Source organism: Streptomyces sp. HUAS 31, from assembly GCF_028198125.1.
GTDB classification, from domain to species: Bacteria; Actinomycetota; Actinomycetes; order Streptomycetales; family Streptomycetaceae; genus Streptomyces; species Streptomyces chartreusis.
Genome location: NZ_CP116353.1, coordinates 5,292,150 through 5,405,328 on the forward strand (window position 1 = coordinate 5,292,150; position 113,179 = coordinate 5,405,328).

Sequence of the window (113,179 nt, forward strand, 5' to 3'; positions counted from 1 at the left end):
GTGACACGAGCGGGCAGTCGGCGCCCGGGCCGCAGAAGGCGAAGCCCGCGGCGCCCGCGCCCCGGAGCGCGGTCCGTCTGATCGGTGACGGGTCCACCGCGTACACCGGCGCACAGCCGCATCTGCCCCGGCCCGAACGCCTCAAGCCCGGTCAGAAACCCCCGCAGTTCGTGGTGTTCTCCTGGGACGGCGCCGGCGAGGACGGACAGAGGCTGTTCTCCCACTTCCGCAAGGTGGCCAGGGCGAACAGCGCGACCATGACCTACTTCCTCAGCGGCGTGTACATGCTGCCGGACCACAAGCGCGACCTGTACCGGCCCCCGCAGCACTCACCGGGCCGCTCCGACATCGGCTTCAACGACGCGGAGGGAATCAGCGACACCGTGAAGCAGCTGCGCCTCGCGTGGCTGGAGGGCAACGAGATCGGCACCCACTTCAACGGCCACTTCTGCGGCAGCGGCGGCGGTGTCGGCGAGTGGTCCGTGGAGGAGTGGAAGGACGAGATCACTCAGGCGAAACGATTCGTCAAGTCCTGGAAGACCAACACCGGCATGAGCAAGGCGTCCCCCCTCCCCTTCGACTACGACAAGGAGCTCATCGGCGCCCGCACACCCTGCCTGGAGGGCCGCAAGAACTTCGTCACGGCGGCCCGCGAGATGGGCTTCCGCTACGACTCCAGCGGCGTCAACAACCAGCTCTGGCCCGTGAAGAGGGAGGGCCTGTGGGATCTGTCGATGCAGCTCGTGCCCTTCCCCGGGCACTCCTACGAGCAGCTCACCATGGACTACAACTTCATGGTCAACCAGTCGGGCACCAAGAGCCAGGGTGACCCCGACAAGCACGAGTTCTGGGGCGACCAGATGCGGGACGGCCTGCTCATGGGCTTCCGCCGCGCCTATGAGGGCAACCGCGCGCCCCTGATCATCGGCAACCACTTCGAGTCCTGGAACGGCGGCACCTACATGCGCGCCGTCGAGGAGGTCGTCGAAGCCGTCTGCAACAAGCCCGACGTGCGCTGCGTTTCCTTCCGGCAGCTCGCCGACTGGCTCGACGCCCAGGACCCGGCGGTCCTGCGGAAGTTGCGCACCCTGGAGGTCGGCGAGGCCCCGAAGGAGGGCTGGGCGTCCTTCCTGTCCGGACACCCCGCGCCCGCCCCGAAGGGGGTCCCCGGGGCTCCGCCGCTCAAGCAGTAGGCGTCAGCGAGGCGTTGGCCTCGGGTGGGGCGCACAGGCCCTCCCCGAGCACGAACCCGGGGTCGATCTGCGCGGCCAGGTCGACGCCGGTGCGCCCATTCCCCCAGGACCGGGCGTTCTTCAGGTGGAAGTGCACCATCTGGCGGGTGTAGCGCTCCCAGTCCCGCAGCTCGTACGTCGCGTCCACGGCCGTGCGCAGCCGACGCAGGGAGAGGTGGTTCTCGTCCTCCAGGAGGTCGAACCGGGGCGGACGGCCCTTCTCCATGGAGCGCACCCAGTCCGAGTGCCCGACAGTCACCAGCAGGTCGTCCCCGACCTCGGCGCGGAGGAAGTCGAGGTCGTCCTGACCTTGCACCTTGTTGCCGACGACCTTCAGGACGACTCCGAAGTCCTGGGCGTACTCCCGATACTGGCGATAGACGGAGACCCCCTTCCGGGTCGGCTCGGCGACGAGGAACGTGATGTCGAAGCGGGTGAACATGCCGGAGGCGAAGGAGTCCGAGCCAGCCGTCATGTCGACCACGACATACTCACCGGGGCCGTCCACCAGGTGGTTCAGGAACAGCTCCACCGCTCCCGTCTTGGAGTGGTAGCAGGCGACTCCGAGGTCTGACTCGGTGAAGGGGCCGGTGACCATCAAACGGACGGCGCCGCCGGCGAGTTCCACCGGCCGGGCGCAGGCGTCGTAGACCGGGTTCGGCTCGCTCACCCGTAGCAGCCGTGAACCCTCGCCGGGCGGCGTCGTCTTGATCATCGTTCGGGCGGAGGCGATCCGCGGGTTCGTGCCGCGCAGATGGTCCTTGATCAGCGGCAGCCGCTCGCCCATTGCCGGCACCGCGGCTGCCTGCGCCTCGTCCAGGCCGAGCGCGGCCCCCAGGTGCTGGTTGATGTCGGCGTCGACGGCCACCACGGGAGCGCCGGCGGCCGCGAGGTGGCGGATGAACAGAGAGGACAGGGTCGTCTTGCCGCTGCCGCCCTTCCCGACGAAAGCAATTTTCATGTTCACGAACGGTAGTCGGGTGATAGCTGTAAGTGGCAGTCGTATGGGGAAGGCCACTCGATCGTGGGGTACGGGCGATCGAAGGGGCGCGATGCTCGTTGGGGGGTCGCCGGCGGCCGAGAGGCGGGCGCGTAGTGTCGTACTCATGAGTACGACAGGTGCGTCCGCCGATCCGCTGGCGGCCCTCGGTTCGCTGCCCGGGGTCCCCGAGTCCGTGGAGTCCGTGCGCAAGGCTGTGGACCGGGTCTACGGGCACCGGATCATGCGTCGGCGCAGCAACGAGATCACCTCCGAGGCGGCGCTGCGCGGGGCCCGTGGCTCGGCGGCGCTGTCGGGTGCCGACTGGGCGCTCGAAGAGGTGCGTCGGCGTACCGACTTCAGTGGTGACGACGAGGCGCGCGTCGTGGGCGCGTCCCTGCGGCTGACGGCCGAGGCGGGTCAACTGCTGTCCATCTGGCGGCAGTCGCCGCTGCGGGTGCTGGCCCGCCTGCACCTGGTGGCGGCGGCGAGCCACGAGGGCGAGGTCGGGCGCCCGCGCCAGGCCGGCGAGCCCGTCGACGAGCCCCTGATCGAGCTTCCGCTGCCGAGCGCCGACGAGGTGCACGGCCGGCTGGAAGGGCTGGCCGAGCTGATCATCGCGGGCGGTTCGGCGCCCGCCCTGGTGACGGCGGCCGTCGTGCACGGCGAGCTCCTCGCGCTGCGCCCGTTCACCTCCAACAACGGCCTGGTCGCCCGTACCGCCGAACGCATCGTCCTGGTCGGCAGCGGCCTCGACCCCAAGTCCGTCTGCCCGGCCGAGGTCGGTCACGCGGAACTCGGGCGCGCGGCTTATCTGGCGGCGCTCGAAGGCTATGTGTCCGGCACTCCCGAGGGCATGGCCGCGTGGATCGCCCACTGCGGCAAGGCGATCGAGCTCGGGGCACGCGAGTCGACGGCGGTGTGCGAGGCGCTTCAGCGCGGGGCGGCGTAGGGCCGGGTGCCGTCAGGCGGGGTGTCGTAAGTCGGGGTGTCGTAAGGCGGGGTTTCGCCGTCGTAGAGCGCGGCGGCGCGGAATGGCTTGGCGCACGCGAGTGTGAGGCTTCGTCGAGTTCCGGGAATCCCGCGCGGGGGCCCACAAGAGTTGCGGCGGTACGAGGATTCGTACCGCCGCTGGCATGTTCACCGGGTTACCAAGCGTCCTCGATATGTTGCCCATCAGGTCGGGAACTTTGCCCGTGGCCTGGTGCGGCTGGCCCGTAATCGACGGGTCGACGTCGCGTGGGTGCCCAATGTTCATGCTCGGTCCGTGGGGCCAAATGCGTATTTAAGGTGATCCTCTCGGATGTCCTTGGTCTCGCGGGCCGTTGACTCCTTTGTACTCCAGGTCACAACCAAGCGGAAGGCCTGGTCGCAGTTCTTTACTTTTACTCTCAAATCACTTCAAACGGGCGCTTGTTTGTCGAGTGGGGTGTGCGTAAAGGGGAAGGTGCAGGTCAGACGGGCGCCGTACGGCGTCGGTTCGCGTACCAGACCAGGCCCGCGGTGGCCGCCGCTGCTCCTATGGCGGCTGCCGCGACAAGGGCCGGACGTGGCGGTACGGAGAAGGAGGGGAGCCGCTGCTTGAGCCGGACCGGGCGATGGAAATCGAGAATCGGCCACCCGCGCGCGAGTGCCTCGCGGCGCAGCGCACGGTCCGGGTTCACGGCGCGCGGATGCCCGACCGCCTCCAGCATCGGCAGGTCCGTCGCCGAGTCGCTGTAGGCGTAGCAGCGGTCGAGGTCATAGCCCTCGGACTCGGCGAGTTCCCTGATGGCCTCGGCCTTCGTCGGGCCGTACGCGTAGTACTCCACCTCTCCGGTGAAGCAGCCGTCGGCGCCCACGACCATGCGCGTGGCCACCACGCGGTCGGCGCCGAGCAGCTCGCCGATCGGCTCGACGACCTCGGCGCCGGAGGTGGACACGATCACCACGTCGCGGCCGGCGATGTGGTGCTCCTCGATGAGGGAGGCGGCCTCGTCGTAGATGATCGGGTCGATCAGGTCGTGCAGCGTCTCGGCGACGATCTCCTTGACCTGCTGGACGTTCCAGCCGCGGACGAGCGCGGAGAGGTACTTCCGCGTGCGCTCCATCTGGTCATGGTCCATACCGCCCACTCGGAAGACGAACTGGGCATATGCGGTCCGCAAGGCGGCCCTGCGGTTGATCAGGCCGCCTTGGTAGAACGACTTGCTGAAGGTGAGCGTGCTCGACTTCGCAATGACCGTCTTGTCCAGGTCAAAGAAGGCCGCTGTGCGGGGCAAGGAGTGGTTTTCCACGACCCTGAGCATAGGCGCAGCCCATTCGGCGTAAGGTGGGCGCGTGGGTTTGCCTGAGAGGGCTCTCGGGTACACCATGGAAGTCACGGATCGTTCGCGACCGTGCTAACCCGGTCCGACTCCTCCCCCCCCGAGTCGGCCGTGGAGACGACCCCCGCTCTCCCCCCCGGCGGGGGTCGTCGCATGTCCGGGTGGGTTTTCTTCTTTCGAGCACTGCCGCAAGGGCTGCGGCGAGGCGGCTGCGGCCGCCTGTTCGCCATGCTCATGATTCGTGACTGTGTGTAGCCGTCGCGCTGCTCTGCGGAAGTCGTACACGGGTCGGTGTGGGGGTCACCGGTTTGGGTGACGGCGATATTCACAACTGCTGAGTTGTCCACAGTTATCGACCAAGATCCACACGATTTCCGGGTTCGCTGCACCGTGATTCCAACGCGTCCGGCTCGGGCCGACTTGTTGGCCGGTTCCGGTTTGTCGGGTGCGTTTGGCCGGTTCGTATCGGCCGTTCATATGGAGGCCGGTTGCCGGTTCTTCACACGTTTGGGAATCGCGGGGCCGCAGGGCTGCGCGAGCGATGCAGCGAAGGGGGACGGAAACCGTGACCGCAGTCGTCACACACGATCCGCCGTCCGCCGCCTCCGGGCGGCCGGGCAGGCCGTTGATCGTCACGGAAGACGCCGAACTGCTGGACGACCTGCTGCGCCTGTGCGCGGCGGCCGGCGCCACACCCGAAGTCCACCACGGAGTGCCCGAGCCCAGAGGCAGTTGGGAGGCCGCGCCGCTCGTCCTGGTCGGCGACGACGCCGCACGGCGCGTACGCGGCGCGGGACGCAGGGGCGGGGTGGTGCTGGTGGGCCGGGACCAGGACGACGCCGGGGTGTGGCGCCGGGCCGTCGAGATCGGGGCGGACCACGTCCTGATGCTGCCGGACGGCGAAGAGTGGCTGGTCGACCGCATCGCCGACGTCACCGAGGGCGTCGGCCGCCCCGCCCTCACCGTCGGCGTCATCGGCGGCCGGGGCGGCGCAGGAGCCTCCACGCTCGCGTGTGCCCTCGCCGTCACCGCCGCGCGTGAGGGACTGCGCACACTCCTCGTGGACGCCGATCCGCTGGGCGGCGGACTCGATGTACTCCTCGGCGGCGAGTCGGCCGAGGGGCTGCGCTGGCCCTCGTTCGCCGGCTCGCGCGGGCGGCTCGGCAGTGGCGCGCTGGAGGAGTCGCTGCCGAAGCTGCACTCCCTTCGGGTCCTGAGCTGGGACCGCGGCGAATGCGTCGCGGTTCCGCCGCAGGCGATGCGAGCGGTGCTCGCTGCGGCCCGACGCCGGGGCGGCACGGTCGTCGTCGACCTGCCGCGTCGCATCGACGACGGGGTCGCCGAGGCCCTGGCCCAACTCGACGTCGGGATCCTCGTGGTCCCCGCCGAACTCCGCGCCGTCGCCGCCGCCCGCCAAGTGGCCTCCGCGGCTCGGCTCGTCCTACGGGACCTGCGGGTGGCGGTACGCGGTCCCTACGCACCCGGCCTCGACGACCACGAGGTGGCTCGACTGCTGGACCTGCCACTGGTGGGCGAGGTGCCGGTCGAGCCGGGGCTGCTGCGGCCGCACGAGAGCGACGAACCGCCGGGGGCAACCGGGCGAGGACCACTGGCCCGGTTCTGCCGGGAGTTCTGGGAGCGCTCTTTGCTTGAGGCGAGGACGGCATGAGTACGGCGGCGGGGCTTGACCGGGGGAGCAGGCGCGGGGGCGGCGTGGGTACGGCGGCGGGGCTTGACCGGGGGAGCGGGCGCGAGGCCGGCATGCGTACGGCGTCGGGGCATGGAGTGAGCGGGCGCGAGGGCGGCGTGGGGGAGGCGGTGGGGCTCGATCGGGTGAGCGGGCGTGAGAGCGCTGCTGTTGGTGGACGGCGGGACTCGGCCGCGCGGGCTGGTTCGTCGGCCGGGAGCTTGGTGCCGGAGCGATTGGCGGCCACGGCCGTCGGCGTGCCGTCGGAGTTGCTGGACGGGGTGCGGCAGTGGCTGGCCGAGAGCGGGGCCGAGCCGACGCCCGCGCGAGTGGCGCAGGCTCTGCGCGAGCAGGGCAGGGTGCTGGGGGACGCCGAAGTCCTCGGGGCAGCCGCGCAGTTGCGGTCCGAGCTGGTCGGCAGCGGCCCGCTGGAACCACTGCTCGCCGACCCCTCCGTGACGGACGTACTGGTGTCGGCGCCGGACCGTGTGTGGGTGGACCGCGGCGGCGGCCTGGAGCTGACGTCCGTGTCCTTCCCGGACGCGGCTGCCGTACGACGCCTCGCGCAGCGCTTGGCCGCGGTGGCCGGGCGGCGACTGGACGACGCGCGGCCCTGGGTGGACGCCCGGCTTCCCGACGGGACCCGGCTGCACGCGGTGCTTCCACCCGTTGCCGTCGGCTGCGCGTGCTTGTCGCTGCGAGTGGTACGGCCGCGGGCGTTCACGCTCGACGAACTGGTCGCCGCCGGCACGGTGCCGCCCGGCGGGGACCGGGTGCTGCGCGCACTGGTCGACGCACGGCTGGCGTTCCTCATCAGCGGCGGCACGGGCACAGGCAAGACCAGCTTGCTGAGTGCCCTGCTCGGACTGGTGGGGGACGGCGAGCGGATCGTGCTCGCCGAGGACTCCGCCGAGCTGAGGCCGGACCATCCGCATGTCGTGCGGCTGGAGAGCAGGCCGGCCAACCAGGAGGGCGCCGGGCTCGTCGCTCTCGACGACCTGGTGCGGCAGGCACTGCGGATGCGGCCGGACCGGCTGGTCGTGGGCGAGGTACGCGGCCCTGAAGTCGTCCATCTGCTGGCCGCGCTGAACACGGGCCATGAAGGCGGGTGCGGCACGGTCCACGCCAACGCGGCGGCCGATGTACCGGCCCGGCTGGAGGCCCTCGGTACGGCGGCCGGGCTCGACCGGGCCGCGCTGCACAGCCAGTTGGCGGCTGCCTTGTCGGTCGTACTCCATCTCGTACGCGACCGGACCGGGAGTCGGCGGATCGCCGAGGTGCATGTGCTGGAGCGGGACCAGTCGGGGTTGGTGCGGACGGTGCCGGCGCTGCGGTGGGGCACGGAGGCCTTCGCGTACGAGCGGGGGTGGGGGCGGCTGCGGGGGTTGCTTCGGGGTGAGGGCGCTGTCGGGCCAGCGCCCGGTGGGTTTGAGGGATGGGGTGATTGGGGTGGGTGAGATGTCGGAGGGCGTGGCTGTGCTGTGCCTCGGTGTGGCGGCCTGGTTGCTGGGCGGGCCGAACTCCGGGGCGCGACGGGCCCAGTTGTTGCTGGCCGGTGGTGGGGCCGTGGGTGCCGGGCCACCTGACTGGCGGCGGCTGGCAGGTGAGCTGCGAGGGCGGATTCGCGCCGAATGGTGGGCGGCTGCCGTCGGGCTGGTGCTGGCGCTGCTCGGGTCGTCGGTGCTGCCGGTCGTCGTGGGGGCGGCCGGGGTGCCATTGCTGAGGCGGGTGCGGCTGGCCCGGGAGGCGCGCGGAACGAGGGAGCGTCGCGTGGCGGCGGTGATCACGCTGTGCGCGACGCTCGCCGGGGAGGTACGGGCCGGCCGGCAGCCGGGCGAGGCGCTGCTGCGGGCGGCGTGGGAGTCCGGCGGGCTCGGTGAGGCACAGTCCGCGGTGTTGGCGGCTGCGAAGTTCGGTGGGGATGTGCCGGTCGCGCTCTCCTCCGCGGCACGGCAGCCGGGCGCCGAGGGCCTGTCGGGGCTGGCGGCGTGTTGGCGGGTCGCAGTGGACCAGGGCGCGGGGCTCGCGGCAGGGCTCGACCGGCTGGAGGCGGCACTGCGGGCGGAGCGCGACCAACGTGCCGACCTGCGGGCCCAGTTGGCCGGCGCCAGATCGACGGTGCTGATGCTGGCCGCCTTGCCGGTCCTGGGGCTGTTGCTCGGCGCCGCCATGGGAGCCGACCCACTGCATGTGCTGCTGCACACCGGGGCGGGGTTCGGATGCCTGGTCGTCGGCGGAGTGCTGGAGGGGCTCGGGATGTGGTGGGCGACGCGGATCGTGCGAGGAGCAGAGGCGGGGTGAGGTGCCGAGTGGGAGGGCGAGTCGGTCAGGGATCGCTTGCGCGGCGCGTACGGAGTCGGTTGGGAGGCAGCGTGCGGAGTCGCGTGAGAGGCCGAGTTGATGATCGCCGCGAACGGGAGGCGGCGAGGTGAACGCGGAGGTTGTCCACAGGCTGGGGATGGCGATGGGGGCGGTGCTGGTGGCCGGTTGGCTGCTGCGGTGGTCGGCCGATGTCCGGCGCGAGCGAAGGGCTCGGCGACGGCTGGGGTCGTTGATGACGCCGGCCGAGGTGATGCCGACTCGCAGACGGTACGACGTCCGGCAGGGCGTGCGGCAATGGCTGCCCCTGGCAGCGGTCGGGGGTGCCGGTTGGGCGCTGGTGGGCGGGGTCGCCGGTCTGGCGGTGGGACTGGGTGCCGCGGGCGGGATGTGGCTGTGGCGGCGTCGGCAGAGAGCCGCTGCCGGTGCCGTGCAGGAGATCGACGCCACTGAGGTGGCACGTCGGCTTCCACTCGCCGCCGATCTCCTCGCGGCCTGCATCTCGGCGGGTGCCGGTCCCGTGATCGCCGCTCAGGCGGTGGGCGAGGCACTCGGCGGTCCCGTCGGGGACGGGCTGTCACGAGGTGCGGCGGAGGTACGGCTCGGCGGTGAACCGGGCGAGGCGTGGCAGCGGTTGGCCGCCCTGCCTGGAGCGGGGGCGCTGGCGCGCCTGCTGGAACGGGCCGATGTGACGGGGCTTCCGGCGGCCGGACCGGTCGCGCGGCTTGCTGCGGAGGCCCGCGCCGAGTGGACGCGCAACGCGACGGAACGGGCCAGACGGGCGGCCGTGATGGTCAGCGCGCCGGTGGGCCTGTGCTTCCTGCCCGCGTTCATCGCGGTCGGTGTCGCGCCAGTGGTGATCGGACTGGCCGGCGGGGTGTTGGGAGGGGGTGCCGGCTGACGGGGTGAGTGCGGCTGCGGCCACAGGCCGACGGCCGGGGGTTCTGCGACAGGCAGGGCCGGCTGCGGGCGCTTGAGGGCGCCGGGCAGCGGAATTTCAACAGTTTGTTTCAACGGGACTGAACCTTACGGGGGTTGAGATGTGCAAGGCGGTACGGGCACGGATGCGCGCGCTGGTGTGCAGGGTGCGGGCGGCAAGGGGCGATGCCGGGATGGTCACGTCCGAGTACGCGATGGGGATCGTGGCGGCGGTGGCGTTCGCGGTGGTGCTCTACAAGGTCGTGACGAGCGGGGAGGTCAGCGAGGAGTTGCAGGCCATCGTGAAGCGGGCGCTCGATGCGCGGATGTGAGGAGGAGAGGGGGCGGCGGGCCAGGAGGCCGCTCGGGGGCTCGGACCGGGGCTTCGTCACCGCCGAGTCGGCTGTCGTCCTGCCGGTTCTGGTCATGTTCGCGATGGCGCTGGTGTGGGGCCTGCTCGTGATGGCGGCGCAGATCCAATGCGTGGACGCTGCCCGGACCGGCGCCCGCGCGGCGGCCCGGCAGGACCCCACCGGCGCGGTGATCGAGGTGACCCGCGAGGCGGCACCCCGCGGCGCGACAGTCACGGTCGACCGGGAGGGCGACGAGGTCCGCGTGGTCGTCGTGGCCAAGCCGCCCGTGCTGACGGGGCTCCCCTTCGAGGTACGGGAGGAAGCCGTGGCTGTGGCCGAGGAGACGGTGGGGGCGGGGACATGAGAGGGGGTTCGGAGACAGGCCGTCGCAGGTCTGTGGCAGGCCGCACCACGCGCGCCGCAGCCGGCCTTCGGAGCGCTGCCCGGAAAGCTGCCCCCTACCCGCCCTCCGACCGAGGCTCCGCCACTGTCTGGAGCCTCGGTGCCATCACCGTGCTCTGCGTCGTCTTCGGCGTCGTACTCGCCCTGGGCCACGCCGTCGTGACCCGGCACCGTGCGGCAGGCGGCGCCGACCTCGCGGCGCTGGCAGCGGCCGACCACTGGGCGGCGGGCGGCCCGGCGGCCTGTGCACGGGCTGAACGGGTCGCCGACTCGCAAGGCGTGCGGCTCGTGCGGTGCGTACTGGTCGGCGAGGTCTCGGACGTGACCGCGGCTTCGGGCCGAGGCCCCTTCGCGGCCGAGGTCAGGGCGCGGGCGGGGCCTGCTGAGCAGACGGAGCTTCCACTGCCGACGGCGCGTCTGCCACCGGACCCTGCGGTGACGCACCGGCCGAGACCGGTTCCGTGACCGATTGCGAGGCCACGGCTGCCCCATCCGACGCCGACGCGGACCCCGCGTCCCGAACCGCACCGGAGTCCTCGGCCGGGCCCCCACCCTCGTCCGACTCCTCCGGCGCCCCCCGCAACAAAACCGTCAGCAACCGCACGGCCCCCCGCTTGTGCAGCGGATCGTTGCCGTTGCCGCACTTGGGGGACTGGATGCAGGACGGGCAGCCGGCGTCGCACTCGCAGGAGGCGATGGCCTGGCGGGTGGCGGTGAGCCAGGAGCGGGCCGTGTGGAAGGCGCGCTCGGCGAAGCCCGCGCCGCCGGGGTGGCCGTCGTAGACGAAGACCGTGGGGAGCAGCGTGTCGGGGTGGAGCGGGATCGAGACGCCGCCGATGTCCCAGCGGTCGCAGGTCGCGAAGAGGGGCAGCAGGCCGATCGAGGCGTGCTCGGCGGCGTGCAGGGCGCCACCGAGGATCTCCGGGTTGATCCGGGCCTCGTCCAGCTGGTCCTCGGTGACCGTCCACCACACCGCGCGGGTGCGCAGCGTACGAGGAGGGAGGTCGAGCTTCGTCTCGCCCAGTACTTCGCCGGTGATCAGCCGGCGGCGCAGGAAGGAGACCACCTGGTTGGTGACCTCGACGGAGCCGTAGCAGAGGCGGCCGTCGCCCCAGGGGATCTCGACGTCAGTTTCCAGGACGGAGATCGCCGTCGTGTCGCGGGCGACGGTCGAGTAGGGCGGGGCGGCCTCCTCGACCAGGGCGACGGAGTCCTCCAGGTCGAGGGAGCGCACCAGGTACGTACGGCCCTGGTGCAGGTGGACCGCGCCCTCGTGGACGGAGCCGTGCGCGGCGCCCGCGTCGACCGTGCCGAGCAGCCGGCCCGTCCCGGCCTCGACGACCTGGACCGGACGGCCGCCTTCGCCACGGATGTCGGTGAGGTCGGCGGCCCGTTCCCGGCGCGTCCAGTGCCAGGCCTTGGTGCGTCGGCGCAGCAGCTTCGCGGCCTCCAGCTGCGGCAGCAGCCCTTCGGTCTCGGGGCCGAACAGCTCAAGGTCCTCATCGGTCAGCGGGATCTCCGCGGCCGCCGCGCACAGATGCGGTGCGAGGACGTACGGGTTGTCGGGGTCGAGGACCGTCGATTCCACCGGACGGTCGAACAGGGCCTCGGGATGGTGGACGAGGTAGGTGTCCAGCGGATCGTCGCGGGCGACGAGGACCGCGAGGGCGCCCTGTCCGGAGCGGCCGGCCCGACCCGCCTGCTGCCACAGGGAGGCGCGTGTGCCCGGGTAGCCGGCGATCAGTACGGCGTCGAGGCCGGAGACGTCGATGCCGAGTTCCAGGGCGGTGGTGGCCGACAGGCCGAGGAGCTCGCCGGAGTGTAGGGCCTGTTCCAGGGCGCGGCGTTCCTCGGGGAGGTAGCCGCCGCGGTACGCCGCGACACGCCGGGCGAGGGAGCGGTCGACCTCGGCGAGGCGTTCCTGGGCGATGACCGAGATCAGCTCGGCGCCGCGCCGGGAGCGTACGAAGGCGACCGAGCGGATGCCCTGCACCGCGAGATCGGTCAGGAGGTCCGCCGTCTCGGCGGTGGCCGTACGCCGGACGGGTGCGCCCTTCTCGCCCTGCATCTCGGTGAGCGGGGGCTCCCAGAGGGCGAAGACCAGTTCGCCGCGCGGGGAGGCGTCGTCGGCGACCTCCACGACCGGCAGGCCGGTGAGGCGGCGGGCGGCGACGGCGGGCTCGGCAGCCGTCGCGGAGGCCAGCAGGAAGACCGGGGAGGCGCCGTAGCGGGCGCACAGGCGGCGCAGTCGGCGCAGCACCTGGGCGACGTGGGAGCCGAAGACGCCGCGGTAGGTGTGGCACTCGTCGATGACGACGTACTTGAGCGCCTTCAGGAAGGAGGACCAGCGGGGGTGGGACGGGAGTATGCCGCGGTGCAGCATGTCGGGGTTGGTCAGGACGTAGTTGCCGTACTGGCGGACCCACTCGCGTTCCTCGAACGGAGTATCGCCGTCGTACACGGCGGGTCGGACGGAATTGCCCAGCGGATGTGAAAGTTCCTTCACCGAACGGCACTGGTCCGCCGCAAGAGCCTTGGTCGGGGCCAGGTAGAGGGCGGTCGCGCCGCGGCCGTTCGGGGCTTCTGAACCGTCCAGGAGTGTCGACAGGACGGGCACGAGGTAGGCCAGGGACTTGCCGGAGGCCGTGCCCGTGGCGACGACCACCGAGTCGCCGTCCAGGGCGTGCTCGGCGGCGCGTGCCTGGTGGGCCCATGGATGCTGGATTCCGGCCGTCTGCACCGCGGCGATGACCTCCGCGCGGATCCGGTCGGGCCAGACGGCATGGCGGCCCTCCCGCGGGGGCACATGCTCCGTATGAGTGATGCGCGAAGCCCGACTCGGCCCCGAGGCGAGTCGGCCCAGCACCGCGCCCGGGTCCACCCGGGAAACGGGGCCCGTCGGGGATCGATCGGATCGGTGATTCTTGGCCATCGGGACCGAGTGTGTCACTGGCGTGACGGACAATGGGACCAAGGCGTCGTGCACGCCTGCCGGTAAGTGATTGAATGCCATCGCGGCTGGCGAACCGTCCTGGGACTGCAAGCCGAGGTGTCCCGAGGGACGACCGCTCGATAGCAAGGTGCTGGAGGATCCGTGGACCTGTCCCTGTCGACCCGTACCGTCGGCGATCGTACGGTCGTCGAGGTCGGTGGCGAAATCGACGTATATACCGCGCCCAAGTTGCGCGAACAGTTGGTCGAGCTGGTGAACGACGGGAGTTTCCACCTCGTCGTTGACATGGAGGGCGTGGACTTCCTCGACTCCACCGGGCTCGGCGTTCTGGTCGGCGGCTTGAAGCGGGTTCGTGCCCATGAGGGCTCTCTGCGACTGGTGTGCAACCAGGAGCGCATTCTGAAGATCTTCCGCATCACCGGCCTCACCAAGGTGTTCCCGATCCACACCTCGGTCGAGGAAGCGGTAGCGGCAACCGACTGACAACCGGACCCGGGGGCGCACCTGAGCGTGCCCCGGGGCGGCAGAAGTTGAAAGGGACGGGGGACTGGGCTTTCGGCGGCCCGGTCCCCCCGACAGCACGCCCGAAGTTGCGAGGGGGATGCATGGCCACCGTTGAACTCCGCTTCAGCGCGCTGCCCGAGCACGTCAGGACCGCCCGACTGGTGGCGGCAGCGGTGGCGCGCAGGGCCGGAGTGGACGAGGCCGTCCTCGACGAGGTCAGACTCGCCGTGGGCGAGGCCTGCACCCGGGCCGTCGGACTGCACCAGATGGTCGGCATCACGGCGCCGGTGAAGGTGTCGCTGATCGAGGAGGAGAAGCAGTTCTCCATCGAGGTCGGCGACGAGGCGCCGCGTTCCGTTCCCGGCGAGCGGGCATCCGGCGCCGGAAGCGGCGACGGTGAGGTGGAGGCCGAGGAGGACGAGATGGGCCTCGCGGTCATCAGTGGTCTCGTCGACGACGTCGAAGTCTCCGCCGGGGAGCATGGTGGCCTGATCCGTATGACCTGGCCGACCACACCGCCGGCCGCGGTGCTCCCCTGAGGGAACAGCCTCACCCGTCCGTCTCAACACGAAGGGCCCTGCTGAGCAGGGCCCTTCGTGTTTTTGTCTCCGGCGCCGGGGAATTCGTGAATGAATTCACGATCGATCTTCCGATAATTGATCAAGCTCTCGATAATTTGATCAAGCGTCAATGTCGGCGTCAATGGTTTTAGGGCATTAGCACTTTCGGGTTCAGTGGCTTGATGTCGATCATTTGCTGAACGGCATGTGAAGGCCAATTCCGTTTACCGCCATCTGTTTTGATCAGGTTCCGGTACCTAGAATCCGTCCACATCTTGAGCTCAGCCCAAGCGTCAAGGAGGACGAATGGCGGGGCTTTCTACCCCTCATCAGCTGGACCACCCCACAACCCTCGCAGCCGCAGTGCTGACCGACGACAACCGGATCATCATCACGATCATCGGTGTCGTCGCACTGGCAGCGCTCGTGGTCGCCGGAGTCCTGGTGCGCCAGGTGCTCGCGGCGGGCGAGGGCACCGACAGCATGAAGAAGATCGCGACGGCGATCCAGGAAGGTGCCAACGCCTATCTGGCCCGGCAGCTGCGCACGCTCGGCGTATTCGCCGTCGTCGTGTTCTTCCTGCTCATGTTGCTGCCCGCGGACGACTGGAATCAGCGCATCGGCCGATCGGTGTTCTTCTTGATCGGCGCCGCGTTCTCGGCAGCCACCGGCTATATCGGCATGTGGCTCGCCGTGCGCAGCAATGTGCGCGTCGCCGCGGCGGCACGGGAAGCGACCCCTGCGGAAGGTGAACCGGAAAAGGATCTCACCGCCGTCTCGCACAAAGCCATGAAGATCGCTTTCCGCACGGGCGGCGTCGTCGGCATGTTCACAGTGGGGCTCGGTCTGCTCGGCGCCTCCTGTGTGGTGCTGGTGTACGCGGCCGACGCGCCGAAGGTGCTCGAAGGATTCGGTCTCGGTGCCGCGCTGATCGCGATGTTCATGCGTGTCGGCGGCGGCATCTTCACCAAGGCCGCCGACGTCGGCGCCGACCTGGTCGGAAAGGTCGAACAGGGCATTCCGGAGGACGACCCGCGCAATGCCGCGACCATCGCCGACAACGTGGGCGACAACGTCGGCGACTGCGCGGGCATGGCGGCCGACCTGTTCGAGTCGTACGCCGTGACCCTGGTCGCCGCACTGATCCTCGGATCGGCGGCGTTCGGTGACTCCGGGCTCGCCTTCCCGCTGATCGTGCCCGCGATCGGCGTGATCACCGCGATGATCGGCATCTTCGCGGTGGCACCGCGGCGCAGCGACCGCAGCGGCATGACCGCGATCAACCGCGGATTCTTCATCTCCGCGGTGATCTCGATCGTGCTGGTCGCGATCGCCGTGTTCGCCTACCTGCCGTCGTCGTACGCCGACCTCGACGGCATCGGTGACGCCGCCATCGCGGCCAAGGACGGCGATCCGCGGATCCTCGCGCTCGTCGCCGTGGCGATCGGCATCGTGCTGGCCGCTGTCATCCAGCAGCTGACCGGCTACTTCACCGAGACCAACCGCCGCCCGGTGCAGGACATCGGCAAGACCTCGCTCACGGGGCCTGCCACCGTCGTCCTCGCCGGTATCTCGATCGGTCTCGAGTCGGCCGTCTACACCGCCCTGCTGATCGGCCTCGGCGTCTACGGGGCGTTCCTGCTCGGCGGCACCTCGATCATGCTCGCGCTGTTCGCGGTGGCGCTGGCCGGCACCGGTCTGCTCACCACGGTCGGCGTGATCGTCGCCATGGACACCTTCGGTCCGGTCTCCGACAACGCGCAGGGCATCGCCGAGATGTCCGGCGACGTCGAGGGCGCCGGCGCCCAGGTGCTCACCAACCTGGACGCGGTCGGCAACACGACCAAGGCCATCACCAAGGGCATCGCCATCGCCACCGCCGTCCTGGCGGCAGCGGCGCTCTTCGGGTCGTACCGCGACGCCATCACCACCGGCGCACGGGACGTGGGCGAGAAGCTCAGCGGCGAGGGCGCGCCCATGAACCTGATCATGGACATCTCGCAGCCCAACAACCTCGTCGGCCTCATCGCGGGCGCGGCGGTGGTGTTCCTCTTCTCGGGTCTCGCCATCAACGCAGTGTCGCGTTCGGCGGGTGCCGTGGTGTACGAGGTGCGGCGGCAGTTCCGTGAGCGGCCCGGGATCATGGACTACTCGGAGAAGCCCGAGTACGGCAAGGTCGTCGACATCTGCACCCGGGACGCCCTGCGCGAGCTCACCACGCCGGGACTGCTCGCGGTGATGGCGCCCATCTTCATCGGGTTCACGCTCGGCGTCGGTGCCCTGGGCGCCTTCCTCGCGGGCGCGATCGGCTCGGGCACCCTCATGGCGGTGTTCCTCGCCAACTCCGGAGGGGCGTGGGACAACGCCAAGAAGCTCGTCGAGGACGGTCACCACGGTGGCAAGGGCAGTGAGGCCCACGCCGCGACGGTGATCGGCGACACGGTCGGCGACCCCTTCAAGGACACCGCCGGTCCCGCGATCAACCCGCTGCTGAAGGTGATGAACCTGGTCGCACTGCTCATCGCGCCCGCGGTCATCCAGTTCAGCTACGGCGAGGACAAGAGCGTCGGCGTGCGGGTCCTGATCGCCGTCGTCTCGGCCCTCGTGATCGTAGGCGCGGTCTACGTCTCCAAGCGGCGGGGCATCGCCGTGGGTGACGAAGACAACGCCGAGAGGGTGGCCAAGCCGGCCGATCCCGCTGTGGTCTCGTAAGCGGTTTTACGACGGCCCAGCTCAAGAGGCGGGCGGGCGGCGCGCATTGGACGTGCCGCCCCCCCGCCTCTTGCTGTTCACGCCCTTGCCGTGACCCTTCTCTCACATGGTGCAAACAGTATGAAAAGCCAATGGATGGCACATGCGGCGAGGTGTCCTCCCCGATCCGACGTGTAGGGTCCCGTGGCCGATAGCCATGGAAGGGACCAAACCGGTGAACAAGAAGCTCGCGGCCGCACTGTCCGGCGGTGCGGTACTCGTACTGGCGCTGACGGGATGCACAAGCGACGAGGGCAACAAGGAACTCGACGCCTGGGCCAAGAAGGTCTGCGACGCGGTGCCGGCCCAGAACGCGAAGATCTCGGCGGCCTACGTCGCGATAACCAAGGCGGCCAAGGACACCACCAGCACGCCCAAGGAGCTCCAGGAAGCCGACTCCAAGGCCTTCCAGGACCTCGCCGAGGGCTACAAGGCGCGCGCGAGCCTCATCAGCGGCGCCGGGGCGCCTCCCGGCGTGGAGAACGGCGCGAAGGTCCAGCAGGACGTCGTCAAGAAGCTCACCTCCCTCTCCGCGGCCTACGCCGACCTCAAGGAGCGGGTCGACAAGCTGGACACGAAGGACCAGGGCAAGTTCGCCTCCGGCCTGAAGGACGTGTCCGCCGAGATGAAGCAGGTGGAGACCCAGCGCCAGAGCGCCGTCACGGCGCTGAAGAAGCTGGAGTCCGGCGACACCAAGAAGGCGCTGACCTCGCAGGAGGGCTGCAAGCAGGCCGCCGAGGCGTCCGGCGCCGCCGGGGCCACCGGCAGCTGAGCCGACCACGGCCGCCGGCGTCACCGGCGGCCGGGCCGTCCCCGGTCACCGGTGCTCGAGCCGACTCCAGGGGCGGGCGCGGGTCACAATGAGGGCGTGAGTGACTCCACGCTGCCCTCCCTGCCCGCTTCCGACCGCCCCGATGTCGCCGCCCGGCTCAGGGAGGCCCTGCTCGGGGCCTCCTTCACCGCCGACGGGCTCCTCGAACTGCTCGGTGCGCCCGCGTACGCGGCGCTCGCCCGCAGCGAGACCGTGCCCGCGCTCCGGGCGACCCGCGGAGACACGCCGCTGGAGGCGCTCGTACGGCTCTTCCTGCTGCAGCAGCCCGTCGCGCACGCGCGCGTGGCGGACGTGCTGCCCGTGGACGCGTGCCTGGAGAGCGGGTGGCTGGTCCGGGTCGGCGGCGCGTCCGACGACGACATCGCCGCGACAGTCGACGTACGGCCCTACGGCGGGCCCGGCGGCGAGGACTGGTTCATCGTGTCCGACCTCGGCTGCGCGGTCGGCGGTGCCGGAGGCATCGGCAGCAAGGACGAGGGCGTCGTCCTCGGCGTCGGCGGCGCCTCCACGACCCTCGCCGGCATCACCGTCCGTACGCCCGTCTCCGCCGCCCTCGACGTCGGCACCGGGTCCGGCATCCAGGCCCTGCACGCCGCGCAGCACGCCACGCGCGTGACGGCGACCGACCTCAACCCGCGCGCACTGCACATCACCGCGCTCACGCTGGCGCTGTCCGGCGCCCCCGCCGCGGATCTGCGGGAGGGCTCGCTGTTCGAGCCGCTGAAGGACGACGAGACCTACGACCTGATCGTGTCCAACCCGCCCTTCGTGATCTCGCCGGGCGCGCGACTGACGTACCGCGACGGCGGGATGGGCGGGGACGATCTGTGCCGGTCGATCGTTCAGGGAGCGGGGACGCGGCTGAACGAGGGCGGGTTCGCGCAGTTCCTCGCCAACTGGCAGCACGTCGCGGGGGAGGACTGGCAGGACAGGCTGCGTTCCTGGGTGCCGCGCGGGTGCGACGCGTGGATCGTGCAGCGCGAGGTCCAGGACGTCACGCAGTACGCCGAGCTGTGGCTCAGGGACGCCGGTGACCACCGGGGTGACGCGGCCGAGTACCAGGCGCGGTACGACGCGTGGCTGGACGAGTTCGAGGCGCGCAAGGTCAGGGCCGTCGGCTTCGGGTGGATCACCCTGCGCAGGACGTCGGCCGCCGTGCCCTCGATCACCGTGGAGGAGTGGCCGCACCCGGTCGAGCAGCCGCTCGGCGACACCGTCCGCCAGCACTTCGCCCGGCTGGACTACCTGCGTGCCCGGGACGACGCGGCCCTGCTGGAGGACCACTTCAGGCTCGTCGCCGAGGTCGTGCAGGAACAGGTCGGGCTGCCCGGCGCCGAGGACCCGGAGCACGTGGTGCTGCGCCAGCACCGGGGCATGCGCCGGGCCACCCAGGTGGACACGGTCGGCGCGGGCTTCGCGGGCGTGTGCGACGGCTCGCTCAGCGCGGGCCGCATCCTGGACGCGATCGCCCAGCTGATGGGCGAGGACCCGGTGATGCTGCGCGACCGTACGCCCGCCCAGATCCGGCTGCTGGTGGAGCAGGGGTTCCTCGAACCGGCACGGTGATCCGTCCCTGCGGCGCCCGCCCGTCACGTCACGCCTGAGGTGGCTTGCCACCTCTGATTCACAAGTGCCCGATCTGACGGGATTGATCCTGAAAAGGTCTCCTGTCAGTGGTGGGTGCGAAGCTACCTTCAAGAGACGGACTCGACGCGTCCTCGGGGGAGGCGCGCCGTCTCGGTCCCGGGGGGAGGCGTGATGGCGGGGGAGACGCCGGATCACGGCGGAGGCAGGCTCATCAACGGGCGGTACCGGCTGGTGCGGACGCTCGGCGCGGGCGGCATGGGGCGTGTGTGGCTCGCGTACGACGAGGAGTTGGCCTGCGAGGTCGCGATGAAGGAGATCGCGCTTCCGGACGCGCCGATGGACGCGAGTGAGACGAGCCAGCGCGTCGCCCGCGCCCGCAGCGAGGCCCGGCACGCGGCACGGCTGCGCGGGCACCCGCATGTGGCCACGGTGCACGACGTGGTGGTGCACGAGGGGCTGCCGTGGATCGTCATGGAGCACGTGCCGGACGCGGTGGATCTCCAGGCGGTCGTACGGAGTTCGGGGCCGCTGACGCCCGCTCAGGCGGCCCGCGTCGGGCTTGCCGTGCTCGACGCGCTGACCGCCGGGCACCGGATCGGCATCCTCCACAGGGATGTGAAACCGGCCAACATCCTTCTGGCCCCTGACGCTTCGGGCGACCCCCACGCACGCGTGCTGCTCACCGACTACGGCATCGCCCTCCAGCCCGAGTCCCGCGAGCCCCGGCTCACGGCCACCGCGGGCATCCTCGGCACACCCGGCTACCTCGCCCCGGAACGCGCGCGCGGCGAGCCGCCCACCCCGGCCGCCGACCTGTTCTCCCTCGGCGCCACGCTCTACGCCGCCGTCGAGGGCCGCGGCCCCTTCGACCGGCACGGCGACTACGCCACCCTCACGGCCCTGCTCGGCGAGGACCCGACCCCGCCGGTCCTCGCGGGCGAACTGACGCCGGTGCTCCAGGGGTTGCTGGTGAAGGACCCGGTGCGCAGGTCGGCACCGGAGGCGGTGGCCCGGGGGCTGGAGCGGGTGGCGCGGGCGGCGGAGCCGACCGTGGGCGCGGGGCCTCACGTGGGCGCCGGGCCGGTGGGGTTCGGCCCGCCACTCATCGGTTTCGGGCCGGCACCAGGCACTCCGCAAACGCCGGGCACCCCGCAGACACCGGCCGCGCCGCCGACCCCGAACACCCCGCAGTCACCCTTCGACCCAGGCAACCCCTACGCGCAAGGCCCTTACGCACAGGGCCCGTACGCGCAGAGCGCGGCCGCCGCCACCACGCCGTCGTACCCGACCGGTATCTCCGGCGCTCCCGGAAGCGCGGCCGGCGCCGCCGGGAAACGCACCGCGATCATTGCGCTCGTCGTGGGGCTCGTGCTCGTCGTCGCCGGTGGGACCTGGGCCGTCGTGTCGCTGACCGGCGAAGACACAGGGGCCGGGAAGAACTCGGCGACGAAGGCGTCACCCGCGGCGAGCGCGTCGCGAACATCTCCGGCACCGACCGGCCCGGTGTATCCGTACGGCGAGGGCGTGGGCCTCACCGAGCCGCTGAAGACGGGTGACTGCGTGCGGGCGGTGTGGTCCGGGACGCCGTTCGAGTCGGTGCCGAACCTCGGCGTCGTGGACTGCGCCGACGACTGGCCCGACGGCCAGGTCGTGGCCGTCGACACCGCCACCGACTTCGCCGACGCCCGCGCACAGGGCGCCCGGCGCTGCGAGCGGCAGAGCGGGACGATCGCCGCCGCGCTGCCCGACGCTGCGCCCTACGCCGTCGTACCGACGCGGCAGGGCTTCGCCGCGGCCGACAGCGGTACGGCATGTCTCGTACTCGGCCGGCATGCCGCGATAGGCGGCGAAGTGGGCGGTTTCCGTGACGACGGAGAGAACCTCTGGGTCGGTCAGATGAGTGTCGGCGACTGCTGGATCTACGAGGAAGAGGGCGACGGTTACAACGCCCCCTTGATCGACTGCGCCAAACCCCACACCGACCAGGTCATAGGCACGGTTCAGGCACCCGGCGAAATGAGTCACGAGAACGGTTCGGACAACGCCACCAAGCTGTGCCGGAACAAATTCGAGGCGATCTGGGCGCCCGGTGAGGAGCGGGCCGTCTACGGCTGGATCGCGGACGAGGAGGACTGGGAAGCGGGCTTCGACAAGGCCGTGTGCACGGTCGGCCGGGTCGACAACGCCGAGACGACCGGAAAGATACCGGCGCCCGGCGCGGTCTGAGCCGGACGGGGCCGGTGAGGGCGGAGGATGCCGGGAGGCCGCCGTGGCTGCCGGGGCCGCAGTGACTCCGGAGTCCACAGCCATGTCGGCCCCGCGTTCACCTGAGGTTCGTCTGTGCGCCGTCCGCGCGTGCCAGTCTCGCCGGGCTGGGCATCCGCTGACGGGAGAAAAGGGGCAAGCGGAACCATGGAAAGGGGACCGGCACTCTTCGCCGGGATCGTGTTCGCCCTGTTCGGAGGCGGGCTGCTGGTGTGGACCGCGGTCCGGGTACGGCAGCGTCAGCCCGTCGCTCACGGTGTGAACCCCGTCGCATCCGCGACGCTCGCCGGCGTTGTCTCGATGATCGCGCTGATCCTCGGAACCTGGTGCTTCGCCCGCCTCTGAGAACGGCCCGCGAGCTGGGCAGCCGTTAATTGGCAGGGCCTCTTCCGGAAAGGCTCGAAAAGACCTGTGCGCACTCCGGGCGGCAGGAATGGCGGAAGTCGGGTTACCGTTCGAGTGGCCGTTGCGGGCTTTTCCCGTTTGACAACGGGGCGGGATGTACCGTCACACTCCGCAGCGTCACCACCACCCGACCCCGGGACTACGGCCTGGGGAGGCCCAGCGTCGACCGGAGAGAAGAGCGAAGTTGTCCCCGACCAGCGAGACCGCACAGGGCGGCCGCCGACTCGTCATCGTCGAGTCGCCTGCCAAGGCGAAGACGATCAAGGGCTACCTGGGCCCCGGCTACGTAGTCGAAGCGAGCGTCGGGCACATCCGCGACCTTCCCAACGGCGCCGCGGAGGTGCCGGAGAAGTACACCGGCGAGGTCCGCCGCCTCGGTGTGGACGTCGAACACGACTTTGAGCCGATCTATGTGGTCAACGCCGACAAGCGGGCCCAGGTCAAGAAGCTCAAGGACCTGCTGAAGGAATCCGACGAGCTCTACCTCGCCACCGATGAGGACCGCGAGGGCGAGGCCATCGCCTGGCACCTCCAGGAGGTGCTCAAGCCCAAGGTCCCGGTCAAGCGGATGGTCTTCCACGAGATCACCAAGTCCGCGATCCAGGCCGCCGTGGCCAACCCGCGCCAGCTCAACCAGAAGCTCGTCGACGCCCAGGAGACCCGCCGTATCCTCGACCGCCTCTACGGCTACGAGGTCTCGCCGGTCCTGTGGAAGAAGGTCATGCCGCGCCTCTCGGCCGGCCGCGTCCAGTCGGTCGCCACCCGCCTCGTGGTGGAGCGGGAGCGGGAGCGCATCGCGTTCCGCTCGGCCGAGTACTGGGACCTGACGGGAACCTTCTCGACCGGTCGCGCGGGGGACTCCTCGGACCCGTCGTCGCTGGTCGCCCGCCTGCAGACCGTCGACGGCAGGCGTGTGGCGCAGGGCCGCGACTTCGACTCCCTCGGGCAGCTCAAGAGCGCGAACACGCTCCACCTCGACGAGGCGAACGCCCGCGCGCTCGCCGCCGCGCTGGAGCAGACGCAGTTCGCGGTCCGGTCCGTCGAGTCCAAGCCGTACCGTCGCTCGCCGTACGCCCCGTTCCGTACGACGACGATGCAGCAGGAGGCGAGCCGCAAGCTCGGCTTCGGCGCCAAGGCCACCATGCAGGTCGCGCAGAAGCTGTACGAGAACGGCTACATCACCTACATGCGTACGGACTCCACGACGCTGAGCGACACCGCGGTCGCCGCGGCCCGTGCGCAGGTCACGCAGCTGTACGGCGCCGACTACCTGCCCCCGCAGCCGCGCACCTACGCCGGCAAGGTCAAGAACGCGCAGGAGGCGCACGAGGCGATCCGCCCCTCCGGCGACCGCTTCCGCACGCCCGCCGAGACCGGTCTGACCGGTGACCAGTTCAAGCTCTACGAGCTGATCTGGAAGCGGACCGTCGCCTCCCAGATGAAGGACGCGACCGGTAACTCCGTCACCGTCAAGATCGGCGGCACGGCTGCCGACGGACGGGACGTCGAGTTCAGCGCCTCCGGCAAGACGATCACCTTCCACGGCTTCCTCAAGGCCTACGTCGAGGGCGCCGACGACCCGAACGCCGAGCTCGACGACCGCGAGCGCCGGCTGCCGCAGGTCAGCGAGGGCGACCGGCTCGGCGCCGAGGAGATCACGGTCGACGGGCACGCCACCAAGCCCCCGGCCCGCTACACCGAGGCCAGCCTCGTCAAGGAGCTCGAAGAGCGCGAGATCGGCCGCCCGTCGACGTACGCGTCGATCATCGGCACGATCCTCGACCGCGGCTATGTCTTCAAGAAGGGCACGGCACTCGTCCCGTCCTTCCTGTCCTTCGCCGTGGTCAACCTGCTGGAGAAGCACTTCGGGCGGCTCGTCGACTACGACTTCACCGCCAAGATGGAGGACGACCTCGACCGCATCGCCCGCGGCGAGGCCCAGTCCGTGCCGTGGCTGAAGCGTTTCTACTTCGGCGAGGGCACCGACAACGGCAACGCGGCCGAAGCGGGCAACGGCGACGGCGACCACCTCGGCGGCCTCAAGGAGCTGGTGACCGACCTGGGCGCGATCGACGCCCGCGAGGTGTCGTCGTTCCCGGTGGGCAACGACATCGTGCTGCGCGTCGGCCGCTACGGCCCCTACATCGAGCGCGGCGAGAAGGACTCCGAGAACCACCAGCGGGCGGACGTGCCCGAGGACCTGGCTCCGGACGAGCTGAGCGTCGAGCTCGCCGAGGAGCTGCTCGCCAAGCCGAGCGGCGACTTCGAGCTCGGTGCCGACCCGAAGACGGGCCACCAGATCATCGCCCGGGACGGCCGCTACGGCCCGTACGTCACCGAGGTGCTCCCCGAGGGCACCCCGAAGACCGGCAAGAACGCCGTCAAGCCGCGCACGGCCTCCCTCTTCAAGTCCATGTCGCTCGACACGGTCACGCTGGAGGACGCGCTCAAGCTGATGTCCCTGCCGCGGGTCGTGGGCACCGACGCGGACGGCGTGGAGATCACCGCGCAGAACGGCCGCTACGGCCCGTACCTGAAGAAGGGCACGGACTCGCGCTCGCTCCAGGCCGAGGAGCAGCTGTTCACGATCACGCTGGAGGAGGCGCAGGCGATCTACGCCCAGCCCAAGCAGCGTGGCCGCGCGGCCGCCAAGCCGCCGCTGAAGGAGCTGGGCACCGACCCGGTGAGCGAGAAGCCGGTCGTCGTCAAGGACGGTCGCTTCGGGCCGTACGTGACCGACGGCGAGACCAACGCGACCCTGCGCTCCGGCGACAGCGTCGAGACGATCACGCCGGAGCGCGGCTTCGAGCTGCTGGCCGAGAAGCGTGCCAAGGGACCCGCCAAGAAGACGGCGAAGAAGGCCCCGGCGAAGAAGACGGCGGCGAAGAAGGCCGCCCCGGCCAAGAAGACGGCCGCCAAGAAGACCGCGGCGAAGAAGACGACCACGGCTGCGAAGAAGACGACGGCGAAGAAGACGGCCACCGCCACGAAGAAGGCCGCGGCCTCGAACTCGTCCGGCGAGGACTGAGCCCGGCGGATCCCGGTCGCAACCGAGCCCCTTCCGGGGCCGGTTGAGGGCCGGGTCCTTCACCTCGGGTTCGCAAAACGAACGCCTCGGCATCAGTTTGGTGTCGGGGCGGGCGTACGTTCGGGCGGGAGCACCGGGCTGTCGGTGCCTCCCGATAGGCTGAAAGCATGACCCGTGCCGAGCAGCCAACGGCCGCCAATCCGGCCCCCGACGACGCCCTTGCCGCGGACTCCCGCGAGCGCGCTGTCCGTGCCCTGCTACGCCGACCGCAGCTCAAGCGGCTGTGGAGTGCGCAGTTGGTGGGGGGTGTCGGCGACATCCTCGCCCTGCTGGTCCTGGTGCTGCTGGCCCTTCAGGCGGCGATCGCCGAGGGGTCGTTCGGCGGCGGCTACCGGGGCGTGGCATTCGCAGTGGCGACCGTCTTCGGCGTGCGCATCCTGGCCACGCTCCTCTTCGGCGCCGTACTCCTCGGCCCGCTGACGTCGCTGACCTCCCAGGACGGCCCCCTCGACCGGCGCTGGACCATGGTCGTCAACGACGGACTGCGGGCCGCCCTGCTGATCGTCGCGCCCCTGTGGATCGACTGGACGCCGGACAACGCGCTGGCGTTCCTCCTGGTGACGGTCTTCGTGACCGGCGTCGCCGAGCGTTTCTGGACGGTGTGCCGGGAGAGCGCGGCGCCCGCGCTGGTGCCGCCCCCGCCGCCCGAGGGCGCGACGGTACGACCGCTGCCGGACCACATGGACGCCTTGCGCCGGCTGTCGCTGCGCACGAGCTTCATGGCGGTCCCGCTGGCCGCCGCCGCACTCGTCGCCGCCGCCCTGCTGAACAATCTGCTCGGCGCCGGGCTCGACTGGTTCGAGCAGCACCAGGCGGCCCTCGCCTCGTACGTCGCGGCCGGCCTGTTCGCCGCGTCCCTGTCCGTGGTGACCTTCCTGGAACTGCCCGACACGCGCACCCCGCGCGCGCGGTCGCCGCTGGAGGGTCTGCGCCGGCCGAAGACCGGCTCGGGCGTCGACAAGGGCCGTACCGGCGCGATCGCGCTGCTGGTGACGGCCTGTGCCGCCGTCGCCGCCGCGGTGGCCGCCGCGGTCGCCGTGTCCGTGCTGCACGCCAAGGACCTGGGCGGCGGGCCCGTGCTCTACGGCCTGATGGTGCTCGCGCTGACCGGCGGAGTGGTCGTCGGCATCCGTACGGCCCCCGCCCTGCTGCCCGCCCTGTCCCGGCGCCGTCTGCTGGCGCTGGCGATCGCCTTCACCGGCGTCGCCCTGCTGGCCGCGGGCCTCGTCCCGGACGTCACCACCGTCTTGCTGATCCTCGCCCTCGCCGGGGTCGGCGCGGGCGTGTCCGCCAACACCGGGCACACCCTGCTCGACCAGGAGGCCGAGGAGTTCCGCAAGCCGCGTACCACGGAGCACCTGCACGCGGTCGTACGGGTGTGCGTGGCGCTCGGCGCGGTGATCGCGCCGCTGGTGGCCGCGCTGATCGGGCCGCACCGGCTGGAGAGCGGCAAGTTCGTCTTCGCGCACGGCGGCGCGGCGTTCACGCTGATGCTGGTCGGCGCGCTGCTGCTGCCGGTGGCCGTGCTCGTGCTGGCCAAGGTCGACGACCGTTCCGGCGTGCCGCTGCGGCAGGACCTGCGGGACGCGGTGCTCGGCGGGGACGACCCCGAGCAGGTGCCCGCGGCGTCCGGCTTCTTCATCGCCCTTGAGGGCGGCGACGGCGCCGGGAAGTCCACCCAGGCCGAAGCGCTCGCGGAGTGGATCCGCGGCAAGGGCCACGAGGTCGTCGTCACGCGTGAGCCGGGCGCCACGCCGGTCGGCAAGCGGCTGCGGTCGATCCTGCTGGACGTGTCGAGCGCCGGTCTGTCGCACCGCGCGGAGGCGCTGCTGTACGCCGCCGACCGCGCGGAGCACGTCGACACGGTGGTCCGCCCGGCCCTGGAGCGCGGCGCGGTCGTCATCTCCGACCGCTACATCGACTCCTCGGTCGCCTACCAGGGCGCGGGCCGCGATCTGTCGCCGACGGAGATCGCCCGCATCAACCGCTGGGCCACGAACGGACTGGTACCCCACCTGACCGTGCTGCTCGACGTCTCGCCGGAGATCGCCCGCGAGCGGTTCACCGAGGCGCCGGACCGGCTGGAGTCGGAGCCGGCGGAGTTCCACGCGCGCGTGCGCTCCGGCTTCCTGACGCTGGCCGCGGCCGACCCCGGCCGCTACCTGGTGGTGGACGCGGGCCAGGAGCCCGAGGCGGTCACCACGGTCGTCCGGCACCGGCTCGACCAGATGCTGCCGCTGTCCGAGGCCGAGATCCAGGCGCAGGAGGAAGCGCGCCGCAAGGCCGAGGAGGAGGCCCGCCGCAAGGCCGAGGAAGAGGCCGCTCGCAAGGCCGAGGAGGAGCGCCTGGAGCGTGAGCGCCAGGAGCAGCTCGCCCGGCTGCGCGCCGAGGAGGAGGAGCGCAAGCGGCGCGAGCTGGAGGAGGCGCAGCGGCGCGAGGCCGAACGGCAGGCGGAGGAGGCCCGGCAGCGTGCCGAGGAAGCCGCCCGGCGTGCCGAGGAGGAGCGGCAGCGGCTCCTCGCGGAGGAGAAGGTGCGCGCGGAGGAGGAAGCGCGCCGCAAGGTCGAGGAGGACCGCCGCCGCAAGCAGGCCGAGGAGGAGGCGCGGATCCGCGCCGAGGCCGAGGAACGGCGCCTGGAGAAGCAGCGCAAGGCGGAGGAGGCCCTGCTGCGGGCCGAGGAGGCCCGACGGCTGGCCGAGCAGGCGACGGCTGCCGCGGAGGCGGGACCGAAGCAGGCGGGGCCCGCGGCCGGGGCAGGATTCAAGGACGCGGCGACGGTGCCCACGCCCGTCGTGACACCGGAACAGGCGCGGGGCGGCGCCTCCGACGAGACGACCGTGCTGCGCCCGGTACGCGACGAGGAGCCGCCGGCGACGGATGCCGCTCCCGCCAAGGAATCGGCATCCGAGGTGACGACGAAGCTGCCGCAGCCGCCGGTACCGCCGAGCGCCGCGGAGGAGACGGCCGTACTGCCTCCCGTGCCGCCGAGCGCGGCGGACGAGACCGCGGTGCTGCCGCCGGTGCCGCCGGGGGCGGCCGATGAGACGGCTGTGCTGCCGCCGGTGCCGCCGAGTGCGGCGGAGGAGACCGCCGTACTGCCTCCCGTGCCGGCGGACGAGCCCGGGGACCGGGTTCCGCCCGGCTACTTCCGGGACGAGGACGCCCGTACGCGCGAGATGCCTCAGGTCGACGAGGCGGGCGCCCCGCGACGCAGGGCACGCTCCGACTGGGCCGAGGAGACCCCGCTGGACGACCTGCCGACGCTGGCGGACGAACTGCTGGGCCCGCACGACGACGAGTACGACGAGGACGGCGGCGGCCGGGGGCGGGGTCGCCGGCGCTGAGGTCGGCCGGGTGCGGTCACGGCTGTGTTGGCGTGACCGCACCCACCCAAGGGGCGCGGGGAACTGCGCGACCGGCCCCCACCGAGCCGCAGTCGCCGGACCACCGTCACCCACCCTCGGCCGGCACCCACTGTCAGTGCCGCCCCGCACAATGGATCGCGCGACGTGAAGTGTGACGAAAGGCGGGCGTGACCCATGACCGTGTGGGACGACCTGGTCGGCCAGGAACGAGTGAGCGAGCAGCTGGACGCCGCCGCTCGGGACGCCGACGCCCTGGTCACCGCCGCCGCCACCGCCGCCCCACCGCCCGAGGCGTCCAGGATGACGCACGCCTGGTTGTTCACGGGGCCGCCCGGAGCGGGCCGGAATCAGACCGCGCGGGCGTTCGCCGCCGCGTTGCAGTGCGTCAGCCCCGACCGGGCACTCGGCGGCGCCCCCGGCTGCGGTTTCTGCGACGGCTGCCATACGGCGCTGGTCGGCACGCACGCCGACGTCACCACCGTCGCCGCCGTCGGCACCCAGATCCTTGCCGACGACATGCGGGACACCGTCCGCAAGTCGTTCACCTCGCCGGCGAACGGCCGCTGGCAGATCATCCTGGTCGAGGACGCCGAGCGGTTGAACGAGAAGTCGGCCAACGCCGTCCTGAAGGCAGTGGAGGAGCCCGCCCCGCGCACCGTCTGGATGCTCTGCGCGCCCTCCCTGGAGGACGTCCTGCCCACCATCCGCTCCCGCTGCCGCCACCTGAACCTGAGCACGCCCTCGGTCGACGCCGTCGCCGACATGCTCGTACGGCGGGAGGGCATCGAGCCCGCCGTCGCCGCCGCCGCGGCCCGCGCCACCCAGGGACACGTCGACCGGGCCCGCCGCCTGGCCACCGACCCGGCGGCCCGCGAACGCCGGGCCTCCGTACTGAAGCTGCCCCTGCGCCTCGGCGAGATCGGTGCCTGCCTCAAGGCCGCCCAGGAACTCGTCGACGCCGCCGCCGAGGACGCCAAGCAGCTCGCCGAGGAGATCGACGTCAAGGAGACCGAGGAGCTGAAGGCGGCGCTCGGCGCGGCCCAGGGCGGCAGGATGCCGCGCGGCACGGCGGGCGTGATGAAGGACCTTGAGGACAAGCAGAAGCGGCGCCGTACCCGCACCCAGCGCGACAGCCTCGACCTCGCCCTGACGGACCTCACCGCCTTCTACCGCGACGTCCTCGCCCTCCAGCTCGGCTCGCGGATCGCCCTCGCCAACATGGACGCCGAGGAGGCCCTGGAGCGCCTCGCCCGGGACAGCTCCCCGGAGTCCACACTCCGCCGCATCGAGGCGATCGCCGCGTGCCGGGACGCGCTGGAGAGCAATGTGGCGCCGCTGCTGGCGGTGGAGGCGATGACGATGGCGTTGAGAGCGGGCTGAGGGAGCGCGGCGCCGCCCGGCCCGCGCCGCTCATGACACGCGACCTGGCCCCACGCATGTGATCAACAGGCGTTGACCGCGTAATCCGTACGAGCCGCCACATGCACGGAGAGCATCTAAACCGCTGCACAGAGTTACGCTCGCCAGATGCACACCAGGCGCAGCTCCCCAGCCGGCTCGGCCCAGGACTCGAACCCGAACGCGAACGGCCAGGGTGGTCCCGGGGCGCGCGGCCGCTCCCGCAACCGTCGTCGCGCGGGCATGCTCGGCGCCCTCATCGGCGTCGCCGCGCTGCTGGCGTCCGCCTGCACCTCCGGCGGTTCGACGCACCCGGGGAGCGGGGCGGCCGAGGCCGGGGCGGCCGAGGCCGGGCTGGCAGCGCTGCCGCGGTCGACGCCGGCCGCGCTCACGCCGTACTACTCGCAGAAGCTGACCTGGCGCAGTTGCGGGGTGCCCGGCTTCCAGTGCGCGACGATGCGGGCGCCGCTCGACTACACGAAGCCGGAGGCCGGAAACACGCAGCTCGCGGTGGCCCGCAAGAAGGCGACGGGCCCCGGCAAACCACTGGGGTCGCTGCTGGTGAACCCGGGCGGTCCGGGCGGCTCGGCGATCGGCTACCTCCAGCAGTACGCGGGGATCGGCTACCCGACCGACGTACGCGCCCGCTACGACATGGTCGCGGTCGACCCGCGCGGAGTCGCCCGCAGCGAGCCCGTCGAGTGCCTGAGCGGACGCGCGATGGACGCGTACACGCAGACGGACTTCACTCCCGACGACGCGAAGGAGACCGCGGCGCTGGTCGAGGCGCAGAAGAAGTTCGCGGAGGGCTGCGGGAAGGACGCGCCGGGTCTGCTGCGTCATGTGTCCACCGCCGAGGCGGCGCGGGACATGGACATCCTGCGCTCGGTGCTGGGGGACGAGAAACTGACCTATGTCGGGGCGTCGTACGGCACGTTCCTCGGGGCGACGTATGCCGGGCTCTTCCCGGACCGGGTGGGCCGGCTGGTCCTGGACGGCGCGATGGACCCATCCCTGCCCGCCCGCCGGATGAACCTCGACCAGACGGCGGGGTTCGAGACGGCGTTCCGGGCGTTCGCGAAGGACTGCGTGCGGCAACGGGACTGCCCGCTGGGCACCAGGGCGAGCGAGGTCGGCCGCAACCTCAAGGCATTCTTCGACAAACTCGACGCCCAGCCGATCCCGACCGGCGACCCGGACGGCCGTGAACTGGGCGAATCCCTCGCCACGACCGGCGTGATCGCGGCGATGTACGACGAGGGAGCCTGGGAGGCACTGCGCGACGGGCTGACCTCGGCGATGCGGGAGAACGACGGAGCGGGCCTGCTCGCCCTGTCCGACAGCTACTACGAGCGAGACGGCGACGGCCGCTACACGAACCTGATGTTCGCCAACGCGGCCGTGAACTGCGTGGACCTCCCGCCGGCCTTCTCGACCCCCGACGAAGTCCGCAGGTCCCTCCCAGCGTTCGAGAAGGCGTCCCCCGTCTTCGGTGAGGGGCTGGCCTGGGCGACCCTGAACTGCGCGTACTGGCCGGTGGCCGCGACCGGGGAGCCGCACCGGATCGAGGCGAAGGGCGCGGCCCCGATCGTCGTGGTCGGCACGACGCGAGACCCCGCGACCCCGTACCGCTGGGCCCAGGCCCTCTCCCGCCAGCTCTCCTCGTCCCGCCTCCTCACCTACGACGGCGACGGCCACACGGCGTACGGTCGGGGCAGCGACTGCATCGACGACACGATCAACGCGTACCTCCTCCGGGGAACGCCGCCAACCGGGGGAAAGCGCTGCTCATAGCCTTGATCACGGCCGTTGAAGGGGCTGGTGGGGGGCTGGTACGGAGCATCTCGGAAACTGTGTAGACTTACCGACGTTGCCGATCGCACCATAGTGCGGACGGCGCGCCGCCTTAGCTCAGATGGCCAGAGCAACGCACTCGTAATGCGTAGGTCTCGGGTTCGAATCCCGAAGGCGGCTCCATCAAACCCCAGGTCAGAGTGAATTTGACCTGGGGTTTCTTTGTGGGCCGGCTGCGGAGCCGGTGGAACTGGCGGTTCCACCGGGGCGCCTACATGTGTTCGGGCTTCTTCGTGGTCGACCTCTTCATCCAGGACCGGCAGCCCCACTGGGCCAGCGCTCCCACGGCGAGGGAGGCGAGGATGGCTCCCCAGTCGATGACGTGGGGCAGACCGGGGAAGAAGGCGAAGAAGGCAAGAGCGGCGAAGAAGCCGCCGAGGAACGCGGCGATGGCGGCCCGACGCCGCTGCGAATCCCGCACCTGATCCGACTCCTGCCCTTGTTGCTGCGCGACCATGAGCGACTCATTTCGTGACGTGGTGGCACTGACTCACGCGCCGCACTCCGTTGACATGAAGGTGGGCACACGCCTTGCCATAACGAGGCGGCGCCTGGGGAGAGTTGCTCCGTATTTGTAGGACCGTTGACCCGTCCCAACCCGTGCCAGCAGAATGGCCCCGCGCTTCTTGAGAGCGCTCTCAAGCCGTGGCAAGGGAGACCCATGAACGGTATGACCGGTAGGCCTGACCCGGGGTTCAGTCGTCGCTCGCTGATTGGGGTCGGGGTCGGCGCCGCCTTCTTCAGTGCGGCCGGGGCGGGGGCGGCGAATGCCTCCGTCGCCGGCAACAGCTCCGCTCCCGCAGCCGGTTCGGCGCATGCCTCCCCGGGTGCCTCCGCCCAGCGTCGCGCCGTCGCCTTCCTTGCTGCCGCCACCGATGGCTACCCCGATCACGGCCCCGTCCGGCTCGCTCAGAGTTACGCCGATCAGGCCGGGCTGTTCAGCACCGCCTTCACCTACGACAACGCCCTCGCGATTCTTGCCCTGCTCGCCGTCCGTACCGCCGACGCGCAGCGCAGGGCCGTGTCGCTCGGGGACGCCCTGTTGTATGCGCAGGCGCACGATCCGGTTCATGGTGACGGTCGGCTTCGGCAGGGGTACAACGTCGGGCCGTACACCTTCTACGACGGCTCGCGGCAGCCGGACGGGTTCGTGCGGGCGGACGGGACCGTCAACGTGGGGTCGCAGTTCGGGTTCACCGGTACGGCCGTCGGGGACATGGCCTGGGCCGGGATCGCGCTCAGTGCGCTCGCGAGGCGGACCGGGGAGCGGCGGTTCCTGCGAGGTGCCGTGCGGATCGCGGAATGGGTCGAGCGCAACGGCCGTACCGATGAACCGCTCGGCGGGTACAAGTTCGGGGTCGACGGCGGTAATCAGAAGCTGCCCTTCACCTCGACCGAGCACAACACCGACCTTGTCTGTCTCTTCGGGCGGCTCGCCCGGCTCACCGGGGATCGGGTGTGGAGGGAAAGGCGCTCCCGTGCGCGGGAGTTCGTCCTGAGGATGTGGGAGGCGGACGGTGGGTTCTTCTACACCGGGACCAATGACGGGGTGAACATCAACACCTCGCCGATTCCCGAGGACACCCAGACCTGGACCCACCTCGCCCTCGACTCCCGTGCCCACGCACGGTCGTTGGACTGGGCCGCGCGAGAGCTCTCCGTCCTCGATCACGCCGAGCGGCGTAACAGCACGGTGCCGGCGGGGCAGTCGTACGACGGTGTCACCTTCAGTTCCGCCAGTCTGCTCGCCAACGAGGATGCGCCGATCGCCGACTCCCAGCCCAAGCCGGACCGGAACGGTGTCTGGTTCGAGGGGACCGCTCACCTCGCGCTCGCCCTTCGCGAGCGGCACGGGCGGGGCGACGAGGCGCGCGCCCAGCGGCTGCTCGACTCCATCGAGCGGGCCCAGGATCTGCTCGGCGGCGCCCAGACCGTCGGCGGGCGTGCGCTTCCCGAGCGGGCGGGCGTCGTGTCGGCCAGCAGTCCGATCGACACCGGGTTCGGGTTCGGGTACTACCCGTACCGGCATGTCGGGGCGACCGCCTGGTACCTCATGGCGGCCACGCGCTTCAATCCGTTGCGGGTCGGGGCAGGCGGCTGAGGCGGGTGAGCTGGGTGAGGCGGGTGAACTGGGTGAGCCGGGTTGGGGAGGCGTCGGCGGCTTAGGCGACTGGGGGAGTCGCGCCGACGTCCGAGGCCGCCTCGGCTCACCTCGCACCCGCGTCGTCTCCCTCGGCCTCCCGCCCTCGGCCTCCCGCCTCTGGCCTGCGTGTCGCTGAGGGAACAGGCGAGTCGGAAGTCCGTGAGTGAAGATGGCATGCGGACCGTGCGACCGTGCGGACCCTACGGACGGTGTGGAGCGAGGCGGAGGTTCGGCATGGGTGAAGCCGACCGGAGGTCCGGTCGATCCGGCACACCCGGTCGATCCGGCACACCCGGCCCATCCGGTGTATCCGGCACACCCCTCGCCCGAAAGATCGGCATCAAGCCGGGCCACCGGGTCCGGCTCCTGCACGCCCCGGCCCCCTGGGACATCCCCGGCCTGCCGGACGGATGCGAGGTCGCCGATGGGGGCCCGCGCGGCGCGGACGTCGCCCTCGTCTTCCATCGGTCGTACGCCGAACTCGTCGCCGAAGGACCCGCGCTGGTCCGCGACCTCGCCGACCACGCCATGCTGTGGATCGCCTGGCCCCGGCGTGCGGCCGGCCATGTCAGCGACATCACCGAGAACTCCCTGCGCGACCTCTTCCTCCCCCTCGGCGTGGTCGACGTCAAGGTGGCGGCGCTGGGGGAGGACTGGTCGGGCCTGAAGTTCGTACGGCGTCGGGAGAATCGCGGCAAGTAGACCGCGCCCGCGCTCACCGCTCGCCGCGTCGGCTGCTGCGACGGCGCCCTGATTCCCTCGCTCCCCTCACCCGGCCGTCAGGCGAGTCCTCCGTCCCACTCCCCACCCCAGCCCCGCCCCCACTCCCAACCCCACCTCCACCTCCATCTCCACCGACTGCCCCTCAATACGGCGAACTTGAAAAGTCCTTACCGTTAACCACTAGCATCGCGCCGGTAATCGATGCCGGAACGAAGCGAGGGGGTGGGGTATGTCGGAGCTGAGGATCGCCGTCGCCGTGGTGACCATGGGCAACCGGCCCGCCGAGGTCGACGCGCTGCTGGAGTCCGTGGCCAAGCAGGACGTCGCCCCCGATCGGATCGTCGTCGTGGGCAACGGCTGCCCGTTGCCCGAGTTCGCCGAACGGCTGTCCCTGCCCGGCGAGTTCACACCCATCGAGCTGGACGAGAACCTCGGCTGCCCCGGCGGCCGCAACGCCGCGCTGGAGCGGCTGTGCGCGTTCGGGGACGTCGATGTCGTGGTCGAGCTGGACGACGACGGGCTCCTCGTCGACGCCGATGTGCTGCGTCGCGTACGGGATCTGTACGCCGCCGACGACCGGCTCGGCATCGTCGGCTTCCGCATCGCCGACGAGCACGGCGAGACCCAGCAGCGGCATGTGCCGAGGATCGGCAAGTCGGATCCGCTCAGGGGCGGTTACGTCACCGGCTTCCTCGGCGGCGGGCACGCACTGCGTACGGCGATGCTGGCCCGGACCGGCAACTGGCCCGCGGAGTTCTTCTTCGCCCACGAGGAGACCGACCTGGCCTGGCGTGCCGCCGACGCCGGCTGGCGCATCCTCTACGCGCCCGAGCTCCTGCTCCAGCACCCGAAGACCTCGCCCGCCCGGCACGCCATCTACTACCGCGTGAACGCCCGCAACCGCGTTTGGCTGACCCGGCGTCGGCTGCCGTTGCCGCTCATCCCGGTCCACCTGGGCATCTGGATGCTGCTCACCCTCGCACGCACCCGTTCGCTCGGCGGGCTGCGCGCATGGTTCGGCGGTTTCCTGGAAGGTCTGCGGGAATCGGCCGGCGAGCGGCGGCCCATGCGGTGGCGCACGGTGTGGCAGCTGAGCCGACTGGGACGACCGCCCGTCATCTGAAACGGGCGGGGGGAGTGCCGAGCCGCGCAGGACGTCGTGCCGCGGACGAGCGCCAACGCCGGGGAGTGCAACGGTCGGAGAGAACCACGGCCAGGGACCGCAACGGCCGTGGAGAGCAAGGAAGAACGGGACGCGGGTCCCGGTCGTTCACCTCGGACGACCGGGACCCGAACGCGTCCCCGGATCCGGCCACGGCGGCGACGCTCCCCCGAGCTGCGCGTCATACGCGCGCACCGTCGGGCCGGATCCGTTGTAGTGATCAGATTAAGCCATGCCGACAGATCGCAGACCTGTCGCAAGTTGTGTTCCGCGACACGCGACTACACGCGACTGTCACCTCAGGCAACCACGTCAGGCGTACGTCAGGCGTATGTAGGGCAGGTCAGGGACGTACGCCGGTGGTGGGCCCGGCGGGCTGGAGCGCGCGGCCTCCGACCCCACCTGAACCGGCCACCCCGGCTGCCCCTGCGGCTACCCCTGCCTACTTCGCGTCCGCATAGCACTCCACCACCGCCGTGGTGAACGGAAACCGCACCGGTGTCTGCCCGAACGTCAGCCGCCCCGCCAGCTCCGCCGCCTCCCGGATCGCCGTCACCACCGCATCGGCCTCCTCCTGCGGACAGTGCACGATCACCTCGTCGTGCTGGAAGAAGACCAGTTCCGCCGCCATCCCCGCACAGGACTGCCGTAGCGCGGCGAGCAGCAGGAGTGTCCAGTCGGCCGCGCTGCCCTGCACGACGAAGTTGCGGGCGAAGCGGCCCCGGGCTCGGGCGTTGGTGGAGGCGTAACCGTAGCCCCGGCCCCACTCCTGCGGCCCGGAGCCCTCGGCCGGTTCATCAGCGTCCGGGATCGGGATCCCCGCCTCCTCGTCGGCGTCGGCCGTCGCGCCGGCCGCCGGCGGGCAGGTCCGTCCCAGCCAGGTCCGTACGAGCCGCCCCTCCTCGCCGGCCCGCGCCGCGTCGTCGACGTAGGCCACGGCCTTGGGGAAGCGGCGTCTGAGGGCGGCGAGGTTCTTGAGGCCGTCGCCGGAGGTCTGTCCGTACACGGCGCCCAGCACGGCGAGTTTCGCCTGGGCGCGGTCTCCGGAGAAGGCACGGTCGGACACCGACTGGTACAGGTCGCTTTCGCGGCCGGCCACCTCCATCAGCCCGGGATCACGGGAGATCGCGGCGAGCACGCGCGGTTCCATCTGGTCGGCGTCGGCCACCACGAGCCGCCAGCCCGGGTCCGCGACCACCGCACGCCGGATGACCTTGGGGATCTGCAGCCCGCCCCCGCCGTTGGTCACCCAACGCCCGGTCACCGTCCCGCCCGCGAGGAACTCCGGCCTGAACCGCCCGTCCCGCACCCAGTCCTGGAGCCAGGACCAGCCGTGTGCCACCCAGATCCGGTACAGCTTCTTGTACTCGATCAGCGGTTTCACGGCCGGGTGGTCGACGGACTCGATCTCCCAGCGCCGGGTCGATCTGACCTTGATCCCGGCCTGCGCGAACGCCTTGATCACATCGGCCGGCAGATCGGGCCGCACCCGGCGCCCGAACGCCGCCGACACCTCGTCCGCCAGCTCGGCCAGCCGGCGCGGCTCTCCGCCGCCCGCATAGCGCTCGCCCAGCATTTCGTGCAGCAGCGCGCGGTGTACGTCCGCGCTCCACGGCAGCCCGGACCGGTTCATCTCCGCGGCCACGAGCATCCCCGCCGACTCGGCCGCCGTGAGCAGCCGCATCCGGTCGGGGTGCGCGGTCCTGTCGTGCCGCCGCTGCTGCTCGGCGTAGACCTCTACGAGGTCGGTGAGAGGCAAATGGACCGCCTGTGGCTCGAACAGGGGGGACTGCGAGCCGGGTTCGGCGGCGCGCTGGGGCGGGTCGGACGGCACGGGGCCGCCGCGCAGCCGGGCCAGTGCGGCGGCGGCCGATCTCGGTTCGCCGTACCGCCCCTCGTGGCCCAGCAGGAGGGTCTCGGCGTCCTCGATGTCGTAGCACCGCTCCACTCGCACCCCCGCGGCGAGCAGCCTCGGACAGATCTCGGCGGTGGACCGCCACACCCACCGCGCGACCTCCGGCCGCCCGCGCACGGCCTCGGCCAGGTCCGGCTCCCGCCGCACGGGCCCGGCGAGCAGCCCGTCCGGACCGAGGGGGGCGACCTCCGCGCCACCGTCCTCGGCCGGAGCGAGAGCCCACCGCTCGGTCATGCTGCGAGTGTGACACCCGGGTCTGACAACGACCTCAGCCCTGCCCGCGCGCCGCTCTCGGCCCTGTCTGCGCAAGGCTCCGAGCCCCGCCCGCGCACGGCTCCCAGCCCTGCCATCGGCCCGCTCGCGGCCGGCCCTCACGCTCGCAACCGCTCGGAGGCGTGCCCTCAGCCCTGCTCTCCCCCCTCCTTACGCGCCTGCTCGGTGGCTTCCTCGCCGCTCTTCAGGAACTGGGCAAGGAGCTCGACGATGTACTGCTCGACCTCCTGCTTGGTGATGCCGAGGCCGTACAGAACCCCGGTGCCGTTCTCGAACTCAAGCAGGGCCAGCAGGATGTGCTCGGTGCCGATGTAGTTGTGGCCGAGGCGCAGGGCCTCGCGGAAGGTGAGTTCAAGGACCTTCTTGGCGTCGGAGCCGTAGGGGATGAGTTCGGGGACCTCGTCGGCGGCGGGTGGCAGCGCCGCGGCGGCGGCCTGGCGCACGGAGTCCAGGAGGACACCCCGGGCCGTGATCGCCTTCGCGGCGATGCCGTCCGGCTCGGCCAGCAGACCGAGGACCAGGTGCTCGGGGCGGCCCTCGGGGTTGCGGGCGGCGACGGCCTCGTTGTGGGCGGCCATCACCACGTTGCGGGCACGCGGTGTGTAGCGGCCGAAGCCCTGCTGGGGATCGAGGTCGGTCCCCTCCTTCGGCACGAACCGCTTCTGCGCCGCCTGCCGGGTGACGCCCATGCTCTTGCCGATGTCGGTCCAGGACGCGCCCGATCGCCGGGCCTGGTCCACGAAGTGACCGATCAGGTGGTCGGCCACCTCGCCGAGGTGGTCCGCGGCGATCACCGCGTCCTCGAGCTGGTCGAGCGGCTCGGGGTGGACCTTCTTGATGGCCGCGATGAGTTCGTCGAGACGTACGGATGACGTGATCGATGGGTTCGTCGACATGTGTCAACCGTAGGTTGACACGTCAGGGGTGTCAACCCGAGGTTGACAGTGATCTTCGGGTGCCATGCCCCGGCCGTCCGCGCGGATTTACGATCCCTGGGTGAGCAAGCCCAGCACCGTCGACCGCGCCTTCGAGGCGGCCCTCTACGACACCGAGCACACCACGCTCGACACCGGCGCCTCCCTCCTCGCGTCCGACCCGGACGCCGACGCCGAACTCGACCGGCGCGGCCAGGAGTTCGTGGCGGCGGCCTGGCGGCGCGGCTGGCAGCCGGCGGATGTCGTACGGCTGGTCCGGCGCGAGCTGGAGGACGTACACATACGGCTGCTCGCCGCGCTGATCCGCGCTCAGGTCCCGAACGACCGCCCCCGCGGCCCCCGCTGGCAGGCGCAGCTCGACGACCTGCCCACCGAGGCCCCGCCCCGCACCGACCGGTTCTCGCACGCGACCACCGTGCTGGAGCTGTACCGCCTCCTGCTGAAACTGCCCGCACTGGAGCCCCTGGACGAGGCGGCCGACCCGGTCGGCGGGCCCGCCCGGCCCGAGTCCCGCATGCTCACCCGTATCCGGGCGCTGCTGGCGAAGGCGGAGGCGACCGGGTTCCCGGAGGAGGCGGAGGCGCTGAGCGCCAAGGCGCAGGAGCTGATGGCCCGGCACAGCATCGACGAGGCCCTGCTCGCGTCCCGCACGCCCGACGCCAGGAACGCGCCCGGCGCCTGCCGGATCGGGGTGGAGCCGCCGTACGAGCAGGCCAAGGCCGTCCTGCTGGACGCGGTGGCGACCGCCAACCACTGCCGTGCCGTGTGGAACGAGCCCTTCGCCTTCTCCACGGTCGTCGGCTTCGAGGCCGATCTGGAGGTGGTCGAGCTGCTCCACACCTCGCTCCTCGTGCAGGCGCAGACCGCGATGACGAGGGCGGAGGCCGCCCAGCGCGCGGGCGGCCGTAAGCGGACCAAGACCTTCCGGCAGTCGTTCCTCGCGGCCTACGCCCACCGCATCGGCACCCGGCTGACCGCGGCGGCGCGCACGCCGGTGACCGAGGACCTGCTCCCGGTCCTCGCCTCGCGCGAGGTCGCGGTCACCGCCCGCCTGGACCGTATGTTCCCCGAGACCACCACGACCCGCCTGCGCGGCGTCACCGACGAGGCGGGCTGGGTGGAGGGCGCGGAGGCGGCCGACCGGGCGCAGATGGCCCCGCGCCGACCGCTGCGCTGATCCGCCGGAGAGATGCCCCCGCGCCGACCGCTGCGCTGATCCGCCGGAGAGATGCCCCCGCGCCGACCGCTGCGCTGATCCGCTTGAGGAACCTCCGGGACCGTCAGTCCCCGGCCCGCTGGAAGCCGCTCACCGAGGCGTCCGGCGTCTTGCCGTCGCTCTTCAGCGCGACGACGCCGTACGACCACTTGAAGCTGTGCGCCTTGCCGGCCCCGGGCAGCGTCACCTTCGCCTTCTGCGGGGCGAGGCCCTTGCCGCCCTTCTCGCCCAGCACGTAGGTGAGGGTCAAGGAGGTGGAGGCGCCCTTCGTGAGCGTCGTCTTTCCGGCCGCGGCGGCCTGGTCGGGCGCGACGGCCGTGGAGGTGCCGCCCGCTTCGAACGCGAAGGCCGGCAGCCCGTCCAGGGTGCAGTCGCCGCCGCCCCGGTTGGTGACGGTGACCGGCACATTGCCGGTGTCCCCGGCGGCGGGGGCGGCGTTGCCGGGCCCGAACTCCACGGCGAGCTTGTCGACGCAGACGGCGTCGGCCTTGCTGTCCTGGGTGTCGTCCCCGCTCCCGCCGCTGTCGCAGGCGGTCAGGACGAGGGCCGCGGCGAGGGCGGCGACGGTGAGGGAGGTGGCGCGCATGGAGTCCTTCAGGGAGTCACGGAGTCACGTCGGTGATCGCGGGCAGTCACCGGATCAGCCCTCACGATCCCAGATTCGCCGTGGGCAGGCCCGTCGGCAGCTTGCCGCCCTCCGTCCTGGTGTACGTCTCCGCGCCGATGCCGCCCTCCCAGGTCACCTTGAGCGAGGTCTTGCCGAGGGACTCGACCATCCCGGTGGCCCGGTCCTTGCTGCCGTCGGTGCACTTCAGCCGGATCATCCGCATCCCGCCCTCCTCACCGGCGGTCCCGCTGCACACGGACCCGCCGGTCGTGAAGAGGCCGGCCTCCTTGCCGGTGACGACCAGCGCGACGGCCTTGCCGTCGGTCGTGGCGAGCCAACTGCCCTCCAGCGCACCGGCCGCGGAGGCGGACCCGCCGCCGGTACCGCCGCCCGTGTCGGCGCTCGCGCTCGCCGAGCCGCTGGGGGACGCGTCGCCGTCGGAGCCGTCGTCACTGCTGCACGCGGTCAGCGCGAGCGCGCCCGCCAGCACCGCGGCCGCGGCCACGACCCGCATCCGCCGGCCCGACATCGTGCGCGTACGCGAGAAAGTCGCCGAGGTCACTGGGAACTCCAAGCTGTAGCGGTCGGCATACGCCGATCCGGCCGACGTGGCCGAAACGTCCGCAGCAAGTTACCAGGGAGTCGGGTCCGGACCCCAGCATCCGAACGGCCCTGCGAGGAGGCCGTGCGGCGGCTCCGCAAGGACATCTTGTGGTGGTCCTACCAGGACGCCTTGCGCACCCCCGGCAGATACCCGGCGTGCGCCTGCTGCCGCAGGTTCACCCGGGACAGTCCGAAGGTGCGGAGGTAGCCGCGCGGGCGCCCGTCCACCTGGTCGCGGTTGCGTACGCGCGTGGCACTGGCGTCCCTCGGCTGGCGCCCCAACTCGTGCTGCGCGGCGAGCCGTTCGGCGTCCGTGGACGAGGGCCTGCGGATGATCTCCTTCAGTTCGGCGCGCCGCTCGGCGTACCGCGCGACGACCTCCTGGCGCCGGCGGTTCTTCGCGATCTTGCTCTTCTTGGCCATCAGACCTTCACTCCCCGGGCGCGGATCCGTGCGACGGCCGCCTCGACGCCGATGACGTCGACCGTCCTGATGCCCCTGGTGCTCAGTCGCAGCCGCACGTGCCGGCCCTCGCCCGGCAGCCAGTAGCGCCTGGTCTGGATGTTGGGGTCGAAGCGGCGGGAGGTCCGCCGGTGCGAGTGGGAAATCGTGTTGCCGAAGCCGGGCCGTGCCCCGGTCAGCATGCAGTGGGCGGACATGGGTGATGAACCTCTCTCGTCGATTACTGGTAATGGGATTCGTTTTCAGTAAGATAGCAGCATGGCACGCAACGAACTCCGTCCGGTCGTCAGGCTCCGGTCCACGGCCGGCACCGGCTTCACCTATGTGACCCGCAAGAACCGCCGCAACGACCCCGACCGCATGACCCTGCGCAAGTACGACCCGGTCGCCGGTCGGCACGTCGACTTCCGAGAGGAGCGCTGAGGCACGCCATGCGCAACGCGATCCACCCGGCCTACGGTCCCGTCGTCTTCCGCGACCGTGCCGCGAACCACGCCTTCCTCACCCGCTCGACGATGAACAGCGAGAAGACGATCGAGTGGGAGGACGGCAACACCTACCCCGTGGTCGACGTCGAGATCTCGAACGTCAGCCACCCCTTCTACACGGGCACCGCCCGCGTCCTGGACACCGCCGGCCGCGTCGAGCGCTTCGAGCGCCGGTACGGGAAGCAGGGCTGACGCGGTGTCCGAGCTCTCCGTCGTGATCGTCGGCGGGCTGCACGCCGACGCCCGCAAGGCGGCCGTCGAGCGGCTGCTCGCCGACGTCCCCGACAGTGTCGTGCTCCACCACGACCTGGCCACGGCAGCCGCCGGCACCGTCGTACGGACGATCCGCGACGTCACCGGACTCCTGAGCGCCGGCGAGGCGCCCCTCGTCAACGACTGCGCCTGCTGCGCCCTGCGCGAGGACCTGGTGCCGGAGCTGCTGAGGATCCGGGACGCCGGCGGCACCCGTATGGCCGTCGTCGAGCTGTGGGACTCGGTCGAGCCGAAGGCCATGGCCGAGGTGGTCACGGCGGGCGGGCTCACGGTCACCGGGGTGATCACCGCGGTCGACCCGGCCCTTGTACTGCCGTATCTGGGCAACGGCGACGACCTGGCCGAGCGCGGCCTGGCCGCCGCCGCGACCGATCAGCGCACCGTCGCCGACACCTTCGCGCGTCAGCTGGAGTACGCCCCCGTCCTCGCCGTCGCCGACTCCGGAGAGGCCGACGACGAGGACCGGGAACTGCTCGCCCAGCTCCACCCGACGGCCCGCCGGGTCCCGATCGGCCACGGCGACCCGGCCGGCGCACCCGCCGACGACCTGACGGTGCCGGCCCCGCGCCGCCGCCCGCTCACCCCCCTCGCACAGGCGGCGCTGGCCGGCTTCGACGTCGAGTCGGCCGCGGCCGCGCAGCACCCGGCGTGCGCGCTGCTCCCCGCCGAGGCCGACGCGCACGGCGTCGCCACCCTCGTCTGGCACCGCCGCCGCCCCTTCCACCCGGAGCGGCTCTACGAGGCGCTGGAGGACATCACCTGTGCGGCGGCCCGCAGCAGGGGTCGCTTCTGGCTCGCCGACAAGCCCGACGTGCTGCTGCACTGGGACGCGGCGGGCGGCGCCCTGTGCGTGGAGAGCGCGGGCCCCTGGCTCGCCTCGCTCCCGGACGCGGCCTGGGACATGGTCCCGCCGGTGCGGCGGGCCGCCGCCTCGCTGGACTGGCACCCCGAGCACGGCGACTGCTGCCAGCACCTGGTCTTCACCTCGCCGGGCCTGGACCGCGACGGCCTCGAACGGCTGCTGGAGTCCTGCCTGCTCACCGACACCGAGTACGCCGCGGGCCGCGACGCCTGGAAGCGGCTCCCACCCGCCTTCGACACCCTCCTGGAGGTCTGACCCCCATGCCCCGCAAGCCCGAGCGCAAGCCCGGCAAGAAGCCCAACCCGCTGGACCAGGCGGGCATCACCCACATCGACTACAAGGACACCGACCTGCTGCGCCGCTTCATCTCCGACCGCGGCAAGATCCGCAGCCGGCGGGTCACCCGCGTCACGGTCCAGCAGCAGCGCCGACTGGCGAAGGCCATCAAGAACGCGCGGGAGATGGCACTGCTGCCGTACTCGTCCCGGTAGCCGTCTTCCGCGATCCCTCGGAGCTTATGGGTAGGAGATTCCCTACGTTTGACGCGTAGGGAATCTCCTACCTATTGTCGTACCCATGAACATCACTCACGCCTCCTTCGTCACGCTCCCCGTCGCCGACCAGGACCGCGCCCTGCGCTTCTACACGGAGGTCCTCGGCTTCGAGGTCACCGCCGATCTGGAGATGCCGCAGGGCAGGTGGCTCCAGGTCGCCCCCAAGGGCGCGCAGACGGTCTTCACGCTCTCCGGTCCGGGGATGGGCGGTTTCGAGCCCGGCACGACCCGGGGGATCATGTTGGTCACGACCGATGTCGACGCGGACTGCACGAGGCTCGCGCAGGCGGGTGTCTCCGTACAGGGGCCGGACGATCTGCCCTGGGGGCGGATGGCCGGATTCCAGGACCCCGACGGCAACGGCCTGATGCTGCTGACGGAGGCCGCTCAGTAACGGGAAGGGCAGGGCATGACCGCGACCGGGGCCCGGGAGGCCGCAGAGGACCGCGTCTTCGCCGCGCTCGCCAACGGCACGCGCCGCGAGGTGCTGCGACTGCTGCGCGACGGCGGGCCCCAGCCGGTTCAGGTCCTGGCCGACCACTTCGACATGCGCCGCCCCAGCCTCTCGGAGCATCTGAAGGTGCTCCGGGACGCCGGCCTCGTCTCCGAGCAGCGCTCGGGCCGGCAGCGCATCTACCGCCTGGAGGCGGCCCCGCTCGCCGAGGTGCAGGACTGGCTCCATCCGTACGAGCGGTTCTGGCGCGACCGCATGAAGGGCCTCGGCGAACTGCTCGACCGCATGCCCGACGATGAGCCGGCATGAGCGACGAACAGGACCCCCGGCTCGGCCCCGAGCCCGACGACGATCTGACCGTCGTCCGCGTGGACCAGTACTTTCCGCATCCGCCCGCAAAGGTCTGGCGTGCCCTGACCGAACCCGAGCTGCTCGTGCAGTGGCAGATGCAGGGCGTCGAGGGTTTCCGCCTGGAGGTCGGGCACCGGTACACGATGACCTCGGTCCCGCGACCCAACACGAACTTCTCCGGGACCATCGAGGTGGAGGTCCTGGCGTACCGGGTCGAGCGGATGCTGAGCCTCCGCTGGATCGACCCTTCTCCGGTCAACTCCGCCAATTGGACGATTACTTGGAGTTTGGAACAAGAAGGGCGCGGAACGCGTCTGTTCCTAGTGCACGAGGGATTCGATCCGGACGACCCGGCTCAACTCATGGCTAGGAAGATCATGGGCGGCGGCTGGCGGACGCATGTGATGCGATCCCTGGGGCATGCGCTGGAACGCATGTGAGCCCGCGTACGTCACAGGAGTAACCACAGGAACACCCCGCGTGCACGTGCATCTGCTCATGCAGTTGCACGTGAACAGAGCTATGATCCGGAAGCAGTTGACTTCCGCACCACTGCACCACCTCTTGCCTCAATGGCCTCGAGCCACCGCACCACCGGGGAGCGACCTGTGGACCACGACGTGTACAACGACGTGTACAACGGCATGGCAGCCACGGAGCTGAACGGGGTCGCCTGGCAGAAGAGCCGGCACAGCAACTCGCAGGGTTCGTGCGTGGAGTTCGCGCGGCTGCCCGGCGGTGATGTGGCGGTGCGCAACTCGCGCTTCCCCGACGGCCCGGCGCTCGTCTACACCCGCGCCGAGATCGAGGCGATGCTCCTCGGCGTCAAGGACGGCGAGTTCGACCATCTGGTCGTGGGCTGACCCAACTGGGTGCACAACCCAGGGCAATCGACGCGTTCCGCTCCGTAACGCGCGTAGAACCGCGGCGCCGGTGAGCGCCGCGGTTCATGAGTCCGCCGAGCCGGCCGTGGCGGTCTGGCCCGGTTGCAGCCGGAAGAGCGCCCAGACCACCTTGCCGCTGAGCGTCCCCGCCAGCGGCTGCCACCCCCAGCTGTCACTGAAGGAGTCGACGAGGAAGAGACCGCGTCCGGACTCCGCCGAGAAGTCGTCGGAGTCGCGTGCCACCGGGCTGTCGTGGCTGGGATCGCGCACCGCGCACACCAGCCGCTCGGTCCACCGCATCAGATGCAGCCGTACGGGCGGCGTCTGCTCGGGCAGCCGCTGCGCACCGGCCGGCAGCGCGTGCCGCAGCGCGTTGGTCACCAGTTCCGAGACCACGAGGCAGACGTCGTCGAAGCGGTGGTCCAGTTCCCACTGGTCCAGCGTGCGGCGGGTGAACTTGCGTGCCTCGCGGACCGCTTCGTAGCGGGCGGGCAGTGCGCAGGAGGCGGCGTTGGAGACGGCTGCGGGGTCCAGTGGCGGAAGGCCCTGCCGTAACGGCTCGAGCATGGTCGATCCATTCGTCCCCATGCGAGGCACTCCCGGGAGTTCGCGGTCGTTGCGATGCAGCGGTTGCGCGGGACCATGGTTTCTGATGCGCAGAGCAGATGCAAGGGCAGATGCACGTGCACGTGACCGAATTGGACGTTCCCGTACCGCTTGTTGGCCATTTTTTCCGCCAACTTCGCTCCCTCTCCTTGCGTTCCGCTGACTCCTTCCTGGGGGAAATCCTTGTCTTCTTTCCGTCTCTGTAATCGGACGAGTACTGCTCGAAGTGATTTAGTGGCAGACTGCGGGCCCTGAAGACGGTTGGGGAGGCTGGCGAACGTGAGCGCGGGAGAGCCCGGATCGGTGGTGCGGCGCATGCTGCTCGGCTCGCAACTGAGGCGACTGCGGGAGGCGCGCGGGATCACCCGCGAAGCGGCGGGGTACTCGATCCGTGCGTCCGAGTCGAAGATCAGCCGCATGGAGTTGGGCCGGGTGAGCTTCAAGACACGGGACGTCGAGGACCTGCTGACGCTGTACGGCATCACGGACGAACAGGAGCGCGCCTCGCTCCTCTCCCTCGCCCGCGAGGCCAACGTGGCCGGCTGGTGGCACAGTTACTCGGACGTCCTGCCCAGCTGGTTCCCCACATACGTCGGCCTGGAGGGCGCCGCAAGTCTCATTCGCGCCTATGAGGTGCAGTTCGTGCACGGCCTGCTCCAGACCGAGGCGTACGCCCGCGCGGTCGTCAGGCGCGGCATGAAGGGCGCGAGCGCGGCCGACGTCGAGAAGCGCGTGGCGCTGCGCCTTGAGCGGCAGAAGTACCTCGTCTCCGAGAACGCCCCCGAGTTCCACATCGTCCTGGACGAGGCGGCCCTGCGCCGTCCCTACGGGGACCGCGAGGTGATGCGCGGCCAGCTCCAGCACCTGATCGAGATCTCCCAGCGGCCCAACGTACGGCTGCAGATCATGCCGTTCAGCCTCGGCGGCCACTCCGGCGAGTCCGGCGCCTTCACGATCCTCAGCTTCCCCGAGTCCGACCTGTCGGACGTCGTCTACCTGGAGCAGCTCACCTCCGCGCTCTACCTCGACAAGCACGAGGACGTCGCCCAGTACGAGACCGCGCTCAAGGAGCTCCAGCAGGACAGTCCGGGTCCGGACGAGAGCCGGGATCTTCTCCGGGGTCTCCTTCAACTCTCTTGAATCACAAGTACGATGACGTGTGATCAGACCGTGAAGACGAGCGCGATGGCGGCCGTGCCGATCGCGGGTCTGCTAGGGATTGAGGGATCACATGTCGTCCTACTTCACCGACCTGGCTCAGCAGTACATCGACGGTGAATGGCGCCCGGGTACCGGCTCCTGGGACATCATCGACTTCAACCCCTACGACGGCGAGAAGCTCGCGTCGATCACCATAGCCACGGTCGACGAGGTCGACGACGCCTACAAGGCCGCCGCCCGCGCCCAGAAGCAGTGGGCCGAGACCAATCCCTATGCCCGCCGTTCCGTCTTCGAGAAGGCTCTGCGCCTGATAGAGGACCGCGAGCAGGACATCGCCGAGGCGATCATCGCCGAGCTCGGCGGCACCCGGCTGAAGGCGGCGTTCGAACTCCACCTCGCCAAGGAGTTCCTGCGCGAGGCGGTCCACCTGGCGCTGCGCCCCGAGGGCAGGATCCTGCCCTCCCCGGTGGACGGCAAGGAGAACCGCGTCTACCGCGTCCCGGTCGGCGTCGTGGGTGTGATCAGCCCCTTCAACTTCCCCTTCCTGCTCTCCCTGAAGTCGGTCGCCCCGGCGCTCGCGCTCGGCAACGGCGTGGTGCTGAAGCCGCACCAGAACACCCCGATCTGCGGTGGCTCCCTGGTCGCGAAGATCTTCGAGGACGCGGGGCTCCCGGCCGGTCTGCTGAACGTCGTCATCACGGACATCGCCGAGATCGGCGACGCCTTCATCGAGCACCCGGTCCCGAAGGTCATCTCCTTCACCGGCTCCGACAAGGTCGGCCGCCACGTCGCCACCGTCTGCGCCTCGCACTTCAAGCGCTCGGTCCTCGAACTCGGCGGCAACAGCGCGATCGTGGTCCTCGACGACGCCGACATCGACTACGCCGTCGACGCGGCCGTCTTCAGCCGGTACGTCCACCAGGGCCAGGTCTGCATGGCCGCGAACCGCGTCCTCGTGGACCGCTCGGTCGCGGACGAGTTCACCGAGAAGTTCGTCGCCAAGGTGAAGTCCCTCAAGGCCGGCGACCCGCGCGACCCCGAGACCGTCATCGGCCCGGTCATCAACTCCTCCCAGGCGGACGCCATCTCGGGCGCCGTCGAGCAGGCGATCGCCGAGGGCGCCACGGCCCTGGTGCACGGCACGACCACGGAGAACCTCGTCCGGCCGTCGGTCCTGAGCGGCCTCCCGGCCGACTCGCCCCTGCTGCAGCAGGAGGTCTTCGGCCCGGTCGCCTTCCTCCTCACCTTCGACGGCGAGGAGGAGGCCGTACGTCTCGTCAACGACACCCCGTACGGCCTGAGCGGCGCCGTCCACACCGGCGACATCGAGCGCGGCGTGGCCTTCGCCAAGCAGATCGACACGGGCATGTTCCACGTGAACGACGGCACCGTCCACGACGAGCCGATCGTCCCCTTCGGCGGCGAGAAGCACTCCGGCCTCGGCCGCCTCAACGGCGAGACGATGCTGGACGCCTTCACCACGACCAAGTGGATCTCCGTTCAGCACGGCCGCAGCGGCTTCCCGTTCTAGACGTCCCGAGTCAGGCCCCGAGGCGCACACGCTCCGTTTCAGGGCGGTGCGCCACCGGGGCCTGACCTCGGCGCCGGCCCGTCACGGACCTAACCTGGAGCGCATGTCAGCGATCCGTCTTCTCGTGCTCGGCGCGGTGCGCCAGCACGGGCGTGCCCACGGCTACCAGGTGCGCAACGACCTGGAGTACTGGGGCGCGCACGAGTGGTCCAACGCCAAGCCCGGCTCGATCTACCACGCCCTGAAGCAGATGGCGAAGCAGGGACTGCTGCACGCCCACGAGGTCGCGCCGTCCACGGCCGGCGGGCCGCCGCGCACGGAGTACGAGATCACCGACCGTGGCGTCGAGGAGTACCTCGGCCTGGTCCGCGAGGCCCTGACCTCCTACGACCAGAAGATGGACGTCAAGTCGGCGGCCATCGGCTTCATGGTCGACCTGCCGCGCGGCGAGACCGTCGCCCTGCTCAAGGAGCGCATCCGGCGCATCGAGGAGTGGCGCTCCGCCGTCACCGAGCACTATGTGCCCGAGGCCGGGCCCGCCCAGCTCGGTCACATCGGCGAGATCATGAACCTCTGGATCCACACCGCCGACGCCGAGGCCGAGTGGACCCAGGGGCTCATCGGGCGGATCGAGGGCGGCGCCTACACCTTCGCCGGTGAGGGCGATCCCTTCGTCGGGATCCTCGCCGATGACGAGGACAACCCGTACGCGACGGGGGAGCGGCACCCCGGCGACAACAGCTAATCAAGTTTGACTAACCGATTGGGTATTAGCTTCGGGCTGGTAGTCAAGTTTGACTAGCGAAGGGGTTCTCAGTGGCCGACACGGCGATCATCGTCGAAGGGGCACGCAAGAGGTACGGCGGAAAAGCCGGCAAGAACGCACTGGACGGGCTCGACCTCACGGTCGCCGCCGGCACCGTGCACGGAGTGCTCGGCCCGAACGGCGCGGGCAAGACCACCCTGGTCCGCATCCTGTCCACCCTGCTGCGGCCGGACAGCGGCCGCGTCGAGGTGGCCGGGCACGACGTGGTCCGCCAGGCGTACGAGGTGCGCCTGCGCATCGGTCTCCTCGGCCAGCACGCGGCCCTGGACGAGGAACTGGACGGCAGGCAGAACCTGGAGATGTTCGGCCGCCTGCACCACCTCGGCGGCCGGCGCGCAGGCGTGCGCGCAGGCCAGCTCCTGGAGCGCTTCGGCCTGGCCGACACCGGCCGCAAGCCGGTCAAGCAGTACAGCGGCGGCATGCGGCGCCGGCTGGATCTGGCCGCCTCGCTCATCGGCAACCGGCACGGCACCGACCCGCGGGTGCTGTTCCTGGACGAACCCACCACCGGACTCGACCCGCGCGGCCGCGCCGAGGTCTGGTCCGCCGTCCGCTCCCTGGTCGGCGGGGGCACCACGGTCCTGCTCACCACCCAGTACCTTCAGGAGGCCGACCAGCTCGCCGACCGCATCTCGGTCGTCGACGCAGGCCGGGTCACCGCCGACGGCACGGCCGACGAGCTCAAGGCGCTCACCGGCGGCGACCGCATCGACGTCGTCCTGCGCGACGCCGGGCAACTGGGCGCCGCCGTGGCCCTGTTGCCCGTACCGAAGGACACCGTCTCCGTCGACGCCGACCGCCGGCTGCTCAGCGCCCGGGTCACCGACCGGATGGCGGCGCTCTCCGGCGTCGTACGGGCCCTGGAGGCGGCCGGGATCGAGGCCGAGGACGTGGCACTGCGGCGCCCGACGCTGGACGAGGTGTTCCTGCACCTCACCGGGGACGACAACCGAGTGAAGGAGCCCGCATGAGCACGAACGCCTATGCCCTGGCCGACTCCTGGACCATGACCCGCCGCGAACTCGCCCACTGGGCTCGCCAGCCCGTCCAGGTCGTCGTCGCCCTGGTCTTCCCCGTGATGCTGCTGCTGATGTTCGGCTACCTCATCGGCGGCGGACGCGGTGTCGAGGGCTCCTACATCGACTACCTCCTGCCCGGCATGCTCGCGCTCACCATGGCCTTCGGCCTTGAGGGCACGATGATCGCGGTCACCCAGGACCTCAACAAGGGCGTGATCGACCGCTTCCGGTCCATGCCGATGACCAACGGGGCCGTCCTGGTGGGCCGTTCGGCCGCCGACATGCTCCAGTCGGCGCTGGCCCTGCTGGCCCTCATGGGTGTCGGGTTCGCGCTCGGCTGGCGCGCGGACGGCGGTCCGGTGGCCTTCCTGGGCGCCGTGGGACTGCTCCTGCTGTTCCGTTTCGCCATGCTGTGGATCGGCATTTACCTGGCCCTGGTGGCCGGCAAGCCGGAACTGGTGCAGGCCGTGCAGATCCTGGTCTGGCCGATCGGCTTCCTGTCCAACGCCCTCGCCCTGCCCGGGTCCATGCCCGGCTGGCTGGGCACGGTCGTCGAGTGGAACCCGATGTCCCACACGGCGACCGCCGCACGCGACCTGTTCCGCGGCACCGGCACCGAACACCTCTGGCCGGCCGTCGTCTGGCCGCTGCTGCTCCTCGCGGTGTTCTTCCCGCTGGCGGTACGGCGGTTCGCGCGCCTGAGCCGCTGACGGTCCGCCCGTGACCCGCTAGTGGTGGAACCCGGTGGCCGCGCCCTTGTCCTGGGTGGCGGGGTGCGGCTGCCGGCGCAGCTCCGGCAGGGACCGGGTCAGGTCCTCAACGAACAGCTCGGCGAGATCGGTGGAGAAGCCGTTGCGGCAGACCACCCGCAGCACCGACAGGTCCTCGCGGTGCGGCGGGAACGTGTACGCCGGAACCAGCCAGCCCGCCTCACGCATCCGCCGCGACACGTCGAAGACGTCGTACGCCTTCACGTCCGGGGCCGTCGTGAACGCGAACACGGGCAACTGGTCGCCCCTGGTCAGCAGCCGGAAGTCGCCGAGCTTCTCCACGGCCTCGGCGACCTGCCCGGCCACCTCCCGCGCGGCCTGCTGCACGGCCCGGTACCCCTCCCGCCCCAACCGCAGGAACGAGTAGTACTGAGCCACGACCTGTGCGCCCGGCCGGGAGAAGTTCAGCGCGAACGTCGGCATGTCGCCGCCCAGATAGTTGACCCGGAACACCAGTTCCTCGGGCAGCGCCTCCTTGTCCCGCCACAGGGCCCAGCCGACGCCCGGGTAGACCAGGCCGTACTTGTGCCCCGAGCTGTTGATCGAGGCGACCCTCGGCAGGCGGAAGTCCCACACCAGATCCTCGTCCAGGAACGGCGCCACCATCCCCCCGGACGCCCCGTCGACATGCACCGGGACATCGAGGCCGGTGCGCTCCTGAAGGGCGTCGAGTGCGGCGCACAGGTCCGCGATCGGCTCGTAGGAACCGTCGAAGGTCGAGCCCAGGATCCCCACGACGCCGATGGTGTTCTCGTCGCACAGCTCGGCCGCCGCCTGCGGATCGAGATGGAACCGCTCGCCCTCCATCGGGACCAGCCGGGGCTCCACCTCCCAGAAGTTGCAGAACTTGTCCCAGCAGACCTGGACGTTGATGCCCATGACCAGGTTGGGGCGCGCCCCCGGGTAGCGGTCGGCGTTGCGCCGCATCCAGCGCCGCTTCAGCGCCATCCCGGCGAGCATGCACGCCTCGCTGGAGCCGGTGGTGGAGCAGCCCACGGCCGACGACGGGTCGGGCGCGTTCCACAGATCGGCGAGCATCGCCACACAGCGCCGCTCCAGCTCGGCGGTGCGTGGATACTCGTCCTTGTCGATCATGTTCTTGTCGCGGCACTCGGCCATCAGCGCGTTCGCCTGCGGCTCCATCCACGTCGTGACGAACGTGGCGAGATTGAGCCGTGAGTTGCCGTCGAGCATCAGCTCGTCGTGCACCACCTGATAGGCGGACGAAGGCGCCATGGGGGCGTCGGGCAGCCGATGCCTGGGCGGAGCCTCGGTCATCCCGCCGACCGGGTTCGCCTCGCCGAAGAAGGGGTTGACGGACAGCCTGCGCGGGCCGTCCCCGTCCGGGGCCTCGGTGTTCCCACGATGCAGTGGCATGTAATCGACGGTAGTTCCGCGTTGCCCGGCTTGCACCTCACGCCGCGTGAGGCCTCAGTGTGGAACGCGAACCGAGAAGGGAGCGGAAGTGAGCTACTCCGTGGGACAGGTCGCGGGCTTCGCCGGCGTCACGGTGCGCACCCTGCACCACTACGACGACATCGGCCTGCTCGTACCGGGCGAGCGCAGCCACGCGGGCCACCGGCGTTACAACGACGCCGACCTCGACCGGCTGCAGCAGATCCTGTTCTACCGAGAGCTGGGCTTCCCGCTCGAAGAGGTCGCCGCCCTGCTCGACGACCCGGCCGCGGACCCGCGCGAACACCTGCGCCGGCAGCACGAGCTGCTGACCGCCCGGATCGAGCAGCTGCGCAAGATGGCGGAGGCCGTGGAGCACGCCATGGAGGCACGCACGATGGGAATCAATCTGACGCCGGAGGAGCGCTTCGAGGTCTTCGGCGACAAGGACCCGGAGCAGTACGCCGAGGAGGCGGAACGGCGCTGGGGCGGCACGGAGTCGTACGCCGAGTCACAGCGCCGCGCCGCGAGCTACACCAAGGAGGACTGGAAGAGGCTGCAGGCGGAGGCGAACGAGTGGAGCGAGCGCTACGTCGCCCTGATGGCCGCCGGTGAACCGCCCACCGGTGACGGCGCCATGGACCTGGCCGAGGAACACCGCCGGCACATCAGCGGCTGGTACTACGAGTGCGGCTACGAGATGCACCAGTGCCTCGCCGAGATGTACGTCGCCGACGAACGCTTCAAGGCGTTCTACGACACCATGCGTCCCGGCCTCGCCGAGCACCTGCGGGCCGCGATCCTCGCGAACGCGGCCCGGCACTCCTCCTGACGTCCTGGCCCGGGCCCTACTCCCGGGCCAGGACCACCGCGGTCCCGTAGGCGCACACCTCGGTGCCCACGTCGGCCGCCTCGGTCACGTCGAAGCGGAACGCCAGCACAGCGTTCGCGCCACGCGCGCGTGCCTGCTCGACGAGCCGCTCCATGGCCTGGTTACGGGTCTCCACGAGCGTCTTGGTGAGCCCCTTGAGCTCACCGCCGACCAGCGACTTCAGCCCGGCACCGATCTGGCTGCCGACGTGCCGGGAGCGCACGGTCAGCCCGAAGACCTCACCGATGACCTCCGTGACCCGATGGCCGGGAATGTCGTTCGTGGTGACTACCAGAACGTCAGGACGGGGCCCCTGCCCGCCGCCGTACTCTTCGATGCCCATGGCTCACAGCTTTGTCCCAGCGGGCGCACAGTGCATCCTGAACGGGTCAATGGAACCTGGGCGACCGGCGCAGCGTTGATATTTTTGACTCGCCAGTCACAGCCCGCCCGCCCCTTCCCCGCAGGAGCCACAATCCCGTGACCACGCTTGCGCTCGGCCCCGAGTGGCTCAGCCCGGACTATCTGATCGAGACCTTCAGCCTCCCAGGCATCCTGCTGATCGTCTTCGCCGAGTCCGGTCTCTTCGCCTTCCTGCCCGGGGACTCCCTGCTGTTCACGGCGGGTCTGTTCGTGGCCGAGGGGAACTACATCAGCCAGCCGCTGTGGCTGGTCTGCACGCTCATCGTCCTGGCGGCCGTCATCGGCGACCAGGTCGGCTACATGATCGGCAAGTTCTTCGGCCCGAAGCTGTTCAGCCGGCCCAACTCCAAGCTCTTCAAACAGGAGAACCTGGAGAAGGCCCACGAGTTCATGGAGAAGTACGGGCCCAAGGCGATCGTGCTGGCCCGCTTCGTGCCGATCGTGCGCACCTTCGCCCCCATCGTGGCGGGCGCCGGCCGCATGAGGTACGCCACGTTCCTCACTTACAACGTCATCGGCGGTATCGCCTGGGGCACCGGCGTCACGCTCGCGGGCTACTGGCTCGGCCAGATCACGTTCATCAAGACGAACGTCGAGGCGATCCTCGTCCTGATCGTCCTCGTCTCCGTGGTCCCGATCATCATCGAGGTCCTGCGCGAGCGCGCCAAGAAGAAGCGCGCCGCGGCCGAGGCCCCCGCCGCCGCACAGCCTCAGCAGCAGCACCAGCAGATGGACGACGCGACCACCCAGCTGCGCCGCATCCCCTCCGACGACCGGCCCCAGCAGCCCTACGGCAACCAGGACCCGTCGTACGGCAACCAGGACCAGCAGCACTACGGCAACCAGGACCAGCAGCACTACGGCAACCAGGACGGCCGGCAGTACGGCTACGACGAGCAGTACTACGGCAACCAGCCCCAGCAGCCGTACGCCCAGCAGTACCCCCAGGGCTACGGCCAGCAGCAGCCCTACGGCGGACAGCAGAACCAGCAGAACCAGCAGTACCCGCCCAACCAGGGCTACTGAGACACCCCGCGAGCGAGCTGCCAGGCACTAGAACCCTCGGGTGCGTTTGGCGGCTCGTCGCTTTTCCGGGGACCCGATCCGCAGGAACAGCCGCGAGATCTCCGATCCCAGATTGACCCCGATCGCGATGGCCATGGCCAGCGAGGCGGCCGTGGCCAGCGACACCAGCCCCTTGTCGACGTTGTTCTGCGCGATCGACAGCAGTCCGAAGTACGTCGCGGAACCCGGCAGCAGGGGCCCGATCGCCGCGGTGGTGTACGGCAGCGCCGACGCGAACCGGTAGCGGGCCATCAGCTGCCCGAACAACCCCACCAGCCCCGCGGCGACCGCCGTGGCGGCAACCGGCGAGAACTCGCCGGTGTAGTGCATGGCGCCGTACACGACCCAGGCGACACCGCCGTTGAGGGTCACCGCGAGCACGGTGGACCGTTCCTGCTGGAGCAGCACCGCGAAGGTCAGCGACAGCAGCATGGACGCGGCGATCTGCCAGTACGGCCGCGGCGAGATGTTCAGCGCCGCGTCCGGGTCCAGCTTGGCGCCCAGGTTCACCCCGAAGTACAGGATGACCAGCACGCCGACCACGATGCCGACGAAGAAGTACATGACCTCCAGCAGGCGCGCGGACGCGGTGATGTAGAAGCCGGTCAGGCCGTCCTGCACACCCGCGACCAGGGCCCGCCCGGGCAGCAGCGCGAATAGCCCACCGGTGATGACCGCGGACGCCTTCACGTCGACGTGCGTCAGCGTCAGCGCGACCCCTATCGCGGCCGGCGGCATCGCCGCCACCGTGAACTGGTAGAACTCCGGCAGCCCGCGCCCCGCGCACAGCCACGCCAGCCGGTCGCCGAGCATCGCGCCGAGCATCGCCGCGACGAACACGATCAGATCACCACCGACCAGCACGGAGGCCGCGCCCGCGAGCAGCCCGCTCGCCGAGGTGAGCACCCAGGTCGGGTACGGGTGCCGGTTGCGCCGCATCTCCGCGAGCCGCCCGTAGGCCTCCTCCAGGGAGATGTGGCTCTCCGGATCGCTGAGGTCGTCGACGAGCTGGTACACGGCCGCCAGGCGCGTGTAGTCCGTGCCGCGCCGCCGTACCGTACGTGACGCCGACACCGGATCGTCCACGAGCGACGGCTGGTACGAGATCGACAGCAGCGTGAAGGTGACGTTCGGCTCGCAGCGGTCAAGGCCGTAGGACCGGCACACCGCGAACATCGCGGCCTCCACGTCCTCCGCGCCCTCACCGCCCGCCAGCAGCAGCTCACCGATACGCAGGGTCAGGTCGAGCACGCGCGGGACGGCCGGACCCTCCTCCTCCACCTTCGGCATCCGCTCCGGCGCGGGCCGCTCGGCCACCGGCATGCGCAGCATCGTGCGCATCCGGTCCTGCCAGGGCAGGTCCTTCGTCAGGCTTATCCGCGGGATGCCGGTGGCGGGCGTGAACGCCGGCGAGGCGTCCTCGACGCTGTACCCGCCCGGCGCGCTGAACGCCGAGCCCTCCGGTTCCGAGGACGGCGGCTGCGGTACGTCCAGCCCCGTGGGAAGGGCGAACTCGGAGGTGGTCTCCGACTCGCTGTCCCCCACCTCGATACCGGCCGGTGGCGTGAAAGCCATCCTCGCCTCGTCCGACTGCGGTTTGCGGTCCTCCGCTTCCGTCACGTGCGCAGCACTCCTCGTACGACACCTCCTGCCGCACTCAGTATGCGCACAGACGCACGAACGGGCTGCACGCGCACGCGTACAGCCCGTTCACATGGCCAAAAGCCAAGGATCTGCCTCAGTGGCCGCCCTGGTCCTTGAAGCGCTTGTAGGAACGCTCGATCTCGGCCTCGGCCTCGGTACGGCCCACCCAGTCGGCGCCCTCGACGGACTTGCCGGGCTCCAGGTCCTTGTACACCTCGAAGAAGTGCTGGATCTCCAGGCGGTCGAACTCCGAGACGTGGTGGATGTCACGCAGGTGCTCCTGGCGCGGGTCCGTCGCCGGCACGCACAGCAGCTTGTCGTCGCCGCCGGCCTCGTCCGTCATACGGAACATGCCGATCGCGCGGCACTTGATGAGGCAGCCCGGGAACGTCGGCTCGTCCAGGATGACCAGCGCGTCCAGCGGGTCACCGTCCTCGCCGAGGGTGTTCTCGACGAAGCCGTAGTCGGTCGGGTAGGCGGTCGAGGTGAAGAGGCGACGGTCCAGGCGGATCCGACCGGTCTCGTGGTCCACCTCGTACTTGTTCCGCGAACCCTTCGGAATCTCGATCGTGACGTCGAACTCCACCGGTGGCTCCTCCATGATCAACACATAGTTCTGGTGGTTAAGTGTCCCTCACGCAGGTGTGTGATCGCGAAAGGGGCTGGTGATCGTGCCGGAGATGAGGCCTTGGCGAGCCGCGAAACCGCATGTGACGCGGGTCGCGGGCGCCGTACGACCCCGTCTGGCACGAGCCGCGGAGGCCGTCCGGCCACGACTCGCGAGCGCCGCGACGGCCGCGAAACCGCGGGTCGTACGGCTCACCCGAGCCGCGTTGCCGCAGGCCGCACGGATCACCAGGCCGAAGACCTGGCAGTACACCGCGGGCGCCGCCACCGCCGGACTGGCGCTGGCCGCCGGAGTGGTGACCGCCGCCGGCCCCTGGGACTCCACCGGTCAGCGTACGGCCGAGCGGGACCGGGCGGCCGCCCAGGAACGTACGGGTGGCACAGATCACGGCCGTAATACCGATACTTCCGACTCCTCCGGCACCTCGGCCGAAGGACCCCGCCCCGCCCCCAGCGCGGCCTCCGTCCTGACCGGCCTCGGCGGCGGCGTCGGCACCGCCGGATCGGTCCCGAACGGCAAGGCCGTCGCCGGACTCGTCGGCCCGCTCCTGGCCGACCCGGCGCTCGGCAGCAGGTCCGTGGCGATCGTCGACGTCGCCAGCGGCGAACGCCTCTACGGCGACGACTCCGGCAAGGCCCTCACCCCCGCCTCCACCACCAAGATCGCCACCGCCGTCGCCGCCCTCGCGGCCCTCGGCCCCGACCACCGCCTCACCACCCGCACCGCCCTTGAACCCGACACCGGCGAACTGGTCCTCGTCGGCGGCGGCGACCCCACACTCACCGCCCGCAAGGACGCCGACGGCTGGGCGAGCCTGCGCGAACTCGCGGACCGCACCGCCCGCGCCCTGAAGAAGCAGGACGTACGCCAGGTCACCCTTTCGTACGACAAGACTCTCTACGCCGGCTCCGAACTGCACCCCATCGGGAACAACCCCAACCTCGCCCTGGTCAGCGCCCTCATGGTCGACGAGGCCCGCACCAACGACTCCACCAGCGGCCCGGTCAAGCGGGTGGACGACCCCGCAAGGGACGCGGCCGCCCGATTCGCGGACCTCCTCGCCGACCACGGCATCAAGACCAGCGCGCCCGGCCCCTCGAAGGCGACCGACCGCGCCGAACCGCTCGCCGAGGTCTCCTCACCGCCCCTGTCCTCCGTGGTCGAGCGCATGCTCACCAACAGCGACAACGACATCGCCGAGGCCCTCGCCCGCCAGACCGCCGTCGCGAGCGGCGTACGCGCCGACTTCGACGGCGCGGGCAAGGCGATCAGGGACCGCCTGAAGAAGCTCGGCCTCCCCGTCGCGGGCACCGACATCAAGGACGGCAGCGGCCTCGACCGCGCCGACAGGCTGACGGCCGACCTGCTCACCGCCCTGCTCGCCAAGGCGGCCGACCCGGCCCACCCCGAACTCCGCCCCGTCCTCACCGGCCTCCCCGTGGCCGGCTTCACCGGCACCCTCAGCACCCGCTACACCGACGGCGCGGCCGGCATCGTCCGCGCGAAGACAGGCACCCTGCACGGCGTGAACTCCCTGGCCGGCACCGTCGTCGACCAGGACGGCCGGCTCCTCGCCTTCGCGTTCCTGTCCACCGGCGACAACGTGGAAGCCGCCCGGTCGGCACTGGACAGGACCGCCACCGCACTGGCGTCCTGCGGCTGCCGCTGACCTCACCGGCCACCGCCACCGCCACGCACCACGGCCTGCCCCAAGTGGGACCGCTCACGTACGGTTGACACATGACGAGCATCGGTGGTGCCGAGATGGTCGACTGGAATCTCGCGGTGGCGACCGCGACCCGGTTCGTACGGCCGGGCCCGGAGGTGAGCCGCGACGAGGCCCGCGCCGTCGTCGCCGAGCTGCGCCGACATGCCAAGGCCTCGGAGGAACACGTCCGGGGCTTCACCCGTATGGGCACGGACGACATCCATGACACCCCGGTCCTCGTCGTCGACCGCCCCGGCTGGGTCCGGGCGAACGTCGCCGGCTTCCGGGAGATCCTCAAGCCCCTCCTCGACAAGATGCAGGAACGACGCACCACCAGCCCCGGCGGCGCCGTCCTCGGCGCGGTCGGCGGCAAGGTCACCGGCGTCGAACTCGGCATGCTGCTGTCCTTCCTCGCCTCCCGCGTTCTCGGCCAGTACGAGACCTTCGCCCCCGCCACCCGCGACCTCCCGGCGGGCGGCCCCCCTGGCTCACCGAGCGGCGGCGGCCGCCTCCTCCTCGTCGCCCCGAACATCGTCCACGTGGAGCGCGAACTCGACGTACAGCCCCACGACTTCCGCCTGTGGGTGTGCCTGCACGAGGAGACCCACCGCACCCAGTTCAGCGCGGTGCCCTGGCTGCGGGACCACCTGGAGGGCGAAATCCAGTCGTTCTTGGGGGAGACCGACGTCGACCCCATGACCGTCCTGGAGCGCATCCGCGAAGCCGCCCAGTCCCTCTCCGGCAGCCGGCCCGAGGCGGAGGAGGACGACGGCGGACGTTCGTTCGTCGAACTGGTGCAGACCCCGGCCCAGCGAGAGATCCTCGGCCGCCTCACCGCCGTGATGTCCCTCCTCGAAGGCCACGCCGACTTCGTGATGGACGGAGTCGGCCCCGCCGTCGTGCCGTCCGTCGCCGAGATCCGCGAGAAATTCCAGCAGCGCCGCGCCAAGGGCGCCTCCCGACTGGACATGGCCCTGCGCAAACTGCTCGGCCTGGACGCCAAACTGCGCCAGTACCGAGACGGCGAACGCTTCGTACGCGCCGTCGTGGAACAGGTCGGCATGGACGGCTTCAACCGCGTGTGGACGTCCCCGAACACCCTCCCCACCAAGACGGAGATCGCCAAACCGGCGGACTGGATCGCGCGGGTGCACCGCAAGGCGGAGTCGTGAAACACGCGCCGAGTCGTGCATCTCATACGAAGGTCGTGAACCGAATCCGGCCGACGGCAGGCGAACGCCCCTGCAATCACCCGTCCGAGGGACCGTGAGCCATGGGTAGGCGTGCAATGCTCGGGGAACGGCCCAGTTCTGTCACCATCTACACACTCTGAGTGACCGAGCTTCGGGCTCACCCCCCGACAACTTCATGAAGGGAACCGGACATGGGTCCCCATCCTGCGGTCGCGGCGATACGCCTGGCGGTCCGCCGCGTCCTCCACGACATCCTCACCGAACACAGCCGCATCTACGACGTGCCCGCGCCCAGCAGCAGGCGCGCGGCCTCCCCCAGGACGCCCGCGACGTCCCCCGGCACACAGCACGCCGCCCTGGGCACCGCACTCGAAACGTCGTACGAGCTCCCCGGCCAGAGCCTCCAGGAGCCCCCGCGCGCTGCCCCGCACGAGCGGCCCCCCTCCCCGCTCGTGCTCGTGGCATGCTCCGGCGGCGCCGACTCCATGGCCCTCGCCTCCGCCCTCGCGTTCGAAGCCCCCAAACTCGGCATCCGCGCCGGCGGCATCACCGTCGACCACGGCCTCCAGCCCGGCTCCGACCTGCGCGCCGAAGAAGTCGTCCTGCGCCTGCGCCAACTCGGCCTCGAACCGGCCGAGTCCCTCGCCGTGACCGTCGGCCGCACCGGCGGACCCGAGGCCGCGGCCCGCGACGCCCGCTACGCCGCCCTCGACGACGCGGCCGTACGCCACGGCGCCATCGCCGTCCTCCTCGGCCACACCCGCGACGACCAGGCCGAGACCGTCCTCCTCGGCCTCGCCCGCGGCTCCGGCATCCGCTCCCTGTCCGGAATGGCCGCGGTCTCGGGGGCCGGCGGCCGTTACCGCCGCCCCTTCCTCGGACTCGACCGGCAGACCGCCCGCAAGGCCTGCATGGTCCAGGCCCTGCCGGTCTGGGACGACCCCCACAACTCCGACCCCGCGTACACCAGGTCCCGCCTGCGCCAAGAAGGCCTGCCCGCCCTGGAGAAGGCACTCGGCAAAGGCGTCGTGGAGGCTCTCGCCCGCACCGCCCAGCTCTCCCGCGACGACGCCGACGCCCTCGACGCCTGGGCCAGCCAGGCCGAGGCCGGCGTCCGCGACGCGACCGGCCTCCTGGAGTGCGCCAAGCTGTACGCGCTGCCGCCCGCCGTACGCCGCCGGATCCTGCGCCGCGCCGCCATCGAGGCCGGAGCGCCCGCCGGTTCGCTGTTCGCCCGCCACATCGAGGAAGTCGACCGTCTGATCACCGGCTGGCGCGGCCAGGGAGCCATCAACCTCCCCGGCAAAGTCGTCGCGCAGCGGCAGGGTGGCAGACTGGTGATTCGGCAAGGCTGATTCCCGACCCCTCCACAGCAGACCACGGAGGGGCCGGTGAGCCGAGAATGCGGGACGACCGACCGAAAGTGATGCGGGTGGACGCGAAAGACATGGGTGCCGACCTCCAGCAGGTACTCATCACCAAGGAAGAGATCGACGCCAAGCTGGCAGAGCTGGCAGCGAAGATCGACGCGGAGTACGAAGGCAAGGACCTGCTCATCGTCGGTGTCCTCAAGGGCGCGGTGATGGTCATGGCCGACCTCGCCAGGGCGCTGTCCACCCCCGTCACCATGGACTGGATGGCGGTGTCGTCCTACGGCGCCGGCACCCAGTCCTCCGGTGTCGTGCGGATCCTCAAGGACCTCGACACCGACATCAAGGGCCGGCACGTCCTGATCGTCGAGGACATCATCGACTCCGGCCTGACCCTGTCCTGGCTGATCAACAACCTCGGCTCGCGCGAGCCCGAGACTCTGAAGATCTGCACCCTGCTGCGCAAGCCGGACGCCGCGAAGGTCTCCATCGACGTCGAATGGGTCGGCTTCGACATCCCCAACGAGTTCGTCGTCGGCTACGGCCTCGACTACGCCGAGAAGTACCGCAACCTCCCGTTCGTCGGTACGCTCGCGCCCCACGTCTACGGCGGCTGAGCCCCACGGTCCGCGACCGCGGACCCGAAGGGCCCAAGCACCGTACGAAGATCGGGAACCCCGGCGGGCCTCGCGCCGTTGGAGCATGCAGACGGGCTTGCCAGCCGTCCCGTGCGGCTTCGCGCGACGAAGCTGGGGTACCGTCAGAAGAACTGTCTTATCAAACTCACTATGGCAGGAGGGACGGGGCGGCACCGCTCCGTATGGATGGACGTGAAGCGATACTTCCGTGGGCCGGTCATGTGGATCGTGCTGGCCGTCCTTGCCGTGGTCGTGTTGATGCAGGTCGTCGGCTCGTCCGGCGGCTACAAGACGGTGGACACCGGCCAGGTCGTCCAGGCGATCAATGACAACAAGGTCGAGTCGGCCAAGCTGACCACTGGTGACGAGAACACCATCAAGGTCCAGCTCAAGGACGGCGAAAAGGTCGAGGGCGCCACCAAGATCCAGGCGAGCTACATCGGCGACCAAGGCGTGACCATCGCCAGCACGCTGCAGAACAAGTACCAGGACAAGCAGATCCCGGACGGCTATACGGTCTCGCCGTCCAAGCAGAACCCGTTCGTCGGGATCCTGCTCTCCCTGCTCCCCTTCGTCCTCATCGTCGTCGTCTTCCTGTTCCTGATGAATCAGATGCAGGGCGGCGGCTCCCGAGTCATGAACTTCGGGAAGTCCAAGGCGAAGCTCATCACCAAGGACACCCCCAAGACGACGTTCTCGGACGTCGCCGGCTCGGACGAGGCCGTCGAGGAACTCCAGGAGATCAAGGAATTCCTCCAGGAGCCCGCCAAGTTCCAGGCCGTGGGCGCCAAGATCCCCAAGGGCGTACTGCTCTACGGGCCTCCCGGAACCGGCAAGACGCTCCTCGCGCGCGCCGTCGCCGGCGAGGCGGGCGTGCCCTTCTACTCGATCTCCGGTTCCGACTTCGTCGAGATGTTCGTCGGTGTCGGTGCCTCCCGAGTCCGAGACCTGTTCGAGCAGGCCAAGGCGAACGCCCCGGCGATCGTCTTCGTCGACGAGATCGACGCTGTCGGCCGCCACCGCGGCGCCGGCCTCGGCGGCGGTCACGACGAGCGCGAGCAGACCCTGAACCAGCTGCTCGTCGAGATGGACGGCTTCGACGTCAAGGGCGGCGTGATCCTCATCGCCGCGACGAACCGGCCCGACATCCTCGACCCGGCCCTCCTGCGCCCCGGCCGCTTCGACCGCCAGATCGCGGTCGACCGCCCGGACATGCAGGGCCGTCTGGAGATCCTCAAGGTTCACCAGAAGGGCAAGCCGGTCGCCCCGGACGTCGACCTGTCGGCGGTCGCCCGCCGCACGCCGGGCTTCACCGGCGCGGACCTGAGCAACGTCCTCAACGAGGCCGCGCTGCTCACCGCCCGCTCGGACAAGAAGCTCATCGACAACCAGATGCTGGACGAGGCCATCGACCGCGTCGTGGCGGGCCCGCAGAAGCGGACCCGGATCATGTCGGACAAGGAAAAGAAGATCACCGCGTACCACGAGGGCGGACACGCCCTGGTCGCGGCGGCTTCCCCGAACTCCGACCCGGTCCACAAGATCACGATCCTGTCCAGAGGTCGCGCGCTCGGCTACACCATGGTCCTGCCGGACGAGGACAAGTACTCCACGACCCGCAACGAGATGCTGGACCAGCTGGCCTACATGCTGGGCGGCCGCGCGGCCGAGGAGCTCGTCTTCCACGACCCGACCACCGGTGCCGCCAACGACATCGAGAAGGCCACGACCACCGCTCGCGCGATGGTCACGCAGTACGGCATGACCGAGCGTCTCGGCGCGATCAAGTTCGGCGGCGACAACACCGAGCCCTTCCTCGGACGTGAAATGGCTCACCAGCGCGACTACTCGGAAGAGGTCGCCGCGCTGGTGGACGAGGAAGTCAAGAAGCTCATCGAGAACGCGCACAACGAGGCCTGGGAGATCCTGGTCGAGAACCGCGACGTCCTCGACAACCTGGTGCTCCAGCTGCTGGAGAAGGAGACGCTGGGCAAGGAGGAGATCGCCGAGGTCTTCGCCACCATCGTCAAGCGTCCCCCGCGGCCCGCCTGGACCGGGTCCTCCCGCCGCACGCCGTCCACCCGTCCGCCGGTGCTCTCCCCCAAGGAGCTCGCCCTGACGAACGGCGCCAACGGCGCGACCCCGGCGATCAGCACCGCCAAGTCGACGGTGACGGAGCCCGCCCCGGCGACGGAGCCGGCTCCCGAGGAGCGTCCCGAGAGCTGACGCCCCACCCGGTGAGCGCACCGGGCCCGGAATGGATGCCGCGCCCCCCTGGTTCTAGCCTGGGGGGCGCGGCATTTTCGTATGCCCGCAGTTCAGACGCGTGACCCACACGCGCCACCCGCGAAGGAACGAGGCACCACATGACCGACCCCGTGACGCTGGACGGCGAGGGCCGCATCGGCGAGTTCGACGAGAAGCGCGCCGAGAACGCCGTACGCGAACTGCTGATCGCGGTCGGCGAGGACCCGGACCGCGAGGGCCTCAGGGAGACGCCGGCGCGGGTGGCGCGGGCGTACAAGGAGATCTTCGGGGGCCTGTGGCAGAAGCCCGAGGACGTCCTGACCACGACGTTCGACATCGGTCACGACGAGATGGTGCTCGTGAAGGACATCGAGGTGTACTCGACCTGTGAGCATCATCTGGTGCCGTTCCGGGGCGTCGCGCACGTCGGATACATCCCGGCCACGTCCGGCAAGATCACGGGGCTGTCCAAGCTGGCCCGGCTGGTGGATGTCTATGCCCGCCGGCCGCAGGTGCAGGAACGTCTCACCACGCAGATCGCTGACTCTCTGATGGAGATCCTGGAGCCGCGCGGGGTGATTGTCGTCGTGGAGTGCGAGCACATGTGCATGTCGATGCGCGGCATCCGCAAGCCGGGCGCGAAGACCATAACGTCGGCGGTGCGCGGTCAGCTGCGGGACGCGGCGACGCGCAACGAGGCGATGAGCCTCATCATGGCCCGCTGACTCACCGCGGGCCGATCCTCCCGCGGCTACGTCGTAGGCGTAGCCCCCGCGCCGTTGTGTTCGTCGTCGTCCGGGAGTTTGCAGACTCGTTCCAGGAAGACTGCTGCCGCTATTACGCCGAGGCCGGCGAGGACCGAGAAGCCGGCGTAGATGGCCTGGTCGCGGCGGGCGGGGATGTCGAGGTATTCCAGGAGGAAGACGCCCGTGCCGCCGTACATGCCGGCGACCAGGGCGGCCACCAGGGCGCTGGCCTGGCCGAAGACGACCGCGCGGGCGGCCATCAGCGGGTCGACGCCCTTGGCTTCGGGGTCGCGTTCGCGCTGCGCCTTGAGGCGGGCGCGGATCGAGATCGCCGTGGACAGCAGGACCACGGCGATCAGGGCGAGGACGATGGGGGCGGCCAGGGGGACGCTGGGCAGGGTCCCGACGGCGTTCCACAGGCGGGCACCCGCCCAGGACAGGACTCCGGCGATGATGAACACGCCGGCCAGCAGCCTGATGCGCAGCTCTCTCACGGTGTTCCTTCAGCTCCCCCGGGTGCCCGCGGATTGTGGTCGTCTTGACCTTAACGACTATTCGGGCAGCTGGAGTTCCAGGTCCACGCGCGGCGCCACGCCGTCCAGGGTGATGGTGCCGAGCAGTTCGGCGACCGCGCCGCGGCCGGGCAACTGGGCCTCGGGTTCCAGGTCGTGCCAGGGGGCGAGGACGAACGCCCGTTCGTGGGCGCGGGGGTGGGGGAGCGTGAGGTGCGGGTCGTCGGAGACGACGTCGGCGTAGGAGACGATGTCGACGTCGAGGGTGCGTGCGCCCCAGCGTTCGTCCCGGACCCGGTGGAAGGCCTCCTCGACCGCGTGCGCGCGCTCCAGCAGGGAGGACGGGGGGAGCGTGGTCTTGAGGACCACGACGACGTTGAAGTAGGAGGGCTGGCTGCCCGGCTCGACGCCCCAGGGCTCCGTCTCGTAGACGGGGGAGACGCCCTTGATGCGGACGCCGGGGGTGTCCTCCAGCGCGTCGATGGCGCCCTGGAGGGTCTCCAGGCGGTTGCCGAGGTTGGAGCCGAGGGAGATCACGGCCCGTTTCGGGTTGCTGAGGGTGGTGTCGGCGGCGTCGACCTGCTCGACGACGGAGGCGGGTACCGGCTGTACGGTCGGGTCGCTGGGGCCCTTGATGAAGGGTGCAGTCATACTCGGCTCCGGGTGATGGTGACGGTCACGTCGTCGAAGGGGACCGTGATCGGCGCGTCCGGTTTGTGGACGGTGACCTCGACCTCGTGGACCCCTTCGTGCTTCAGACAGGCCTGGGCGATGCGTTCGGCGAGCGTCTCGATGAGATTGACCGGGTCGCCCTCGACGACGGCCACGACCTCCTCCGCCACGATGCCGTAGTGCACGGTCTTCGCCAGATCGTCGTCCGCGGCGGCGGGCCGGGTGTCGAGGCCGAGGACGAGGTCCACGACGAAGATCTGACCCTGAGCGCGTTCCTCGGGGAACACGCCGTGGTACCCGCGGGCCTTCAGGCCGCGCAGCGCGACACGATCCACGCGAATCACTCCTGCAATCGTCGGTGACGGCCGGTCGGTGCCGTGTGCGGGCGGCACACCGGCCTCGAACGAATCTACCTGCGGGCACTGACAGGGCCGGGCCACGGGGGCGTGTGCCCGGTTCGGGGCCGGCAGGATTCACCATGTGTTTCCCCTGGGGAATCCGGCGGCTCACGGGTTGGTAGCCGCGCCTACCCGCACACAAGTGATTCCAACCACTTCTTGGTTCCGGCGGGCACCCGCGGGTCCCCTTGCGGGTGGTCGTGCGGGCGCGGGCGCGTCACCGTGGTCGTCCCCGGGACCCCTGAGGGAGCCTGGTGGGTCCCGTCGGTCCTGTCGGTCCTGTCGGTCCTGTCGGTCCTGTCGGTCCTGTACGGCGCCTACCCACTCAGGCGGGGGTGTCGTCGCTTTCGTCCTCGTCGTTTTCGGCCAGAACCGGCGAGGCGTGGTGGGACCACATCTTCCAGCCCTCGGTGGTGCGCCGGAACACGTTCGTGGCGACCACGAGCTGGCCGACGAGCGGGCCGAGCTCCTCGCCCGCGTCGGGCGCGGGGCCGCCGCTGAGGATGTTCTCGGTGCAGGTCACCAGGGCGGTGTCGCCGGTGACGGAGACGTGCACGTCGGTGAGGAAGAACTGGATGTAGTCAGTGTTCGCCATGATCAGCGCGTACGACCTGAGGACCTCGCCGCGTCCGGTGAGGACCGGCCAGCCAGGGTGCACGCAGGAGATCACGCCGGCGTCGGCCGGGTCGTGGTAGGTCTCGTCGACGCCGAGGTCGGTCGGGGTGAGCCAGAGCTTGGACAGCTGCTCGAAGTCGCCGCGCTCCACGGCCTCGTAGAAGGCGGTGTTGGCTGCCTCCACCTGTTCGACGTCGGTGTGGGGGGCGCTCACCGGGCTCCTTCAGAGCCGTGCGCGCCGCCGCGCCCGGCCTGCGCGCCGGGTGCGGTTCCGGCGTCGCGGGCCTCCTCGACGGCGCGGGTGACGCGCACAGCGTCCGCCGTGGCGCGTACTTCGTGGACGCGTACGGCCCATGCGCCGGCCTGGGCCGCGAGTGCCGACACGGCGGCCGTGGCGGCGTCGCGCTCCCGGGCGGGCGGCGGCTCGCCCTGCGGCCCGGCGAGTACGCGGCCGAGGAACCGCTTGCGGGAGGCGGCGACGAGGAGGGGGTGGCCGAGGGTGAGCAGCCGGTCGAGGTGGGCGAGGAGGACGAGGTCGTGCTCGGCGTCCTTGGAGAAGCCGAGGCCGGGGTCGACGACGACGCGGTCGGGGGCGATGCCGCCCTCCAGGACGGCCTCCACGCGTGCGTGGAGCTCCTCGACGACCTCGGCGACGACGTCGGCGTACACGCCCTTGACGTTCCCGCCGTCGAGGAAGCCGCGCCAGTGCATGACGACGAAGGGGGCGCCGGCGTCGGCGACGACGGGGATCATCGCGGGGTCGGCCAGGCCGCCGCTGACGTCGTTGACGAGGGCGGCGCCGGCGGCGAGGGCCTGCTCGGCGACGGAGGCGCGCACGGTGTCGACGGAGATCGTGACGCCCTCGGCGGCGAGGCCGCGGACGACGGGGATGACGCGGCGCAGTTCCTCGGCCTCGTCGACGCGGGTGGCGCCGGGGCGGGTGGACTCGCCGCCGACGTCGACCAGGTCGGCGCCCTCCTCGACCAGGGCGAGGCCGTGCTTGACGGCGGACGTCGTGTCGAACCAGCGGCCGCCGTCGGAGAAGGAGTCCGGGGTCACGTTGACGACTCCCATGACCGCGCACCGGTCCCACTGGGGGAGGCCCGCGACGCGCCCGCGTCCGCTCTGCTTGCTCATACGTTCAGCGTATGCGCTCCGCCGGGTGGGCCGAGCGCGCCACTGCCCCTAGGCCGCTTGGATGTCCCGTTCCGGCGCGCGGTGTGGGCAGGGGCGTCGCGTGGCCGTGCGGCGGCGCAGGAAGCGGGGCAGCGGCAGGGCCATGTTCACGAAGCCTTCCGCCTGCATGGCGGCGAGGCCGAGGCGGGGCAGGTCGGCCGAGGCGCGGTAGACCACGAAGCGGGGCTCCCAGCGGGGCTGGAACTTCGCGTTGAACTTGTACAGCGACTCGATCTGGAACCAGCGGGAGAGGAAGACCAGCAGTCCCCGCCAGGCGCGCAGCACGGGGCCCGCGCCGATCTTCTCCCCGCGTGCCAGGGCCGAGCGGAACATGGCGAAGTTGAGGGACACGCGCGCGATGTCGAACTTGGGGGCGGCCTGGAGGGCGGCCACGATCAGCAGTTCGTTCATGCCGGGGTCGGCCGCGCGGTCGCGGCGCATCAGGTCCAGCGAGACGCCGTCGGTGCCCCAGGGCACGAAGTGCAGGATCGCCTTGAGGTCGCCGTAGGGGCCCGGCTCGTCGTCCGCCTTGTGGGCGGTGGCGATCAGGCAGTCGCCGTCTGACGGGTCGCCGACGCGGCCGAGCGCCATGGAGAAGCCGCGCTCGGTGTCGGTGCCGCGCCAGTCCTCGGCGGCCTGGCGGATCCGCTCCAGCTCGGTCTCGCCGAGGTCACGGACACGGCGTACCCGGGTCTCGTAACCGGCGCGCTCGATGCGCTTGACCATCTGGCGCACATTGCGCATCGCGCGGCCGGCGAGCGAGAAATCCGGGACGTCCACCACCGCCTCGTCGCCCAGTTCGAGGGCGTCGAGCCCGGTCTCGCGGGTCCAGACCTCGGCACCGGTCTCGGAGCAGCCCATGACGGCGGGGGTCCAGGAGTGGGCCTTGGCCTCGTCCATGAAGCGTTCGATGGCGCCGGGCCAGGCCTCGACGTCGCCGATGGGGTCGCCGCTGGCGAGCATCACGCCGGAGACGACGCGGTAGGTGACCGCGGCCTTGCCGCTGGGGGAGAAGACGACGGCCTTGTCGCGGCGCAGCGCGAAGTGGCCGAGGGAGTCGCGGCCGCCGTGCTTGGCGAGCAGGGCGCGCAGCCGGGCCTCGTCGTCCTCGGTGAGGGCGGCGGCCGGGTGCTCGGGGCGGAAGGCCAGGTAGATGGTGGTGATCGCGGTGAGCAGGCCGAGGGCGCCGAGGGAGAAGGCGACCGTCCAGGAGGTGGTGCCCTGGTAGTCGACCGGGCCCTCGAAGCCGAACAGGCCGTACAGGACGTGGGTGATGCGGTCCGCCAGGCTCGGGTCGCCGACGAGGGTCTTGGGGTGGGCGCTGACGATGACCAGGCCGAGGGCGAGCGAACCGGCGCCCATGAGGACGAAGTTGGCGAGCGCGCGCCAGCGGCTGCGCGGGTCGGGCAGGGCCGCGAACTGGTCGCGGTGGCGCAGCAGGGGCGCGAGCAGCGCGAGGGAGATCAGGACGCCGATGACGGAGTGGCGGTAGGTGAACTGCGCCACCGCTCCGGCCGGCAGCAGGACGACGGCGGCGCGCCAGGCCCTGCGCTTGCCGCGCTTGAGGCCGTGCGCGAGCAGCAGCAACAGCACGCCGACGCTGAGCGAGAGGGCGGCCGCGAACGGGCCCGTCGCGCCCGGCAGCACCTCGGCGATGGCGTGCATACGGCTGTGCCGGAAGCGCGGGAAGACGCCGGCGGCGACGTCCAGCAGGCCGACCAGGGCGCAGGCCCTGCCGAGGAGGACGGGAACGGCCTCGGGGCGCGGGCCGCGCAGCACGTTCCGCACGCGGCTCGACAGATGCCCCAGCTGGGGAGATCGTTGAGGAACCTTGCCCGACATTTCCACATCTGTCCTGACAGACATCGCATCCCATTAGTTCTGCGAGAGACCTTGGATCCGGTGCCGATTCGGGCATCCGGCGACATTGCGCCCTCTAGGACGGTGTCTTGAGGGGAGAGGTTCACTCGGCTCCCCAAAACCGTTTCAAAGGCCAAGGAAAGTCCGGGGCAAGCCCTTGCGAAGGTGCGGGGGAGGCGACGCGTGGGGCAGGTGTCCGCGCCCGTGCTCCGGGCGGAAAGTGCGGGCAGGTAACCATCGATGGGTCTCACGAGCGACAAGGTGCTGGCGCTGGCGGTGCTCGCGGCTCTGGGGCTGTTCGTCGGCACGGTGTGGCTGTGGCCACGGCTGGCGCGGCGGGGCCCGCGGGCCGTCGCCGGGCGCGTCGGGCTGCTGCTTGCCACGCAGTTGGCGCTCTTCGTGTCGGTCGGGCTCCTCGCCAACCAGGCCTTCGGGTTCTACGCGAGCTGGGCCGACCTGTTCGGGCAGGAGAAGGACCAGGGCGTCGTCGTGGACCACGTGCCGGCGGGCGGGCCGCTGCGGGTCGCCGCGACGCGGCGGGTGCCGGGGGCGACGAGCGTCGGTCCGCAGCGCGGCGGCAGGATCGAGAAGGTCGACATCGTGGGCCGTACGACACGCATCGCTACGCCCGCGTATGTCTATCTGCCGCCCGAATACTTTCAGCCGGAATACCGGACGCGTACATTCCCCGCAGCCGTCGTCCTCACCGGCTATCCCGGTACGGCCCAGGCGCTGGTGGACAAGCTCGACTACCCGCGCATGGCCGCGCGGCTGGTCGGGGAAGGCCGTATGGAGCCGATGATCCTGGTGATGATGCGGCCCACCGTGGCCCCGCCGCGCGACACCGAATGCGTGGACATCCCCGGGGGCCCGCAGACCGAGACGTTCTTCGCGTCCGATCTCCCCGAGGCGGTGAGCGGCCACTACAGGGTCGGCGGTGATCCGGGCAGTTGGGGCATCATCGGCGACTCCACCGGCGGCTACTGCGCGCTGAAGCTCGCCATGCACCATCCGCGCGTGTACGCCGCCGGGGCGGGACTCTCCGCCTACTACAAGGCGCCGATCGACGCCACGACCGGCGATCTCTTCCACGGCGACGAGGAACTGCGCAATCGCGCGAACCTGTGGTGGTACCTCGCGCACATGCCCGCTCCGGACACTTCACTGCTCGTCAGCAGCAGCAAAGTTGGAGAATCCAACTACAAGGACACGTTGAAGTTCATTGAGCGTGTGAAGGCGACCGGGCTGACCCGGATCTCATCGATCGTCCTCGAAAGCGGAGGGCACAACTTCAACACCTGGCGGCGGGAGATTCCGGGGACGCTCGAGTGGATGAGCGGACGGCTGGACGGCAGGTGAGGTGGCCGATCCGGCTCTTTGATCTTGATTCGTGGCCAATTCGGTGACGGAACTGAATCCTGATGCCAAGTGAACGACTCGGGATGGCTGTCTTTTTACGGGGCGGGGCGCCAAGATTCGCCTACGCGCGGTAAGTTTCTGGCCATGCCACGTGGACGTCACCGCCATTCCCCGCCCTTGCACAGGATGCTGCCCCCGTCGGCCATCGCGGGCGTGTCCGTCGTCTGTGCGCTCGCCCCCTGGGTGTTCTCCCAAACCATGGCGTTGCGCGGCTTCGCCGCGGCCGCCGCGGCGACGGCGGTCGTGGGCGCGGTCGTCATGCGCCGCTGGGACACGCACGCGGGCAAGCAGGTCGCCGACCTCACGCGCGCGCGTGCCAGCGACGAGTGGCGGCACGAGGAGCGGGTCGCCGAACTGGAGGCCGACCTCGACGAGTCGCGCGAGCTGCGCGTCAAGCTCGAACAGCGGCTGCGCGGCAAGCGGGCCGAGCTCGCCGGGCTGCGCAACGAGCACGCCTCGCTGCTGCGGCGGTACGCCACGGCGGAGACCGAGCGCGCGACCGTCCTGGAGGAGCGCCGGGTTCTGGAGATAGAGGCCGCCGCGCCCGCGCGGGCGCTGCCGCCGGTACCGGAGCCGGGTGACGGCGAGGGAGAGGCCGCCGACGACGCCGCTGCCGAGTTCGCCGGTACCGCCGAGGAGGCGGGGGCTGTGGCTGCCCCGGCCGAGGCGGAGGGCGTGGACGGCACTGACGGCACGGAGAGCGTGGCGGTCGACGACGCCGCCGAGGCGATCCAGGACGACGAGGACGACGAGGACGACGAGGTCACGGAGGCCGCCGAAGAGGCGCCCGTGGACGCGAAGGTCTTCTCGCCGGAGGGTTCGCGGCTGTTCCTGCGGGCCAAGGCCGCGTTGGCGCGGTTCGACAAGGACGGCGAGCCGGAAGCGGACGGCGAGGTGAGGGACGAGGCGTCCGACGAGGACTCGCTGGAGGAGACGTCCGCCGAGGAGACGTTCGCCGAGGAGACGTTCGCCGAGGACGAGTCGCAGTCGCCTGTCGCTGAGTCGTCCGTGGATGAGGTGCCCTTGGGCGAGGTGTCGGAGGACGAGTCGGCCGCCGACCGGTCGGCCACCGAGGACGAGTCCGTGAAGGCGAAGGCCGCCAAGGACTCCGTGGAATCCAAGGACTCCGTGGACTCCAAGGAGGAGCCCTCCAAGGACGGGTCCCCGAAGAACGACCCCCCGAAGGGCGACGGCCCGTCCGGCGGCAGGCCGTTGAAGGACGCCTCGGGCGACGCCGAGGTGGAGGGGGCCGGCGCCTCCGAGACGGAGCCCGTGCTGGAGGACGACCCGCAGGGGAAGCCCGGGGCGGTCGACGGGCATGAGCACGCGGCCGCCGTCACCCCGGCAGGCGCCCTGGCCACGACCCGGCCGGCGCTGCCCGCCGCTCGGCGCCCCGCGGGGCACTTCATCGAGCCGACCGCGGTGGCCGTCGCACCGGCCGCGCCCGTACGGCGCCCGGCGGTCGAGGGCGGGTTCGACTTCTTCGGCACGAAGCAGGGCACGGAGCCGTCCGCGCTGGAGTCCGTGCAGAACGAGGACCTCGCCGACGTCGTCGGCCAGGAGGCCCTCGCGCTGCACAAGGCCGAGTCCGAGGCCGAGTTCAAGCCGGCCGACGAGGAGTCCCGGGGCATCGGCCAGGTCATCGACCTGACGGCGCACGACGAGACCGAGCAGATCGACATTCAGGGGCTGCGGAGCGCGGTTTCCTGACGCCGGACGGGCGACGGCTCGCTCACGCGGCCGCCGCCACCTTCCGGGACGACTCAGGCCCCGCACCTCCAGGGGACGGCACACGCCACCTCTCAGCCACGGCGCAGGGCACCTCCCGGAACGGCTCGCCCCCTCCCGGGACGGGCTCACGCCGCCTCCCGAGACAGGTTCACGCCCTCCGCCTCCAAAGGGCGCCCCACGGCCCCCTCCTGGGACGGGCTCACGCCGCCTCCCGAGACAGGCTCACGCCCTCCGCCTCCAAAGGGCGCCCCTCGGCCCCCTCCCGAGACAGGCTCACGCCCCCTCCCGGGACGGGCTCACGCCCCCTCCCGAGACAGGCTCACGCCCCCTACCGGGACAGGCTCACGCCCGCCTCCAAGGGGCGCCCCACGCCCCCTCCCCGGACCGCTCAGGCCATCCATCGATCCGGTCGGGCATCCCGCCGCCCCGTTCGGGATCGCTCCGCCTGGCCCCGGAGCAGCTCCGACGCCTCCTCGGCGTCCCGCAGACGGGCGGTGACCGTCTTGTTGGCCCCCGTGTCCACGTGGACGTCGGCGACGCCCCACAGGCGCTCCCAGGGGCCCTGGGCCAGTCGGACGCTCTGGACCTTTGCGTGCGGCACCAGGGCGAGGCTGCGGCGGAGCAGGCCCGTGCGGGCGGCGAACACCGCGTCCGTGACGGCGAGGCCGTAGCCGCGCCACCACAGCGGCACGCACCGGCCCGCACGGCGCGGCGGACGCGACAGGGACGCGCGGCTCGGGACCGTCACCCCGGGCAGCACGCGCGCGACGACCGACTCGGCGACCTCGCGCGGTGCCACCGGGAGCAGGAGCGAGTTGGCGGAGCCGGCCACGTCCAGTTCCACCCGCACCCAGCCGCGTCGTCGCCACAGCAGCGGCTCGACGATCCGTACCGTCTGCACACGGCCCGGCGGCACCGTCTCGTGGGCGCGGTCGAGGAGGCCGTGGTCGATGCGCAGACCGTCCTGCGACTCGCCCACCGTCCAGTCGTACTCGGTGACGAACCGCCCCACGCTGCTCGCCCCCGCCGCGCCGACCAGCGGGATCGCGGTGGCCAGGACCGTCCACGCGCTCCCGGTGACCAGCCACAGGACCGTCGGTACGACCAGCGCGGCGCCCAGCGTCGCCCAGGTCGCGCCGGTGAGGACGAGGGAGGTGGCGAGGACGCCCGGCGGTACCCGCAGGAGCTGCTGGGAGGGCGCCTCGCCGACCTCGTGCGCCGTCTCGGGGGCGAAACCGGCGGCGCGCGCGAGGAGTTCCGCACGCAGTGCGCGCGCTTCCTCCGCGCCCAGGAAGGCGAGCTCGTCCTTCTTGTCGGCGCCTATGACGTCCAGCTTCAGCTTCGCGACGCCTGCCACGCGCGCGAGGAGCGGCTGGGTGACGTCGATCGCCTGGATGCGTTCCAGGCGGATGTGCGCGGTGCGCCGGAACACCAGCCCGGTGCGGATCCGCAACTCCGCGTCGGTCACCGCGAAGTGCGTGTACCACCAGGTGAGGAAGCCGTACAGGGCGGCCGCCGGAAGCAGCACGGCGAGCGCGATCAGCAGCGTGGTCGTGGTCAGCCTGGTGAGCTGGCGCTGTGCCTGGTCCGGGTCGTGCACCGCCCAGCCGATCAGCACGGCCACCGGCGCCCACGCGCGCCTGAGCGGCGTCACGGGGTGCAGGCGCCGCTCGGACACCGGCGGCCGCTCGTCTACGGCGTCGCCGACCCCGGGCGTCGTCACAGGCCCGCCGATCGTGCCTCGCCGAGCTCGGTGAGCCGGTCGCGCAGCCGTTCCGCCTCCGCCGGATCGAGGCCCGGGATGGTCGCGTCGGTCGCGGCGGCCGCCGTGTGCAGCTGCACGCTGGCCAGCCCGAAGTGCCGCTCCACCGGACCCGAGGTGACCTCGACCAGTTGCATACGGCCGTACGGCACGACCGTCTCCTCGCGCCACAGCACGCCCCGGCTGATCAGCAGGTCGTCGGCGCGCTCGGCATAGCGCCACGACCGCCAGTTGCGGCCCAGCATCACCCAGCCCCACGCCATCAGCGCGAGCGGCAGCACCGAGAACGCCGCCCAGCCGGGCCCGGCGAGCAGCCCGAGCAGCAGTCCCAGGCCGATCGCCAGCAGTCCCAGCCACACCACCAGCAGCAGCCGGCGCATGCGCAGCAGGCCCGGCGGCAGGCCGGTCCACCCCGGCTCGTCCCCCGCCCGCTCGTCCCCCGCCGTTCCCGTGTTCTGTGGGCTCCCCGTCTCCATGGGGCCAGCGTACGTAGGAGAGACTGTGTCCATGACTCCTACGACGGAGACCATGGTCGGTATCGGCGGCGCCGCGGAGAGCACCGACATGGTGCTCAACATCGGTCCCCAGCACCCCTCCACGCACGGCGTGCTGCGTCTGAAGCTCGTGCTGGACGGCGAGCGCATCATCAGCGCGGAGCCGGTGATCGGCTACATGCACCGCGGCGCCGAGAAGCTCTTCGAGGCCCGCGACTACCGCCAGATCATCATGCTCGCCAACCGCCACGACTGGCTGTCGGCGTTCTCCAACGAGCTGGGCGTCGTCCTCGCCGTCGAGCGCATGCTCGGCATGGAGGTGCCCGAGCGGGCCGTGTGGACGCGCACGCTGCTCGCCGAGCTCAACCGGGTGCTCAACCACCTGATGTTCCTCGGGTCGTACCCGCTGGAGCTTGGCGGGATCACGCCGATCTTCTACGCCTTCACGGAGCGCGAGGAGCTCCAGCACGTGATGGAGGAGGTCTCCGGCGGGCGGATGCACTACATGTTCAACCGGGTCGGCGGCCTCAAGGAGGACCTGCCGGCCGGGTGGACCACACGCGCGCGTACGGCCGTCGCCGACGTGCGTTCCCGCATGGACCGCTTCGACGACCTGGTCCTCGGCAACGAGATCTTCCGGGGGCGCACGCGAGGCGTGGGCGCTCTCACTCCGGAGGCCGTGCACGCGTACGGCGTGAGCGGGCCGATCGCGCGCGCCTCGGGCGTCGACTTCGACCTGCGCCGGGACGAGCCCTACCTCGCCTACGGCGAGCTGGGGGACGTCCTGCGCGTGGTGACCCGGCAGGAGGGCGACTGCCTCGCCCGCTTCGAGTGCCTGCTGGAGCAGACCCACGTCGCCCTCGACCTCGCCGACGCCTGCCTCGACCGGCTCGCCGAGCTGGCGCCGGGGCCGATCAACCAGCGGCTGCCCAAGGTGCTGAAGGCGCCCGAGGGCCACACGTACGCGTGGACCGAGAACCCGCTCGGCATCAACGGCTACTACCTCGTCAGCAAGGGCGAGAAGACCCCGTACCGGCTGAAGCTGCGCTCCGCGTCGTACAACAACATCCAGGCGCTGGTCGAGCTGCTGCCGGGGACGCTGGTCGCGGACATGGTGGCGATCCTGGGGTCGATGTTCTTCGTGGTCGGCGACATCGACAAGTAGGCGGCAAGCAGGCGGCCCGTCAGTCCGTCGGGCCGCCGCCCGGCTCCTGGGCCAGTACGTTCGGAATTCCAACCGACTGCAGGAGCCAGCCGAAGTCACCCAGCCCGCCCGTCGCCGTCAGCTCGGCGGCCTCGCCCGCGCCCGCGAGGGCCCGCACGTACTCCGCCGGGCGCGTCGAGGCCAGCTCAAGCGGGGGGCGTGCGCCCGAGACGCCCAGCGCCTGCAGGGCGGCGCGCTGGGTCAGCAGGACCGCTCCGGGCAGGGCGCAGGCGTCCAGTGCCACATGGGCCGTGATGTCGCACGAACCGTCCGGGACGGGCGCCGTCTCGCGGCCCTCGCGGAAGCCGGTGAGGGTGCCGAAGGGCGGTCGGGCCGTCGCCGAGTGCGCGTAGTCCACTGCGACCGCGAGGCCCCGGTCCAGCGTCCCGGCCGCGGCGGCCCAGGCCTCGTCCCGCGGCAGGCCGATCTCGGCCCGCGTCCCCCGGGCGCCCCCCGACGGCCACCACCGCTCAAGCCACCGCGCCTCCGCCCCGGCGACCGGCTCCCCGAGGCGTTCGGTGCCGTCGCGCCGCACGAGGACCCGGCGCGGTACGCCCGCGGAGTCGACCTCGGCGACGTCCACGGGCACGTTGTCCAGCCACTCGTTGGCGAACAGCAGGCCCGTGATCCGCGGCGGCGGCTCCGGCAGCCACTCGATCCGGTGATCCAGGGCCTGCGGGCGGCCGGCGATCTCGACGGCGCACGCACGCGTGCGTGCCGCCACCTCGGCGGGCAGGGCGGCCAGGACGCCCGTGATCAGCTCGCCGCGTCCGGCGGCCATGTCGACGAAGTCGAGCCGCGCGGGACGGCCGAGGGCCTCGTCGACGCGGCACAGCAGCCGGGCCACGGCGGCGGCGAAGAGCGGCGAGGCGTGGACGGACGTACGGAAGTGCCCGGCCGGTCCCTCGGGGCGGCGGTAGAAGCCGTCCGGCCCGTAGAGTGCGGCTTCCGCTGCCGCGCGCCACCCGTGCCACTCACCCGTCGCCTCTGCTGTCACCGGCCCAGGCTAAGCGCACGGAAGAACACAGCCTCCACCTTGGGGAGTACGCGCGCGGGGTGCGGATCGGCCCTCCGGTTGACCCCTGCACACATCTCGCTTCCCTACGCTGGGTTACGTGCAGCGCCTCTACGACTTCATCCGCAGACACCCGACATGGGTCGACAGCTTCTGGGCCGTCTTCCTCCTCGGGATCTCTGTGGTCACCGTGGCCGTCCGCGACGAGGGCGGACAGAACCCTCCGGGCACGGACTCGGAGGCGGCCATCGTCGTGATGGTCGTCCTGTTGTGCCTGGTGATCGCGCTGCGCCGGCGGATGCCGGAGAAGATGCTGCTGCTGGCCATCGGAGTGGGGCTGGCACAGCTGGCCCTCGACGTGGCGACGACACCGGCCAACTTCGCCTTCCTGGTGATCACCTACACCGTGGCCGCCACCGGCGCCCGCTGGGCCTCTAGGACCGCGCTGGGCGTCGGCCTGTGCGCGGCGCCCCTGGCACAGCTGCGCTGGCCGGAGAGAGACTCCAGCGTCCTGGGCAACATCGCCCTGATGATCTTCCTGACGGTGCCGTTCGCGCTCGCCTGGGTCCTCGGCGACTCGATCCGCACCCGCCGCGCCTACTACGAGCAGCTGGAGGAGCGCGCGACCCGGCTCGAAAAGGAGCGCGAGGCGCAGGCCAAGGTCGCGGTCGCCGCCGAACGCGCCCGGATCGCACGCGAGCTGCACGACGTCGTCGCGCACAACGTCTCCGTGATGGTGGTGCAGGCCGACGGCGCCGCCTACGTCCTCGACGCCGCCCCCGACCAGGCCAAGAAGGCCCTGGAGACCATCTCCTCCACCGGCCGCCAGGCCCTCGCCGAGATGCGCCGCCTGCTCGGCGTGCTGCGCACCGGCGAGCACCAGGAGGGCGGCGAGTACGTCCCGCAGCCCGACGTCGAGCAGATCGACGAGCTCGTCCAGCAGTGCCGCACCTCCGGCCTGCCGGTCGACTTCAAGGTCGAGGGCACCCCGCGCCCGCTGCCCAGCGGCGTCGAGCTCACGGCGTACCGCATCGTGCAGGAGGCGCTCACCAACACCCGCAAGCACGGCGGGCCGAACGCCGGCGCCAGCGTGCGCCTGGTCTACTTCGACGACGGTCTCGGCCTGCTCGTCGAGGACGACGGCAAGGGCGCCCCGCACGAGCTGTACGAGGACGGCGGCGCCGACGGCAGCGGGCACGGCCTGATCGGGATGCGGGAGCGGGTCGGCATGGTCGGCGGCACGCTGGACGCGGGGCCGCGTCCGGGCGGAGGATTCCGCATCAGTGCGCTGCTGCCGCTCAAACCAGCACACTGACCTCTGAGCCATGCCCCTTGTTGACACCTGTAACGGCCCTGTAGACGCATACGGAAGAGACGGAAGAGGACCCCGATGGCGATCCGCGTGATGCTCGTCGACGACCAGGTGCTGCTGCGCACCGGGTTCCGGATGGTGCTCGCCGCCCAGCCGGACATGGAGGTCGTCGCGGAGGCGGGCGACGGCGTCGAGGCCCTCCAGGTGCTGCGCTCGACCGCCGTGGACGTCGTGCTGATGGACGTGCGCATGCCGAAGCTGGACGGCGTGGAGACCACCCGCCGCATCTGCGAGGAGGCCGAGCCGCCCAAGGTGCTGATCCTGACCACCTTCGACCTCGACGAGTACGCCTTCTCCGGGCTGAAGGCGGGCGCCTCCGGCTTCATGCTCAAGGACGTGCCGCCCGGCGAGCTGCTCGCCGCCATCCGCTCGGTGCACAGCGGCGACGCGGTCGTCGCCCCGTCCACCACCCGGCGCCTGCTGGACCGGTTCGCGCCGATGCTGCCGTCCGCCGGCAAGGAGCCCCAGCACAAGGAGCTGGAGCGGCTCACCGACCGGGAACGCGAGGTCATGGTGCTGGTCGCGCAGGGGCTGTCCAACGGGGAGATCGCCGCCCGCCTTGTGCTGTCCGAGGCGACCGTGAAGACCCACGTCGGCCGCATCCTGACCAAGCTGGGGCTGCGCGACCGGGTGCAGGTGGTGGTCCTGGCCTACGAGACCGGGCTGGTCCGCGCCGGCGGGCACGGCTGACGCGGCACGGGGGCGTGACCCCGGCGTGACCGGTGCCCACTAGGGTCTGCGCATGCTCCTGTGGATCAACGGCCCCTTCGGGGGCGGCAAGACACAGACCGCACACGAGATCCAGCGCCGTCTGCCCGGCAGCGTCATCTGCGACCCGGAGCACGCCGGGTTCGGGCTGCGCCGCACGCTCCCGCCCGAACTGCGCGGTGACTTCCAGGACTTGACGGCCTGGCGGCAGGGCGTCGTCGAGGTGCTCGACCTCGCGCTCGCCAAGCACGACGGCGTGGTCATCGCCCCCATGACGGTCACGAACTCCGACTACTTCGCCGAGACGGTCGGCCGGCTCGGCGAACTCGGCCACGACGTACGGCACTTCAGCCTCCTCGCCCAGCGCGAGACAGTCCTGAAGCGGCTGCGCGAGCGCGGCTTCGGGCACCTCCTTCAGCGCGTCGCCGGGAAGAACGCCGGGCTGCGCCGGGAGAGCTGGGCCGTGCGGCAGCTCGACCACTGCCTGGAGCGGTTGCGCGAGCCGGAGTTCGCCGAGCACCTGTGGACGGACCACTCGACCGTGCCGAAGACGGCGGACCGCATCGCCGTGCTGGCCGGACTGCGGCTTCGGCCCAACAACGAGGGCGCGCTGCGGACGCGGCTGCGGCAGGCCGGAGTGGGGATCAGACACATCCGGTTCGACTGAGCCCCGGGGCGGGCTGCCGTCGGCGGATGCCCTAGAGCTCCGATTCGGGCCGCTGTCGGCGGATGCCCTGGAGCTCCGATTCGGGCCGCTGTCGGCGGATGCCCTGGAGTTCCGATTCGGGCCGCTACCTGAGGATGCCCTCCAGGAAGTCGCTGCCCAGCCGGGCCACCACCGTCACGTCCAGCTGGTGCAGGACGTACCGGCCGCGGCGGCGGGTGGTGACCAGGCCCGCCTTCTTCAGGACGCTCAGGTGCCGGGATATCTCCGGTGCCGTCATGCCGTGCACCTGCGCCAGCTCGCCGGTGGTGTAGGCGCTGCGGGCGAGGTGGCGGCAGATGCGCATCCGCACGGGGTGGGAGAGCGCGGTCATCCGCAGGGCCAGCTGCTCGACCGAGGGCGGCGCGGCGAGCTCGGGGGAGCCGACCGGGTAGTGCAGCACCGGCTGCCAGTCGTGGCGGTGCAGGACCATCAGGTGCGGCCAGCCCAGGCTCGTCGGGACGAGGAGGAGGCCGCCGTCCCCGACGGCCGTGTGGCCCTCGCCCAGCTTGTCGACGGTGATCCGCGCGGCCGGCTCGTCCAGGGTCACCGCCGGGGACACCGCGGCCAGCGCCTCCGCGAGGCCCTTGTGCCGCAGCAGGTCCGTCTTGTGGCGGGCGTCGTTCGACAGCTGGTGCCGCAACCGGGACCAGGCCTCCGCGAAGAACGCCTCGTCGCAGTCCTGGAGGAACTGCCGCAGCCAGGCCCTGATCCGCGGCGGGTCGACGAGCAGCCGCTCACTGAACCGCAGCTGCCGCGGCCCGCGCGCGGCGGCGAGGTCCAGCGCCCGGTGCCGCACCTCGGGGTCGGACAGCGCGTCCGGCCCGCCGGTGCTGTACGGCAGGGCGCAGGTGAACTCCAGGGCCGCGTCCACGAACTGCTCGTCCGTGAGCTTGTCCAGCTGGTCGAGCTCCTCCGCGAGCGTGGCGCCCGGGAGGGTGCTGCGGCCCGGGATGCCGGCGAAGGGCATGAACAGGTCGGAGAAGGTCGTCCGCCACAGGAAGTCGGCCTCGCACATCCGGTCGGCCAGATGGGAGTCCAGCCGGGCCGTCACGCCCGTCACCCAGCCCTGGAGGCCCGGGTGGTGCCCCGGCTCCGACAGCGCGTGCAGCGCCATGCCGAGCTCGGCCAGGGGCGAGGGCACGACGGCGAGCCTCTCCGGCCGCAGCCCCGCGATGTCGATGGTCACGCTCATGTACTTCATGGTGCACCCCGCCACTGACAACGCCGTCGCCGATTGACGGCCGCCGTCAATCGACGCGACGCGGCGGCGGCACCGGGCGCAGCCTGGGACGACCGGGGCAACCGCGGAGCCCGATCACCCACCCACGTCATGTCTCCTACGTCCCGAGAAGGCGATCAGCCATGAGCATCACCCAGCACTACCTCCTCGACACCTACCGTGCCCGGCAGCAGGGCGAGGCGGCCCCTCCGGCGCCCGGCGCCCACGACTGGCAGGTCATGCGCGAGATCCGCGACCACCGGCGGTTCAGGGCCGTCGTCGCCGGCCGCCCGGCCCACGGGCGGATACGGCACGCCCTGGGGCGGTGGCTGCACGGGCGACCGCGCTCTACCTGGTGACCTCCTCGGTCAGCAGGGCCACGAAGCGGGCGACGGACTCCCGTACGTCGGCGGCCGTCCACTCCAGCCCCGCGGCCCGTACGTAGACCTCCGTGAAGGCCAGCCCGGGGCCTTTGGCCTCCCAGCCGCCTGCGAACAGCACGGTCTTCGTCACCTCGGCGTGCCGGATCGCGGCCTCGGCGACGACGTCGGCGTCGTAGGGCAGCCAGACCTGGAACTCGTTCGTGTGCGGCGGCTCGGGGTGGATCCGCATCCACGGCACTCCGGCGGCCGCGAACCCCTCGCGCAGCGCGGCGGCCACCACGCGCGCGTGGGCGACGTACTCGGGCAGCCGGGGCAGCTCCCGCTCCAGGCCGGCCAGCGCCGACAGCGCGGTCGGGAACTGCTGGAAGACCATGCCGCCGTACCGGTGCCGCCAGGCCTTCGCCTCGTCCACCAGCGTCTTCGGACCGGCGAGGGCCGCGCCGCCGAAGCCGTCGAGGGACTTGTAGAACGACACGTACACGCTGTCCGAGAGGTCCGCGATCTCCTCCAGGGAGCGGTCGAAGTGGACCGTGGACTCCCACAGGCGGGCACCGTCGAAGTGCACCACCGCCTCCCGCTCGCGTGCCGCCTCGACCACCTCCGTGAGCTCCTGCCACGTCGGCAGCACGAAACCGGCGTCCCTGAGAGGCAGTTCGAGCATCAGCGCCCCGAAGGGCTCGTCGAAGTCCCGTACCTCGGCGGCGGTCGGCAGCCGCGGCTCGCTCGTCACACGGACCGGGCGCAAGCCGCTGACCTGGCTGAACGCGTTCCGCTCATGCATCTCGGGGTGCGCCAGCGCATGCAGCGCGACGGTCGGGTTCCCGGTACGGCCCGCCCAGCAGCGCAGGGCCACCTGCTGGGCCATGGTGCCGGTCGGGAAGAACGCGGCCGCCTCCTTGCCGAGCAGGGCGGCGGTCTTCTCCTCCAGGGCCTCGACGATGCCGTCGCCGTAGAGGTCCGACGGCGTGTCCAGGTCGTGCAGGTCCAGCGCACGCGCTTCGTCCAGCAGCGCCAGGCGCTCGCGGAGGGTCCCCAGGAAGCCGGGGCGCGCGAGTACGCGCCGCGCGCTCCGGTAGGCGGCGATGCGCCGCTCACGGCGCTGCTTGCGCCGCTCGTCGTCCGACACCTGCTCGTCCGACAATTGCTCGCCGGGATCCGCCCCTGCCCTCGCCCCTGCCCCCTGTCCGCCCCGCTCCGCCCGCTGCCGGTCGCTCCGCTCCGCCGTATCGCTCATGCCCGGGATCATCCCGTGCCCCCACCTGCGCGGGCATCCGCATTTCCCGCCGCGGCCCGCTCGAATCGTCCGCGCCGGAAGGCGTGGCGAAACCCACAGCCTGTGGACAACCGAACGCCTCTCGAACCAATCGCGTTAACATGACGAGAAATCGTCCGGTACCCCGAGCGGACTGGAACGGGAAGGCCGCCGTCGCGTGAGTACAAGCCAACAGCCAGATCCCAGGGACCGCCCCGCGCGGCTCTCCGTCGGTGTCGTCGGCGCCGGCCGGGTGGGCCCCGCGCTCGCCGCGTCCCTCCAGCTCGCCGGACACCGCCCGGTGGCCGTCTCCGGAGTCTCCGACGCCTCCCGGCGACGGGCCGAGCGGATGCTCCCCGACGTGCCGATGGTGCCGCCCGCCGAAGTGCTCGCGCGCGCCGAACTGGTGCTGCTGACCGTCCCCGACGACGTCCTGCCCGGCCTCGTCGAGGGCCTCGCCGAGACCGGTGCCGTCAAGCCCGGCCAGCTGCTGGTGCACACCTCCGGGCGGTACGGCGCCAAGGTCCTGGACCCCGCGCTGCGCGCGGGCGCGCTGCCGCTGGCCCTGCACCCGGCGATGACCTTCACCGGCACACCCGTGGACGTCCAGCGCCTCGCCGGCTGCTCCTTCGGCGTCACCGCGCCCGAGGAACTGAGGCTGGCCGCCGAGGCCCTCGTCATCGAGATGGGCGGCGAGCCGGAGTGGATCGCCGAGGAGCGGCGCCCGCTCTATCACGCGGCTCTCGCGCTGGGCGCCAACCACCTGATCACGCTCGTCGCCCAGTCCATGGACCTGCTGCGCGAGGCGGGCGTCGCCGCCCCCGACCGCATGCTCGGCCCGCTGCTCGGCGCCGCCCTCGACAACGCCCTGCGCTCCGGCGACGCCGCCCTGACCGGCCCTGTCGCGCGCGGGGACGCGGGCACCGTCGCCGCGCACGTCAGCGAGCTGCGCCGGCACGCCCCGCAGACCGTCGCCGGCTATCTCGCCATGGCCCGCGCGACCGCCGACCGCGCCCTCGCCCACGGCCTGCTCAAGCCGGAACTCGCCGAGGACCTCCTCGGGGTACTCGCCAACGGAACCAGTGGCGGCAACGGGACCAACGGCGCCGAGGGAGACGCCCGATGACCTCCACCCTGCGCACCGCCGCCGAACTGCACGCACGCACGCGTGCCGGCCGCCGCGCCGTAGTGATGACCATGGGCGCCCTGCACGAGGGTCACGCCACCCTGGTCCGCACCGCACGCGCGATCGCCGGAGCGGACGGCGAAGTCGTCGTCACCGTGTTCGTGAACCCCTTGCAGTTCGGCCAGGGCGAGGACCTCGACCGCTACCCGCGCACCCTGGAAGCCGACGTCAAGATCGCCGAACAGGCCGGGGCGGACGTCGTGTTCGCGCCCGCCGTCGACGAGGTCTACCCCGGCGGCGAGCCCCAGGTCCGCATCAGCGCCGGCCCCATGGGCGAGCGCCTGGAGGGCGGCTCGCGCCCCGGCCACTTCGACGGCATGCTCACCGTCGTCGCCAAGCTGCTGCACCTCACCCGGCCCGACGTCGCCCTGTTCGGCCAGAAGGACGCCCAGCAGCTCGCGCTGATCCGCCGCATGGTCCGCGACCTGAACTTCGGCGTCGAGATCGTCGGCGTGCCCACCGTGCGCGAGGAGGACGGCCTCGCCCTCTCCAGCCGCAACCGCTACCTCTCGCCCAAGGAGCGCCGCACGGCCCTCGCGCTGTCCCAGGCCCTGTTCGCCGGCAGCGACCGGCACGCCGCCCAGGAGGCGCTGCGCGCACGCGCACGTGAAGTGCCCGCCACGCGTGCGCGTGCCGAGGCGCTCAGCGCCATAGGGGAGTCCCGCGCCGCGGCCGACGCACACGCCGTCGCCAAGGCCGTCCCCGGCGCCGCGGCCGCCGTCCGCGCCGCCGCCCGCCTGGTCCTGGACGAGGCCGCCCGCCTCGACCCGCCGCTCGAACTGGACTACCTCGCCCTCGTCGACCCGTCCGACTTCACGGAGATCACCGACCACGAGGACGAGTACATCGGCGAGGCCGTTCTCGCCGTCGCCGCCCGGGTCGGCACGACCCGGCTGATCGACAACATCCCCCTGACCTTCGGAGCCGCCTCGTGACCAGCACAGGCATACGACTGCACGCGCCCGCGCCCGGGTGGTCCATCGCCGCGGACGTCGTGGTCGTCGGCTCCGGCGTCGCCGGCCTCACCGCCGCCCTGCGCTGCGAGGCCGCCGGGCTGAAGACCGTCGTCGTCACCAAGGCCCGCCTCGACGACGGCTCCACGCGCTGGGCCCAGGGCGGCATCGCCGCCGCACTCGGCGAGGGCGACACCCCCGAACAGCACCTGGACGACACCCTGGTCGCGGGCGCGGGCCTGTGCGACGAGAACGCGGTTCGCATCCTCGTCACCGAGGGCCCCGACGCCGTACGCCGTCTCATCGAGACCGGCGCCCACTTCGACGAGTCGGAGGAAGGCGGCCTGGAGCTCACCCGCGAGGGAGGCCACCACCGCCGCCGTATCGTCCACGCGGGCGGCGACGCGACGGGAGCGGAGATCTCCCGCGCGCTCGTGGAGGCGGTACGCGCGCGTGGAGTGCGCACGATCGAGAACGCCCTCGTCCTCGACCTCCTCACGGACGCCGAGGGCCGTACGGCGGGCGTAACCCTGCACGTCATGGGCGAGGGCCAGCACGACGGCGTGGGAGCGGTCCACGCACCGGCCGTGGTCCTGGCGACCGGCGGTATGGGCCAGGTCTTCTCGGCGACGACGAACCCGTCGGTGTCGACGGGCGACGGCGTGGCCTTGGCGCTGCGCGCCGGCGCCGAGGTGAGCGACCTGGAGTTCGTCCAGTTCCACCCCACGGTCCTGTTCCTGGGCGCGGATGCGGAGGGCCAGCAGCCCTTGGTCTCCGAGGCGGTACGAGGCGAGGGCGCCCACCTGGTCGATGCAGACGGCGTCCGTTTCATGCTGGGACAGCACGAACTCGCCGAACTGGCGCCCCGGGACATCGTCGCCAAGGGCATCATGCGACGCATGCTGGAGCAGGACGCGGAACACATGTTCCTCGACGCCCGCCACTTCGGCGCCGACATGTGGGAGCACCGCTTCCCGACGATCCTCGCCGCCTGCCGGGCGAACGGCATCGACCCGGTCACCACCCCCATCCCGATCGCCCCGGCCGCCCACCACGCCTCCGGCGGCGTACGCACCGACTCCCAGGGCCGTACGACCGTCCCCGGCCTGTACGCGTGCGGAGAGGTCGCCTGCACCGGCGTGCACGGCGCCAACCGCCTGGCCTCCAACTCACTCCTCGAAGGCCTGGTCTACGCCGAGCGCATCGTGGAGGACATCGCGGCGGCCCGGGCGGCGAACGGCCTGCACGCACGCGTGCCGCACCCGGTGCCGTACCCCGAGACCCCCGAACACCCGCTGCTGGCTCCCGAGGCCCGCTTCGCGATCCAGCGGACGATGGCAGACGGCGCCGGAGTCCTGCGCTCGGCCGAGTCCCTCGCCAAGGCCGCCGACCAGCTCCAGCACCTGCGCACCGAGGCCCGCGACACCCTCACCCAGAACGGCAAGACGGCCGAGCCCGGCGTCGACACCTGGGAGGCCACGAACCTCCTCTGCGTGGCCCGGGTCCTGGTGGCCGCGGCACAACTCCGCGAGGAGACCCGGGGCTGCCACTGGCGCGAGGACGAGCCCGACCGCGACGACACGTCATGGCGCCGCCACATCGTCGTACGCCTGAACCCCGACCGCACACTGGCCGTGCACACCACAGACACCGCAGACTTCCCCCCGACCCGTCCCCAGGAGCAGTGACAGCAGTGACCACCCCCGACCTTCCCCTCGCCCCGAACGGCGGCTGCGGCGACGACTGCGCCTGCGGCGGTGGCGAGGAGTACCTGGAGTGCGGCCTCGACCCCGCACTCGCCGAGCTCCTCGCCGAGGCGGGCCTGGACCCCGTCGAGGTCGAGGACATCGCGAACGTCGCCATCCAGGAGGACCTGGCGCACGGCGTGGACGTGACGACCGTCGCCACGATCCCCGAGGAAGCAGTGGCCACGGCCGACTTCGTGGCCCGTGAAGCGGGCGTGGTGGCGGGCCTCCGGGTCGCCGAGGCGGTCGTCTCGATCGTCTGCGAGGACGAGTTCGAGGTCGAGCGCCACGTCGAGGACGGCGAGCGGGTGGAGGCGGGCGACAAGCTCCTGTCGATCACCACCCGCACCCGTGACCTCCTGACGGCCGAGCGCAGCGCGCTGAACATCCTGTGCCGCCTGTCCGGCATCGCGACGGCCACGCGCGCGTGGGCGGACGTACTGGACGGCACCGGGGCGAAGGTCCGCGACACCCGCAAGACGACTCCGGGCCTGCGAGCCCTGGAGAAGTACGCGGTGCGCTGCGGAGGCGGAGTCAACCACCGCATGTCCCTGTCGGACGCGGCCCTGGTGAAGGACAACCACGTAGTGGCCGCAGGAGGGGTTGCGCAGGCCTTCAAGGCGGTCCGTGAGGCATTCCCCGACCTCGCCATCGAGGTCGAGGTGGACACCCTGCACCAGCTCCGCGAGGTCGTGGACGCGGGCGCCGACCTGATCCTGCTGGACAACTTCACGCCGGGCGAGTGCGAGGAGGCGGTGGCGATCGTGGCCGGCCGGGCAGCCCTCGAAGCCTCGGGCCGCCTGACCCTCGACAACGCCCGCGCGTACGCGACCACCGGCGTCGACTACCTCGCCGTCGGAGCCCTCACCCACTCCTCGCCGATCCTGGACATCGGCCTGGACCTGCGAGCGGCGGAGTAGGAACCGGCATGCTGCTCACCATCGACGTAGGCAACACGCACACCGTCCTCGGCCTCTTCGACGGCGAGGAAATCGTCGAACACTGGCGCATCTCCACGGACGCCCGCCGCACGGCCGACGAGCTCGCGGTCCTCCTCCAGGGCCTGATGGGCATGCACCCGCTCCTCGGCGACGAACTGGGCGACGGCATCGACGGCATCGCCATCTGCGCGACGGTCCCCTCCGTCCTGCACGAACTGCGCGAGGTGACCCGCCGCTACTACGGCGACGTCCCCGCCGTCCTGGTCGAACCGGGCGTGAAGACGGGCGTCCCGATCCTCACCGACAACCCCAAGGAGGTCGGCGCCGACCGCATCATCAACGCGGTCGCGGCGGTCGACCTCTACGGCGGCCCGGCGATCGTCGTCGACTTCGGTACGGCGACGACGTTCGACGCGGTGAGCGCGCGCGGCGAGTACATCGGCGGCGTCATCGCCCCCGGCATCGAGATCTCCGTGGAGGCCCTCGGCGTACGCGGCGCCCAACTCCGCAAGATCGAGGTGGCCCGCCCCCGCAGCGTCATCGGCAAGAACACGGTCGAGGCCATGCAGTCCGGCATCATCTACGGCTTCGCGGGCCAGGTCGACGGCGTGGTCAACCGCATGGCCCGCGAACTCGCGGACGACCCCGACGACGTCACGGTCATCGCCACGGGCGGCCTCGCCCCCATGGTCCTGGGCGAATCCTCGGTCATCGACGAACACGAACCCTGGCTGACCCTGATCGGACTCCGCCTGGTCTACGAACGCAACGTCTCCCGCATGTGACTGCGTCGCCGAAGCCGAGGGCCCTCGTGGACGCCGCGTCCCGGTGGCCCTCGGCACCACTGGGCCGAAGCGGCGGGGGCCGACCGGCGGAATGGCACGGAACGTCGGCGGCCGGTGCGCGCGGTCGGCGTACCCCCACGGCGCAGCACCCGCGTACGGCGGCAAGGGGACGTGCCGGGGGGTGTCCGCCCGCAGCGGCGGGCGTCAAGACACAGCACCCTTCTGATCCCGGGCAACCGCCCGACCGAGGACGGACACCCCCCGGCACGGCCCCGACCCACCACACACCCGCAGGCGCTACGCGAACCCCCACCCAGCAGCCACAGGCCGCCGCAGGCACCCCACCACCCGAGTGTCACCCCACGCCACACCCGCCCCTATATGCCGCGTTTGTCTGATTAGCGCGTATCGTCGGCGCATGCCCACGCCATACGGATCCCGCGGCGGCATGGCGTTCGGCGTGGAGGAGCTGCGTGTGCTCCGCCGCGCCCTCGACCTTGCCCTGACCCCCAGCCCCGCCCCGGCCCAGGACGTCGAGGCCTGTCTCCGTCTCGCCGAGAATCTCGACGAGGCGCTGCGCGAGGGCGCCCGAATGCGTGCCTTCCTGGTTGCCGACCTCGCCCGCTACCGCGCCGCCCTCCCCGGCACCGCAGCCGGCTACCTGACCCTCCTCGAAGAGGCCCTCGGCGCCGGCTACCCCCCGATCCCCGAGGATCTCGCCGCCCTCAGGGCCCTGCGCGGCAACCCCACCGCCGCCACCCTCCTGGCCCGCTGCCTGCCCCTGGAGCGCGACACCGCCCACCCGACGGCCCCGCGCACCACGCCGACCATCCCGGCGTCCCGTACCCACCTCCAGGCCGTTCCTGGAGGCCGTTCCACAGGCGCCCCCGGCACCCCCGGCACCCCCGCGCCCACCCCCGGCACCCCGCTCGACGTCCCAGCCCAGGCCGCCGCCCAGGAACCCGCCGAACAACCCCGCAAGAAGCCCGCAGAAAAGCCGGCGCCCCCCAAGCCCGACCCCGGCCCGGAGCGCACCCCCGCCGCCCCGAAGCCGACCCGCCCCATCCCAACCCCCGGCGAGGTCTTCCCCCGCCGCAAGCCGACCCCACCCCCCACCAACCCCTCCCAACACCTCGCGGCAGGCTGAAGCAGCACCCCCAGCACGTGGCCGCACCACTCGGGCCACACCTCGCACCCGGGCGGCCGTCTACGCACACCAGGCGGCCGCCCGCCTTGGCACCCACCGCCAGAACCCCCCACCCCCCTGGCTACCCTGGACGCATGGACTACGTCTCCGCACTCCTCCCCCCGGCCGTCATGGCCGTCTTCTTCATCGGTGTGATCCGAGTGATCGTGAAGACCCAGGGCGGAGCCAACAAGGCCAAGGAAGACGCCGTCGTGGACGCCGCCCTCGCGCGGGCGGAAGGTACCCGGCAGGCCTCCGCGGCCAAGGACGCCTGACATCGGCCGCTGCCCCCCGGTCGGCGGCGGCACGCACAACGGCGTACGACTCCAAGCCTCTCGCTTTCCGAGTCGTACGCCCTTTTTGTTCTCGTTTGCCAGAGAAACTGCACGTCCGGCACGCGAACAACCGTAACTCCCACTATTGTGCTGAACTGTGCCTCGCCCATTGGGAGAACTCGAAGACGCGGTCATGACGCGGGTGTGGAAGTGGAACCGCCCGGTGACCGTTCGAGAAGTCCTGGAAGATCTCCAGCAGGAACGGTCCATCGCGTACACAACGGTCATGACCGTTTTGGACAATCTCCATCAGAAGGGCTGGGTACGCCGCGAAGCGGAAGGCCGGGCCTATCGATATGAGGCGGTCTCCACCCGGGCCGCGTACTCCGCGGCCCTGATGAACGACGCCTGGTCGCAGAGTGACAACCCCGCCGCCGCACTCGTCGCCTTCTTCGGCATGATGAGCGAGGAACAGCGCCAGGCCCTGCGGGACGCCGTACGCATCGTCCAGGTCCCGGAAACCCTCGAACCCCCACCGGCGGCGTCGCCCGATACCCGCGCCGTAACGGACACCGATACCGGCCGCGTCGATACCGGCAGCACCGATACCAGCACCGATAGCGACAACACCGATACCCGCGGTTCCGATACTGCCCGTTCCGATACCGCTCGCGGCCAAACCCGACGCTCCCAAACCCGACGCAGCCAAACCCCCGCCCCGCATACCGGCACCGATACCCGGCCGGATACCGCAGGCGAGAACCCCGGCTCAGCACAGGAGCCCGACGGGCGATAGCGTCCGCTCATGTCAGCAGAGAGCCACTCGACCGGGACTCCCTCGGCCGAGAGCCCAGAAGTCAGCTCAAAAGCCATCACCGTCCGACGGGCCCGTACCAGCGATGTCCCGTCGGTACGTCGTCTCCTTGACGAGTACGTCCGCCGGCGCATCCTGCTCGACAAAGCCACGGTGACGCTTTACGAGGACATCCAGGAGTTCTGGGTCGCCGAACGTGACGACAACGGCGAGGTCGTCGGCTGCGGTGCGCTGCACGTGATGTGGGAAGACCTGGCGGAAGTGCGCACTCTCGCGGTGAAGCCCGGTCTGAAGGGCGCCGGCGTCGGTCACCAGTTGCTGGAGAAGTTGCTGCACACCGCTCGCTGGCTCGGCGTTCGACGCGTTTTCTGTCTGACCTTCGAAGAGGACTTCTTCAGCAAGCACGGCTTCGTCGAGATCGGTGAGACGCCGGTGGACACCGATGTCTACGCGGAGCTGCTGCGTTCCTATGACGAGGGCGTGGCGGAGTTCCTCGGTCTCGAACGAGTGAAACCGAACACCTTGGGCAACAGCCGGATGCTTCTGCATCTGTGATCGCGAAGGATCCTCCAAGGATCCGCAAGGTGTATTCCGCCCGACAGGCCGTGCCCAGGTGCCCTATGTCCGAAACGCGCATGTTTCCGGACGGTGCCCGGGCTGTGGGTCTCTCCCGGGGGTTTGTGTTTTTCCAGCAAAAGCGGTTTGCTTTCCGACGTACTGCAGTACTGCATATAACAGGGGACGGCGAAACGGCGGACGCCGCAGACCCCAGGCCCTCAAGTTATCGATGAAAGGAAATCCGGTGGCACAGAAGGTTCAGGTCCTTCTTGTCGACGACCTCGACGGCGGCGAGGCGGACGAGACCGTGACGTTCGCGCTGGACGGCAAGACGTACGAGATCGATCTCACGACTGCCAATGCGGACAAGCTCCGTGGCCTTCTCGACCCTTACGTGAAGGGCGGTCGTCGTACCGGAGGCCGCGCTTCGGGTGGTCGTGGAAAGGCGCGCGCCGCTTCCGGTGGCAGCCAGGACACCGCACAGATCCGCGCGTGGGCCAAGGAGAACGGCTACGAGGTCAACGACCGCGGCCGTGTTCCCGCGTCCATTCGTGAGGCATACGAGAAGGCCAACGCCTGATCCAGGGCAAAGCCTGATCCACGGAACAGGCCTATGGACGGGCCGGCGGCCGGGCGCACACGCGCTGCAGCCGCAGGCGGTGGCAGTGCGACGCCACCGTGTCCACAACCCGCACGAGATCGGGGGCGCCCCCACCGCCCCCGAGGGCCGACAACGTCGGCAGCGAGGCCTCGACCTCGCCCCCAGGCTCGGGGGGCCGCAGCCACACGGCGGCCCCCTGCACGGCACCGGAGCGGCCCAGGGGAAGCGGCCGCACACCACCGGGCCCCGACAGCCCCGCACGCCGTACGGCCCCCCTCGGTCCGGCATCGACGGGCCGCCGTACGGCCGCCCCGACCGGACCCGGTTCGTCGGTGCGGTGCCGTACGAAAGCCGACGGCCGCACCTCACCGGTGCGATGCCAGGCCGAGTACCAGGCGGAATGCCATACGGCCGCAGACGTCCCGATCGCCCGCGCGGGCAGCGGCGCCTCCATGAGGCCGCCCTCGCCGAGCGCCGTCAGGTCCAGCGGCAGCGCCCCCCACTCCAGCCAGGCCAGCACGCCCGGCACCTCCTCCGCGCAGCCCGCCGCGACGAGCAGCCGCATCCGGTCGCCCTGGACGGCCACCGGGGAGTGCGGCCCGAGATGGCGCAGTGCCGCACGGCCAGCCTCGGCCGGGACGTCCAGGACGTCGAAGCGCAGGCCCACCCGCAGGGCCGGCGGGGATCCGGGGGCCGTGGGCACCACCGGCCAGTCCAGTTCGTTCTCGTACCACCGCCGGACCTGATCGCTCGGATCGAGCGGCCGACGGGGGAAGGGGATCGCAGCGATGTCCGTGGTGATCGAGGGACGGGTGCCGACCATGCCAAGAGCAACCGCCGAATGGGCGTGCGGGTTACGCTGGGTGTGCTGACGGGTGCGCAGCGTGTCGAAAAAGGGGGCGTGCGGGGGTGTGGGGTGGCGCAAGGTTGTTCGCCCGTAGCGGAGGGAACCGGGGGGCGCGGCATGGAGTGTCAGTCCCAGCGGGTAAGACATCCCTAGTGGGAGGGGGCGACACGCAGGACAGTGAGTCTCACGTTCGCCATCGGCGTACTGATGGTGAGGGTAACTGCCTGGCCTGCGGGAACATCGTCTCGCACCATCGGGTTGGAGCAGATGTCGGCGTTCGGGGTCAGGAGGCCATCGACGGTGTCGGCAGTTGGAATGAGCGGTCCCCGCTTGCGGGACTAAGCTGCGGAAGGACAGGGAGGGGAAGTTCCCCCCACTGCCTGACCGCTCTGAGGAGCGATTAACGATGTTCGAGAGGTTCACCGACCGCGCGCGGCGGGTTGTCGTCCTGGCTCAGGAAGAAGCCCGGATGCTCAACCACAACTACATCGGCACCGAGCACATCCTCCTGGGCCTGATCCACGAGGGTGAGGGTGTCGCCGCCAAGGCCCTTGAGAGCCTCGGGATTTCGCTCGAGGCGGTCCGCCAGCAGGTGGAGGAGATCATCGGGCAGGGGCAGCAGGCCCCGTCCGGGCACATCCCCTTCACCCCCCGTGCCAAGAAAGTCCTGGAGCTGTCGCTCCGCGAGGCCCTTCAGCTGGGTCACAACTACATCGGCACGGAGCACATCCTGCTCGGCCTGATCCGTGAGGGCGAGGGCGTCGCCGCCCAGGTCCTGGTCAAGCTGGGCGCTGATCTCAACCGGGTGCGGCAGCAGGTCATCCAGCTGCTCTCCGGCTACCAGGGCAAGGAGACCGCCACCGCCGGCGGGCCTGCCGAGGGCACCCCCTCGACGTCCCTGGTCCTCGACCAGTTCGGCCGGAACCTCACCCAGGCCGCTCGTGAGTCCAAGCTCGACCCGGTCATCGGGCGCGAGAAGGAGATCGAGCGGGTCATGCAGGTGCTGTCCCGCCGTACCAAGAACAACCCGGTCCTGATCGGTGAGCCCGGCGTCGGCAAGACCGCCGTCGTCGAGGGCCTCGCCCAGGCCATCGTCAAGGGCGAGGTGCCCGAGACCCTCAAGGACAAGCACCTCTACACCCTGGACCTCGGCGCGCTGGTCGCCGGCTCCCGCTACCGCGGTGACTTCGAGGAGCGCCTGAAGAAGGTCCTCAAGGAGATCCGCACCCGCGGCGACATCATCCTGTTCATCGACGAGCTGCACACGCTGGTCGGTGCGGGTGCCGCCGAGGGCGCCATCGACGCCGCTTCGATCCTGAAGCCGATGCTGGCGCGCGGTGAGCTGCAGACCATCGGTGCGACGACGCTGGACGAGTACCGCAAGCACCTGGAGAAGGACGCGGCCCTCGAGCGCCGCTTCCAGCCCATCCAGGTCGCCGAGCCGTCCCTGCCGCACACGATCGAGATCCTCAAGGGTCTGCGTGACCGGTACGAGGCCCACCACCGCGTCTCCATCACCGACGAGGCGCTGGTCCAGGCCGCCACCCTGGCCGACCGGTACATCTCGGACCGCTTCCTGCCGGACAAGGCGATCGACCTGATCGACGAGGCCGGCTCCCGGATGCGCATCCGCCGGATGACCGCGCCGCCGGACCTGCGCGAGTTCGACGAGAAGATCGCGGGCGTGCGCCGCGACAAGGAGTCCGCGATCGACTCGCAGGACTTCGAGAAGGCCGCTTCGCTGCGCGACAAGGAGAAGCAGCTCCTGGCCGCCAAGGCCAAGCGCGAGAAGGAGTGGAAGGCCGGCGACATGGACGTCGTCGCCGAGGTCGACGGCGAGCTGATCGCCGAGGTCCTCGCGACCGCCACCGGCATCCCGGTCTTCAAGCTGACCGAGGAGGAGTCCTCGCGTCTGCTGCGCATGGAGGACGAGCTCCACAAGCGGGTCATCGGCCAGAAGGACGCCGTCAAGGCGCTGTCGAAGGCGATCCGCCGCACGCGTGCCGGTCTGAAGGACCCGAAGCGTCCCGGTGGCTCGTTCATCTTCGCCGGCCCGTCCGGTGTCGGTAAGACCGAGCTGTCCAAGGCGCTCGCCGAGTTCCTCTTCGGTGACGAGGACGCGCTGATCTCCCTCGACATGTCGGAGTTCAGCGAGAAGCACACGGTGTCGCGTCTCTTCGGTTCGCCCCCCGGCTACGTGGGCTACGAAGAGGGCGGCCAGCTGACCGAGAAGGTCCGCCGCAAGCCGTTCTCCGTCGTCCTCTTCGACGAGGTCGAGAAGGCCCACCCGGACATCTTCAACTCGCTGCTGCAGATCCTGGAGGACGGTCGTCTGACCGACTCCCAGGGCCGGGTCGTGGACTTCAAGAACACGGTCATCATCATGACGACCAACCTCGGCACCCGGGACATCTCCAAGGGCTTCAACCTGGGCTTCGCGGCCTCGGGTGACACGAAGTCCAACTACGAGCGCATGAAGAACAAGGTCCAGGACGAGCTCAAGCAGCACTTCCGGCCCGAGTTCCTCAACCGCGTCGACGACGTGGTCGTCTTCCCGCAGCTGACCCAGGACGACATCCTCGCGATCGTCGACCTGATGATCGGCAAGGTCGACGAGCGCCTGAAGGACCGGGACATGGGCATCGAGCTCTCCCAGTCCGCCAAGGAGCTGCTGTCCAAGAAGGGCTACGACCCGGTGCTGGGCGCGCGGCCGCTGCGCCGCACGATCCAGCGCGAGATCGAGGACTCGCTGTCGGAGAAGATCCTCTTCGGCGAGCTGCGTCCCGGTCACATCGTGGTCGTCGACACGGAGGGCGAGGGCGAGACCAAGACCTTCACCTTCCGCGGTGAGGAGAAGTCGGCGCTGCCGGACGTCCCGCCGATCGAGCAGGCGGCCGGTGGTACCGGACCGAACCTGAGCAAGGAGGCCTAGCCGCCGCGCTGGGCCTGAGCAGAAGGGGCTGCCCCGGGACTTGGTCCCGGGGCAGCCCCTTCTGTGTGCCTCGTGGCTTGTGCCTCGTGCTTCGTCAGGAAAGCTGCCCGTCGTAGTCCGGCAGCTTGTACGTCTTCTCGGCGTGGCCGCCCGACAGGTCGGTGGCGCTGTTGCCGATGTTCGCGATGATCGTGTAGCCCTTGTTCTCGATGTCGACGCGCTGGGCCGTCTTGTAGTCGGCGACGTTCTTGAACAGGTCGAAGAAGCCGCGCACGTACAGGCCGGAGACCTTGTAGCCGACGTACTTGAGGTTGTAGTCGGTCACCCCGGCGATGATGCCCGGGCGCGCCGTCACGAAGAACACCGAGACGCCGTGCTCCTGGGCGTACTTGGCCACCTCCAGGGCCGGCTTGTTGGCCGGCTGCGGGTAGCTGAAGCCGAAGTCCGTCTCCAGGGTCGTGTTGTCGATGTCGAAGACGACCGCCTGCTTCTCACCCGGCTTGGTGTCGGCGATCCGCTGCTTCAGATAGGGCAGTGCCTGGTTCATGACCGCCTGGCAGTCCTTCTGCCAGGTGTCGTAGTCCACATCCTCGGCCGCCGCGGTGGCGGTGGCGGTGGTCGAGGTGCTCGCGGCCGTGGCCGCTTCGGCGGGGACCGCGAGGGCCACGAGGGCGGCCGCGGAAACAGTGCCGACCGCTATACGGCGCGCCCAGGGCTGGCGAAGCGTCATGTGGGGGGTTCCTCTCACGTCACGTGCGCTCTGTTGTTGTCGCGTGCATGGTCGTGGGTGGGGGTGGCGTGAGGGGAACGGTAAGGTTACTGAAGGGTAAGTCGCTAGAGGTGTGCGTCACTTGTTGCCTGCCGCTCAGTCCTCGATCTTGTTGAGTTTGATGTGGTCGGGAAGTTTGTCCGCGTTGCGAAGGCGTGCAGTGAATGTCTTCACGCGGGTCAGGCGGGGGTGCGCCGAAAGCGGAGCCAGGTCGAGCTCCTCGGCGAAGAACACGATCAAGGTGGTCATTTCGGGGAACACCGTGACGGCGTCTCGTAGATCGGCCGACGGCCTGCCCTTGAGGGCCAGGTTGACGGTCTGCAGTTTCTCCAGACGGATGCCATGCCTCGCGAGATTGGTGAGCTCGTCGGGATTCAGGAACAGGCTGACGAGCTTCGGCAGGGACGTGACGAAGTGCCAGTCCTCGGGGCTGACGGGGGCATCCAGCATCAGCCGGAGTTCGTTGAGTGAGGGGAATCCGGCCAGTGCGGAGAGGCCACGCGCGTTCGGAGGCAGGAAGAGGCATTCCAGAGAAGCTCCGGCGAACGCGCGCAGGGTGCTGATGTCATCGAGACCTGGGAGCTGATTCAGGATCAGCACTCTCAGGGGCATCGCGGGCAGTGTGGCAAGGGACAAAACCTGTGGGCAGTCCTGAAGATGGAGCCTGTCAAGGTTCTGATAGGGCTCGAGGAAACCGAGGTCGGAGACGGGGCTGTGCAGTAATGCCAGATTCCTGAGCTTCTGCCCGTCGAGCGAGTTCCGGATCTGAGCAGGGCTGAAGTCGCCGGACAGAGTGACGTCGCTGTAGCTTCCCAGCCGACTGAGCCTCGCGAGCTCATCCGGCGTGTGGACGGTGATGTCCGTCCTACCCGCCTCCAGCAGGTGACGGATGATCTCATTCGCGTACGTCTCGGTGTCGAACCTGTCCCAGTGGAAGCCCAGTTGATTGCGAACCACTCCACTCTCGTGGTCCCGGTACCGCACCACGCACGGCAGCGCGGCATCCCCGCCGATCAGACATGCACTCTCGACGGTGTACGCCGCGGATTGGTCGCTCAGCCCTTCCGGACCCGGCAGCAACTCCAGCACCAGGGGTCCCAACTCGGCCAGCTCCCGCGCCTCGTCCTGATTGCGCGGCGGAAGCAGCTCCCCCGCCCGTCGTTCCACCTCCGCCCGCACCCCCGGATCCAGCTTCGCCGCATGTTCCAGGGATGCCATGGCCAGCAGATGGAGCCGGCCGCGATGGGCCGGCTCCCGGTCGCCCCGTTCGACCAGTCCCGTGAGCAGCCGCCCCCGCTCGTCCGCCCGCGCATGGGCCACCGCCATCCGGATCACGTCCTCCCACTGGTCCAGGTGGCCATGGGCGACGAGGACGTCGAAGTCGCGTTCCTCCACGGCGGCCCGTGCCCCGAGGTGGTCCTGGAAGGTGCGGTGGACGAAGTCCACGGTGTCGGTGGCCGGTTCGCGCAGCAGCCCGCTGCGGACCAGCAGATGCCGCAGGATCTCCTCGGCCGAGCCCTGGGCGGCGACGTACGGCATGGCAGGCAGCAGGCGTTCCAGCTGGTGGACGGCGTCCGCGCGGTCCATCTCCGCCCGGCCGTTGCGGATCAGCCAGTAGGCGAGCCGTTGGAGCAGCTCGACCTGGGACTCCTCGTCCAGTTCGACGCTCAGGTCGCGTTCGCGGTCCCGGCGTTCCAGGAGCATCGACAGTGCGGCGTCGTACAACGCCTTGCGGCCGCGTGGCAGGAAGCCCCGGCGTTCGCGGTGCAGGGCGCAGATCAGGGCGCACATCAGCGGGTTGGTCGCCAGGCGCCCGAGATCCTGCTTGGTCCGCACCGACGACAGCAGTGCCGCGCCCAGGGCCGGGTCGGCGCCCGCCGCCTCGTGCCAGCGGCGCACGAACACCGCGATGTTGTCGCGGCTCATGGGGGAGAGGGTGAGCTCGGTGAAGTCCTCGCCGCCCAGCCACTCGTCCCGTACCGCCGACGGACGCGAGGTCACCAGCCACAGGTTGCCGGGGAACGCGGCGAGCAGGTCGGCGAGCCAGCGCCGGGTGCGGGCCCGCTCCTGCTCGGGGACCTCGTCGACGCCGTCGACCAGCAGCACCCCCCGTCCGGCGGCGAGCACCCGGTCCGCCCAGCCGGACGGCTGGGAGCCGGCCAGCGGGCAGCTGACCGAGCCGAGGAAGTCACCGGGAACGGGTAGCAGGGCGCCGCCCCGGGTGAGGGTGCGCAGCGGCAGGACGAAGGGCACGCGGCCCATGAGGTGGGCGAGCCGGCCGGTCAGCTCCTCCTGGCGGGCGGTGGTGACGGCGAGCCACTGCACGAGCGTGGTCTTGCCGGACCCGGCGACGCCGCGCAGCAGCACCCGCTCGTGCCCGGCGAGCGCCTGCTCGACGGGCCTGGGCGTGGGCGACGGCCGGCCGAGCCCGGCCCCGTCCTCCGGCAGCGCGTGGATCTCCCCGGCCCGCGTCGCCTCCAGGCTCAGATACGCCGTGTCGAGCGGCCAGTCGGCGCATTCGTTCAGATCGACGCCGTAGATGGTGAGCCGGCTGTGCCTGGTCGCGAGGTAGTGCGCGTACTGCTGCTCGAAGGCCGCGTCCTGTGCGGAGCGCGAGGTCAGGCGCTCGACCAGGAGGTCGGTGAGCCGGATCAGCTGGTCCAGCTGCCGGCTCTGCTCGACCAGGGTGCGGGCCACGAAGGTCGAGCGCTGGGTGAAGAAGTGCAGGATGTGCACGCAGGCGCTGTTGAGGAGGTGGAAGTAGAGGAACGTGGAGTCGTGGCTGAGGTCCCTCAGCAGCCGGTCGCCGCCCGCCTCTGTGTGCAGCTTGTCGGCCAGCGCCTCGTAGCCGAGCCGTACGGCCTCCAGGTCGTCGAGGTCCAGATCGCCGAGCGAGTGCAGGGTCCGCAGCAGCGCCCACGCGACTGCCTCCAGCTCGGCCTCGTCCAGGGGTGCCTCGCGTGTCTCGCGTGCCGCCCTCTCCACCAGCTCGCGGACGAGTCTGCGTAACTCCTTGTCGCCGAGCTTGCGCTTCTCGCCCCGGAACGAGACCAGCGCCGACAGCCGTACGGGCCGGTCGACCAGGCCGGCACCCGGTCCTGCCTGCACGAACAGCCTTTTCACCAGCGGGCCGACCAGACCGGACGCGATTTTCGTGCCGATGACCGTCGGATCCACGCGGCCTCCCCCTGAGTGCCCTCCCAGACGGAACAGCAGCGTAGTGCCCGTCACATTCCGGGGTCTTCCGATTGCGTAGGGCGGTGACATGCCGCACAGGCGATTTGTCCGTTACTAGCGGGAATAGTGGAAAGGATTCTGAAGGGCAAAACGGACTTTAGATATGAAAACTGGCGGGCGGTTTTGGCGTTGACCCTAGTTCGTCCGTATTGGGCGCTCTGTCAAGATGCGGGGATTTTTGCTGCGGAGTACTAGCCCTCGTCGTAGTTGGGGGGTTTTGGGGTTGGGGTCCGGCGGGGTTACCAAGGGATGGCCATCCGGCGACCGCATGTGTCGGGTGGTTTTCCCTGTCGTCGTACCCGTGAGGTTTCGAATGTCCCCGCGCTTCTCGTTCCGTTCGCCCCGTACGTCCGCGCTCCGCACCCGTGCTGCTGTGCTGGCCGCCGGACTGGGAGCATCGGTCGTGCTGGGCGCCGGAGGCGCGGTCGCTGCTGAGATGACCTCCGCCCCCGCCGCTCCCGCCGCCGTGCAGGCCCAGACCGTCGCCGTGAAGAAGGCGGCCGCCAAGAAGGCCGCCGCGAAGAAGGCCCCGGCCAAGAAGGCCGTCTCCTGGGTCAAGCCGGTCAAGAAGTACACGAAGTCCGCCAGCTTCGCGCAGGCCGGCGGCATGTGGCAGTCCACCCACAGCGGTCAGGACTTCGCCGTCCCGACCGGCACCCAGGTCGTCGCCGCGCACGGCGGCACCGTCGTCAAGGCCGGCGGCAACGGCGCCGGTGACGGTCCCGCGTACGGCAACGCCATCGTCATCAAGCACGGCAACGGGACCTTCTCCCAGTACGCCCACCTGTCGCGCATCGACGTGAAGATCGGCCAGGTCGTCAAGACCGGCCAGAAGATAGCCAAGTCCGGCAACACCGGTAACTCCAGCGGTCCGCACCTGCACTTCGAGATCCGCAAGACCGCCAACTACGGCTCCGCCGTCGACCCCGTGGCCTTCCTTCGGGCCAACGGCCTCTCGATCTGAGGCGCTGAGCCGGTCAGGCGCCCTTGTGTGCCTGAGTGATCAGATCCGTGGCGACCTCGAGGATGGCCTTGCGCTTCTCCTCGGGGTCGCCTTCGAGGTCCTTCATCACGAACATCCCGGCGTGCATGGTGAACAGGGCGCTGATGCAGCGCACCTGGTCCACCAGGTCGGCGTCCGGGTCGATGATGATGTCCCGCATGCCGAGCATGCGGTCCTTGAACGTCTCGCCGATGCTCAGCTCGCGGACGGTCGCCTGGTTCTCCTGCATGAAGCGGAACAGGGGCGACGCGCCGGCCAGGGCCTCGCTGTAGCGGCGTACGATCTCCTGCTTGGTCTCCAGGGTGTGCGGCTGCTGCCTGCCCCAGTCGATCAGTTCCTCGATCGGCTTCGTCAGATCCTCGAAGAGGCTGACGATGATCTCTTCCTTGGTCTTGAAGTGGTAGTACAGGGCCGCCTTCGTGACCTCCAGGCGCTCGGCGATCTCGCGCAGTGAGGTCTTCTCGTAGCCCTGCTCGGCGAAGAGTTCGAGGGCTACGTCCTGGATGCGCTGGCGGGTGTTCCCGCGGCGCCGCTGCTTGGTGCCGTCCATGGTGCCACCCATCCTCGTGCTTCTCGGCTTTCCAGAAAACTTACTTGACGCCCGGCTAGTTACGCATCTACCTTCCTTCAGTGTAGGCAACTAGCCGGGCGGCAAGTAAGTAGCTGGGGGAGTGGGAATCATGGCGGACACATTGGCAGTGGACACAGGATCGGCGGATCAGGCGAAGCAAGCCGATCCGGCCGACAAGCAGCCGAAGAGCGTACGGGTCGTACTGCTGGCGCTGATGATCACGATGATGCTGGCGATGCTCGACAACATGATCGTGGGCACCGCGATGCCGACGATCGTGGGCGAGCTGGGCGGCCTGGAGCATCTGTCGTGGGTCGTGACGGCGTACACCCTGGCGACCGCGGCCTCCACCCCGCTGTGGGGCAAGCTCGGCGACATGTACGGACGCAAGGGCGTCTTCATGTCGTCGATCGTCCTCTTCCTCATCGGATCCGCGCTCAGCGGCATGGCCCAGGACATGGGCCAGCTCATCGGGTTCCGGGCCGTGCAGGGACTCGGCGCCGGCGGTCTGATGGTCGGCGTCATGGCGATCATCGGCGACCTGATCCCGCCGCGTGAGCGCGGCAAGTACCAGGGCATGATGGCCGGCGTCATGGCGCTGGCGATGATCGGCGGACCGCTGGTCGGCGGCACCATCACCGACCACTGGGGCTGGCGCTGGGCCTTCTACATCAACCTGCCGCTCGGCGTCGTGGCGCTCGCCGCGATCAGTGCCGTGCTGCACCTGCCGAAGAAGCGGGCGCAGGCGCGGATCGACTACCTGGGCGCGGGCCTGCTGACCGTCGGAATCACCTCGATCGTGCTGGTCACCACCTGGGGCGGCACGGAGTACGCCTGGACGTCCGCGCGGATCATGGAGCTGATCGGCATCGGTGTCGCCGCGCTCGTCGGGTTCGTGTTCTGGCAGACCAGGGCGGCCGAGCCGGTGGTGCCGCTGCACATCTTCCGCAGCCGGAACTTCACGCTGATGTCCCTGATCGGCTTCATCACCGGGTTCGTGATGTTCGGCGCGACGCTGTTCCTGCCGCTGTACCAGCAGTCGGTGCAGGGTGCCTCCGCCACCAACTCCGGCCTTCTGCTGCTGCCGATGCTCGGGGCGATGCTGGTCACCTCGATGGTCGCCGGCCGGGTGACCACGAACACCGGGCGCTACAAGGTCTTCCCGATCGTCGGCAGCGTCGCGATGGTCGGCGGGCTGTACCTGCTGTCGACCATGGACACGGGGACCTCGCGCTTCATGTCCGGCGTGTTCATGGCCGTGGTCGGGCTCGGCATGGGCTGTCTGATGCAGATCACCATGCTGGTCGCGCAGAACAGCGTCGAGATGAAGGACATGGGCGTCGCGTCCTCCTCCACCACCCTCTTCCGTACGCTCGGCTCCTCGTTCGGCGTCGCGATCATGGGCGCGCTGTTCAACAACCGGGTGCAGGACGTCATGTCGGAGCGGGCCGGGTCGCTGGGCTCCAAGGTGACCGAGCAGTCGGCGCAGCTGGACGCGGCGAGCCTGGCGAAGCTGCCGGACGCGGTGCGCGAGGCGTACCAGCACGCGGTGTCGGCCGGCACGCACTCGGCGTTCCTGCTGGGAGCGGTGATCGCCGTGCTGTCGCTGGCCGCGGCCCTGTTCGTCAAGGAAGTCCCGCTCAAGGGCGGCGAGGGCCCGAAGCCCGAGGCCGTCGAGAGCGGCATCTAGGCCGGCCCCGGAGGCGGCGCGGACCGTCCCGCCCGGCACGAGAAAGGCCCTCGGGTATGGCCCGGGGGCCTTTCCCTTTGCCCGGAGCCGGCAGTTGCCCTGCACCGCCCCTGCGCCCGCCGTCGTTGTCAGTGGGGCGTGTCACGATCGACCGTATGGACAAGGTGCGGCAGCTGCGGCTGGCCAAGGACGCCATGGACCGGGAGTGGGCCGACCCCGCCCTCGACCTGGACGCCGTGGCCGCACACGCCGGGTACTCGCGGTATCACTTCGTGCGGGCCTTCAAGGAGGTCTACGGCGAGACACCCGGCCAGTATCTGACCCACCGGCGGATCGAGCGGGCCGAGGAGTATCTGCGGGTCGCCAACCTGACCGTGACGGAGATCTGCCACCTGGTCGGGTTCAGCAGCCTCGGCACCTTCTCCGCGAAGTTCAAGGCACGGACCGGACTGTCACCGAGCGAGTACCGGGACAAGCACGTCGGACGCGGGGCGGCACTGATACCCGGCTGCTACGCGATGCTCTGGGCCGGCGGCTTCCGGCAGCGGGACACCAGCTCCGGAGAGCAGCAGGACAGCGGCTCCGAAGAGCAGCAGGACAGCAACTCTGAAGAAGCGCGCTGACCGAGCCCCTGCCTAACGTGACGGAAGGAACCGCAAGGCAGAGCAGGGGAGAGCAGGTCATGATCAAGGGGCTGGGCATCACCACCGTCTGGACGTTCGACCAGGCGCGCACCAAGGCGTTCTTCACGGAGAAGATCGGCTTCGAGGTGCGCAACGACCTGTCCATGGGCGAGATGAGGTGGGTCACCGTGGGGGCGAAGGGGCAGCCGGACGTCGAGCTCGCGCTGATGAGCCTGGACGGACCCGGCCTCGACCCCGAGTCCTCCGAGGCGCTGAAGAAGCTTGTCGCGAAGGGGGTCATCGGCGCCGGGGCGTTCCACACCGACGACTGCCGCGGGGACTACGAGACGTTCAAATCACGCGGGGTGGAGTTCATCCAGGAGCCCCAGGAACGGCCGTACGGCATCGAGGCGATCTTCCGTGACGACAACGGCAACTGGTACTCGCTGACCGAGCGGAGCGAGGAGCTCGACTTCTCCAAGTCCTTCGAGTGAGCCCTCGGACCCGGTCGCGGTGAGCCACCCGGGCTGCCGCTACGGCAGCAGCGGGTAGCTCCCCGTGGCCGTCGGCGCGTGCTCCGGGAGCCAGAGGACGGCCACCGCGCCCTCGGCCGGCACCGGGTCCGGGGTGCCCGGCGGGCGAATGTTGCGGAAGGTCAGCCGCGCCCCGAGAACCCGGGCCTGACCTGCGGCGATCGTCAGGCCGAGGCCATGGCCGTGGCCCGAGCGGTCGCTGCTGCCGGTGCGGAAGCGGCTGGGGCCGTCGGCGATCAGATGTTCCGGGAACCCGGGGCCGTGGTCGCGGACCCGGATGACCCGGCCCTCGACCGTGACCTGGATCGGCGGCCTGCCGTGCCGTGCAGCGTTGGCCAGCAGATTGAACAGCACACGCTCCAGGCGCCGCGGGTCGGTGGTGACCTCCGACTCGTGCACGACCCGCACCTCGATGGCGGGGTCCTTGGCCGCGACCCGCCGGCTGACGAACTCGCCCAGCAGGATGTCCTGCAGCTCGGCCCGCTCCGAGGCACTGTCCAGGCGGGCCACCTCCAGGACGTCCTCGACCAGCGTGCGCATGGCCTTCGCCCGGTCCAGCACCAGTTCCGTGGGCCGGCCGGGCGGCAGCAGCTCGGCCGCCGTCAGCAGCCCGGTCACCGGCGTGCGCAGCTCGTGCGCGATGTCCGCGGTGACCCGGCGCTCCGCCTCCAGCCGCTGCTGGAGCGCGTCCGCCATGGCGTCCACCGCGCTCGCGAGGTCGTCGGTCTCGTCCCGTACGACACCGCCGATGGCATCCCGCACCCTGACGTCCGGCTCGCCGCTCGCGACCTGGTTCGCCGCGGCCGCCGCCTTGCGCAGCCGCCGCGACAGCTGTCCGCCGATGAGCACTCCGAGCGCGCTGCCGCCGAGCACCACCGCGATCGAGCCGATGATCATCGCCTGGTCGAGACGGTTGAGGATGTGGTCGCTGCGGTCGGTGAAGCCGGTACGCAGCGACAGGACGTGCCCGTTGTTGAGGGGTACGGCCGCCCAGATGTCGGGCGCGCCGCTCGGCGTGTCGGTGACGTAGGTCGCCCGCCTGCCCTCCTCGACCTTCTCCCGCAGCGCCGCCGGCAGCTCCGGGTCGTCGATGGTGAGGTTGGGGAAGTTCAGCCGCTTGGACTGCTCGTAGCTGCGCTGGGCGATCTGGATGCGCTCGTCGGCGAGGTCACGCGCGCTGTCCAGCATCGAGACCCGGGCCTGGTTGTGCACGACGAGGCTCAGTACGACCGCCACCAGGGCGCCGACCAGCGCGATCGCCGCGCTCAGCTTCCACCGCAGCCCCGTACGTATGGCGATCCGGCCGCCGCCCATGCCTCTCACCCGCATGCCTCCGCGACCACCGGCAGGTGACCCCGTGACACCGCTCGCATGTACGTCGGCACGCTGCCCCGCGATCTCCGCCGGATCCGTGAGGCCGATACTCGCCGCGCCGGACGCGGCCGGCCGTCTGAACATCCCCCGCATGCCGCCCCGCTCAGGCCTTCAGTTTGTAGCCGAAGCCACGGACCGTCTCGATACGGTCCTGGCCGATCTTCTGCCGCAGCCGCTGCACATGGACGTCGACCACCCGCGTGTCCCCGCCCCAGCCGTAGTCCCACACCCGCTCCAGCAGCTTGTCCCGCGACAGCACCGTGCCCGGCGCCGAGGAGAACTCCAGCAGCAGCCGCATCTCGGTCGGCGTGAGCGCGACGGGCTGCCCGTCCCGGCGCACCTCCATGCCCTCGGTGTCGACCTCCAGTTCACCGAAGGTCAGCAGGCCACCGGTGGCCGCGGGGTCGCTCTCGTCCGCCCGGTCCGTGCGGCCCGCGTGCCCGAAGCGGCGCAGCACCGCCCGGATCCGCGCGACCAGCACGGCACCGTCGAACGGCTTGGTGACGTAGTCGTCGGCGCCCGCCTCCAGGCCCAGCACCACGTCGATCGAGTCGGCACGCGCCGACAGCATGATCACCGGCACGGTCGACTCGTCGCGGATACGGCGGCACAGGCTGACCCCGTCAAGACCAGGGACCATCACGTCCAGCAGCGCGATGTCGGGCCGGTCCGTGCGGAACGCCTCCAGGCCCGACAGTCCGTCGGGCATGGCGGTCACCGCGAAGCCGTCCCGCTCCAGGGCGAGCTGGGTGGCCTCGCGGATGACGTCGTCGTCCTCGACGAACAGGACGTGGGTCTGGTCTGCCATCCCGGTGCTCTCAGTCCTCGTGTGTTTCCGGTGGTGCGTCGGATGCGGTTCAGCCGTCAGGCGCCGGTGAGTCGTCGCCGCCGAGCGAGCCGTAGTCGGTGCGGGTGCTGAACTTGCGGTCGAAGCGGTCGGACTTCCACTCGTACGAGATCACGTCCTCGCTGGACGGGTTCGACAGTCCGTCGTCCTTGGCGTAAACCTGCTTGGTCACCACAAGGTAGCCGCGGTCGATCTCGGCGTAGACCGGAGGCTCCTCCGACTTGAACACATTGCGGTACGCGCCGCTCTGCTCGCGGTACACGTACGAGGCGACGCCCACGCCGTCCCCGCAGGACAGCACGTTGACCACGATGTCGTCCTCGGGACCGCCGGTCAGGTCGCCGTACGACACGTCGATGGGGTAGTCGTCGGACACACACGGCTTCAACTCGCGCTTGACCTCCGTCGAGACCACGGGGTCCGCCTTGACCAGCCGGACGGCCTGCGTACGGTCCGGGACGGCCGACGCCGAGGCCACGGCCGACGGCGACACCGCCGAACCGCCCGCCAGGTCGGCGTGCGCGGGCCCCTCGTCACGGGCGCCGGTGCCGCCGGTGGCGCAGGCGGAGGCGAAAAGGGCGAGGGCGACGACCACGGCCATCGCCGTGAACGCCGCCTGCAAAGTCCCCCGCACGGGCCCGGATCCGGGCCCGGACCGTGCGGAGCCGGTGCCCTCGGAGTCCCCGTCCGTGGCCCTGTCACCCCTGTCCGTGTCCTCGTCACCCGTTTCCGTGTGCCCGGTGCCGCCCGTGGTCGTGCCTAGGCCGCGCAACGCTCCCGCTCCTCACGCTCCAGCGCGCGTGCGTCCAGATCGCGGCTCTCCAGCTCCTCGCGGAGCCGGGCGAGCGCCCGGTGCAGCGTGCTCTTGACCGTTCCGGCCGACATTCCGAGGGCCGCGGCCGTCTCCTCCGTGGACATCTGCTCCCAGTGTCGCAGCACGACGACGCTGCGTTGCTTGGGTGCGAGAACCTTCATGATGTCCATCAGCAGGGCGCGGTCCGCGTGCTGCTCGGTGGAGTCCTCGACGGAGGCGTCCGGGAGCTGCTCGGTCGGCACCTCCTCCAGCTTGCGCGCACGCCACCACTCGGTCCGCGTGTTGATCATGACGCGGCGCAGGTAGGCGTCGGCGAGCCGCTTGTCGGCGATGCCGTCCCAGCGGTGGTACGTCCGCACCAGCGCGGTCTGGAGCAGGTCCTGCGCGTCGACCGGGTCCGGGACCAGTCGGCGGGCACTGCGCAGCAGCGCGTCCTGCCGGGTGCGGACGTACTCCTCGAACTCGAGCACCTCGCCCTGCGCCATGTTGACCGCCTCCCGATTCCCCGTTCCCGGCCGGCCTGTCGGCCGTCGGTTCACTGCTTCTGCTTCGTGGTCGTCCCGGTCTGCCGGGTACGGAAATGAAGCTACGGAGGCGTTGTCACGGCGCTGTCCGAAGCAGCCTGCGGCCAGCGCTCGGCTGTCCGTCGGTTGTGTAACGGAATCAGGAAAGGGACAAAACGGTTGGGCGGTTGGGCCTGTTATGGGGTGATTTATTGATGTGCGGGCCCTGCGTCGGCCGTGCGGACGCTGTGATTCGTGTGTTGCAGAGCCCGTAACCCTGTGATGTGACTGAGCGTCAGCTCAGCGGCAGCCGGTACATCCCGCCCGGCAGCGGCTCCACCAGTCCGTCCGAGACGAGGCCGTCCAGCGCGCGGGCGCGTTGCACCGGCTCGTGCCACACCCGGTCGAGCGCCGCCTGCGGGACGGGGGAGTGGGCGTCGCGCAGCACGGCGAGCAGCTTGCCGCGCACCTGACGATCGGTCCCGGCGTACGTCTGACCGCGGCGCGGCGGGCCGTCGTGCTCCGGCTTTCCCGCGAGCCGCCAGGCGCACTGCGCGGCGATCGGGCAGCGGTGGCACGACTCGTTCTTCGCGGTGCACACCAGCGCGCCGAGCTCCATGGAGGCGGCGGCCCAGCGGGACGCGGTGCGCTCGTCGTCGGGGAGCAGGGCGCGGGCGAGCTTGCGTTCGGCGGCGGTGGTGGCGTTCGGCGGGTACTGCACGCCGGTGACGGCCCGGGCCAGCACCCGGCGGACGTTGGTGTCCAGGACGGCGTGCCGCTGGCCGTACGCGAAGGACGCCACGGCGGCGGCCGTGTACTCGCCGATGCCGGGCAGCGCGAGGAGCTGGGCGTGGTCGGTGGGTACGTCCCCGCCGTGCCGTTCCGCTATGGCGACGGCGGCGCCGTGCAGGCGCAGCGCGCGGCGCGGGTAGCCGAGCCGGCCCCAGGCGCGGACGGCTTCGCCGGGGGCCTCCTTGGCCAGGTCGGCGGGGCGGGGCCAGCGGGACAGCCACTGCTCGTAGACGGGCAGGACGCGGTTCACCGGCGTCTGCTGGAGCATGAACTCACTGACCATCACGCCCCAGGGGCCGGCCTCGGGGCGCCGCCAGGGGAGATCGCGGGCGTTCTCGTCGAACCAGTCGATGACGGGGCTGTGCAGCGAGTCGTCTCCGACGGGGGAGCCGGAGAGGGCGTCGCCGGTGCTGTCGGGTGAGGGTTTCGTGGGCGCAGTCATGGCTTTCCGATCCTGCCATGCGGAGGGCGGCCGGGTGGGTAGGCGGCGGGTGCCGGTGCGTTGGGGGTCGCGGGCCGACGGGAAACAGCCCCGTACCTGACGATCGACAGGAGTGGGCCCCGGCCCCGCTTGCAGTGTCGCCCGAATGGAACGTTCTCGCAGATGACGGGCCGGTCCGCTGAGGGCCGTCCTGGTGCTGCCCGCGCTCACGGCCGACCTCATCGGGCTCCGGCAACAGCCGGCGCGACCGGCCGTGATCGGCGCCGCGATCGCCGTGGCGCGGCGGCGGCCCCTGACGGCCCTCGGCGTCCTCGCGCTGCTCGGGGTCGACCCGGCGCCGGAGTGGGTGGTGCTGACGGGGACGCTGCTGCTCGGCTGCGGCCGACGACCTCGCCTGCGCCCTTCCGGAGCGCGCCGCGCGAGCGGCGAACTCCCCGTCTCGGTCGACCACTTCAGGCTCTGCTTCGACAACTCGGGGCGGCTCGTCGCCAAGAACGTGATCCCGGCGGGCCGGCCTGCCTCAACACCCGTCCACAGATGCGGAGTTCCACGGTGATCCGCGTACTGCCCTCCGGCGACGTCGTGCGGACAGTGATGACACACAAGACAGCCGTGGCCAGAGGTGCAAGCGCCGCGATCGCGAACGTCCGGGGCGTGTCCCGTCCGGCCTCCGTCCTTGTCGCGGCCGCATGCCGTACCCACGTGCGGGTGGCACGGGCGAGGTCGGCGGTTTCCTGATAGAGGTCGGCGTTCCGAAATCCATGGTCACGGACCGTAGGCAGCGAGCCGATCCCGTCACACCCCGCGATCGACAGGTGTCACCCATGACGGAAGACAGGGGTGGCGCGGCCGTCGGTGAGCGGTTTCCGGGATGATGATCCGGAAAAGTTGCCGTCCGGGGCGGCGGGTGGCGCAGTTAACGCGCCGATCTCTCGTACAGTTTGCGCCGTGGGATCTCTGCGCAATCCGGTCGGTCCGCTTCCCTCCACCATCTACTGGCGACGGAGGGCCGTACTGCTGTCAGTGTGCGCCTTGTTGGCGCTACTGATCACCTGGGTGCTCACCTCGGGCGGCGGAGGCGGAAAGAACGACGCGGGCGGATCCGACGGCAAGAATCCCGCCCCCTCGACGATCACGCCGGGCCCCTCGGGCTCCGGTCCCGCGATCAGTCAGGCGCCGGGCGGACGCGACGAGTCGACGGCCGGCGGGGACTCCGGCGGATCGGGCTCCGGGGACGGTTCCGATGACGGGAGCGGCTCTGGCGACGGTACGGCCGACGGGGGCTCCGACGGGTCGGGTGGCTCCGGCAGCGGTTCCGCCGGTGGCGGCTCGGGCGGGAACGTCGGCGCGGGCGACACGGTGGCCGACGGCTCCTCGCTGCCCAACTGCGTGTCGGGCCAGATGAAGCTGAAGGTGAGCAGCCGCCACAACGCCTACGAGCCCGGCCAGACCCCCGCGCTGCTGCTGACCGCGACGAACTCCTCCACCTACGACTGCAAGGTCGATCTCGGCCCGAAGAACGCGGTGGTGACGGTCACTCAGGCAGGCTCCGAGGACGACTTCTGGTCCTCCGCCGACTGCCCCAAGGTCGCCGGCAGCCTGCGCTTCCGGGTCCCCGCCGGTGCGAGCATCACGTACACCGTGAAGTGGGACCGCAGGGCGAGCGCCCCGCAGTGCGCGACACCCGCCGCCGGGTCGGCCGAGGCGGGCACCTACCTGGTGGAAGCGACGACGCCCGGCTTCGGCACAGCACAGACGTCGTTCGTGCTGGAGAACGACTAGCGGACCGTACGGCCGCCGGGCGGTGCGGATGCCGGCGGCGCAGGGCGCCGGGCGGTGCAGGGTGCCGGCTGCCGGGCGCTGCAGATGCCGGCGACCCAGAGTGCCGGCGGTGCGTGCGCAGGCCGCCGGGCGGTGCGGATGCCGGTGTGGCCGCGCCGGTGAGGACGCGGCTCTCGGGTCGGCCGGCTAGACGTACCGTTCCAGGATCGAGCTCTCCGCCAGCCGCGACAGGCCCTCGCGGACGCTGCGTGCCCGGGCCTCGCCGACGCCGTCGACCGTCTGGAGGTCGTCCACGCTGGCGGCGAGCAGCTTCTGGAGGCCGCCGAAGTGCTCCACCAGGCGGTCGATGATCGCGCCGGGCAGCCTGGGCACCTTGGCCAGCAGACGGAAGCCGCGCGGAGAGACCGCCGAGTCCAGCGCCTCCGGAGAGCCGGTGTAGCCCAACGCCCGTGCCACCGTGGGCAGTTCGAGCAGCTCGGCGTGGGTGAGCGCGTCCAGTTCGTACAGCGCCTCGTCGACCGTGCGGGAGCGCTTGGCCGTCGGCTCGGGGACGTAGTCGCGCACCACGAGCTCGCGCTCGGGCTCCACGCCCGCGATCAACTCGTCCAGCTGGAGGGCGAGAAGACGGCCGTCGGTGCCCAGCTCCACCACGTACTCGGCGATCTCCGTCGCGATGCGCCGGACCATCTCCAGGCGCTGCGCCACCGCCGAGACGTCGCGGACCGTCACCAGGTCCTCGATCTCCAGCGCTGACAACGTTCCCGCGACCTCGTCCAGGCGGAGCTTGTAGCGCTCCAGGGTCGCGAGGGCCTGGTTGGCGCGGGACAGGATCGCCGCCGAGTCCTCCAGGACGCGGCGCTGGCCGTCGACGTAGAGCGCGATCAGCCGCATCGACTGGGAGACCGAGACGACCGGGAAGCCGACCTGCTTGCTGACCCGGTCCGCCGTGCGGTGCCGGGTTCCGGTCTCCTCCGTGGGGATCGTCGCGTCCGGCACGAACTGCACACCCGCGCGAAGGATCTTCGACAGGTCGGACGACAGGACGATGCCGCCGTCGAGCTTGCACAGCTCACGCAGTCGCGTAGCCGTGAACTCGACATCCAGGACGAATCCACCCGTGCTCATCGACTCGACGGTCTTGTCGAAGCCGAGCACGATGAGTCCGCCGGTGTTGCCGCGCAGGACGCGTTCGAGCCCGTCGCGCAAGGCGGTGCCGGGAGCCACCGCGCTCAGTGAGGCGCGCATCAGGCCATCGGCACCGGAACTCCCGCCGGACTTTCCGGGAGCTGCTGCCCGGTCGTTGGCTGCCACTGCACTCCTCCGGTCGCAGGTTACTGGCGCTCCCGTTTCGCACATTCGGTTCGTACGGACGGG

105 protein-coding genes and 1 tRNA gene (1 of these 106 running past the window's edge) are annotated in these 113,179 nt (G+C 70.8%); 70 read left to right on the top strand and 36 right to left on the bottom strand.

Annotated features, from left to right (window positions below; genetic code table 11):
- A protein-coding gene (locus tag PGH47_RS23620) for a hypothetical protein (protein ID WP_271665112.1) crosses the window boundary here: on the top strand, positions 1-1,193 show its 3' portion. Its footprint begins 115 nt before the window's first position; only the last 1,193 of its 1,308 coding nucleotides appear in the window; its start codon lies beyond the left edge, outside the window; the stop codon is at positions 1,191-1,193.
- On the opposite strand, the gene PGH47_RS23625 is transcribed toward PGH47_RS23620, so the two are convergent.
- Complete coding sequence (locus PGH47_RS23625) at positions 1,183-2,193, bottom strand: ATP-binding protein (protein WP_271665113.1); 1,011 nt, start codon at positions 2,191-2,193, stop codon at positions 1,183-1,185. The genes PGH47_RS23620 and PGH47_RS23625 overlap by 11 nt on opposite strands.
- 145 nt (positions 2,194-2,338) lie before the next feature.
- Here PGH47_RS23625 and PGH47_RS23630 point away from each other — a divergent pair, with 145 nt between their 5' ends.
- Entirely contained in the window at positions 2,339-3,163 is an 825-nt protein-coding gene (locus PGH47_RS23630) for an oxidoreductase (protein WP_271665114.1), read from the top strand.
- 502 nt (positions 3,164-3,665) lie between these two features.
- Here the strand turns inward: PGH47_RS23630 and PGH47_RS23635 are convergent.
- On the bottom strand, positions 3,666-4,499 hold the full coding sequence (locus PGH47_RS23635) for an HAD family hydrolase (RefSeq protein ID WP_271665115.1): 834 nt from the start codon (positions 4,497-4,499) through the stop codon (positions 3,666-3,668).
- A 559-nt stretch (positions 4,500-5,058) separates the two neighbouring features.
- Between PGH47_RS23635 and ssd the strand changes: the two genes are divergently transcribed.
- The 7 genes from ssd (at position 5,059) to PGH47_RS23670 (ending at position 10,661) form a co-directional block, all read left to right on the top strand.
- Positions 5,059-6,186 carry a septum site-determining protein Ssd gene (gene ssd, locus PGH47_RS23640; RefSeq protein WP_271665116.1) on the top strand — a complete coding sequence of 376 codons (1,128 nt, stop codon included), beginning with the start codon at positions 5,059-5,061 and terminating at the stop codon, positions 6,184-6,186.
- 92 nt (positions 6,187-6,278) lie between these two features.
- Positions 6,279-7,661, top strand: coding sequence for a TadA family conjugal transfer-associated ATPase (locus PGH47_RS23645; protein WP_443048618.1), 1,383 nt, complete (start codon positions 6,279-6,281; stop codon positions 7,659-7,661).
- Between the two features lies 1 nt (position 7,662).
- Complete coding sequence (locus PGH47_RS23650) at positions 7,663-8,505, top strand: type II secretion system F family protein (RefSeq protein WP_271668133.1); 843 nt, start codon at positions 7,663-7,665, stop codon at positions 8,503-8,505.
- A gap of 127 nt (positions 8,506-8,632) precedes the next feature.
- On the top strand, positions 8,633-9,424 hold the full coding sequence (locus PGH47_RS23655) for a type II secretion system F family protein (protein WP_271665118.1): 792 nt from the start codon (positions 8,633-8,635) through the stop codon (positions 9,422-9,424).
- Positions 9,425-9,563: 139 nt separating this feature from the next.
- On the top strand, positions 9,564-9,773 hold the full coding sequence (locus PGH47_RS23660) for a DUF4244 domain-containing protein (protein WP_271665119.1): 210 nt from the start codon (positions 9,564-9,566) through the stop codon (positions 9,771-9,773).
- Positions 9,760-10,158 (top strand): TadE family type IV pilus minor pilin, encoded by a 399-nt coding sequence (locus PGH47_RS23665; RefSeq protein ID WP_271665120.1) that lies wholly within the window; start codon positions 9,760-9,762, stop codon positions 10,156-10,158. Before PGH47_RS23660 ends, PGH47_RS23665 begins: the two co-directional genes overlap by 14 nt.
- Entirely contained in the window at positions 10,155-10,661 is a 507-nt protein-coding gene (locus PGH47_RS23670) for an Rv3654c family TadE-like protein (RefSeq protein ID WP_271665121.1), read from the top strand. Before PGH47_RS23665 ends, PGH47_RS23670 begins: the two co-directional genes overlap by 4 nt.
- Here PGH47_RS23670 and PGH47_RS23675 read toward each other — a convergent pair.
- On the bottom strand, positions 10,558-13,209 hold the full coding sequence (locus PGH47_RS23675) for a DEAD/DEAH box helicase (protein WP_271665122.1): 2,652 nt from the start codon (positions 13,207-13,209) through the stop codon (positions 10,558-10,560). The two genes, PGH47_RS23670 and PGH47_RS23675, sit on opposite strands and share 104 nt — an antisense overlap.
- 81 nt (positions 13,210-13,290) lie before the next feature.
- Between PGH47_RS23675 and bldG the strand changes: the two genes are divergently transcribed.
- From bldG to PGH47_RS23735, 12 genes are all read left to right on the top strand, one after another.
- Complete coding sequence (gene bldG, locus PGH47_RS23680) at positions 13,291-13,632, top strand: anti-sigma factor antagonist BldG (RefSeq protein ID WP_003975386.1); 342 nt, start codon at positions 13,291-13,293, stop codon at positions 13,630-13,632.
- Between the two features lie 122 nt (positions 13,633-13,754).
- The gene (locus PGH47_RS23685; RefSeq protein WP_107904607.1) at positions 13,755-14,192 is read left to right on the top strand and encodes an ATP-binding protein; all 438 of its coding nucleotides are present in this window, start codon (positions 13,755-13,757) and stop codon (positions 14,190-14,192) included.
- A gap of 327 nt (positions 14,193-14,519) precedes the next feature.
- On the top strand, positions 14,520-16,925 hold the full coding sequence (locus tag PGH47_RS23690) for a sodium-translocating pyrophosphatase (RefSeq protein ID WP_271665123.1): 2,406 nt from the start codon (positions 14,520-14,522) through the stop codon (positions 16,923-16,925).
- A 196-nt stretch (positions 16,926-17,121) separates the two neighbouring features.
- Positions 17,122-17,736: a hypothetical protein gene (locus tag PGH47_RS23695; RefSeq protein WP_030954731.1), complete on the top strand. Its 615-nt coding sequence runs from the start codon at positions 17,122-17,124 to the stop codon at positions 17,734-17,736.
- Between the two features lie 96 nt (positions 17,737-17,832).
- Positions 17,833-19,362 carry a class I SAM-dependent methyltransferase gene (locus tag PGH47_RS23700; protein ID WP_271665124.1) on the top strand — a complete coding sequence of 510 codons (1,530 nt, stop codon included), beginning with the start codon at positions 17,833-17,835 and terminating at the stop codon, positions 19,360-19,362.
- Between the two features lie 192 nt (positions 19,363-19,554).
- Positions 19,555-21,609: a serine/threonine-protein kinase gene (locus tag PGH47_RS23705; protein WP_271665125.1), complete on the top strand. Its 2,055-nt coding sequence runs from the start codon at positions 19,555-19,557 to the stop codon at positions 21,607-21,609.
- Positions 21,610-21,795: 186 nt separating this feature from the next.
- Complete coding sequence (locus PGH47_RS23710) at positions 21,796-21,993, top strand: hypothetical protein (RefSeq protein WP_269639765.1); 198 nt, start codon at positions 21,796-21,798, stop codon at positions 21,991-21,993.
- Between the two features lie 244 nt (positions 21,994-22,237).
- A complete protein-coding gene (topA, locus tag PGH47_RS23715; protein ID WP_271665126.1) occupies positions 22,238-25,081 on the top strand; it encodes a type I DNA topoisomerase in 2,844 nt (947 codons plus the stop codon).
- 167 nt (positions 25,082-25,248) lie between these two features.
- Entirely contained in the window at positions 25,249-28,485 is a 3,237-nt protein-coding gene (gene tmk, locus PGH47_RS23720; protein ID WP_271665127.1) for a dTMP kinase, read from the top strand.
- Positions 28,486-28,680: 195 nt separating this feature from the next.
- Positions 28,681-29,886, top strand: coding sequence for a DNA polymerase III subunit delta' (locus PGH47_RS23725; protein ID WP_271665128.1), 1,206 nt, complete (start codon positions 28,681-28,683; stop codon positions 29,884-29,886).
- Between the two features lie 261 nt (positions 29,887-30,147).
- Complete coding sequence (locus PGH47_RS23730; protein ID WP_271668134.1) at positions 30,148-31,698, top strand: alpha/beta hydrolase; 1,551 nt, start codon at positions 30,148-30,150, stop codon at positions 31,696-31,698.
- 106 nt (positions 31,699-31,804) lie between these two features.
- Positions 31,805-31,881, top strand: a tRNA-Thr gene (locus tag PGH47_RS23735).
- Between the two features lie 88 nt (positions 31,882-31,969).
- Here the strand turns inward: PGH47_RS23735 and PGH47_RS23740 are convergent.
- Complete coding sequence (locus tag PGH47_RS23740; protein WP_271665129.1) at positions 31,970-32,215, bottom strand: hypothetical protein; 246 nt, start codon at positions 32,213-32,215, stop codon at positions 31,970-31,972.
- Positions 32,216-32,428: 213 nt separating this feature from the next.
- On the opposite strand from PGH47_RS23740, the gene PGH47_RS23745 reads away from it, so the two are divergent.
- From PGH47_RS23745 to PGH47_RS23755, 3 genes are all read left to right on the top strand, one after another.
- Positions 32,429-33,859 (top strand): Tat pathway signal sequence domain protein, encoded by a 1,431-nt coding sequence (locus PGH47_RS23745; RefSeq protein WP_271665130.1) that lies wholly within the window; start codon positions 32,429-32,431, stop codon positions 33,857-33,859.
- 276 nt (positions 33,860-34,135) lie between these two features.
- The gene (locus PGH47_RS23750) at positions 34,136-34,603 is read left to right on the top strand and encodes a DUF3052 domain-containing protein (RefSeq protein ID WP_271665131.1); all 468 of its coding nucleotides are present in this window, start codon (positions 34,136-34,138) and stop codon (positions 34,601-34,603) included.
- A 250-nt stretch (positions 34,604-34,853) separates the two neighbouring features.
- The gene (locus PGH47_RS23755; protein WP_126899242.1) at positions 34,854-35,747 is read left to right on the top strand and encodes a glycosyltransferase family 2 protein; all 894 of its coding nucleotides are present in this window, start codon (positions 34,854-34,856) and stop codon (positions 35,745-35,747) included.
- A gap of 481 nt (positions 35,748-36,228) precedes the next feature.
- Here the strand turns inward: PGH47_RS23755 and PGH47_RS23760 are convergent, their stop codons facing one another.
- Together PGH47_RS23760 and PGH47_RS23765 are read right to left on the bottom strand one after the other, a co-directional pair.
- On the bottom strand, positions 36,229-37,935 hold the full coding sequence (locus PGH47_RS23760; protein WP_271665132.1) for a bifunctional 3'-5' exonuclease/DNA polymerase: 1,707 nt from the start codon (positions 37,933-37,935) through the stop codon (positions 36,229-36,231).
- 167 nt (positions 37,936-38,102) lie between these two features.
- Positions 38,103-38,870, bottom strand: coding sequence for a Clp protease N-terminal domain-containing protein (locus PGH47_RS23765; protein ID WP_271665133.1), 768 nt, complete (start codon positions 38,868-38,870; stop codon positions 38,103-38,105).
- A 100-nt stretch (positions 38,871-38,970) separates the two neighbouring features.
- Between PGH47_RS23765 and PGH47_RS23770 the strand changes: the two genes are divergently transcribed.
- Entirely contained in the window at positions 38,971-40,086 is a 1,116-nt protein-coding gene (locus PGH47_RS23770) for a DUF2786 domain-containing protein (protein WP_271665134.1), read from the top strand.
- 103 nt (positions 40,087-40,189) lie between these two features.
- Here PGH47_RS23770 and PGH47_RS23775 read toward each other — a convergent pair whose 3' ends face one another.
- The 4 genes from PGH47_RS23775 to rpmB form a co-directional block, all read right to left on the bottom strand.
- On the bottom strand, positions 40,190-40,711 hold the full coding sequence (locus PGH47_RS23775; protein WP_271665135.1) for a DUF4232 domain-containing protein: 522 nt from the start codon (positions 40,709-40,711) through the stop codon (positions 40,190-40,192).
- A 61-nt stretch (positions 40,712-40,772) separates the two neighbouring features.
- Positions 40,773-41,246, bottom strand: coding sequence for a hypothetical protein (locus tag PGH47_RS23780; RefSeq protein ID WP_271668135.1), 474 nt, complete (start codon positions 41,244-41,246; stop codon positions 40,773-40,775).
- Between the two features lie 206 nt (positions 41,247-41,452).
- Positions 41,453-41,758, bottom strand: a complete 306-nt coding sequence (gene rpsN, locus PGH47_RS23785) for a 30S ribosomal protein S14 (protein WP_271665136.1) — start codon at positions 41,756-41,758, stop codon at positions 41,453-41,455.
- Complete coding sequence (gene rpmB / locus PGH47_RS23790) at positions 41,758-41,994, bottom strand: 50S ribosomal protein L28 (RefSeq protein WP_271665137.1); 237 nt, start codon at positions 41,992-41,994, stop codon at positions 41,758-41,760. Before rpmB ends, rpsN begins: the two co-directional genes overlap by 1 nt.
- Positions 41,995-42,055: 61 nt before the next feature.
- Between rpmB and rpmG the strand changes: the two genes are divergently transcribed.
- The 8 genes from rpmG (at position 42,056) to PGH47_RS23830 (ending at position 45,642) form a co-directional block, all read left to right on the top strand.
- Positions 42,056-42,220 carry a 50S ribosomal protein L33 gene (rpmG, locus tag PGH47_RS23795; RefSeq protein WP_007383717.1) on the top strand — a complete coding sequence of 55 codons (165 nt, stop codon included), beginning with the start codon at positions 42,056-42,058 and terminating at the stop codon, positions 42,218-42,220.
- A gap of 8 nt (positions 42,221-42,228) precedes the next feature.
- Entirely contained in the window at positions 42,229-42,477 is a 249-nt protein-coding gene (locus PGH47_RS23800) for a type B 50S ribosomal protein L31 (protein WP_271665138.1), read from the top strand.
- A 4-nt stretch (positions 42,478-42,481) separates the two neighbouring features.
- Positions 42,482-43,675, top strand: coding sequence for a CobW family GTP-binding protein (locus PGH47_RS23805; RefSeq protein WP_271665139.1), 1,194 nt, complete (start codon positions 42,482-42,484; stop codon positions 43,673-43,675).
- Between the two features lie 5 nt (positions 43,676-43,680).
- The gene (gene rpsR, locus PGH47_RS23810; RefSeq protein ID WP_030944081.1) at positions 43,681-43,911 is read left to right on the top strand and encodes a 30S ribosomal protein S18; all 231 of its coding nucleotides are present in this window, start codon (positions 43,681-43,683) and stop codon (positions 43,909-43,911) included.
- Between the two features lie 85 nt (positions 43,912-43,996).
- Positions 43,997-44,368 (top strand): VOC family protein, encoded by a 372-nt coding sequence (locus PGH47_RS23815; protein WP_271665140.1) that lies wholly within the window; start codon positions 43,997-43,999, stop codon positions 44,366-44,368.
- A 15-nt stretch (positions 44,369-44,383) separates the two neighbouring features.
- Complete coding sequence (locus PGH47_RS23820) at positions 44,384-44,737, top strand: ArsR/SmtB family transcription factor (protein WP_030944077.1); 354 nt, start codon at positions 44,384-44,386, stop codon at positions 44,735-44,737.
- A complete protein-coding gene (locus PGH47_RS23825; protein ID WP_271665141.1) occupies positions 44,734-45,219 on the top strand; it encodes an SRPBCC family protein in 486 nt (161 codons plus the stop codon). Before PGH47_RS23820 ends, PGH47_RS23825 begins: the two co-directional genes overlap by 4 nt.
- A 168-nt stretch (positions 45,220-45,387) precedes the next feature.
- Positions 45,388-45,642, top strand: coding sequence for a DUF397 domain-containing protein (locus tag PGH47_RS23830; protein ID WP_030944073.1), 255 nt, complete (start codon positions 45,388-45,390; stop codon positions 45,640-45,642).
- An 84-nt stretch (positions 45,643-45,726) separates the two neighbouring features.
- Here PGH47_RS23830 and PGH47_RS23835 read toward each other — a convergent pair whose 3' ends face one another.
- A complete protein-coding gene (locus PGH47_RS23835) occupies positions 45,727-46,230 on the bottom strand; it encodes an ATP-binding protein (RefSeq protein WP_260609055.1) in 504 nt (167 codons plus the stop codon).
- A 354-nt stretch (positions 46,231-46,584) separates the two neighbouring features.
- Between PGH47_RS23835 and PGH47_RS23840 the strand changes: the two genes are divergently transcribed.
- From PGH47_RS23840 to PGH47_RS23860, 5 genes are all read left to right on the top strand, one after another.
- The gene (locus tag PGH47_RS23840; RefSeq protein WP_269641221.1) at positions 46,585-47,409 is read left to right on the top strand and encodes a helix-turn-helix domain-containing protein; all 825 of its coding nucleotides are present in this window, start codon (positions 46,585-46,587) and stop codon (positions 47,407-47,409) included.
- A gap of 91 nt (positions 47,410-47,500) precedes the next feature.
- Positions 47,501-48,961: an aldehyde dehydrogenase family protein gene (locus PGH47_RS23845; RefSeq protein ID WP_271665142.1), complete on the top strand. Its 1,461-nt coding sequence runs from the start codon at positions 47,501-47,503 to the stop codon at positions 48,959-48,961.
- Positions 48,962-49,064: 103 nt separating this feature from the next.
- Positions 49,065-49,706, top strand: coding sequence for a PadR family transcriptional regulator (locus tag PGH47_RS23850; protein WP_271665143.1), 642 nt, complete (start codon positions 49,065-49,067; stop codon positions 49,704-49,706).
- A 71-nt stretch (positions 49,707-49,777) separates the two neighbouring features.
- On the top strand, positions 49,778-50,758 hold the full coding sequence (locus PGH47_RS23855) for an ATP-binding cassette domain-containing protein (protein WP_271665144.1): 981 nt from the start codon (positions 49,778-49,780) through the stop codon (positions 50,756-50,758).
- The gene (locus PGH47_RS23860) at positions 50,755-51,516 is read left to right on the top strand and encodes an ABC transporter permease (RefSeq protein WP_271665145.1); all 762 of its coding nucleotides are present in this window, start codon (positions 50,755-50,757) and stop codon (positions 51,514-51,516) included. The genes PGH47_RS23855 and PGH47_RS23860 overlap by 4 nt, the downstream gene beginning before the upstream one ends.
- An 18-nt stretch (positions 51,517-51,534) precedes the next feature.
- Here PGH47_RS23860 and PGH47_RS23865 read toward each other — a convergent pair whose 3' ends face one another.
- On the bottom strand, positions 51,535-52,953 hold the full coding sequence (locus PGH47_RS23865) for a glutamate decarboxylase (RefSeq protein ID WP_271665146.1): 1,419 nt from the start codon (positions 52,951-52,953) through the stop codon (positions 51,535-51,537).
- A gap of 88 nt (positions 52,954-53,041) precedes the next feature.
- Between PGH47_RS23865 and PGH47_RS23870 the strand changes: the two genes are divergently transcribed.
- Positions 53,042-53,803, top strand: coding sequence for a MerR family transcriptional regulator (locus PGH47_RS23870; RefSeq protein WP_271665147.1), 762 nt, complete (start codon positions 53,042-53,044; stop codon positions 53,801-53,803).
- A 16-nt stretch (positions 53,804-53,819) separates the two neighbouring features.
- On the opposite strand, the gene PGH47_RS23875 is transcribed toward PGH47_RS23870, so the two are convergent.
- Positions 53,820-54,185: a YbjQ family protein gene (locus tag PGH47_RS23875; protein ID WP_107904560.1), complete on the bottom strand. Its 366-nt coding sequence runs from the start codon at positions 54,183-54,185 to the stop codon at positions 53,820-53,822.
- 137 nt (positions 54,186-54,322) lie between these two features.
- Between PGH47_RS23875 and PGH47_RS23880 the strand changes: the two genes are divergently transcribed.
- Positions 54,323-55,291 carry a DedA family protein gene (locus tag PGH47_RS23880; RefSeq protein ID WP_271665148.1) on the top strand — a complete coding sequence of 323 codons (969 nt, stop codon included), beginning with the start codon at positions 54,323-54,325 and terminating at the stop codon, positions 55,289-55,291.
- A 27-nt stretch (positions 55,292-55,318) separates the two neighbouring features.
- On the opposite strand, the gene PGH47_RS23885 is transcribed toward PGH47_RS23880, so the two are convergent.
- Positions 55,319-56,950 (bottom strand): threonine/serine ThrE exporter family protein, encoded by a 1,632-nt coding sequence (locus tag PGH47_RS23885; RefSeq protein ID WP_271665149.1) that lies wholly within the window; start codon positions 56,948-56,950, stop codon positions 55,319-55,321.
- A 118-nt stretch (positions 56,951-57,068) separates the two neighbouring features.
- Positions 57,069-57,560 carry an inorganic diphosphatase gene (locus PGH47_RS23890; RefSeq protein WP_015658794.1) on the bottom strand — a complete coding sequence of 164 codons (492 nt, stop codon included), beginning with the start codon at positions 57,558-57,560 and terminating at the stop codon, positions 57,069-57,071.
- 94 nt (positions 57,561-57,654) lie between these two features.
- On the opposite strand from PGH47_RS23890, the gene dacB reads away from it, so the two are divergent.
- From dacB to folE, 6 genes are all read left to right on the top strand, one after another.
- Positions 57,655-59,271, top strand: a complete 1,617-nt coding sequence (dacB, locus tag PGH47_RS23895; protein WP_271665150.1) for a D-alanyl-D-alanine carboxypeptidase/D-alanyl-D-alanine endopeptidase — start codon at positions 57,655-57,657, stop codon at positions 59,269-59,271.
- A gap of 71 nt (positions 59,272-59,342) precedes the next feature.
- Positions 59,343-60,482: a zinc-dependent metalloprotease gene (locus PGH47_RS23900; protein ID WP_271665151.1), complete on the top strand. Its 1,140-nt coding sequence runs from the start codon at positions 59,343-59,345 to the stop codon at positions 60,480-60,482.
- Between the two features lie 212 nt (positions 60,483-60,694).
- Positions 60,695-61,858 carry a tRNA lysidine(34) synthetase TilS gene (gene tilS / locus PGH47_RS23905; RefSeq protein ID WP_271665152.1) on the top strand — a complete coding sequence of 388 codons (1,164 nt, stop codon included), beginning with the start codon at positions 60,695-60,697 and terminating at the stop codon, positions 61,856-61,858.
- 71 nt (positions 61,859-61,929) lie between these two features.
- Entirely contained in the window at positions 61,930-62,490 is a 561-nt protein-coding gene (hpt, locus tag PGH47_RS23910) for a hypoxanthine phosphoribosyltransferase (protein WP_030944032.1), read from the top strand.
- Positions 62,491-62,697: 207 nt separating this feature from the next.
- Positions 62,698-64,737, top strand: a complete 2,040-nt coding sequence (ftsH, locus tag PGH47_RS23915) for an ATP-dependent zinc metalloprotease FtsH (protein ID WP_107904554.1) — start codon at positions 62,698-62,700, stop codon at positions 64,735-64,737.
- A 140-nt stretch (positions 64,738-64,877) separates the two neighbouring features.
- Positions 64,878-65,483 carry a GTP cyclohydrolase I FolE gene (folE, locus tag PGH47_RS23920; RefSeq protein WP_107904551.1) on the top strand — a complete coding sequence of 202 codons (606 nt, stop codon included), beginning with the start codon at positions 64,878-64,880 and terminating at the stop codon, positions 65,481-65,483.
- 26 nt (positions 65,484-65,509) lie between these two features.
- Here folE and PGH47_RS23925 read toward each other — a convergent pair whose 3' ends face one another.
- The 6 genes from PGH47_RS23925 to PGH47_RS23950 all read right to left on the bottom strand — a co-directional run bounded on the left by PGH47_RS23925 (position 65,510) and on the right by PGH47_RS23950 (position 70,719).
- A complete protein-coding gene (locus PGH47_RS23925; protein WP_271665153.1) occupies positions 65,510-65,998 on the bottom strand; it encodes a DUF3180 domain-containing protein in 489 nt (162 codons plus the stop codon).
- A gap of 57 nt (positions 65,999-66,055) precedes the next feature.
- On the bottom strand, positions 66,056-66,667 hold the full coding sequence (folK, locus tag PGH47_RS23930; RefSeq protein ID WP_271665154.1) for a 2-amino-4-hydroxy-6-hydroxymethyldihydropteridine diphosphokinase: 612 nt from the start codon (positions 66,665-66,667) through the stop codon (positions 66,056-66,058).
- Positions 66,664-67,023 (bottom strand): dihydroneopterin aldolase, encoded by a 360-nt coding sequence (folB, locus tag PGH47_RS23935; RefSeq protein WP_107904545.1) that lies wholly within the window; start codon positions 67,021-67,023, stop codon positions 66,664-66,666. The genes folK and folB overlap by 4 nt, the downstream gene beginning before the upstream one ends.
- A 388-nt stretch (positions 67,024-67,411) precedes the next feature.
- A complete protein-coding gene (locus tag PGH47_RS23940) occupies positions 67,412-67,915 on the bottom strand; it encodes a nuclear transport factor 2 family protein (RefSeq protein ID WP_107904543.1) in 504 nt (167 codons plus the stop codon).
- Complete coding sequence (gene folP, locus PGH47_RS23945; protein WP_271665155.1) at positions 67,912-68,838, bottom strand: dihydropteroate synthase; 927 nt, start codon at positions 68,836-68,838, stop codon at positions 67,912-67,914. Before folP ends, PGH47_RS23940 begins: the two co-directional genes overlap by 4 nt.
- Positions 68,839-68,886: 48 nt before the next feature.
- Positions 68,887-70,719, bottom strand: coding sequence for a phosphatidylglycerol lysyltransferase domain-containing protein (locus tag PGH47_RS23950; protein WP_271665156.1), 1,833 nt, complete (start codon positions 70,717-70,719; stop codon positions 68,887-68,889).
- Positions 70,720-70,977: 258 nt separating this feature from the next.
- Here PGH47_RS23950 and PGH47_RS23955 point away from each other — a divergent pair, with 258 nt between their 5' ends.
- A complete protein-coding gene (locus PGH47_RS23955) occupies positions 70,978-72,096 on the top strand; it encodes an alpha/beta hydrolase (protein WP_271665157.1) in 1,119 nt (372 codons plus the stop codon).
- Positions 72,097-72,240: 144 nt separating this feature from the next.
- Entirely contained in the window at positions 72,241-73,866 is a 1,626-nt protein-coding gene (locus tag PGH47_RS23960; RefSeq protein WP_271665158.1) for a hypothetical protein, read from the top strand.
- 409 nt (positions 73,867-74,275) lie between these two features.
- On the opposite strand, the gene PGH47_RS23965 is transcribed toward PGH47_RS23960, so the two are convergent.
- Positions 74,276-75,610, bottom strand: a complete 1,335-nt coding sequence (locus tag PGH47_RS23965) for a PH domain-containing protein (RefSeq protein ID WP_271665159.1) — start codon at positions 75,608-75,610, stop codon at positions 74,276-74,278.
- Positions 75,607-76,125 (bottom strand): PH domain-containing protein, encoded by a 519-nt coding sequence (locus PGH47_RS23970; protein ID WP_126899274.1) that lies wholly within the window; start codon positions 76,123-76,125, stop codon positions 75,607-75,609. Before PGH47_RS23970 ends, PGH47_RS23965 begins: the two co-directional genes overlap by 4 nt.
- Positions 76,126-76,156: 31 nt before the next feature.
- Here PGH47_RS23970 and PGH47_RS23975 point away from each other — a divergent pair, with 31 nt between their 5' ends.
- The gene (locus PGH47_RS23975) at positions 76,157-77,308 is read left to right on the top strand and encodes an NADH-quinone oxidoreductase subunit D (RefSeq protein WP_126899275.1); all 1,152 of its coding nucleotides are present in this window, start codon (positions 76,157-76,159) and stop codon (positions 77,306-77,308) included.
- A gap of 19 nt (positions 77,309-77,327) precedes the next feature.
- Here PGH47_RS23975 and PGH47_RS23980 read toward each other — a convergent pair whose 3' ends face one another.
- Positions 77,328-78,344: an SAM-dependent methyltransferase gene (locus tag PGH47_RS23980; RefSeq protein ID WP_271665160.1), complete on the bottom strand. Its 1,017-nt coding sequence runs from the start codon at positions 78,342-78,344 to the stop codon at positions 77,328-77,330.
- A gap of 118 nt (positions 78,345-78,462) precedes the next feature.
- On the opposite strand from PGH47_RS23980, the gene PGH47_RS23985 reads away from it, so the two are divergent.
- From PGH47_RS23985 to PGH47_RS23995, 3 genes are all read left to right on the top strand, one after another.
- Positions 78,463-79,677 (top strand): sensor histidine kinase, encoded by a 1,215-nt coding sequence (locus PGH47_RS23985; protein WP_271665161.1) that lies wholly within the window; start codon positions 78,463-78,465, stop codon positions 79,675-79,677.
- Positions 79,678-79,752: 75 nt separating this feature from the next.
- Entirely contained in the window at positions 79,753-80,424 is a 672-nt protein-coding gene (locus PGH47_RS23990) for a response regulator (protein WP_107904526.1), read from the top strand.
- A gap of 52 nt (positions 80,425-80,476) precedes the next feature.
- Positions 80,477-81,109, top strand: coding sequence for an AAA family ATPase (locus PGH47_RS23995; RefSeq protein ID WP_271665162.1), 633 nt, complete (start codon positions 80,477-80,479; stop codon positions 81,107-81,109).
- A 124-nt stretch (positions 81,110-81,233) separates the two neighbouring features.
- On the opposite strand, the gene PGH47_RS24000 is transcribed toward PGH47_RS23995, so the two are convergent.
- Entirely contained in the window at positions 81,234-82,340 is a 1,107-nt protein-coding gene (locus tag PGH47_RS24000; RefSeq protein WP_271665163.1) for a DUF5937 family protein, read from the bottom strand.
- Positions 82,341-82,510: 170 nt separating this feature from the next.
- Here PGH47_RS24000 and PGH47_RS24005 point away from each other — a divergent pair, with 170 nt between their 5' ends.
- Positions 82,511-82,726, top strand: coding sequence for a hypothetical protein (locus PGH47_RS24005; protein ID WP_271665164.1), 216 nt, complete (start codon positions 82,511-82,513; stop codon positions 82,724-82,726).
- On the opposite strand, the gene PGH47_RS24010 is transcribed toward PGH47_RS24005, so the two are convergent.
- Positions 82,716-83,984 (bottom strand): threonine aldolase family protein, encoded by a 1,269-nt coding sequence (locus PGH47_RS24010; protein WP_271665165.1) that lies wholly within the window; start codon positions 83,982-83,984, stop codon positions 82,716-82,718. The genes PGH47_RS24005 and PGH47_RS24010 overlap by 11 nt on opposite strands.
- A gap of 196 nt (positions 83,985-84,180) precedes the next feature.
- Between PGH47_RS24010 and PGH47_RS24015 the strand changes: the two genes are divergently transcribed.
- The 10 genes from PGH47_RS24015 (at position 84,181) to PGH47_RS24060 (ending at position 93,025) form a co-directional block, all read left to right on the top strand.
- The gene (locus PGH47_RS24015) at positions 84,181-85,128 is read left to right on the top strand and encodes a Rossmann-like and DUF2520 domain-containing protein (protein ID WP_271665166.1); all 948 of its coding nucleotides are present in this window, start codon (positions 84,181-84,183) and stop codon (positions 85,126-85,128) included.
- Entirely contained in the window at positions 85,125-86,123 is a 999-nt protein-coding gene (gene panC / locus PGH47_RS24020) for a pantoate--beta-alanine ligase (RefSeq protein WP_271665167.1), read from the top strand. The genes PGH47_RS24015 and panC overlap by 4 nt, the downstream gene beginning before the upstream one ends.
- The gene (locus tag PGH47_RS24025) at positions 86,120-87,829 is read left to right on the top strand and encodes an L-aspartate oxidase (protein WP_271665168.1); all 1,710 of its coding nucleotides are present in this window, start codon (positions 86,120-86,122) and stop codon (positions 87,827-87,829) included. The genes panC and PGH47_RS24025 overlap by 4 nt, the downstream gene beginning before the upstream one ends.
- A 5-nt stretch (positions 87,830-87,834) precedes the next feature.
- Positions 87,835-88,806 (top strand): carboxylating nicotinate-nucleotide diphosphorylase, encoded by a 972-nt coding sequence (gene nadC, locus PGH47_RS24030; RefSeq protein ID WP_107904514.1) that lies wholly within the window; start codon positions 87,835-87,837, stop codon positions 88,804-88,806.
- A gap of 8 nt (positions 88,807-88,814) precedes the next feature.
- Complete coding sequence (locus PGH47_RS24035; RefSeq protein WP_030967788.1) at positions 88,815-89,612, top strand: type III pantothenate kinase; 798 nt, start codon at positions 88,815-88,817, stop codon at positions 89,610-89,612.
- 448 nt (positions 89,613-90,060) lie between these two features.
- Positions 90,061-90,759, top strand: a complete 699-nt coding sequence (locus PGH47_RS24040) for a hypothetical protein (RefSeq protein ID WP_271668136.1) — start codon at positions 90,061-90,063, stop codon at positions 90,757-90,759.
- A 134-nt stretch (positions 90,760-90,893) separates the two neighbouring features.
- Positions 90,894-91,073, top strand: coding sequence for a hypothetical protein (locus PGH47_RS24045; RefSeq protein WP_030959269.1), 180 nt, complete (start codon positions 90,894-90,896; stop codon positions 91,071-91,073).
- 193 nt (positions 91,074-91,266) lie between these two features.
- The gene (locus PGH47_RS24050) at positions 91,267-91,869 is read left to right on the top strand and encodes a BlaI/MecI/CopY family transcriptional regulator (RefSeq protein ID WP_271665169.1); all 603 of its coding nucleotides are present in this window, start codon (positions 91,267-91,269) and stop codon (positions 91,867-91,869) included.
- A 9-nt stretch (positions 91,870-91,878) separates the two neighbouring features.
- Positions 91,879-92,442, top strand: a complete 564-nt coding sequence (locus tag PGH47_RS24055) for an amino-acid N-acetyltransferase (RefSeq protein ID WP_107904505.1) — start codon at positions 91,879-91,881, stop codon at positions 92,440-92,442.
- Between the two features lie 247 nt (positions 92,443-92,689).
- The gene (locus tag PGH47_RS24060; RefSeq protein ID WP_030959275.1) at positions 92,690-93,025 is read left to right on the top strand and encodes a histone-like nucleoid-structuring protein Lsr2; all 336 of its coding nucleotides are present in this window, start codon (positions 92,690-92,692) and stop codon (positions 93,023-93,025) included.
- Positions 93,026-93,056: 31 nt separating this feature from the next.
- Here PGH47_RS24060 and PGH47_RS24065 read toward each other — a convergent pair whose 3' ends face one another.
- Positions 93,057-93,869: an SCO3374 family protein gene (locus tag PGH47_RS24065; protein ID WP_271665170.1), complete on the bottom strand. Its 813-nt coding sequence runs from the start codon at positions 93,867-93,869 to the stop codon at positions 93,057-93,059.
- Between the two features lie 430 nt (positions 93,870-94,299).
- Here PGH47_RS24065 and PGH47_RS24070 point away from each other — a divergent pair, with 430 nt between their 5' ends.
- Entirely contained in the window at positions 94,300-96,825 is a 2,526-nt protein-coding gene (locus PGH47_RS24070; RefSeq protein ID WP_030947794.1) for an ATP-dependent Clp protease ATP-binding subunit, read from the top strand.
- Positions 96,826-96,919: 94 nt separating this feature from the next.
- On the opposite strand, the gene PGH47_RS24075 is transcribed toward PGH47_RS24070, so the two are convergent.
- Both PGH47_RS24075 and PGH47_RS24080 read right to left on the bottom strand, forming a co-directional pair.
- Positions 96,920-97,555: an HAD family acid phosphatase gene (locus tag PGH47_RS24075; RefSeq protein ID WP_126902199.1), complete on the bottom strand. Its 636-nt coding sequence runs from the start codon at positions 97,553-97,555 to the stop codon at positions 96,920-96,922.
- 135 nt (positions 97,556-97,690) lie between these two features.
- Positions 97,691-100,771 carry an NACHT domain-containing protein gene (locus PGH47_RS24080; RefSeq protein WP_271665171.1) on the bottom strand — a complete coding sequence of 1,027 codons (3,081 nt, stop codon included), beginning with the start codon at positions 100,769-100,771 and terminating at the stop codon, positions 97,691-97,693.
- A 373-nt stretch (positions 100,772-101,144) separates the two neighbouring features.
- Here PGH47_RS24080 and PGH47_RS24085 point away from each other — a divergent pair, with 373 nt between their 5' ends.
- Positions 101,145-101,795, top strand: a complete 651-nt coding sequence (locus tag PGH47_RS24085; RefSeq protein ID WP_271665172.1) for a M23 family metallopeptidase — start codon at positions 101,145-101,147, stop codon at positions 101,793-101,795.
- 13 nt (positions 101,796-101,808) lie between these two features.
- Here PGH47_RS24085 and PGH47_RS24090 read toward each other — a convergent pair whose 3' ends face one another.
- Positions 101,809-102,396, bottom strand: coding sequence for a TetR/AcrR family transcriptional regulator (locus PGH47_RS24090; protein WP_107904497.1), 588 nt, complete (start codon positions 102,394-102,396; stop codon positions 101,809-101,811).
- Positions 102,397-102,514: 118 nt separating this feature from the next.
- Between PGH47_RS24090 and PGH47_RS24095 the strand changes: the two genes are divergently transcribed.
- The 3 genes from PGH47_RS24095 to PGH47_RS24105 all read left to right on the top strand — a co-directional run bounded on the left by PGH47_RS24095 (position 102,515) and on the right by PGH47_RS24105 (position 105,212).
- Positions 102,515-104,095, top strand: a complete 1,581-nt coding sequence (locus PGH47_RS24095) for an MDR family MFS transporter (protein WP_271665173.1) — start codon at positions 102,515-102,517, stop codon at positions 104,093-104,095.
- Between the two features lie 155 nt (positions 104,096-104,250).
- On the top strand, positions 104,251-104,718 hold the full coding sequence (locus tag PGH47_RS24100; protein ID WP_271665174.1) for a helix-turn-helix transcriptional regulator: 468 nt from the start codon (positions 104,251-104,253) through the stop codon (positions 104,716-104,718).
- A 59-nt stretch (positions 104,719-104,777) separates the two neighbouring features.
- Positions 104,778-105,212 (top strand): VOC family protein, encoded by a 435-nt coding sequence (locus PGH47_RS24105; protein WP_271665175.1) that lies wholly within the window; start codon positions 104,778-104,780, stop codon positions 105,210-105,212.
- Between the two features lie 39 nt (positions 105,213-105,251).
- Here PGH47_RS24105 and cseC read toward each other — a convergent pair whose 3' ends face one another.
- The 5 genes from cseC to PGH47_RS24130 form a co-directional block, all read right to left on the bottom strand.
- Positions 105,252-106,718, bottom strand: a complete 1,467-nt coding sequence (gene cseC, locus PGH47_RS24110; RefSeq protein ID WP_443048528.1) for a two-component system sensor histidine kinase CseC — start codon at positions 106,716-106,718, stop codon at positions 105,252-105,254.
- Positions 106,719-106,728: 10 nt separating this feature from the next.
- Positions 106,729-107,433: a two-component system response regulator CseB gene (gene cseB, locus PGH47_RS24115; RefSeq protein ID WP_271665177.1), complete on the bottom strand. Its 705-nt coding sequence runs from the start codon at positions 107,431-107,433 to the stop codon at positions 106,729-106,731.
- A 49-nt stretch (positions 107,434-107,482) separates the two neighbouring features.
- Positions 107,483-108,073 (bottom strand): hypothetical protein, encoded by a 591-nt coding sequence (locus PGH47_RS24120; protein ID WP_271668137.1) that lies wholly within the window; start codon positions 108,071-108,073, stop codon positions 107,483-107,485.
- Positions 108,074-108,231: 158 nt separating this feature from the next.
- Complete coding sequence (locus tag PGH47_RS24125) at positions 108,232-108,771, bottom strand: SigE family RNA polymerase sigma factor (RefSeq protein WP_030961701.1); 540 nt, start codon at positions 108,769-108,771, stop codon at positions 108,232-108,234.
- Between the two features lie 313 nt (positions 108,772-109,084).
- Complete coding sequence (locus tag PGH47_RS24130; RefSeq protein WP_271665178.1) at positions 109,085-110,023, bottom strand: A/G-specific adenine glycosylase; 939 nt, start codon at positions 110,021-110,023, stop codon at positions 109,085-109,087.
- A gap of 193 nt (positions 110,024-110,216) precedes the next feature.
- On the opposite strand from PGH47_RS24130, the gene PGH47_RS24135 reads away from it, so the two are divergent.
- Together PGH47_RS24135 and PGH47_RS24140 are read left to right on the top strand one after the other, a co-directional pair.
- Positions 110,217-110,579: a hypothetical protein gene (locus tag PGH47_RS24135; protein WP_271665179.1), complete on the top strand. Its 363-nt coding sequence runs from the start codon at positions 110,217-110,219 to the stop codon at positions 110,577-110,579.
- A 392-nt stretch (positions 110,580-110,971) separates the two neighbouring features.
- Positions 110,972-111,805 (top strand): hypothetical protein, encoded by an 834-nt coding sequence (locus PGH47_RS24140; protein WP_271665180.1) that lies wholly within the window; start codon positions 110,972-110,974, stop codon positions 111,803-111,805.
- Between the two features lie 186 nt (positions 111,806-111,991).
- Here the strand turns inward: PGH47_RS24140 and disA are convergent, their stop codons facing one another.
- Complete coding sequence (gene disA / locus PGH47_RS24145) at positions 111,992-113,116, bottom strand: DNA integrity scanning diadenylate cyclase DisA (RefSeq protein WP_030958303.1); 1,125 nt, start codon at positions 113,114-113,116, stop codon at positions 111,992-111,994.
- Between the last annotated feature and the right edge of the window lie 63 nt (positions 113,117-113,179).

What these genes read in the sequence shown, in the direction of transcription:
- PGH47_RS23625 (WP_271665113.1), bottom strand. Translation starts at nt 2,193, where the DNA reads ATGAAAATTGCTTTCGTCGGGAAGGGCGGCAGCGGCAAGACGACCCTG.
- PGH47_RS23630 (WP_271665114.1), top strand. Translation starts at nt 2,339, where the DNA reads ATGAGTACGACAGGTGCGTCCGCCGATCCGCTGGCGGCCCTCGGTTCG.
- PGH47_RS23635 (WP_271665115.1), bottom strand. Translation starts at nt 4,499, where the DNA reads ATGCTCAGGGTCGTGGAAAACCACTCCTTGCCCCGCACAGCGGCCTTC.
- ssd (WP_271665116.1), top strand. Translation starts at nt 5,059, where the DNA reads ATGCAGCGAAGGGGGACGGAAACCGTGACCGCAGTCGTCACACACGAT.
- PGH47_RS23645 (WP_443048618.1), top strand. Translation starts at nt 6,279, where the DNA reads ATGCGTACGGCGTCGGGGCATGGAGTGAGCGGGCGCGAGGGCGGCGTG.
- PGH47_RS23650 (WP_271668133.1), top strand. Translation starts at nt 7,663, where the DNA reads ATGTCGGAGGGCGTGGCTGTGCTGTGCCTCGGTGTGGCGGCCTGGTTG.
- PGH47_RS23660 (WP_271665119.1), top strand. Translation starts at nt 9,564, where the DNA reads ATGTGCAAGGCGGTACGGGCACGGATGCGCGCGCTGGTGTGCAGGGTG.
- PGH47_RS23665 (WP_271665120.1), top strand. Translation starts at nt 9,760, where the DNA reads ATGCGCGGATGTGAGGAGGAGAGGGGGCGGCGGGCCAGGAGGCCGCTC.
- PGH47_RS23670 (WP_271665121.1), top strand. Translation starts at nt 10,155, where the DNA reads ATGAGAGGGGGTTCGGAGACAGGCCGTCGCAGGTCTGTGGCAGGCCGC.
- PGH47_RS23675 (WP_271665122.1), bottom strand. Translation starts at nt 13,209, where the DNA reads ATGGCATTCAATCACTTACCGGCAGGCGTGCACGACGCCTTGGTCCCA.
- PGH47_RS23685 (WP_107904607.1), top strand. Translation starts at nt 13,755, where the DNA reads ATGGCCACCGTTGAACTCCGCTTCAGCGCGCTGCCCGAGCACGTCAGG.
- PGH47_RS23690 (WP_271665123.1), top strand. Translation starts at nt 14,520, where the DNA reads ATGGCGGGGCTTTCTACCCCTCATCAGCTGGACCACCCCACAACCCTC.
- PGH47_RS23695 (WP_030954731.1), top strand. Translation starts at nt 17,122, where the DNA reads ATGGAAGGGACCAAACCGGTGAACAAGAAGCTCGCGGCCGCACTGTCC.
- PGH47_RS23705 (WP_271665125.1), top strand. Translation starts at nt 19,555, where the DNA reads ATGGCGGGGGAGACGCCGGATCACGGCGGAGGCAGGCTCATCAACGGG.
- PGH47_RS23710 (WP_269639765.1), top strand. Translation starts at nt 21,796, where the DNA reads ATGGAAAGGGGACCGGCACTCTTCGCCGGGATCGTGTTCGCCCTGTTC.
- tmk (WP_271665127.1), top strand. Translation starts at nt 25,249, where the DNA reads ATGACCCGTGCCGAGCAGCCAACGGCCGCCAATCCGGCCCCCGACGAC.
- PGH47_RS23725 (WP_271665128.1), top strand. Translation starts at nt 28,681, where the DNA reads ATGACCGTGTGGGACGACCTGGTCGGCCAGGAACGAGTGAGCGAGCAG.
- PGH47_RS23730 (WP_271668134.1), top strand. Translation starts at nt 30,148, where the DNA reads ATGCTCGGCGCCCTCATCGGCGTCGCCGCGCTGCTGGCGTCCGCCTGC.
- PGH47_RS23740 (WP_271665129.1), bottom strand. Translation starts at nt 32,215, where the DNA reads ATGGTCGCGCAGCAACAAGGGCAGGAGTCGGATCAGGTGCGGGATTCG.
- PGH47_RS23745 (WP_271665130.1), top strand. Translation starts at nt 32,429, where the DNA reads ATGACCGGTAGGCCTGACCCGGGGTTCAGTCGTCGCTCGCTGATTGGG.
- PGH47_RS23750 (WP_271665131.1), top strand. Translation starts at nt 34,136, where the DNA reads ATGGGTGAAGCCGACCGGAGGTCCGGTCGATCCGGCACACCCGGTCGA.
- PGH47_RS23755 (WP_126899242.1), top strand. Translation starts at nt 34,854, where the DNA reads ATGTCGGAGCTGAGGATCGCCGTCGCCGTGGTGACCATGGGCAACCGG.
- PGH47_RS23760 (WP_271665132.1), bottom strand. Translation starts at nt 37,935, where the DNA reads ATGACCGAGCGGTGGGCTCTCGCTCCGGCCGAGGACGGTGGCGCGGAG.
- PGH47_RS23765 (WP_271665133.1), bottom strand. Translation starts at nt 38,870, where the DNA reads ATGTCGACGAACCCATCGATCACGTCATCCGTACGTCTCGACGAACTC.
- PGH47_RS23775 (WP_271665135.1), bottom strand. Translation starts at nt 40,711, where the DNA reads ATGCGCGCCACCTCCCTCACCGTCGCCGCCCTCGCCGCGGCCCTCGTC.
- PGH47_RS23780 (WP_271668135.1), bottom strand. Translation starts at nt 41,246, where the DNA reads ATGCGGGTCGTGGCCGCGGCCGCGGTGCTGGCGGGCGCGCTCGCGCTG.
- rpsN (WP_271665136.1), bottom strand. Translation starts at nt 41,758, where the DNA reads ATGGCCAAGAAGAGCAAGATCGCGAAGAACCGCCGGCGCCAGGAGGTC.
- rpmB (WP_271665137.1), bottom strand. Translation starts at nt 41,994, where the DNA reads ATGTCCGCCCACTGCATGCTGACCGGGGCACGGCCCGGCTTCGGCAAC.
- rpmG (WP_007383717.1), top strand. Translation starts at nt 42,056, where the DNA reads ATGGCACGCAACGAACTCCGTCCGGTCGTCAGGCTCCGGTCCACGGCC.
- PGH47_RS23800 (WP_271665138.1), top strand. Translation starts at nt 42,229, where the DNA reads ATGCGCAACGCGATCCACCCGGCCTACGGTCCCGTCGTCTTCCGCGAC.
- rpsR (WP_030944081.1), top strand. Translation starts at nt 43,681, where the DNA reads ATGCCCCGCAAGCCCGAGCGCAAGCCCGGCAAGAAGCCCAACCCGCTG.
- PGH47_RS23815 (WP_271665140.1), top strand. Translation starts at nt 43,997, where the DNA reads ATGAACATCACTCACGCCTCCTTCGTCACGCTCCCCGTCGCCGACCAG.
- PGH47_RS23820 (WP_030944077.1), top strand. Translation starts at nt 44,384, where the DNA reads ATGACCGCGACCGGGGCCCGGGAGGCCGCAGAGGACCGCGTCTTCGCC.
- PGH47_RS23825 (WP_271665141.1), top strand. Translation starts at nt 44,734, where the DNA reads ATGAGCGACGAACAGGACCCCCGGCTCGGCCCCGAGCCCGACGACGAT.
- PGH47_RS23835 (WP_260609055.1), bottom strand. Translation starts at nt 46,230, where the DNA reads ATGCTCGAGCCGTTACGGCAGGGCCTTCCGCCACTGGACCCCGCAGCC.
- PGH47_RS23840 (WP_269641221.1), top strand. Translation starts at nt 46,585, where the DNA reads ATGCTGCTCGGCTCGCAACTGAGGCGACTGCGGGAGGCGCGCGGGATC.
- PGH47_RS23845 (WP_271665142.1), top strand. Translation starts at nt 47,501, where the DNA reads ATGTCGTCCTACTTCACCGACCTGGCTCAGCAGTACATCGACGGTGAA.
- PGH47_RS23850 (WP_271665143.1), top strand. Translation starts at nt 49,065, where the DNA reads ATGTCAGCGATCCGTCTTCTCGTGCTCGGCGCGGTGCGCCAGCACGGG.
- PGH47_RS23860 (WP_271665145.1), top strand. Translation starts at nt 50,755, where the DNA reads ATGAGCACGAACGCCTATGCCCTGGCCGACTCCTGGACCATGACCCGC.
- PGH47_RS23865 (WP_271665146.1), bottom strand. Translation starts at nt 52,953, where the DNA reads ATGCCACTGCATCGTGGGAACACCGAGGCCCCGGACGGGGACGGCCCG.
- PGH47_RS23875 (WP_107904560.1), bottom strand. Translation starts at nt 54,185, where the DNA reads ATGGGCATCGAAGAGTACGGCGGCGGGCAGGGGCCCCGTCCTGACGTT.
- dacB (WP_271665150.1), top strand. Translation starts at nt 57,655, where the DNA reads ATGAGGCCTTGGCGAGCCGCGAAACCGCATGTGACGCGGGTCGCGGGC.
- PGH47_RS23900 (WP_271665151.1), top strand. Translation starts at nt 59,343, where the DNA reads ATGACGAGCATCGGTGGTGCCGAGATGGTCGACTGGAATCTCGCGGTG.
- tilS (WP_271665152.1), top strand. Translation starts at nt 60,695, where the DNA reads ATGGGTCCCCATCCTGCGGTCGCGGCGATACGCCTGGCGGTCCGCCGC.
- hpt (WP_030944032.1), top strand. Translation starts at nt 61,930, where the DNA reads ATGCGGGTGGACGCGAAAGACATGGGTGCCGACCTCCAGCAGGTACTC.
- ftsH (WP_107904554.1), top strand. Translation starts at nt 62,698, where the DNA reads ATGGACGTGAAGCGATACTTCCGTGGGCCGGTCATGTGGATCGTGCTG.
- folE (WP_107904551.1), top strand. Translation starts at nt 64,878, where the DNA reads ATGACCGACCCCGTGACGCTGGACGGCGAGGGCCGCATCGGCGAGTTC.
- folK (WP_271665154.1), bottom strand. Translation starts at nt 66,667, where the DNA reads ATGACTGCACCCTTCATCAAGGGCCCCAGCGACCCGACCGTACAGCCG.
- folP (WP_271665155.1), bottom strand. Translation starts at nt 68,838, where the DNA reads ATGAGCAAGCAGAGCGGACGCGGGCGCGTCGCGGGCCTCCCCCAGTGG.
- PGH47_RS23950 (WP_271665156.1), bottom strand. Translation starts at nt 70,719, where the DNA reads ATGTCGGGCAAGGTTCCTCAACGATCTCCCCAGCTGGGGCATCTGTCG.
- PGH47_RS23955 (WP_271665157.1), top strand. Translation starts at nt 70,978, where the DNA reads ATGGGTCTCACGAGCGACAAGGTGCTGGCGCTGGCGGTGCTCGCGGCT.
- PGH47_RS23960 (WP_271665158.1), top strand. Translation starts at nt 72,241, where the DNA reads ATGCCACGTGGACGTCACCGCCATTCCCCGCCCTTGCACAGGATGCTG.
- PGH47_RS23970 (WP_126899274.1), bottom strand. Translation starts at nt 76,125, where the DNA reads ATGGAGACGGGGAGCCCACAGAACACGGGAACGGCGGGGGACGAGCGG.
- PGH47_RS23975 (WP_126899275.1), top strand. Translation starts at nt 76,157, where the DNA reads ATGACTCCTACGACGGAGACCATGGTCGGTATCGGCGGCGCCGCGGAG.
- PGH47_RS23990 (WP_107904526.1), top strand. Translation starts at nt 79,753, where the DNA reads ATGGCGATCCGCGTGATGCTCGTCGACGACCAGGTGCTGCTGCGCACC.
- PGH47_RS23995 (WP_271665162.1), top strand. Translation starts at nt 80,477, where the DNA reads ATGCTCCTGTGGATCAACGGCCCCTTCGGGGGCGGCAAGACACAGACC.
- PGH47_RS24000 (WP_271665163.1), bottom strand. Translation starts at nt 82,340, where the DNA reads ATGAGCGTGACCATCGACATCGCGGGGCTGCGGCCGGAGAGGCTCGCC.
- PGH47_RS24005 (WP_271665164.1), top strand. Translation starts at nt 82,511, where the DNA reads ATGAGCATCACCCAGCACTACCTCCTCGACACCTACCGTGCCCGGCAG.
- PGH47_RS24010 (WP_271665165.1), bottom strand. Translation starts at nt 83,984, where the DNA reads ATGAGCGATACGGCGGAGCGGAGCGACCGGCAGCGGGCGGAGCGGGGC.
- panC (WP_271665167.1), top strand. Translation starts at nt 85,125, where the DNA reads ATGACCTCCACCCTGCGCACCGCCGCCGAACTGCACGCACGCACGCGT.
- PGH47_RS24035 (WP_030967788.1), top strand. Translation starts at nt 88,815, where the DNA reads ATGCTGCTCACCATCGACGTAGGCAACACGCACACCGTCCTCGGCCTC.
- PGH47_RS24040 (WP_271668136.1), top strand. Translation starts at nt 90,061, where the DNA reads ATGGCGTTCGGCGTGGAGGAGCTGCGTGTGCTCCGCCGCGCCCTCGAC.
- PGH47_RS24045 (WP_030959269.1), top strand. Translation starts at nt 90,894, where the DNA reads ATGGACTACGTCTCCGCACTCCTCCCCCCGGCCGTCATGGCCGTCTTC.
- PGH47_RS24050 (WP_271665169.1), top strand. Translation starts at nt 91,267, where the DNA reads ATGACGCGGGTGTGGAAGTGGAACCGCCCGGTGACCGTTCGAGAAGTC.
- PGH47_RS24055 (WP_107904505.1), top strand. Translation starts at nt 91,879, where the DNA reads ATGTCAGCAGAGAGCCACTCGACCGGGACTCCCTCGGCCGAGAGCCCA.
- PGH47_RS24065 (WP_271665170.1), bottom strand. Translation starts at nt 93,869, where the DNA reads ATGGTCGGCACCCGTCCCTCGATCACCACGGACATCGCTGCGATCCCC.
- PGH47_RS24070 (WP_030947794.1), top strand. Translation starts at nt 94,300, where the DNA reads ATGTTCGAGAGGTTCACCGACCGCGCGCGGCGGGTTGTCGTCCTGGCT.
- PGH47_RS24075 (WP_126902199.1), bottom strand. Translation starts at nt 97,555, where the DNA reads ATGACGCTTCGCCAGCCCTGGGCGCGCCGTATAGCGGTCGGCACTGTT.
- PGH47_RS24085 (WP_271665172.1), top strand. Translation starts at nt 101,145, where the DNA reads ATGTCCCCGCGCTTCTCGTTCCGTTCGCCCCGTACGTCCGCGCTCCGC.
- PGH47_RS24090 (WP_107904497.1), bottom strand. Translation starts at nt 102,396, where the DNA reads ATGGGTGGCACCATGGACGGCACCAAGCAGCGGCGCCGCGGGAACACC.
- PGH47_RS24095 (WP_271665173.1), top strand. Translation starts at nt 102,515, where the DNA reads ATGGCGGACACATTGGCAGTGGACACAGGATCGGCGGATCAGGCGAAG.
- PGH47_RS24100 (WP_271665174.1), top strand. Translation starts at nt 104,251, where the DNA reads ATGGACAAGGTGCGGCAGCTGCGGCTGGCCAAGGACGCCATGGACCGG.
- PGH47_RS24105 (WP_271665175.1), top strand. Translation starts at nt 104,778, where the DNA reads ATGATCAAGGGGCTGGGCATCACCACCGTCTGGACGTTCGACCAGGCG.
- cseC (WP_443048528.1), bottom strand. Translation starts at nt 106,718, where the DNA reads ATGCGGGGGATGTTCAGACGGCCGGCCGCGTCCGGCGCGGCGAGTATC.
- cseB (WP_271665177.1), bottom strand. Translation starts at nt 107,433, where the DNA reads ATGGCAGACCAGACCCACGTCCTGTTCGTCGAGGACGACGACGTCATC.
- PGH47_RS24120 (WP_271668137.1), bottom strand. Translation starts at nt 108,073, where the DNA reads ATGGCCGTGGTCGTCGCCCTCGCCCTTTTCGCCTCCGCCTGCGCCACC.
- PGH47_RS24125 (WP_030961701.1), bottom strand. Translation starts at nt 108,771, where the DNA reads ATGGCGCAGGGCGAGGTGCTCGAGTTCGAGGAGTACGTCCGCACCCGG.
- PGH47_RS24130 (WP_271665178.1), bottom strand. Translation starts at nt 110,023, where the DNA reads ATGACTGCGCCCACGAAACCCTCACCCGACAGCACCGGCGACGCCCTC.